A 115,343-nucleotide genomic window follows, 5' to 3' on the forward strand; every position below is an offset into this window, starting at 1 on the left:
CGGGTATGAGATACTAGTGAGGTGATTACAATGAATGTGTTAATTGTCGGTGCAAACAACCGCACAGGCCAGCGAGTACTTGAGCTTTTGAATAAGTCTTCTCATCAGGCATATTGTTTAGTTCATGATGAAAATCTTGCTTCACTAGTTAGAAGTCTTCGTGCTGAACCCATGTTCGGAGAAATAACCGATTCTCTCCAATTGGAGGGCATGGACGCAGTTATTTACGCAGTCGATGTAACAAATCCTAGTATTCATGATACGATCTCCCATGTGACACAGCACGGAGCTATCCACTTTATACGAGAGTGTGAAAAAGCGGGCGTAGAGCGTTTTGTCATGTTAAGCTCCATTTATGCTGACAAACCGGATGAAGCACCATGCATTCTTTATTCTTTATTGGAGGAAACAAGAATGACGGAAAATTATTTAACTGAATCCAGTAGGTTGAAGTATACAATTGTCCGTCCAGGCAAATTGATTGATTCTGATGGCACATTTAAAATACTGGCGGCAAAATCACTCGATGATGATGGAATGATTTCACGTAATGAAGTTGCACAGGTTTTAGTTGATACATTAGAAACAGATACGACCTTTAATAAGAAATTTTATTGTATTGAAGGCCCTTATCCTATTAAGGACGCCTTGGCTGAAGTGTAATATAAAACAACTAGTCTCCCTCTCCCCGATCTTATTGGGAGAGGTTATTTTTGTTCAGCAGGAACCTTAAAATGCCTTAGTCTCATATAAAAAAATTCCTTCTCAATAGATACCTTTTTGATCGCATCTGTTTAAGAAGGAATTCCAACTAAATCAGTATTGATTTGTTAGTTTAACATTGCTCTGGATTACCCGTAACTTTAGCTGTACGGAATGAAGACCCACAACCACATGTGGCAATGGCATTCGGATTATCAATCGTAAAACCTCCGCCGAGCATCGATTGTTTATAGTCTATACGCGTTCCAGTCAGGATGGGCGCGTCCTCTTTATTCACAAGAAAATGAATTTCATGCTGTATGGTTTCAATATCACTATCTTGCTTTTTTTGCTCAAAGTTCATGCCATACGATAAACCGCTGCACCCTCCACCATGGACGGAAACACGCAAATATGGTTGATCTTCACCGCTTTCTTTTATCATCGTATTTATTTGAAAAGCTGCTGCTTCTGTTACAATAATGACATCATTATTCATTACCATTCTTCCCCCTTATAAAAAAGTTAGAAGGAAATTAAATCCTCTATTTATTAGTATATACATTAACCGGTGTCCTCTCAACCTTAAAACTGCCCATAATATGCTGCTGTTCGCACGTTTTGAATAAGATATACACTTTTAAATAACTCTTTCCCTAAATGACTATATTATTTTATCCAAAAGATTAATTAATATTTTTTACATAAACAGCAGCGGAATGAAAGAAAATAGAAAGACGAAATTGAAAGGAGTTTCCTTTGATGCTTTCTTCCGAACAACAATCTAATCTTCAATCAAAATTAGCAAATGAAAAAAAGGAACTTGAACATCACATTTCCCTGAATAATCATTTTGGTATAGGGGAAGATGAAAATTTTTATAATTATGTAGGAGAACTCTCTACATATGATAACCATCCGGCGGATACCGCTACTGAGCTATACGAACGTGGTAAAGACCTGGCCTTAAATGAACATTTTGAGAATGAACTTAATCAGGTGAACAGAGCTTTAGAGGCAATAGAAAAAGGAACCTATGGTAAGTGTGAAATATGCGGTAAAGACATCCCTTTTGAGCGGCTTCAAGCATTACCATCTACCACTTATTGCATCGAGCACAGTACTGAACAAACTGTTTCTCACGAACGTCCAATAGAAGAGCAGGTCCTGCATCCATTATATGAAAAAAAGCATGAGACAGAAGTGAATGGCTTTGATGAAGAAGATTCATGGCAGGCTGTAGCCGAGTGGGGGAGTTCAGATACCCCATCTGATTATTATGATCCAAAAGAGCACTATGATCAGGTCTATTTAAATTCCGATGAACATATCGGATATGTGGAGGATATTGAAAATTTCGCTGGAAACGATATTGAGGGGAAAAATGTTCAAATCTATCCCACAGCTGAACTCGAGCAATTAAAGGATTTATTGGATGAAGAAGGAATCATGACATCTTTTGGAGATTTAAAACCATATGAAGAAGATCCTTATACTGAAGATACCAATGATGATGAGTAATTCTTTATACAAAAAATAGGGAAGAAATAAGCAGAGTATGCCTATCTCTTCCCTTTTTATTATATTAAAACATTGGATTTTCTTCCAGATATTCATAAATATGATCAACCAGTTCTTCCGGACTGTCCCCTGTTACGACTTCGCCATTTACAAGGGCATACATACTGGCAGAGCAAATTCCACAATAACTAAGACACCCATATTCAATAACATCCAAATTAGGATCTTTATCTAAAATCTCCATAGCGGCCTGTGAACCGCTGACAAGATTACTGACGCAAAATTCAATAATTGGTTTCATACTATTGTCACCCCTTAGCACAACCAAAATCCTACTCTAAAATGATATAATAGTCAATTAATTTAAGTGAATCAGTTACCTTTTATACTCCATTTGCAGGGAGAAGTACTAGCAAATTGTTCATGATTTAGGAAATTAGATTTGGATGAATAATGCGACTTTTCACAAATAATACACAATTCAGTTGTTATTTTTTCCTATTTTCGATATACTTTGTATGGAATTTTACAATATTGACATCTATTATGATAATTTAATATTTTTATAGCACTTTATTAAAATTAGTATTCTAGCATAGTTAAAATTAGAAAATTGTATCCCAACAAAGGAGTCGTCATTTCTATGAAAAACTTAATCATCCTCGGTGGTGGGTATGGTGGTATGAGAATACTTAACAAACTCACTGATCATCAATTCCCTGCAGATATTCAGGTTACTCTGGTCGATCGAGTTCCTTATCATTGTTTAAAAACCGAATTTTATGCGCTTGCCGCTGGTTCCATTTCTGACCACAATATTCGTGTATCATTCCCTCAGCACGAAAGAATTCAATATAAATACGGTGAAGTATCCTCTATCGATTTATCAAATAAGAAAGTTCTATTAAAAGATCAGGAACCGCTTACATATGATGAACTGATTATCGGCCTGGGCTGTGAGGACAATTATCATAATGTGCCTGGAGCCGCAGAATATACCTATAGCATACAGTCTATTGATAAATCTCGCAGTACCTATCAAGCACTGAATAACCTCGGACCGGGTAAAGTAGTTGCCATCATTGGCGGAGGATTAAGCGGAATTGAACTGGCTAGTGAATTGATTGAAGGACGCCCGGATTTGAATATTAAGCTTTTTGACCGCAATGAACATATTTTATCCGCATTTCCTAAAAAACTTAGTAACTATGTGGAAAGTTGGTTTCATGAACATCGCGTAGACTTAGTCCCAAACAGTAATATTACTAAGATAGAACCTAACCTGCTTTATAATGGTGACGTTTCCATTCCGTGTGATGCCATTGTTTGGACTGCTGGCATTCAGCCGGTACAGCCAGTCAGAGAACTGCCTGTTGAAAAAGACAGCGGTAACAAAATAAAACTGACAGTCCAGCACACCATCCCAGACTATCCGGATGTATTTGTCATTGGAGATTGTGCAAGCCTTGGACACGCCCCAAGTGCGCAATTGGCAGAGGGACAGGGTGAACAAATTTATCAGGTTCTGGTCAAAAAATGGGCCGGAGAACCGCTCCCTGAATCCTTCCCACCAATTAAACTGAAGGGAATACTAGGATCCCTTGGTAAAAAACATGGCTTCGGACTAATGTCTGAACGTACTATTATTACTGGCAGGATGGCGCGTTTGTTAAAGTCAGGGGTTTTGTGGATGTATAAGTATCATAATGGGTAATTAGAACCTATATTAATGCAAAAGCTTGCAGATCCTAAAAAGGCTGCAAGCTTTATCCAAACTTATTCACTTTTATATCCGTAATCATGTAAAGCTTCAGTTATGACTTTTAATCGGGGGCTTCCTTCTCCGACTACTTTCCCGTCCAAGATGACTAAAGGATAAAAATATTCTCCTTCAGCAACTTTTGCAGCTATTTCTTTAATTTCCGGATCTTCTGGTGGGTTAAAAATATCAATGTATGTGATCGTTAATGGGTGACTTGGGAACTTTCTCGATAAGGCAGCTTGCAGCCATTCATAGGTTTCTTTTGATGATGGCATTCCAACACAGCTTGCACATATTTGTGTGGCTCCGTATACATATAAATTTGCAACCGTCACCTGTTTTCCCCCTATTTTATCGCTTTTCTTTTCATCATACATAAATTTAATATAGGAAACAAATTTTAACTATAAGCTAAGGAATGTAGATAGCTTTTTTAAGGTAAAATCATTATAATATGATTAGGAAAGGAGTCGATAGCCATGGCAGAACAAGAATTATTTGGGCAAGTTCAGGAAGTACTAGATAAATTACGTCCATTTCTTCTTCGCGACGGCGGCGACTGTGAGCTGGTTGATGTGGATGATGGAATTGTAAAATTACGTCTATTAGGGGCTTGCGGAAGCTGTCCCAGCTCCACGATCACATTGAAAGCTGGCATCGAACGTGCACTTCTTGAAGAAGTTCCAGGCGTTGTTGAAGTTGAACAAGTTTTCTAATGATTAAAACACAAATAGCAGCGATTCCCCCTTTCAAGGGGAATCGCTGTTTTTAGTTTGAATCCGTCAGTTGTATAGTAGAACCCGTATTGACCATCGGAACATGCAGGACATTCATCTCAGGAAACTCTCCTTTAAGACGTTCACAAATAATTGGAACGGAATGTGAAGGAGCTAGAGAAAAAATAGTTGGCCCGGCACCGCTGATCGAACTGCCATAAGCTCCTTCCTCCTTTGCTAAACGTTTAATTCTAGAATAGTGAGGAATTAACTCACTTCGATATTTTTCATGGAAATGATCTCTTTCCATCATCTCTCCAACCAGTTTCCAATCATTCGTTGCAGCAGCGGCTACCAAAATGTTTGCTGCTGCACTTGAAGACACAGCTAGAGAATGGGACAGATGAGTCGGCAATACTTCACGTGCTCTTTCAGTGTTCAATTCAAACGGAGGAATCGTTACAATTGCCCCGACATCCCCAATCGGTAATGATACAAGGGTTGATTCACGATCATTATGAATTCCGACAATCATACCACCGTAAATGGATGCACCCACATTATCTGGATGTCCTTCCTCTAAACTCGCAAATCTTAGTTTTTCTTCCTTGCTCAAATTCAGATTACAAAAGACATTGGCAAGCTCAAGCCCCGCTACAATTGCTGAAGCACTGCTGCCCAGACCTCTTGCCAACGGTATTTCACTTTTCACCATCAATCTGCAGGACGGCATCTCTGTCCCAAAATAGGCTGCTGCTTTCTTAGCCATACGAACAATATAATTACTTTCATCCGAAGGAGTATGCTTTAATTCATCTGATTGGATCATGACCATCCATTCATCCGATGGAACAGCCTCTATCGTCAAATACAAACCCAGTGCTATTCCAATTGAGTCAAATCCCGGTCCCAGATTGGCTGTACTTGCTGGTATTTTAATGCGTAACATGTCAGGCAGGTTCATGATGAGACTACACCGCCAAAGCATCTTACCAATTCTTCTTCATCGTTTTCAATAACAGTTGGCTGTATTTGACTGTACTCCACAGCCGTATTTGGGTCCTTAAGCCCGTTACCGGTTAATACTGCGACAACTGTTTGTCCCTTCTTTATTTCTCCTGTTTGCACTTGTTTATAGATACCTGCAATAGAAGCACAGGAAGCTGGTTCAGCAAATATCCCTTCTTTTTTAGCTAGTAACTGATAAGCCTTGATAATATCGTCATCATTGATTTCATCTACTTTTCCGTTTGATTCCTTTACTGCCTCAACTGCATATTCCCAACTCGCCGGATTTCCTATACGAATTGCTGTAGCAATGGTTTCCGGTTGTTCAAACACCCGATTATGTACAATCGCAGCCGCACCTTCCGCTTCGAAGCCTCTCATTTCCGGCAGACCGCTCTGGCAATGTTCATGATATTCCTTAAACCCTTTCCAATATGCTGTAATATTACCGGCATTTCCAACCGGAATTGCGAGCACATCAGGGGCTTTACCCAATTTATTACAGATCTCAAAAGCAGCTGTTTTTTGCCCTTCAATTCGGTAAGGATTCACCGAATTAACAAGTGTGATGGGAAATTTAGCACTGATGGAGCGGACCATGGTCAATGCCTGATCGAAGTTCCCTTTAATGGCATAGATTTCGGCTCCATACATAACTGCCTGAGCAAGCTTCCCCATGGCAATTTTGCCATCAGGAATAACAACAATGCAGCGCAACCCTGATCTGGCTGCATAGGCTGCAGCTGCAGCAGATGTATTGCCTGTTGAAGCACATATAATCGTATCACTGCCCTCTTCAATGGCTTTTGCTACTGCCATCACCATTCCCCGATCTTTAAAGGAGCCTGTTGGATTGGCACCTTCATATTTAACATATAAATCAATCCCCAACTCCTTTGAAAGATTATGACAGCGAATTAACGGCGTATTCCCCTCCAACAGACTTAAATTCGGGGTCTGGTTATTCACCGGTAAAAATTCTTTAAATTCCTGCAGTAATCCATTCCAGCTCATTCTATGCTCCTCCTTCAACTCGATACGTACTTTTTATGGAGTAAACTTTTTCATTCGTTTCCAGCTCACGCAATACGTTTTCAAATTTAGCCAACGGAGCATGATGTGATACAAGTACAATTTCCGATAATTCGTTGACCTTAATTGGCAGCTGCATGATTTTCTCAAAGCTTATTCCATGGTTAGCAAAAATAGCCGTTAGCTGTGCAAAAACACCGACTTCATCCTTCACATGAATCCGCAGGAAAAACTTGCTATTAATTTCTTCATTCGTTTTTAAATTTTTATCAAATTGAGGTATAACAGCACTTCGCCCGTTTACATCCAGCCTCATATTTTTCATGATGGCAACAAGATCCGATACTACAGCTGTTGCTGTTGGCAGACTGCCGGCTCCAGGTCCGTAAAACATGGTCTCACCTACTGCCTCCCCATATACATACACCGCATTATATTCGTCATTTACGATAGCAAGAGGATGTTCCTCCGGTAAAAGGGTTGGTTGGACGCTCACTTCTACTTTATTTTCGCTTCGATTGGCAAACCCAAGCAGCTTCATAGTGTATCCAAGCCTTTTGCAGAGCTCTAGGTCCGCATCAGAAACAGTTGTAATCCCCTGTACCTTCACATCTTCCAATCCAATATTCATTGAAAATCCCAAGGTTGCCAGAATCGCCATTTTTCTTGCTGCATCTAAGCCCTCTACATCGGCAGTTGGATCTGCTTCAGCAAAGCCAAGATCCTGTGCTTCCTTTAAAGCTTCCTGATAAGAGACCTTTTCCTTGCTCATTTTCGTCATAATATAATTCGTAGTACCATTTACAATGCCCATTATTTTTGTAATATGGTCTGACGCAAGTCCATCTACTAAGCTTCGTAAAATAGGGATTCCTCCAGCCACACTTGCCTCATAAAATAAATCACAGCCATTCTCTGAAGCAGTTCGCAATAAATCTGGTCCATAGACTGCCATCAAATCTTTATTAGCTGTTACTATATGTTTTTTATTATGTAAAGCCTGCATCAGCAACAAGTAGGTATCTTCCACACCGCCTATTACCTCAATTACGATATCTATTTCAGGATCAGAAATGATGTCCTTTGCGGAAGTCGTTAAAAGTTCGGATGATACATCCATTGCTCTATCTTTATATTTATCTTTAACGAGGATTCTTTTAATCTCTACCGGGCAACCAACCTGATGCATCAGTTTTTCCTGGTGATTTTGAATGATTTGTACCACACCTGTTCCGACAGTTCCCAGTCCCAGTAATCCAATTGTAATTGGTTTCACCCTATCTCCCCCTCTTTGTCTACCATAAAAATACATTTGTTTTCTTATAAAAGACATTATAAATTTAAATATACCTGTTTACAACTTAAATTAACTAAAAATTATAATAATTTTAACTTATCATCCCATTATACACAATATTCTAAAAATATTTTTGAATTCTAACCAAATCACCTTTACTGCTATTAAATGAGTAAATCTTCTTGTGGATGCGAATTTTTATTCAGCAAATAATCACCTCTTATTAGCATGCTAACTAAGATATAGAAAGAAGATTTTTTCATTATCAAAGCGTTGGATTTCACATAGATTGCAAGGGATTAGGATTAGTCGGTATGGGAGAAAGCCTTTTAATATGCTCATCAACCACTATTTGTACGTATTATAAATGGAAGTCGGTGTACACTTAATGAATGACAAATCAATGGATAAAACGGAACTGACTGCAAGACAATGGCTAAAGGATCGTGGCGTATCAGTAAAAGATATCGGTGAATTAGTTATGTATCTCCAGCATAAATACCATGATGATTTGCAATTGGAAGATTGTATTTACAACGTGGAACGCGTTCTTTCAAAACGCGAGGTTCAAAATGCCATTTTAACCGGCATTCAGTTAGATATGTTAGCTGAAAAGGGCCTATTGGAGGAACCAATACAATCTATTATTGGTATCGATGAAGGTTTGTATGGCGTGGATGAGATTCTTGCATTAAGCATTGTTAATGTATATGGCTCGATTGGCTTTACCAACTATGGATATGTAGATAAGCTTAAACCCGGTATCCTGAAGCGATTAAATGATAAATCAACCGGAGAATGCCATACCTTTCTAGATGATATTGTCGGAGCCATCGCAGCTGCTGCCTCAAGCCGGCTGGCACACCGTATTGAAAACGTGGAGTAAAGAAATTAAAGAAGGCTCACACTCGAGAATTAATCATGAGTTATGAGCCCTTTTTTCAGATTAAATAGTCCATTGATCCAATGAATCAATTGTGTAAGTTGGCTTGCGGTCATACCCTTTTAAATGTTCTCTGGTCGTAACACCAGTATGAACAAGCAATGTATCAACCCCAGCATTCATACCAGCCATAATATCCGTATCATAGTTGTCTCCAACCATCAACGTATCTTCTTTAGATACACCAAGCACCTTCATCGCCTGCTCCATAATGATTGATTCAGGCTTTCCGATAAATATAGGCTCCGTTTGAGTGGACACAGTAACAACGGATGTTAAGGACCCATTACCTGGTAAGAGACCTCGCTCAGTTGGAATGGCTATATCAGCATTTGTAGAAATGAATGTTGCTCCATTACGGACTGCAAGGCAGGCAACCGATAGTTTTTCATATGTAATTCCACGATCAATTCCAGTAATCACAAAATCAGCATCTTCATTCTTAAAGGTAAATCCTTTTTCTTTACAGGCTTCAATGATACCGTCTTCCCCAATAATGAAAACAGATGCATCCTGTTTTTTCTCATATATATAATTTGCTGTAGCCATACTTGTTGTAAAAACTTGCTCACCTGTAGCAGGAATGTCAAATTGGCGCAGCTTTTCAGCTACCTGCTCAGGAGTACGTGATGAATTATTCGTTACAAATAAATAAGGAATTTCTTGTCTTTTCAGTTCCTGCACAAAATGGACAGCCTCCAAAATTCGTTCTGTCCCCTTATACATTGTTCCGTCTAAATCAATTAAATAACCTTTATACTTTTTCATACGCATTGTTCTCTCCTGGACGTGTTAGATTTACTTCATTTACTTTACCACAGTAGCATTCAATCGAAAAGCAGAAGCCCGTCTAATTCTCTCCTGATGCTAATCAGAACATACCCAAAAAAGTTTAATCCTCTTTTTCTACTTTTAAGCCTTGGATTTGGCCAATTAACTTCCTATAAAATTCTGAACGAATGGAAAATCCGCCGAATTCCTCATGTGTAGTACAGGTAAACCATGCAAAATTGTTCTTTATAAAGGTCAGATCTTCCGGCAATTTTGGAGCTACCCAATCATATAAAGTGTGCGATAATGTTTGCATTAGTTTACACGAATCTCTATTAGCTTCCATGACATACACCGTTGCAGGGGGACCTAATGTAATGGTATTTGCCCATTCTTTTGTTTGATAGGTTTCAAGCAAATGAGGCTTAAATTGTTCAAGTATCTCTTGTTTATAAGTTAATTCCTTCCGTGTTATAAAATAGAATGTGTCCGAGTAATCGCATAAGACTTCCAATAATTGTCGATAAGTATGACCCAAAGGATTTTCAGTCAAGTTCCAGAATTCCATCATAGCACCTTCTTTTATCAGGGAATTTAAAATTCAAAAGTACCCATAATGTCTAACTCAAACGGTTATCACAATCAGTAAAAAAACGATAAGCATCCTGCTCATCGTTTATGTACGTATCATTTTTCATATGGTTTAAAAGCTGTTACGACACCCAATTCAGTTTCAATATAGTTTCTTACACATGCAGGGAATTGTTGAATAGTATTCAGGTTTTCATATACTGCTTTTTGCAGTTGCTCGTGATGAATAGCTGTGTAGTCTTGTACGAGTTCTTTTCTGTATGGGAGCAATGCTTTTAGATCAATCTCCATCGCTGTATCAATCACTTTTTCATCCAGCAGAATATCGATTATGTCTTCATAGCTGCCTGGATCTCTCATAATAAAACCATCTATCATTGAATTTCCGACATCCAAAACAGCATCAATGATAGTTTGAAAAATACGCTCTAATGCCAGCTTCTCAATAACCGATTCAGTCCATTCTCCTTTACTTTTCAGAAGATTTGTCTGAGTTTCTAAATATAGCAGTTTATCCTCAATTGCTTCTCGATCTACGAAGTACATCCTGTATTCCTCCTCATCAATCTCACCACATAAACGATCCATATTTAAGCTTAAATGGTTGCTAATGAAAGTTCAAGAAATTGGGGTCTCCCATAAAAATAGCCCTGAGCAAGGTCTACCTTATTCCGTACCATCACCATAGCTTCATCTTCATTTTCTATTCCTTCTGCAACGACAAGAGAACCAGTTTCCTTAGCAATGAGCAGCAGACCCTTAAGCATAGATTCTTTCACACGGTTCGAATGAATATTTTGTATAACAGTACGATCGATTTTTATGATATCCGGCAATACTTCTCCGATAATATGCAAACTTGCATATCCAGCTCCCGTATCATCAATTGCTATTCTAATTCCAAGTGAACGTAAATAGCTGACATTAGATCTTAGTAGGTGAACTCCTTCAATCGAATCTCTCTCTGTTATTTCAAACACAACCATGGAAGGGTCAATCTCATATTTTCTTAATAGCATCTCTACATGTCCAGGAAAATTACGCTCTCCCATTGTAATTGGTGTAAAATTAATATAGATATCACCCTCTATATCCGTCATTTGGATGTGTTGAAATACCTTTTCCAACACAATCATTTCAAGAGTAAACAATCTGCCAGTTTGTTTAGCGACTGCAAATAACGTTAACGGGTTTTCAAGCTTTGTTCCAGCCGGTCCTCTCGATAGCATTTCCCATGCTTTAACCTTACCCGTTCCTACATCTAAGATAGCCTGTGACATCAAGCGAATCGATTTATCATGGATAATACCTGTAAGCTGATGAATCATATCATTATAATCTGGCTCTACCTCATTACGAGCCATTGAATGAGCTAAAACGAAGGCCCGATTAATCGTTGTTTCAATATTTTTATAGGTACGGTCACAGTACATATATCCATGTCCGATCGTAAGCTCAATTGGCGAATATCTATATATGTGAGATTCCTGTACAGACTGGTGTATATTCCCTATGATATTATCCAATGGGTCCGTTCCTGGTGTGCACAAGGGACTCCTTACATACAAAACAATGCTATCCTGATTAAAATCTTGTACCCCTATAATATTTGTTTTACAAATATATTTTTTAATCGCTATTTCAAATTCTTTTTTTATATCATGAAAGAAGGAGTAATAGGCTTGCTCACCAGCCATTTCCTTTAATTCATCCATTTTGCTTATATGAAATACAACGATCGCAATTTCAATTTGATTCCCAAATGCTTTCTTTATCCTTGATACAATTGGGTTTCTTATTGTAAATTTCGGAGGATAGAACAGAAGTCTCGAATCAGGAAGAAAAATGGACATCCACTTACTCCATTTTGTTCCTCCATTATTGGAATGAACCATATTACACAATCCTCTCACAAAAGCATAGTTGGGATTTAACACTCGGAAATTTAGACTTTCAATATATTCCTATTATATCCTTTTTTTAAAATTTTTGTTGAAAAATGTTAGAATAGAACTTGAAATATTCGGTCTAAAAGCCACAGGATTTAGTAAATTAAATGATAATAAAAAAATGGAGGAACCCATATGTCCGAACGATTTTTTCTTTATGATGATACGTATGATACAAAAACTAGATTTGTCAGTTTCATGGGTGAAAACAGCAGGATTGACCTTGCTTTAACCAGAACCGATCGTTTCTATGGAAAAACACTCGTGTTGGATATGCAAGGGAACCGTTTTGCCATTATTGGCCCAGATGATTTAGAGGAACCCGGCTATTTGGAATATGCTTTTTCTATAACGAGTGATGAGGCGTCGGAGTGGAAGAAATTCTTAGACGAGGTCATCTAATTTTGCACAGCGGTTAAAAAGTAAAGCCCTCAATTACGAAGAATCGGGGGCTTACCACTTACTTTTTAGTTTTCTTTAAGATAAAGTACGAACAGCCAAAATTACAGTATTCATACAGATATTCTTTGATGGTACTTATTTTATTATCGTAGGATGCTTTCTGATTCTGGTCATCAAAAAAACCTTTAAGGCGAAGTTGCCCATATCCCCAATCTCCAAGAATATAGTCATAACGGTTCAATATCTCACTAAAACGGCTTTTAAAGGTCTCTTCATTAAATCCGTCTCCATGTTCTTCAACAATCTCATATTGAGTGTTATTAATGGTAATCATTTGTTCACCTCTTACTCATTTATTCCGTAATTTGTTTCCTTATTATATCATTCCCCACATATAACCATGAAGTTTTTTATTTATGATTCAGATTTCTATAGTCCTAATATTTTCTTTATTATGTTTACCCACTGTTAGTATAATGAGCTACCTTACAATTTTATAATCACTTTCCAATTTCCTACTTAAATAATCATCCTTATTTATCGGTATACTAACGAACAGTAAAGGAGTGTTCCAAATGTTCTATCGTATATTGATTCTATTCATTCTGGCTGCTTATATTACCCCCTGCATACCTGTGCAAGCATCGGCCAGTCAAGATGAGCAGCAACTATTAAACAAACGGATGGAAATGTACAAACGAGTAGAAGACTCCACCCAACTCCCTTGGTACTATATAGCTGCTTTTGATCAATATGAGCGAAGTATCAGATTGGCTCGAAAAGACCTCTCGGATCCAAATACACTTGGTATTTTAATTCCGGCTGATAAGTGGACCGGAATTTCAAATCCAAATAGTAGTGACACTAATCCTTTAACCATTTCATTTTTTGGTGGCATGGGGATTGATGGCGATCAAGATGGTAAAGCAGATCGCTTTAATGAATATGATCAATTAGCTGCGATAAATCAATATTTGCTATCCTATGGAGTAGATAAAGATAACTTCCGTATCGGTATATGGGAATACTATAAAAGAGATCGAGCAGTAAGTATTATTATGAGCAATGCTCAATTATTTAAAAAACATCAAACCATCGATTTGCAGAAAAAAGCTTTTCCTGTTCCGCTTGGCAGCCATTATACATATACAAGCACATGGGGAGTTGCCCGTGGCTGGGGTGGCCGTCGTTCTCATGAAGGTACAGATATTTTTGCAGGCTACGGTGTACCCGTAAGATCCACCTGTTATGGAATTATAGAGCTAAAGGGCTGGAATAAATTTGGTGGGTGGAGAATCGGTATTCGTGATATCAATAACACCTATCATTATTTTGCACACCTAAATGGATTTGCAAAAGGGATTGAGGTTGGTCAATTAGTTGAACCTGGTACCCTCCTTGGAGGCGTTGGCAGCTCTGGTTATGGTCCCCCCGGTACATCCGGAAAATTCCCTCCCCATCTTCATTATGGAATGTATAAAGAAAACGGCCTAACTGAATGGTCCTTTAATCCATATCCATATTTAAAGCTTTGGGAAAGAGCTGAAAAAGCTGCGAAGGCAAAGTAAACAGAGGGAACGGCTTGAGTTCTTGTATTAAACAAGAACCAAGCCTTTTACCTTTCTATTCCATATGCTGGATCATGAAAAGACAAGTCAGACTCCTATTTTGCGGGTAGTTGAATAGCAGGGGATCCCCCTGTCCCGCTGCCGTTGAAATAAGTAGGTACATGACCGGACACGACTCTCATTCCCATTGGAATAGTGGTTTTAATCTTCGTCGGCTTTGAAGCAAATGGGATAATAACCTGGGCATGAACTTCAACCTCTAAATAGACCTTAATGAGGGCATTATTGATTCCGTATGGCTCTAGGGTCGTTTTGACATCACTTTGAATATCACTGATTGTTTCCATTTCTACCGGGATTTTTGGCCCAAGATTACCAAGCAAGGCGTTATTCGTTGCTTTCCCGAGCGGTACCTCATGTATAATTCCCTTTGAACCATTTTCCTTCACCATTACTCGATCCTTCAAATAGTCAAAGGATGATATATGACCATTTTCTATTTCACTTAATTGATTTTGGATAAGCAAAGAGGTTTCCGAGCGAATTCTATTAATAATTTCTGTGTTAAACTGGATTCCATCCACAGCTATATCGTCTCCCTGCTTGGGTATATCTGTGATAATTTTGTCCATATCATTATGTTTGGAAAGAGTTTCTTTAATCGCTTGATTAATAACCAAGCTGGTAAGTTTTTTCGTTTCAGATTCTGCATAACGCATCAATGTAGGTTCAATAGCCGCATTCACGATCCAAAGACTGATTAAACTCGTTCCCATAAAGAACAAAAATGTTATAAGAATGACATGCTTAACCGGCAAGGGACCCCGCATAATAGATCGTTTCCTTTTAATCCGTTTACGCCTATACATAAAAAATCCCCTCCTTACAAGTATACCTATGCTTGTAAGAAGAGGTTTATTAGCTTAATTTCATTGTATGATTGCTGAAGGTTGTATCACATTTTTTAATGGTTATATCCAGCTGTATTTTCAAATCAACTTCATATCTAAATGGGAGCTGCTCACCATTTCTTTCATACACTTCTATGACGGGGCGATCACTGTAGCCTGCATTCTGCCTAGATACGATTCCTTTGCGTCCATCATTTAATTCAACAGTGATGCCGACTGGATAAATGGCAATCGACCTCTTGAATGCATCTACAATTTCCTGATCAAATTTAGTACCTGTACCTGCATACAACAGTTCCAGAGCTTCACTTGGCAGCATCGCTTCCCGATACACACGATTGGATGTAACAGCATCAAAAACATCTGCTACAGCGATAATTTTAGCCATGTATAAAATTTCATTGTTTTTTAGTCCTCGAGGATACCCACTGCCATCAAGCCGTTCATGATGCTGATATGCACAATGAGCCACGAGCAATGAAAGATTGTGGACCTGTCTAAGTATATTGAATCCTTCTTCCGAATGTCGTTTAATAATTTGAAACTCACTTTCCAAAAGTTTTCCTGGTTTAAAGAGGATTTCTTCCGGAACGGCCATTTTCCCCACATCATGGAGGATTGAACCAAGTCCTAATGTTTTTAATACATCTGGCTTTAATTTTAATTCCAGACCAATGGCCAGTGAATATAGTGCCACGTTTAAGGAGTGGTTAAAAACATAATTGTCAAATGCATAGATATCAGTAATAATATGAAATAAATCCTGATGTCCTTTTAATTCTGCTGTCAGTTGATCAACCAGCTTTGACATGGTCAATGCAGCCTTTTCTATGACTATACTTTTAGATTGCTTGACTTCATTCTTCATATTATCAAAGGTATCTTTAATTGTTACAATAGCTCCTCTTCGGATTTTATCAGAAATAATATCCTCAGGAATTATATGACTGGTTTCTATATCATCAATATATACATATGGAATATTATATTTCTGCAGCCGTTTAATCTGCCAGTCTGTAATTTGCACACCCTTATTAAGCAGGGTACGCCCCTTGATATCAACGATTGGCTTTCCTAGAACGGCACCCGAAGTTAAATAAGCTGTCTGAACGATTCTCATTTTTATACCTCTGTTTAGGAAAAGATTTAATGTCTATAATTTGACATCTTATCCTATATTATAACAGATTAAGTTGAAATTATTTTCAAATTTTGGAATTTATTATAAAAACTTGTTTGTTAATCACACTATTCCATTAGTTGGTTAACATAAGAAAAGAGCATCCCCCTTAGGAGTTGCTCTACATAAATTGGATCGCATCTTTTCCAAGCATTCCTGGAAAAATCCCTCTTCTTTTGGCTTCTTCCGTTACTGATTCGAGCGGAGCATTCAATAATTCCTCCAGGGTACGTACACCTACCGCTCTTCCGGCAATAATCCTACGTTCGTTGAGCCTTTCATTCAATAACCCAATATCCAGTGCTCCGCACATAATATATCCCTTCTGTCCGGCAATTGCCAGTAGAGATGTCTTTGGAAGCTGTACACTCACACCCTTATATAATTTGCCGTCTATTTCAAAGGGCACCAATTCAATCATGAGCACCACCCCTTATTCCAGTACCATTCATAAAGTATATGGCTGTTCACCCTAAAAAATGCCGTCAAGATGCAAGCTGCGCTAATTTCCAGGCAAGAATATCTCGAAGAAATTCTGGCATCAAATAGGTTTTGTTCTCAACCTCTCTGACTTCCGGAAAAAGATGGCCAAACGTAAACATATCAGGAATGGCCACCCTGTACAGCTCCTGTGTATGAATTTGTTTACCATTATGTAACCAACAGCTCTGATTATCCCTATCTATCAATTGAACACCATCATAAACAAATGACCCCATTATTTTCCCCCTAAAGCCTAGACCCTTTACTTGCAGATGAGGCCATTCGGGATTACGGGTCAAGTTTAAAATTTGTATTAATTTTTCTCCTGTAATGGTTAATATACATGGATTAATTGGGTGAGGACAAATTTTGTGGATATCATATTTAGTCACATCTTTAGCATCCAAACCATCCAATAGTAGACCTGAATTTAATAAGGCGATGTCCACTTCACACCATTCCTTCAACCCTTGACAAAGTAATTTAGGAAGATCCGAATCATGAAACCAATCTGTTTTTAACGGCTTTTCTAGAGTTAGTATCGTTTCATTGAGAGTTGTCTTTCCGATTTCGTGCAGTTTATCTGCCATTTTCTGATCCGCTACTGTTAATCCATCCGCTCTCATATCTATAAGACTGGCCCGAGTAGAAATGAATCCTTTATCTATTGTTAATTCAACATGGCCTACATACATTCCATATTTACCTGCGCAACATAAAAGAGTTTGATTAATCCTTTTACCACTATGCAGAATATGATGGGTATGCCCTCCAATAATCAGAGAAATTTCCGGATGTTTGGCTGCGATTATTTCATCACTTGGTAAGCCTAAGTGAGATAATAAAATTATAATATCTGCTTTTCCCTTTAGTTCATTTACAATACGTTCGACTTCACTGAATGGATCTGTGATGGACCACCCAAGGAGATGATACAATTCAGCAAATGGGGCTGTTACACCAAAAAAAGCAATACGCCTTCCTTTCGGTGTTACCCTAATATAATATGGCAAAGCCCAGCTAGGTCTGCTTCCATCAGGTTTATAAAGATTGGCCACGGTAACTGGAAATTCGGCTTCCTCATATAACTGATCCAATTCATCATGGGGTAATGTAATTCCCTCGTTATTGCCAATCGTTGCACCGTTTATGCTTGCTTCATTTAGTAATTGAATATTTCCTTTTCCCATTGTACCTTCCGTAAAAGGATGAAATCGGTCAACATGATCGCCTATATCGAGCTTAAACACAATATCTCCGGCTTCCTCATAAGCCGCCTGCTGATCATTCATATATGTCACAATTTTATTCCAATGCTCAAAATGACTATGTATATCATTTATATGAAATAAATGAATGGTTTCCTTCATATTCCCACCTCTAAATTAACGCTTGTACCCCTTCCCAGATCAATTTTATGCCAACTACCACAAGCATGATTCTGAGTGCGATGACCAAGGTTGTACTTTTCATTTTCGTATTTACATAGGCACCCAGTTTTGCTCCAATATATCCACCTGGTATTAGCGCCAACGCATAAAGCCAAATGACATGGCCTTGAAAAATATGGCTGATGGATCCAATAATGGAAGAGAAGAATATTAACAACATCGATGTCCCGACAGCGACATGGGGAGGAAAATGGAACGCAATCAACATAACCGGTACCATCAAAGAGCCTCCGCCTATCCCAAATAAAGAAGAAAGAAAGCCGACCGCAAAAGAGAGCAAAATAGCGCTACTTTTTTTGTAGCCATATTGATGCTCAAATCCTTCCTTATCTATGTATGTACGTGTAACCATCCCGTTAAAATTCTTCTTTTTTGGCTTCAGTTTATTTCTGACCATAAGGAGAAAGGACATGAAAACCATCAGGATACCAAACAGGATATTAAAGGCATCCACATTTAAATAGGAATTGGCCCATCCTCCAATCAAACTGCCTGGCGCAATTCCAATCAAAAATAAATATGCACTTTTATAATCCACAGTCTTCTGCTTTAAATAAGCAAGAGTAGAAGACAGCCCCGTAAAAATCAGGGTGAACAGAGAAGTACCCACTGCCATTTGGGGGCTGAGGGTACCAAGGATTCCACCTGATAAAAATAATAGAATCGGAACGATGATAATACCTCCACCCAATCCAACAAGGGCACCAAAAAAGCCGGCTGCTAACCCCACAATTATTAATAGAATATAACTCATATAATCCGCCTTCCAATGATTCAATAAATAAAGAGTCAAAGCTGCTTGATTATAGCTCATCGCTTGTTTATGTCATCCATACCGCTTTGTGTTATGGTGGCGAAAAAATTGCCCAGGCATCTGCCTAATAAATTCCTCGCGATGTTCCTACCAGAGGTGGGAGACTTCTGCTGAATCAAGTTAAAACAAATCCATTTGTCTCGGATTTAAATCTTGATAGCTTATCCCAAGCATTTGTTGAAATTGCTTTGCATTACCAGCGGCGTCTCCACCGGAATTATTGTTAAATAAGACAATAATATCCCTTGTATCCTTTGCTAACTCCTGGATTCTCATTCTCCATTCAAGCAGCTCTTCTTCATTGTATTTATATAAATACCGAACTTCGCGCCAATTTGCATCATTCGGTTTATTCCAGCCATACACATTTCTTCCATGCATCCGCACAAGCGTAAGTTCAGAATCTGTTGCAACTGGTACAGTTGGGATTGACCCCTCGCCTGCTTGCGGTTCATCCACAATCGAATGAATCCACCCTTCTTCTTTCATAAAGGACAAGGTTGCTTCACGATATTTCTCACTAAACCATGATTGATTTCTGAATTCCAATGCCACCCTACAATCGCCCATCATTTCCTTGCAATACCTTAAATAACTAACATTTTCTTTTTTACAATCAAACCATGGGGGAAATTGAAACAAAACCAAGGCCAGCTTATTCGCATCAATGTACGGTTTTAATGAATCCGTAAAAGCATGGAACATGTCTTTTTTTGATTCAAAGGGGATATCGCCACGCTGATGGCCTGTCATTCCTTGATAGGCTTTGACTATAAATTTAAAAGAATCCGGTGTCTCTTTAACCCATTTCTCAGCGTTCCTAATCGGCTGTACTGCGTAAAAGGAGGCATCAACTTCCACTACCGGAAAATGGCTGCTGTACTCAGCCAGCTTATCTTTAGGCTTAATAGTTGAAGGATAAAGGGTATCATGATCACCCCAACCGGTTACACCAATATAAATCATAAAGGATCTCCTCCTACGTCATATAATAGCATACGAATACAGATCCTTGGTGATTGGTGCTCCTATGTTTTGGAGGAAGACATTTTAATCCTATATACAAAAAAGACGGCACATTCCATGCCGTCTTTTGTACCAAAGAATTAAACTCCTTTGTACGCTTCTCTTAAGATTTCTTCCAGTTCACTGATTAGAGGTAATTTTGGATTGGCAGTTGTACATTGATCTTCAAATGCACGCTCTGCTAATATTTTTACATTTTCCTCAAATCTTTCTTCAGTGATTCCTTGTCCTTTAATGCTCATATCTATTTCCAACGATTTACCCAGCTCAGTGACAGCCTCTATTAATGACTGAACCCCTTCTTCAGTTGTGCTTGCAGGTAATCCCAGCATTCTGGCTATTTGAGCATATCGCTCATCCGCACAGTAGTATTCATATTTAGGGAAGAGCGCATGTTTTCTTGGACGAATGGCATTGTAACGAATAACATGCGGCATAAGAATCGCATTAGAGCGGCCATGCGGGATATGGAATTCAGCTCCAATTTTATGTGCCAGGCTGTGATTAATACCAAGGAAGGCATTGGAGAAGGCCATCCCTGCCATACAGGATGCATTGTGCATTTTCTCACGAGCTTCCTCATTCGCTCCGTTATGGTAAGCTGTTTTTAAATTATTAAAGACTAGTTCAATAGCTTTTAAGGCTAAACCATCTGTATAATCATTTGCCATTACAGATACATAAGCCTCAATGGCATGTGTTAAAACGTCCATCCCTGTATCAGCTGTGATATTTTTAGGAACAGTCATGACAAACTGGGAATCCAGGATTGCTACATCCGGTGTTAAGGCATAGTCAGCCAACGGATACTTTACATTTGTTTCTTTATCCGTAATAACCGCAAATGGCGTTACTTCAGAACCAGTACCGGAAGTGGTCGGGATGGCAACAAATTGAGCTTTTTCACCTAAGTCAGGATATTTATACGTACGTTTCCTGATATCAATGAATTTTTGTTTAATGTTAAAGAATGATGTTTCCGGTTGTTCATAGAATAACCACATGCCCTTAGCTGCATCCAGTGCAGAGCCACCGCCCAAGGCGACAATTACATCCGGCTCAAAGCTATGCATTAATTTAGCACCCTTGAACACTGTCTCATCAGATGGATCCGGCTCAACATCTGCAAACATTTCGATTGCTTCAATCCCTTTATTTTTCCATAAATATTCTTTAACAATATCCACATAACCAAGGCTTACCATACCTGGATCCGTTACAATAAAGGCACGTTTGATTCTTCTCATTTTTGCTAGATACTGTGTGGAATATTTCTCAAAATAAATTTTTGGCGGCAATTTAAACCATTGCATATTATTACGACGCTGTGTCATCTTCTTCACGTTAATCAAGTGAGTAGCTGATACATTCTCAGAAACTGAGTTATTTCCATAAGAGCCACAGCCAAGTGTTAAGGATGGAATGAAGGCATTATAGATATCACCAATTCCGCCTTGAGCAGATGGCGAATTTACAATAATACGACAAGCTTTCATTTTTATTCCGTATTCTCGTTGGATTTGTTCATCTGTGCTATGAATAACAGCCGAGTGTCCAAGACCACCTAAGTTCAGCATATCCATACATGCACCAAAGCCCTCTTCCGTAGATTTAACACGGATACACGCCAATACCGGACTTAATTTTTCACGAGATAAAGGATATTGTGGACCTGCACCTTCAATTTCGGCAATTATTATTTTTGTATGCTCAGGTACCTTAATTCCAGCCATTTCGGCTATTTCATTAGCAGATTTCCCAACAATATGAGCATTAACAGCACATGATTTTTCATCAATCACAAGACGTTCAAGTTTCTTTAATTCTTTATCATTTACAAAATAGCAGTTATTTTTTATAAACTCTTGTTTAACCTCTTCATAGATTTGATCATCTACAATAATAGCTTGCTCAGAGGCGCAGATCATGCCGTTATCAAAAGACTTCGATAAAATAACATCATTGACTGCACGTTTTACTTTAGCTGACTTTTCAATATAACAAGGTACGTTACCAGGACCAACACCGAGTGCTGGCTTACCTGTAGAGTAAGCTGATTTAACCATTCCTGCTCCGCCTGTCGCAAGCACTAATGCGATATCTTTATGATTCATTAATTGCTTTGTAGCTTCAATCGATGGGTGCTCAATCCATTGAATACATCCTTTAGGAGCACCTGCAGCTACGGCTGCATCATGCAGGATTTGCGCCGCCTTCTTGGAGCATTGCTGTGCTGATGGATGGAAAGCAAATATAATTGGATTACGTGTCTTAATAGAAATTAAAGCTTTAAACATAGTAGTAGAAGTTGGATTCGTAACTGGTGTGACACCTGCAACAATTCCGACAGGCTCTGCAATTTCCATAACACCTGTTTGTTGATCTTCACGAATGACACCAACCGTTTTATCGTATTTAATGTTGTGCCAAATATATTCCGTTGCAAACATGTTTTTAGTACATTTATCCTCATAAATCCCTCTGCCAGTCTCTTCAACCGCCATTTTAGCTAAAAGCATATGTTGATCAAGACCAGCAATTGCCATTTGATGAACAATCTCATCGATTTTTTCTTGATCAAATGTTTCAAATGTATGCAAGGCCGATTTTCCATTTTCGATTAACTCTTCAATCATCTCAGATACTTTTAGGACTTCTTCTATTTTTTCTTCTTTAACAGCCATTTCAATTTCCTCCTTATAGAAAACCTAGTGTTGGTCGTAAATAGTCCCACAGGGATAAAACACGTCCCTATTAGCCAAAAAAATTATTGAACATCCTATCTGACAATTTAATTTTATCAGATTATTTAAAATTAGTCTGTAAACAAATTGTGAACACCTTCACCTTATTATTTGTGAAATACTTCACATACTTATTATATGCCTGCTTTATGTAATTGTCTAATTGTTATCATTATTTTTTTGATTTTGATTCCTTTGTCATAGATCCACTTTTATGGGATTGACAGATAAGTCTTTATATTGACAAAATAATAAACTCAAGTAAAGTAATTCTTAAATAGAACTGAAGGGAGAATGATTCCTATGTACAAAAAAGCCCTCTTACTGGCAGGCTTAGTTTTTTCTTTAACTGCATGCTCTTCTAGTAATGAAGAAGAATCTCAAAAACCACAAACAGAAGAAGAAAAAATATATGCCAATAACTGTGCTTCCTGCCATGGCAATGCTTTAGAAGGCTATGCCGGACCAAAGCTTGAGGATATCGGAAATCGTATGAGTAAGGATGAAATCCTGGATATAATCAATAACGGTGCGAAAGGAATGCCTGCAGGCATAATTAAAGGCGAGGATGCAGAGAAAGTTGCGGCATGGCTTGCTGAGAAAAAGTAGAATAGAAATTTAAAGAGAGATTTGGAATCAATGGTTTAATGAAAATTAAACAGCACTAAGAAATGCCGTTACCACTGCGTAACGGCATTTCTTAGTGTTCTATATAATCCTTTTGTCTATCTTGTACGGCAAATTGTTGCGATGCTAAACCAATACGATTTTCATACATTTTCTGCGCCATAACTTTCTTAGCCATTTGAGCTGCTTCCATATAGTACTCATCGCTTACTGTAGCTTTGATTGAAAATCGTAAGCCATACGGACTGCTATCTAATGAAGATAAGCCATGAACTTGATAGGGTTCGAGATATTCTCCGTTTAAATCAGTTTTGAGATAATGGATTTGCTTTTGGTTGAGTTCATCACATACCTCAACAAGTAACTCTTCTATTTTTGCAGGATTCTCTTGGAAACTAACAATTACGCTCTCAAAAATTCTTCTCCTTTCAACATTTCCGTTTTCTACTTTGCGAATTTCACCATTCGGAACTGTCATTAGTTTTCCGTTAAGTAATCGGATTTTCACCACTCTAAATCCCATATCCTCTACTGTCCCACCATCTATTTCCCCATTTACGTGGACAAAATCCCCTCGCTGAAATTGTTTTTCGAATATCATAAAAAACCCTGCCAGAAGATCAGTCATAATTTTTTGGGCACCCAGTCCAACTACAATTCCTACCACTCCGCCGGCAACCAGTATATTTTTGATATCCACGAAGGGTTTAATCATGGCAAGAATAATAATAAAGAAGCCCAAATAATTAGATGTGTTGCGTACAACAGATTCGATTGTTTGTTCCTTTTTCTCACTCAAAAAATTTGTATGCTTAAAGAACTTGTGAAGAATAAACCTGACGAGATAAATCAAAGCATAGGTGATGATAACAGTGTATAGGATCGTTAGTCCATAACTTTTGAGCTGAGGCCAATCAATGCTGAAATTATTTTGTAACCTATTTAAAAGATCCATTCCCATCCCCCATAAAAACTAGAATAGTATGAAGATTACTAAATACTACTAAATACCCCGTTGATATCCAAGTGATATTAATTGCTTTCTTTAAAAAAATCATACTTCAAGAGTACCTACCTTTCTGATATCTTTACTACCTCTTTCCTGCAGGCATAGCTGTTGCATAGGTGGACTATAGATGACTTCCTACACCTTTCTCTCACCTTTCCTGCACCTTTACCCTGGTATAGGTGGGGCATAGCTGCGCTATAGGTGGACTATAGATGGCTTCCTACACCTTTGTCACACCTTTCCTGCACCCTTCCCCCGGTAAATGTGGGGCATAGGTGGACTATAGTGATTCCCTTCATCTTTGGAGACAAAAAAAAGAATCCGAAAATAAATTCGGATTCTTAATATAGTGGAAATTGTTGTATCAGTATTAACCGATAGAACCTTCCATCTCAAATTTAATTAATCTGTTCATTTCAACTGCATATTCCATTGGAAGTTCTTTTGTGAATGGCTCAATGAATCCCATAACGATCATTTCTGTTGCTTCCTGTTCTGAGATACCGCGGCTCATTAGATAGAAGAGCTGCTCTTCAGATACTTTGGAAACTTTCGCTTCATGCTCAAGTGAGATATTATCATTGTGGATTTCATTGTATGGAATCGTATCAGAAGTTGATTGATTATCCATAATAAGCGTATCACACTCGATATTGGAGCGTGCTCCATCTGCCCTTTTACCAAAGTGTACAACCCCACGATAAGATACCTTACCACCATGCTGAGAAATGGATTTAGATACAATCGTAGAAGATGTATTTGGAGCTAAGTGAATCATTTTAGCACCTGCATCCTGGTGTTGACCTTTACCTGCAATAGCAATGGAAAGCGTCATACCACGGGCACCCTCACCGCGTAAAATACAAGCTGGATATTTCATGGTAAGCTTGGAGCCGATGTTTCCATCTACCCATTCCATTGTACCGTGAGCATCTACTACTGTACGTTTAGTAACAAGGTTATACACATTGTTTGCCCAGTTTTGGATTGTTGTGTAACGGCAATAAGCATTTTCTTTAACAATGATTTCAACAACAGCACTGTGAAGTGAATTTGTTGTATAAACAGGAGCCGTACAGCCTTCTACATAATGTACGGACGCATCTTTATCAACGATGATCAAAGTACGCTCAAACTGACCCATGTTTTCAGAGTTAATACGGAAATATGCTTGCAATGGTGTATCTACTTTAATACCTGGTGGCACATAGATAAATGATCCACCAGACCAAACTGCAGAGTTCAATGCAGCAAATTTATTATCAGATGGCGGAATTACTTTAGCAAAGTGTTCACGGAAAAGATCTTCATTTTCACGTAAAGCGGAATCTGTATCTTTGAATACGATTCCCATATCTTCTAAGTCTTCCTTCATGTTATGGTACACAACTTCAGATTCGTATTGAGCTGATACACCGGCTAGGTATTTTTGTTCAGCTTCAGGAATACCAAGTTTGTCAAATGTACGTTTAATTTCCTCAGGAACTTCATCCCATGATTTCTCAGACTTCTCAGATGGTTTTACATAATACGTAATCTCATCAAAGTTTAATTCTGAAAGATTGCCTCCCCATTGTGGCATTGGCATGTTATAAAAATGTTCAAGAGACTTCAAGCGGAAGTCAAGCATCCATTGTGGTTCGTTCTTCATACGAGAGATTTCTTCAACAATCTCTTTAGTTAAACCGCGTTTAGAACGAAAGATGGAAACGTCCTTATCATGAAAGCCATATTTATAATCACCGATATCAGGCATTTTTTTAGCCATCGATCGCTTCCTCCTTCTTACTTAGTTTTATCTGTCTTTACACTGTCAGCTAAAACATGTCATTTTAGTTTTCGTTAAGCCCTTTTTCCATAGCTTTCCAAGCAAGTGTCGCACACTTAATACGTGCTGGAAATTTACTCACACCTTGAAGGGCCTCTATATCACCAAGATCAAGATCGCCTTCGTCATATTCCTTGCCCTGTATCATGTTCGAAAATATACCAGCAAGCTTTAATGCTTCCTCACTGCTTTTGCCTTTGACGATTTGAGTCATCATGGAAGCTGATGACATAGAGATGGAACAACCTTCTCCATCAAACTTTGCATCTTGCACAATACCATCCTCTACTTTAAGTGTAAGATGAATACGATCTCCACAAGTAGGGTTATTCATATCTATCACAAGACTGCCGTCTTCCAGGCTTCCTTTATTTCGTGGATTTTTATAGTGATCCATGATCACTTGCCTGTAAAGGGTATCTAAATTATTAGAAGCCATTACTGAAATACTCCTTTGTTTTAACGAGTCCTTCGACTAAACGGTCGATATCTTGTTCTGTATTATATACATAAAAACTTGCTCTCGCCGTAGACGAAGCTTTTAACCATTTCATAAGCGGCTGTGCACAGTGATGCCCGGCACGAATAGCTATTCCATCTGCATCCAGAACGGTAGCGACATCATGCGGATGAACATCCTCAAGGTTAAAAGTTACTACACCCGCTCTTGATTCCGGATTTTTAGGTCCATAGATTTGGAGCCCATCTATACTTGATAATTTATCAAGTGCATAAGCAGCAAGCTTATGCTCATGCGCCTCTACATTATCAAGACCAATCTCATTCAAGAAATCAATTGCAGCTCCAAGTCCAATGGCACCTGCAATGATTGGAGTACCGCCTTCAAATTTCCAAGGCAGCTCTTTCCATGTAGAATCCTGCAATCCTACAAAATCAATCATCTCTCCGCCAAATTCGATCGGTTCCATATTCTCGAGGTATTCCTTTTTCCCATACATGACACCAATGCCAGTTGGTCCACACATTTTATGTGCAGAAAAGGCAAAGAAATCACAGTCAAGATCCTGAACATCCACTTTCAAATGCGGAGTGCTTTGCGCACCATCTACAACCATTACTGCTCCATTTTCATGGGCAATTTTCGCAATCTCTTTAACCGGATTGATGACACCAAGCACATTCGATACGTGCATAACTGAAACAATTTTCGTGTTTGAAGTAATCACTTCTTTGACTGTTTCAAGTGAAATAGTACCGTCTTCTTCAAGCGGAATATATTTCAATGTCGCACCGGTCGTTTTAGCTACTTGCTGCCATGGAATGATATTACTATGATGTTCCATCATACTGATAACAATTTCATCACCAGCTTTAAGGTTAGCTTTCCCATAGCTGGCAGCAATTGTATTAATCGAAGTCGTTGTCCCTCTTGTAAAGACAACTTCTTCGATGGATTTCGCATTAATGAACTTTCTTACCTTTTCACGTGCTCCCTCATAAGCATCCGTGGCCATCGTTCCAAGTGTGTGAACACCACGGTGTACATTAGAGTTATACCGTTTGTAATACTCATCAATAGTCTGAATAACGGATATTGGCTTTTGCGAAGTTGCAGCACTGTCCAAATATACTAATGAATGACCATTGACTTTCTCATTTAAAATTGGGAAAAGTTCTTTAATATTCGTCGGAATCATTATTTAACTTTCCTTTCAATTACCTCAGTCAACTGCTTTTTAACAGCTTCAACAGGTAATTGATTTACTACTGGGGCAAGGAACCCATGGATAATTAAACGTTCTGCTTCTGTTTTACTAATCCCTCTGCTCATTAAATAATAAAGCTGAATTGGATCAACACGGCCTACAGAAGCTGCGTGTCCAGCTGTTACATCATCTTCATCAATTAACAGAATAGGGTTTGCATCCCCACGCGCTTTCGGGCTAAGCATTAATACTCTGGATTCCTGTACAGCATCAGCTTTAGTGGCACCATGTTCAATCTTACCGATCCCATTAAAAATGGAGGATGCTTCATCCTTCATAACACCGTGCTTCAGAATATATCCATTTGAGTTTTTACCAAAATGAACAACTTTAGTTGTAAAGTTTTGAGTTTGTTTACCAGTACCAACCACTACTGTTTTAGTATCTCCATATGAACCATTACCATGTAGGTTTGTAATATTCTCTGAAATAGTATTGCCATCGTTCATTAAGCCCAATGCCCATTCCACTCGTCCATCATTTCCTACATATGCATTACGGTTTACATAGGTTTTCATATCTTTTGATAATGTATCAACTGCACCATATTTAACAACTGCATTGTTGCCGACGATAACCTCGGAAATGATATTTCCAATAGTCTCTTTCCCGTCAACCAATGAAATATAGTTTTCAACGTACGTTACGGAGCTGCTCTCTTCAGCAACAACAAGTACGTGATTATATAATTCAGTCTCAGCATTATCAATCATGAAGATAGCTTGGATTGGTTCTTCAATAACCACATTGCGTGGGATATAAAGAAAAGCTCCACCATTAAAGAGTGCTGCATGCAAAGCTGTAAGCTTATTCGTTTTTACAGGGACACTTGTAGTCATGAAGTATTTTTGCAAAAGTTCAGGATGTTCTATAGCAGCAGTCCTGATATCTGTAAAAATAACACCTTTATCTTTAAGTTCCTGAGATACTGTCAAATAAGCAGCTGTATTGTTTCGTTGTACATATAAACTTCTATTCTCATCTGGATTGATCAGCTTTTTCACGTCTTCAGCAAGTTCATCGATAGATGCAAATGTCTCGCTTGTAACGGAGTTCACTTTCATATCCTCTAATTGCCATTTATCAATCTTCGTTTTATCAGGTCTCGGCATAGGTAGCTCAGCTGAGGCAGAAAGGGCGTCTATACGGAAGCTTTCAAGCCAGGCAGGCTCACTATGTGCTTTTGAAAAAGAAGATACAACGTCTTTTTCGAGTAATGTAGTTTCGATTGTCATAACGATCCTCCTATTGCTTATGCTTCAATTCCTACTGTTTCGTCTTCAATACCTAATTCTTTTTTAATCCAGTCATATCCTTCTGCTTCCAAGCGTTGCGCTAGTTCTGCTCCACCGGATTTCACAATTTTACCTTGCATCATTACGTGAACATGATCTGGAGTAATGTAGTTCAATAAGCGTTGATAGTGAGTAATCATTAGGCAGCCAAAATCTTCGCTTCTCATTTGGTTAATTCCTTTGGAAACAACTTTCAGAGCATCGATATCTAAACCGGAGTCGATTTCATCAAGAATCGCAATGGCTGGTTGCAGCATTAATAATTGAAGGATTTCATTACGTTTCTTTTCACCGCCGGAAAAGCCTTCATTTAAATAACGTTGAGCCATATCTTGATCCATTTCTAATAGATCCATTTTTTTATCCATTTCTTTAATGAATTTCATTAAGGAAATTTCGTCTCCTTCTTCACGTTTACTGTTAATAGCAGAACGCATGAAGTCGGCATTAGTAACCCCAGTAATTTCACTTGGGTATTGCATTGCTAAAAATAGACCGGCACGAGCACGTTCGTCAACTTCCATTTCTAGAACATCTTCACCGTCCATTGTGATGGAACCACTTGTTACTTCATATTTTGGGTGACCCATGATAGCAGAAGACAATGTAGATTTTCCTGTACCATTTGGCCCCATAATTGCATGGATTTCTCCACCTTTAACTTCAAGGTTTACCCCTTTAAGAATCTCTTTACCTTCTATTGCAACATGTAAATCTTTAATTGTAAGAACTGAACCAGCCATTCTTATACCTCCAATATATAGTCATCTAAAGTTTTAGATTATTTCTATTCTCAATTTATTCTCATTACAATCTTATAACAAATCAAATCTAGATTCAACTTTTTGAAACGAGAGAATTACATAAAATGGACATAATATTTTAACATAATACTTAGCATTACTGACATTATAATGTTAATTTTCACGAAAGAAAAGAACCAGCATGATCTTTACCAACCAACCTAATTTTAAAGACGCCAGTATTATTTTCGCAGCTAGTTGAAAACATAAAAACAGGTAGAGGAGAAAACTAATTTTTCTTCCGCTACCTGTTTTTATGATTATCACTTTTAGAAATATTCACTTTATCACTGATTCATTTACCCATGGACTCTTCTATTCACATCATTTAAGATTTGATTACTCTTCATATAACTACGTTCACGCTTCTCTTCTACTTTCATACGCACTTCAAGATTCTGACTGTAAACTTCATAGCCAACTCCATGTGCCTGCCTCATCGCTTTTTCCATTTCATCTGTTACTCTAAGCTGTAACTGATTGTCAAAGATAATGAATCATTCCTTTCCATTTATTATAATAAGGGTATCACTTTACAGAAGAACCCTCAAAGTCTATATACCACACTGAGCACATCTTAAAAGTGATATTGCGTATTTCTTCTAGGAAATCCTTGATTATCCTGAAAAATAATACCAGAGAAGAAAATAATTCATTCAAAAGCATCTTACAAATGCTTTTTAAGACACCTATTATATAGATGAAAAAGGTGCAGCTAAATGAATAGCTGCACCTTCCTTGTTTATTATTCATTTGATGGGATAACAGATCCTTTGTAGGTTTCATTAATGAAATCCTGGATTTCTTTAGAATGAAGAACTTCAACCAATGTTTTAATTTCATCCTTATCCTTGTCCTCGGATCTAACGGCAATAATGTTTACGTATGGGTTGTTATCAGCACTTTCCAATGCAATCGCATCTTCTGATGGTACAAGATCCGCTTCAATTGCATAGTTGGAATTAATCAGTACTGCGTCGCCTTCGTCATTATTGTAAACCTGCGTAAGCATAGGTGCTTCAATATCCGTTTTAAACTTTAGTTTCTTCGGATTTTCCGCAATATCATCGACCGTTGCTGCTGTTTTATCAATGCCTTCTTTTAGCTTTATTAATCCTTCTGTTTCCAGCATAGATAGCATACGTCCATGGTCAGCTACTGAGCTGCTCATGATGATGCTTGCGCCTTTTGGAAGATCATCGAGGCTGTCATATTTTTTGGAGTAGACACCAATTGGTTCGATATGAATCCCGCCTGCATTGGCGAAATCATAACCATTATCCTTCACTTGACTCTCAAAATAAGGGATGTGCTGGAAATAGTTAGCGTCAATTGAGCCATCTGCCAAAGCTTTATTCGGCATTACATAGTCTGTAAATACTTCAACTTCAAGTTTAATACCTTTTTCTTTCAGAAGAGATTCTGCTTTCTCCAGAATTTCCGCATGTGGAACATTTGAAGCACCAATTTTAATCGTTTTTAGCTCTTTGTCCCCTGAATTGGATTCATCACCTGAACCACCACAGGCTGCCAATAAAAGGGTTAATCCTAAAACAAGTATGAACGATAACTTTTTCACTTTGGTTCCTCCCTAGCGCTTATCTATTTTTCTTGTTATAAAATCTCCAATAAATTGGAGAATAAACACAATAATCAACACTAAAATAGTAGCAACAATCGTGACATCTGTCTGTCCTCGGCTAAACCCTTCCAAATAGGCAAGGTTTCCAAGTCCACCCGCACCAATCATACCGGCCATCGCTGTATAACCTACCAGCGCAATTGCCGTAACTGTGATACCAGAAACAAGCGCAGGCAGAGATTCTGGGATTAGCACCTTCCATATGATTGTAAAGGAAGTAGCCCCCATCGATCTTGCTGCTTCGATTACACCTTTATCAATTTCACGCAATCCAATCTCAACCATTCGCGCATAGAATGGAGCAGCACCGATAATTAATGCTGGCAAAGCCGCATTGACACCGATAATACTTCCTACTAAAGCCTTTGTGAAAGGAATTAACAAGACGATTAAAATAATAAATGGAATGGAACGGAATATGTTAACGAAAGCACCTACGATTCCGTAAATCACTTTGTTTTCCCACATATTCCCCTTTGAGGTCAAGAATAATAGTAGACCCAATATAATTCCAAGGAAAAAAGTTGCGATTAATGAGACACCTGTCATATACAAGGTTTCCCATGTCTTTTCATAAATTCGTTCCCAAACTACATTTGGTAATAATGTTTCCATCATTCTGAAATCACCTCCACACCAATTTCCTGATTGTGGAGATAGTCAATTGCTTTTGCCACTTCAGCAGCATCACCGTCTACATGAATAAATAATGTTCCATAGGACCCGTGCTGAGTCTGCGATATTTTACCCTGCAATATGTTTACATTGATTTTGTAAGAGCGGATAACCTCTGATAAAACAGGGGTTTCAGCTGATTCACCAATAAAGGATAATTGTACAACTTTACCCGTCGGATATTCAGCAAGCAAATGCTCAATCGTCTCTTTCGTTTCTTCTGGCTCAGTCACTTGCTGGACAAATCGTTTAGTAATCGGAGCATTCGGTTTTTTAAATACATCAAGTACTTTTCCGCTCTCCACTACTTTCCCCATCTCCATCACAGCAACGCGATGACAGATTTTACGAATAACATGCATTTCATGAGTAATTAATACGATTGTCAAGCCAAGCCTTTTATTTATATCAACGAGTAAATCCAAAATATCGTCTGTAGTCTGAGGATCAAGTGCTGATGTCGCCTCGTCACAAAGAAGAACCTGCGGATTGTTCGCTAATGCACGCGCTATACCGACTCGCTGTTTCTGACCGCCGCTTAACTGAGACGGATAAGCATTTTCACGGCCATCCAATCCTACCAGACTTACAAGCTCCTTTACTCTCTCTTTACGTACCTTGCTTGGTACCCCTGCAATTTCTAAAGGAAACTCTATATTTTCACTGACTGTCCTTGACCAGAGGAGATTAAAGTGTTGGAAAATCATACTTATTTCCATTCTGGCTTTTCTTAATTCAGCGCCCTTTATAGCAGCCATATCTTTGCCTGCCACCAAGACACTTCCTTCTGTTGGCTTCTCTAAACCGTTCAGCATTCTAATGAGAGTACTTTTTCCCGCACCGCTGTACCCGATAATTCCAAAGATCTCGCCCTTTTCAATAGACAATGAGACTTGATCCACTGCTTTGACAGCTGATGAACGTTTAAATGTTCCTGAGAAGGTCTTCGATACATCACGTAATGTAATCATGAAAAGTTCACCTGCTCTTTCTATCAACCTATAATTAAAGAATAACTTCAGTTAAACAAAAATGCCTTTCTGCGGAGGCAGAAAGGCATGATTAATTTATAACATGTTCCTTTCTCTCATCTCCCAGGATCTATTATCCTGTGTGAATTGGCACCTTTTCAATCATAAATGATTGCCGGTTGCCGGGCTTCAAAGGGCACAATCCCTCCACCGCTCTTGATAAGAGTACATAAACTATTCAATTAATTCTAACTGTCTGCTATCCTATCATGTTAAAGAAAGAACTGTCAACACCAAAGTCTGCATAGCATATTCAATATGTTATTTCACAGCCGCCTCAGCGGAAGCTATACCTGTTGCTTTTTCAATAGCAAGCTCCAATTCTTCAATTAGATCTTCTGCATTTTCAATTCCAACAGACAGTCTGATTAAATCCTCCTGCACACCAGATGCTTTTAATCCCTCTTCACTTAATTGCTGATGAGTCGTGCTTGCCGGATGGATAATTAAGCTCTTTGCATCCCCCACATTGGCCACATGGGACCACAGTTCAACGGAATCAATCAGTTTTTTACCTGCCTCGCGTCCACCCTTTATTCCAAAAACAACGACTGCTCCAGCACCTTTGGGTAAATATTTCTTCGTTTTTTCGTAATCAGGGTGATCTGAATCTCCTGGATACAAGACCCATGATACAGCCGGATGCTGTTTTAAATAATCAACTATTAATCTCGTATTGGCTATATGCTCCTTCATCCTCACATGCAGAGTTTCCAATCCGAGAATAAATTGAAAGGCATTGTACGGGCTTAAGGAAGGACCTAAATCTCTCAACAGCTGAACTCTAGCCTTCACAATAAATGCTGCTGCACCAATTGCTTCACTGTAAATCAGATCATGATAACTTGGATCCGGTTCTGTAAAGCCCGGAAATTTAGATGAATTCCAGTCAAACTTCCCTCCATCGACTATGACCCCACCTAATGTGGTTCCATTTCCAAGCAGCCATTTCGTAGCTGAGTGTACGACGATATCCGCTCCAAACTCAATCGGACGTGATAAATAAGGAGTAGCAAATGTATTATCAATGATTAATGGAATTCCAGCTTCATGAGCAATTTCCGCCACCCGTTCAATATCAAGAACCTGCAGGCTTGGATTTCCAATCGTTTCTCCAAAAATAGCTTTGGTCTTTGAAGTAATCGCTTCTCTAAAATTTTCTGGATCACTTGGATCCACGAACCTTACGTTAATACCATACTTAGGAAGAGTATTGGCAAATAAATTGTAGGTTCCGCCATATAGAGTGGATGCAGAGATAATTTCATCACCTGCTCCCGCAATATTTAGAATGGAGAGTGTTATAGCTGCAGCACCACTTGAAACAGCTAAAGCTCCAATGCCACCTTCTAATTCGGCTATGCGTTCTTCGAATACACTTGAAGTGGGATTATGAATTCTAGTATAAATATAGCCAGATTCAGCTAATCCAAATAAATCCGCAGCATGATCTGTGTCTTTAAATAAATAAGCATTCGTCTGGTAAATCGGCACGCTTCTCGCTCCAGTTACCGAATCCTGCTGCAATCCTCCGTGTATACCTACTGTTTCAAACCGATACTTCTTTTCTTCATTTGCCATTCTACATCTCTCCATTTCATTTTAAGTAGAGAAGTGAGTAAATGAAAAAACCTCTTCATATAAGAAGAGGCAGGCATTTTCCATCTCTCCTTATCTCCCGGATTTATTTGTATCCGCAGGAATTGGCACCGTGTATTATAAAAATACCGGTTGCCGGGCTTCAACGGGCCAGTCCCTCCACCTCTCTTGATAAGAACCAAGTATTAAGTTGTTAAAACTATAGCATATGGGGAAATTTGAGTCAACTGATTATTCTGAATTTTTAATTATATATCAAGAGGCTTACCTTTGCTATATTTTATAAAAATCCGCCTGCAGTTAGCCACTCAGTAAACGTCTGATTAGTTATATTACAGGCTATTGGGGAGAATTCTACAATCTATTAAAACTTCTGACATAGACAGCGTAAGATAAAAACAGCACCTTTAAGAGATTCTAGTTAAATATTGTATCGACATATTTCCTGAGAAATAAACTGCTCTTATTCTGTAATTCTCTTTAATTGATCTACAAGATAGGGAACTGAGTGGAAGGCATAGATTTTATCGATTGGCTGGTTATCCTTGATTAAAATGAGGCATGGTACACTTTGAATTTGATATTCTTCTGCAAGTTCCTTAGCATAGTTAAGATTGACTTTTTCCAAAGAGGCATTGGGGAGGACTTCCTTTGCAATATCAAGCATCTTGCCTGCTAATTGACACGTTCCGCAAAGAGGGGTAAATGTGTAGATTGCTTTATTTATCGTGGTTTGATTGTTCATTTTTTATTACATCCTTCATTTGTTTTAAAAATTCGGCTTTCACATCTATATTGGCTGCCAAAAGAACCATTGCTAGATGGTATCTTGGCGCGTTTGCTACTTCACGGTATGTACGATCAATATATATGTGAGATGCATTTGGCATCTCTCGTCTTAACTGTTTTCTCAGCTTTTCTCCAGATTCATCGGCATCAGCCAAAATATACACATCTCTCTGTTCAAGTTCGTCGACTAATTCATCCAGTTTCGATAAACTGATGGTTCCATTTGTACATCTTATATCGACAGGTTCATTAAGTACAGATTGTATTTTTTGGCGGTCGGTAGAACCTTCCACAATTATCACTTTCTCACTTTGAGCATCCCGCATGATTGATCACCTTTTATTAGGAGAGTACGTTCTATGTGATTGGACAAATGCCTTCGCCTTCGTCTTTTTCATTATATGTATCTTACCCTAACATAATGGAAAGTAACAATTGATTTAAAGCATATAAAAAGGAAAGAAGCTTACGAATGACCCAAAACTTCTTCCCTTTATTGACTACTCTTCTTTAGTCGCTGTTTCGTATTGGTCAGCATCCATTAATTCATCATATTCGCTGATTTCGGATGGTTCAACTACTACCATCCATGCTTTTTCATATGGAGATTCATTAACGTATTCTGGACTATCCGCTAATTCTTCATTTACTTCAACAACTGTCCCACTGATTGGCGCATATAATTCAGATACTGTCTTTACTGACTCTACACTGCCAAACGGTTCATTACGGGTCAATTGATCACCTATTTCCGGTAGCTCCACAAATACGATGTCTCCCAGTTCTTTTTGAGCAAAATCAGTTATTCCAATTCGAATCTTACCATCCTCTTGTTTAACCCATTCATGCTCAGCTGTATAACGTAATCCCGCTGGAATGCTCATGATTTAATCCCCCCAAAATGTATGTATGGTTCCTATTTATCATGACATCAAACTGGTTATTTGACAATTGTTTCATGCCCATATTTTCTGATAATTTTCCTCTTTGAATCCTACTGTAACCTTTTCTCCATCAAATGCAATTGGACGTTTGATCAGCATCCCATCTGATGCAAGCAGGGCTAGGCTCTCATCTTCAGACATTTCCTTAACTTTATCTTTCAACCCAAGTTCTCTGTATTTCATCCCACTTGTGTTAAAAAACTTCTGAAGAGGCAGTTCACTTTTCTGACAAATTGTTTCTAGCTCTTCTTTCGAAGGGGGATTTTGTGCTATATCAACTTCTTGATAGGATATTCCCTTCTCATCAAACCATTTCTTTGCCTTTCTGCATGTCCCACATTTAGGATACCAGTAAAATGTAATCATGTTTATCACCTCAATTGAAGCATACCACATTTTTTCATCTATCTTAAATGGTTATACTTCTGCTCTAGAGAAGGTAGTCAGTCTAGCATAGGAAAAGAAAAAGCCTGGTTTTCACCAGGCCTCCATCGCACAAAGGATTAAACAGTGTAACGCTCAGCATCAACTAATTTTTCTGCAGCTTCACGTTTAACTGCGATTACATTGATTGGTGTGAAACGTGTGAATTTACGTAAAGCTGATGTCATCATACGTAATGTATCACCAGTTTCTGTTGCCACTAATGTTTCTTTAGCATGCTTTTCGATTTCTCCAAATGCTTCCTGGCAGAAGATTTGAGTATAAAGCAGTTTTTGTTTGTTCTTTTCTAAGCCATCTTTTTTGATTGCTTTTTCTGTACGAAGAACAACTGATTCCATCGCATAGACGAAAGAAGCAATATCCGCAATATTAACAAGAATTTCTTGCTCTTTTTCCAGCTCAGCACCATATTTTTGCGCAGCCAATCCTGCTATCATAATACCAATCTTCTTAGCATTTTTCACAAGATGTTTTTCTTGATCAAGTGGCTCTGTACCTGGCTCTTCAGGCATTAGCATCATGAGCCCTTCAGAAAGTTCCTGTGCTTTTTGTAATAACGGCAATTCACCTTTTAAAGCTTTTTTCAGGAATGTACCTGGTACGAGCAGACGATTAATTTCGTTTGTCCCTTCAAATATACGGTTAATACGGGAATCACGGTACATTCTTTCAATTTCATACTCAGCCATAAATCCATAGCCTCCATGAAGTTGAACTGCTTCATCCACAACATAATCCAAAACCTCGGAAGCAAAGAACTTATTTAAGGAGCATTCGATTGCATATTCAGCAATTGATTTCGCTACTTCTTTCCCATCCTTTACTTCTTCATCACTTAGGCGGCTCATTCTTTCTTCAAATAAACCAACTGTCCTATAGACAGAGCTTTCAGCTGCGTATATTTTGGAAGCCATTGTAGCGAGCTTTTCTTTTGTTAAATTAAATGAAGAGATTGGTGTTTTAAATTGTTGGCGTTGATTAGCATACGTAGCAGCTAATTCAAATCCTCGTTTGGAAGCACCAACAGCTCCCACTCCCAATTTATAACGGCCGATATTCAAAATATTAAAGGCAATCACATGACCTCTTCCTGCTTCTCCCAATAGGTTCTCAACAGGTACTTCTGCATCCTCAAGAATTAATGTTCTGGTTGAGGAACTCTTAATTCCCATTTTCTTTTCTTCCGGTCCAGTAGAAACACCAGGATATTCTCTTTCTACGATAAATGCAGAGAATTTGTCGCCGTCGATTTTTGCATATACGACAAACACATCCGCAAATCCTGCATTTGTAATCCATTGTTTCTCACCATTTAAAACATAGTGAGTTCCTGCTTCATTCAATTTTGCTGTTGTCTTTGCACCAAGTGCATCAGAGCCTGAGCTTGGTTCTGTTAAAGCATAGGCTGCCAGCTTTTCACCTGTAGCCAATAATGGCAGGTACTTTTGTTTTTGTTCTTCGTTACCAAATAAAACGATTGGCAAGGAACCGATTCCAACATGTGCACCATGAGAAATTGAGAAGCCGCCTGCACGGGATAATCTTTCTGAAATAAGAGCGGAACTGACCTTATCCAAGCCTAATCCACCGTATTCCTCCGGTACATCAGCGCCCAATAGACCTAGTTCTCCAGCTTGTTTCAATAGTTTTACAGAACGGTCAAACTCATGATCCTCTAAATATTCCACCTGAGGCAATACTTCATTTACTAAATAATCCTCAGTCGTCTTCGCAATCATTTTATGCTCATCTGTATAATCCTCAGGTGTAAACATGTTTTCTGCTTCAATATCTTCAATTAAAAACGCTCCGCCTTTTAACACTTCTTCTGTTTGATTAGCCACTTTTCTTCCTCCTTATTTAGACATGACTGGGCTATTGTCGCCAATCATCTCACCGCTCATAATTTTTTATGCTAATAATTCAAATACTCCAGCCGCGCCCATTCCTCCGCCAATACACATCGTTACGATTCCAAACTGCTCATTTCGGCGTTTCATCTCGTGAAGGAGGCTCAATGTTAATTTAGCTCCAGTACACCCAAGCGGATGTCCTAATGCAATGGCACCGCCATTTACATTCACCCTCTCCTCATCCAATCCAAGCTGACGAATTACCTGAATGGATTGAGAAGCAAACGCTTCATTCAATTCGAATAATCCAATATCGGATAAACTTAAGCCTGCCAGCTTAAGAGCTTTAGGAATTGCTTCTACTGGTCCGATTCCCATAAGTTCCGGCGGCACTCCTGCGACTGCAAAAGAACGGAATTTTAAAAGTGGCTTGAAACCATCTGCCTCGGCTTTTTCCCGGTCCATCAGTAATACCGCCGCCGCTCCATCACTGGTTTGTGAAGCATTGCCGGCTGTAACTGTTCCCGTGAGTGAAAATGCAGGCCTCAGTTTAGCAAGCACTTCCGTTGTTGTCCCTTCTCGAACTCCTTCATCTGTTGTGAATTGTACGGATCGCTCTTTTAATTTATTGTCTGATCCTACTTGACGAAAAGTGACATCAACAGGAACGATTTCATCTTCAAATTTCCCATCTCGAATGGCCTGCGCAGCTTTTTGGTGACTGCGTACCGCAAAGGCATCCTGTTCCGCGCGGGTAATCCCAAATTTCTTAGCAACTTCTTCAGCCGTATGGCCCATACCCATATAGTATTCAGGAGCTGCTTCTGCCAGTTTGGAATTAGGACGGACTACATGTCCCATCATCGGAACCATACTCATCGATTCAACCCCACCGGAAATGACCGTTTCAGAATGTCCGAGCATAATTCGCTCTGCTCCATAAGCAATGGATTGCAGGCCTGATGAACAGTAACGGTTGATCGTAATAGCCGGTACATTGTATGGCAAACCTGCCAAGGCACCGATATTACGAGTCACATTGAGCCCTTGCTCTGCTTCAGGCATTGCGCATCCAAAGATCATATCATCAATTGGGCCATCGTAATTTTCTGCTCGTTTTAGCGTTTCCTTTACTACTAATGCACCTAAATCATCTGGTCGAACATTTGCTAGAGTTCCTTTTTTGGCTCTGCCAACCGGGGTTCTAGCTCCGGCTACAATCACTGCTTCTCTCATGCCCATCCTCCTCTTAATCAATCAAAATACGGATCTATTAATTGCGTAATGGTTTTCCTTTAACAAGCATATGCTGCATGCGCTGCTGTGTTTTTCCTTCCTGGACAAGGCTGATGAATGCTTCTCTTTCTAAATCAAGCAAATACTGTTCATCCACTTCTGTTCCATAAGGCACTTTACCGCCGGCTAAAACATAGGCAATTTTTTGGGCAATCTTCAAATCGTGCTCTGAAATATAGCCTGAATACAGCATGGATTGCGCTCCCAGTAACAGCGCCGCATAACCCGGTTCTCCTGATACCGGAATTTTTTTGCGCACCGGTGGCTTATAGCCAGTATCATGTAAAGCAATAACAGCTTGTTTCGCATCATATAACTGATGATCTGGATTAAAGCTGATTCCATCGTTACTATTGAGGAAGTTATTCTCTCTTGCTTCATCAGCGGAAGTAGATACTTGGGCAGTAGCGATCGTTTCAAACACTTTAATAGCCACTTTAGTAATATCAAAATCAATACCATTCGGTAAGCTATCCAGATGTTTAATATACAGCTCTTTATTTCCGCCTCCGCCAGGCAACAAGCCGACACCCGTCTCAACCAATCCTATATATGACTCAGATGATGCCTGAATTTTCGCGGCTGGCAGGCAAATTTCAGCTCCTCCACCAAGCGTCATATTAAACGGCGCGGCAACAACCGGTTTACTGCTGTATTTGATATTCATCATCGCTTGCTGGAATTGACGTGTAATCATTTCTACATCAAATATATTGTCGTCCTGTACTTCCATTAAAATCATGGCCAGGTTAGCACCAACGCAGAAGTTTTTGCCTTGGTTTCCAATCACTAATCCTTTGTAGTTTTTATCTACTTCTTCAATTGCATAATTGATCATTTGAATAATATCAAAGCCAATCGCATTATTAGGAGAATGGAATTCAAGCAAAGCCACACCATCACCAATATCAATCAAGCTCGCACCGCTATTTTTCTTAATGACCCCTTTTTGCTTCTTAATCAACTTCAGATCTATGATTTTTTCGTTTACTTCAACCTCGTGATATTCCCCATTTGCATAATATAGGGTTCCATTATCACCTTCTTTATAGAAGGTTGTGTTACCGTTTTCAATCATTTGTGTGATCCATTCAGGAATATTGCGTCCTTCCTCCTGCATCCTGGCAACGGATTTCTCTAGGCCAATTGCATCCCAGGTTTCAAATGGTCCAAGCTGCCAACCGAATCCCCATTTCATGGCCTGATCGATTGCTACAATATCATCGGCAATGTCGCCAAGTAGTTCTGCTGAATAGAGTAAAGTAGGGCTGATTACATTCCATAGCAATTCACCGACACGATCTTTCGCATAAATAAGCGCTTTCAATTTTCTCGCGGCGCCTTTCTCCTGCTTTACCATATCAAGCGAAGGTGCTTTTAGCTTTTTACGCTCTACATATTCCAAAGTGGATGGGTCAAGCTCCAGTATTTCTTTCCCTTTTTTCAGGAAGAATCCCTGCCCTGACTTACTTCCCAACCAGCCGTTATCAAGCATCTTTTTCATAAATTCAGGTACTTCAAATACAGATTTTTCTTCCTCATTATCTACATTGTCATAAACATTTCTAGCTACATGTGCGAATGTATCCAGTCCCACTACATCCAGCGTACGGAACGTTGCGCTCTTTGGACGGCCAATTAAAGGACCAGTTACAGAATCCACTTCACCAACACTGTAGCCTCGCTCCATCATTTCACGAACAGTTACCAATAAACCGTAAGTTCCAATTCGATTGCCGATAAAATTCGGGGTATCTTTAGCGATTACAACCCCTTTTCCTAAAACATCTTCTCCAAATTGTTTCATCGCTTTAACAACTTCAGGCGATGTTGCTTCTGTCGGGATGATTTCCAATAGTTTTAAATATCTAGGTGGATTAAAGAAATGAGTGCCAAGGAAATGTTTGCGGAAATCCTCTGAACGTCCTTCCGCCATTGCCTCAATGGATATTCCGGATGTATTTGAACTGATAATACTGCCCGGCTTTCTATATTCGTCAATTTGTGAAAACACACTTTGCTTAATATCAAGTCTTTCAACAACGACCTCAATAATCCAGTCGCAATCATTTATTTTCGACAAATCGTCTTCAAAGTTTCCCGGCTCAATTAAAGATAAATTTTTCTTGGAGGTTAACGGTGCAGGTTTTTGTTTAAGTAGTTTTTGAATGGACATTTGCGCCAATCGATTACGGACTTGCTTGTCTTCAAGAGTTAGCCCCTTTTTTTCCTCATCCGCGGTAAGTTCTCTTGGAACAATATCCAATAGCTTAACCGGAATTCCAATGTTGGCTAAATGTGCTGCAATCCCTGAACCCATGACCCCTGATCCAAGTACAGCTACTTTTTTAATTTGAAGGTTCAACATTAAATCCCCCTTTAATTTGAATGAATACTCATTCATTTTTATGACAAAAAAATATGGAATAAAAATCCTACATCTATAACTATAAAAGATTTGCGAAAATTCCGCAATTAAAAAGCCGAAAAAATGGTAATTTGTTAGAAAGTTTTTATTTGGTCAAACTATTACTGGAGGTGAATTTAATGGCAAAGCTTAAAAAGAATCCAAGCAAAGAGGGAGTCAGCGCGGCAAGCGTAAAGGGCAATGCTGGTCCGCACCATGAAAAACATTTTAATAAAGTAAACAGCCAAAATAATCAGTTTAAAAAATAGTCTGCTCCCTGTTTTATAGTATGTTCAAGGCGTACCTTTGCGCTTCCATTAAACGCACATAAAATACCCCAAATCAATGATTTGGGGTATGCGTTTCATCATTATGCCATTACTGTCTCTTCCTGCATAGATATAATCGTTCCCGCATTTCCCTTCAATGCATCTAATGCTTTTTCGAGAGATGTAATAATAGTAGTACGGCCAGGTCTTGATTCTGCAAATTGAATAGCAGCTTCTACTTTAGGAAGCATACTGCCCGGTGCAAAATGACCTTCTTCAGCCAATGCCTTAATTTCATTGGTTGAAATAGATTCCAGCTTTTGCTGATTAGGCTGATTGTAGTTAATGTAGATATTGTCTACAGCAGTCAAAATAATTAATGAGTCCGCATCCACTAATTCTGCTAGCTTCTCAGAAGCAAAATCCTTATCGATTACTGCCTCAACACCAATCAACTCGTCGTCAGATTGCATAACTGGGATACCGCCGCCGCCTGTAGAAATAACAATTTTCCCGCTTTCCACAAGACTATTAATGCTCTTATGCTCAAGGATGCTGACCGGTTTTGGTGAAGGAACGACTCTTCTCCAACCTCTGCCTGCATCTTCCTTAAAGGAAGCACCAGTCTCCTGGATCAATTTCATCGCTTCCTCTTCTGTATAAAAAGGACCAATCGGTTTTGTAGGATTCTTGAAGGCGCCATCGTTTTCATCAACTACGACCCTTGTTACAATGCCCACTACATCTTTATGAATTCCTCTTTTGCTTAGGGCTTTGTCCATGGCATTTTCCAACCAGTATCCAATCATACCTTGTGACATTGCACCGCAAGTATCAAGTGGCATTGCTGGATTTTTCTCTGAATCAGCCGCTTTTTGCTGAAGAAGGATATTTCCTACCTGTGGACCATTACCATGCGAAATGATGATATCCATTCCATTTTCAACAAGTGTTGCAAGCTGTTCTGCTGTCTTTTCAAGTGCCAGTTGTTGAGCCTTTGCACTGGCATCTCCGGATTGAATGGCATTACCGCCTAAAGCTATCACTACTTTTTTTCTTTCCATAGTTGATTCAATACCTCCAAAAATCAGTCTGTATTTAGAACTCATTAAATGGAAATAGTTCCATTGATCAATCCAACAATCGCCATACCGGCAAATACAACAAACGCTGCTGCAATAGCCAATTCTGTTTTCGTAAATACTTGTTTAATATTCGCTTCTTTCTGTACAGCTCTGTAAATCAGGATACCTGGTGCATATAAAAGCATAGTTAATAGTAAGTATCCAATACCGGCTGCATAAACCATCCAAACACCATATACACTTGCCACAATACCAACAATAATGTTTTTCACGCGATCTGCGGCAGTATCTTGTAAGGAATATTTCAATTGATAGAATGCTGTAAATGCATACGGAATTAAAATAGCTGAAGATGCCAATGAAAATGCAAAGTTATAAGCTTGCTCAGATACAAGGAATGTCAATAGGAACACTTGAATCAGACCATTTGTAATCCATAAAGAATTAGACGGAGCCCCATTTTTATTAACTTTTGCAAACCATTTAGGGAATAATTTATCCTTACCTGCTAAGTAAGGAATCTCGGATGCCAGCAATGTCCAGCCCAACCAAGCACCTAGGACAGAGACTATTAATCCAAGATTGATGAATGTTGCTCCCCATGGACCTACCATTTCTTCAAACACATATGCCATAGACGGATTAGCCAAACCGGCTACTTCTGCACGATTCATTGCACCGATAGACATAATATTAATTAATACGTAAATGATTAACGTACTAATCAAACCAATGACAGTCGCTTTACCAACATCCTTTTTGTCTTTCGCACGGCTGGATAAAACAACCGCTCCTTCAACCCCAATGAACACCCAAAGTGTTACAAGCATAGTGCTCTTTGTTTGGGACATAACATCACTAAATTTGAAGCCAGCACCAGTTCCCCAGAAATCGTCTAAGAAAATATCAGCATTAAAAGCAAAAATACCAATAATGATAAATAGGAAAATAGGAACTAGTTTTGCAATTGTTGTTATCGTATTTACAAGTGTTGCTGAATGAACTCCTCGTAAAACTAAAGCATGCACAGCCCATAGCAATACGCTGGCGCCAATGATTGCAGCTATGTTTTGTCCACCTTCAAACATCGGAATAAAGTAACCAATGGAAGAGAACAGCAGTGTAGCGTATGCTACGTTACCTAACCATGCTGACAGCCAGTAACCCCACGCACTGTTGAATCCCATAAATTTACCGAATCCAGCTGAAGCATAGCTGTAAACCCCACCATCAAGATCCGGTCTTTTATCATTCAAGTTTTGGAAAGATAACGCTAACGCAACCATCCCTATTCCAGTAATTGTCCAACCAATAATAATCGCACCAGGAGAAGCTGCACCCGCCATATCTGAAGCAAGGTTAAATGCACCTCCACCAATCATGGAACCTACTACAATGGCAATTAAGGCAAACAAGCCAATCTTTTTATCTTCTGCCATTTTTCTTCACCTCTTAATTTGATAATGGTAGCAGGGAATTGTGTAGAACCAATTCCCTGCTCATCTACTTATTCAATATTTCCTAATGTCAATGCCATTACAGATTTAATCGTATGCATTCTGTTTTCTGCTTGATCAAATACTTTGGAATGCTTACTGCGGAAGACTTCATCTGTAACTTCCATTTCAGCTAATCCGTGCTCTTCATGAATCGTACGACCATAAGAAGTTTCTAAGTCATGGAATGCCGGTAAGCAGTGTAAGAAGATTACATTGTCATTTCCAGTCATTTTGATCATATCCATATTTACTTGATATGGAGCTAATAGAGCGATACGTTCTGCGAACTTGTCTTCTTCTCCCATGGATACCCAAACATCTGTGTAGATAACATCAGCGCCGGATACTGCCTCTTCAACGTTAGAAGTAATAGTAATGCGACCATTAGATTCCTTAGCCAATTCTTCAGCTAGCTCTACAATAGAAGCTTCAGGGAATAAGGATTCAGGTGAGCAAATACGTACATCCATACCAACTTTTGCTCCACCAACTAATAAGCTATTTGCAACATTGTTACGTCCGTCCCCAACATATACGAATTTAACGCCTTTTAAATGGCCAATATTTTCTTGTACTGTTAAGAAGTCCGCCAATGTTTGAGTTGGATGCCATAGATCTGTAAGTCCATTCCATACCGGTACACCGGAATGCTCAGCTAATGCTTCTACTTTGGAATGCTCGAATCCACGGAATTCGATACCATCAAACATACGTCCCAATACTTTTGCAGTATCTTCAATGGACTCTTTCTTTCCAAGTTGGATGTCGTCTTTTCCAAGATATTCAGGATGTGCACCTAAATCAGTACAAGCTACCGTAAAAGCACAACGTGTACGAGTGGATGGTTTTTCAAATAATAGGGCAATATTTTTGCCTTCCATATAACGGTGTGGAATACCTTGTTTTTTCTTTGCTTTCAACTCAGCTGCAAAGTCAATCATATGTAAGAATTCTTCTTCAGTGAAATCTCTTTCTGCTAAGAAGCTTCTTCCTTTAAGGTCTGGTCTTGTTTTAATCATTACTACTTACTCCTCCCACAAGATAACTTACTTTATTTATGTTGATTAAATATCTTCACGTACAAGCGGCATGCTCATGCAGCGTGGGCCCCCACGGCCACGAGACAATTCTGAGCTTTTGATTTCAATTACTTTTACACCATGTTTGCGTAAGCACTCATTTGAGATATAGTTACGGTCATATGTAACAACTACACCAGGTGCAATCGCCAATGTATTGGAACCATCATTCCACTGTTCACGTGGAGCTGCGATTTCATCTCCGTCACCGCAAAGGATGATTTCAAGTTCAGGCAAGTTAAGCACTTCTTTTAAAGCCTCTTTAATGTCAGTACGGTGTGTGATATTTACACTAAATTCATCTGCGCCTTTTTCTAGGATGTAAATATTCATTTTACCGCCAGGTCCCTGAATCATCGGATGCATTGTAAACTTGTTGTAATCTACCATTGTAAATACTGTATCCAGATGCATAAATGCGCGGCTTTTTGGTATTTCAATAGCTACTACTTTCTTAACTTTATCTTGTTTATTCAAGATGCTAAGCGCGAATTTTTCGATTGCTTTAGCAGATGTTCTAGCAGAAACACCGATTGCTACTACTTCTGGGCTTAATACAAGCTCATCTCCACCCTCAATTGGGTTATGGTAAGTACGATCAAGCCATACAGGAACATCTTTACCAGCAAAACGTGGATGATGCTTGATAATATATTCCATAAACATGGATTCTCTGCGTCTTGCAGGTTCGCGCATGTTATTAATCGTTAATCCATTTCCAATTGCGGCTGCCGGGTCACGAGTAAAATAAAGGTTTGGCATTGGATCTGTATAGAATGGATAATGGTCTTCCATCAATTCATACAAATGTGTTTTTTTGCTGATCTCCAGTTCATTTTTGCGGATACCGGACATAATTTTGTCAACCATGTCCTCATTTGAAAATGATAATAAATACTCTTTAAGATTTTCAAATGTACCCTGTACCTTTGCATTGCTTTCTTCAAGCATGCGGCTAACAAATTCCTCTTTCACTTCAGGATTTGTAAGAGATTCTGCAGCAAGCTTCTCAAGGTATAAAACTTCTATTCCTTGATCTCTTAGTGTATTAGCAAAATAATCGTGCTCTTCCTGAATAATCGGCAAATAAGGAATATCATCAAACAATAGTCTCTCCAGATATTCCGGAGTAAGATTTTCTACTTCTTTTCCGGGACGCTTTAACATTACAGTTTTTAAAGTGCCGATTTCAGAAGTAACATGAATTGGATTTGTCATATTGCCTTTCCTCCTGCACACCTTATTTTTCTTACATTTTTAGTGTAAAGGAACGAAAAAAAGAGATTTGTGATTTTTTACACACAAAAAATGTGTAAATCTTCACACAAATCTCTTTAAATAGAAAAGTTTATGTATGAATATTCAATTAATTATCTGTAATTTCCTATTATTTCGCATAACTATGTATATTTTTTTGCATATGATACTTGAAATATAAAAAATATTTCTTATAAATTTGCTATTGTTCTTAACCTTTCTTCCAGGGCCTCTGCTTGATGGATTGTACGGCAAATAATCATACAGGTATCATTCCCACATATAGTTGCCGCTTTCTCTTCCCACTCAAGTTCATCTAAAATTGCCCCAAATGAGTGAGCATGACCAGGTAATGCTTTTAGGATAATAAAATATTCTATTCTTTCAATATTTAATAATGCGTCTTGCATTTTTTTTCGTAGTTTCATTGTGTCATTGTACTTATGATCTCCGATAAATCCATACTTCGTCCCTCCGGTCTTAGATGGATATTTTACTAGGCTTAATTCCCGAATATCTCTTGAAATGGTAGCTTGGGTAATATGCAACCCTTGCTTAGATAATTCTTCGACCAGCTGTTCCTGAGTTTTGATTTCATTATTCTGAATTACCTGCTTAATAATAGCGAGTCTTTTTTCCTTATTCATAACAAAATACTCCTTTTACTAAGATCTATAATTCTATTTTATACTCATTTGTGTATAGATGAGCAATATATTCATGCAAAAGAATAATATGTATTGACTTTCTATTCGGAATTTCTATACTATTTGTATATAAATTAATAAAGATAATATTTATGATGAAGAATAGTACTTAAAATACAAATTATAGCGAGCCGGGAATAGTGAGAGCCTGGTATTATTGGTTTTAAGGAACGCGCTTCTGAAATGCTCATGCGAACATCTTTAGTAGTTTGGGCCGGACTTTTCCGTTATAAAGTTAAAGTGGTTCATTAGAACAAGCAGAGTGGTACCGCGGGTTTACAGCCCGTCTCTTAAAGATTTTTAAGAGACGGGCTTTTTTTATTATATTTTACTGGAGGCTGAGGATATGGATATAAAATTAGATGTAGCTTCTCATATGAATGAAGTACTAAACGGTGACTTAAATCTTGAAACATGCTTGTCTTTGGTCGAAACCCCAAAGAACAAAGCACATGGAGATTTGGCATTTCCCTGTTTCACTCTCGCAAAACTGTGGAAGCAATCTCCACAGAAAATTGCCGTAACATTAGCTGACCAACTAAAGGATGAACGTTATGAGGATGTAAAAGCTATAGGACCGTATGTTAACTTTTTCCTCGATAAGAAGTCCATCAGTGAAAAAGTAATGAATACGATATTAGCTGATCAACATCAGTACGGCACACTTTCTCTTGGACATGGTGAAAATATTGCAATTGATATGTCTTCACCCAATATCGCCAAGCCCTTTTCGATGGGGCACCTTCGCTCCACTGTAATCGGAGCCTCTATAGCCAATATTGTTAAAAAATGCGGTTATACTCCCGTTAAAATTAATCATATTGGTGATTGGGGCACTCAATTTGGAAAATTAATTGTAGCCTATAAAGCATGGGGAAATGAAGAAAAAGTTAAAAAGAGTCCCATCAGCGAACTTTTAAAGTTATATATTACTTTTCATGAAAAAGCCGAGACAGAACCTGAGCTAGAGCAGCAGGGACGTGACTGGTTCAAAAAGCTGGAGGATGGGGACGAAGAAGCCACGAAATTATGGGAATGGTTCAGAGCAGAATCCCTGAAGGAATTCGAGAAAATATATGAGCTGCTTGGCATTCAATTCGACTCTTTTAATGGGGAAGCTTTTTATAACGATAAGATGGCAGAGGTTGTAGAAATAATTGAGAATAGCGGCCTGCTTGTAGAAGATCAGGGTGCCATGGTAGTCAAATTAGAGGAAGAGGGATTAACACCTTGTTTAATCAAAAAATCCGATGGCGCGACTCTTTATGTAACACGGGATTTATCAGCTGCTTTATACCGTCATCGTACCTATGATTTTGCCATGGCTGTATATGTAGTCGGAAATGAACAATCCTTACATTTTAAACAGCTTAAAGCTGTTTTAAAGAAACTTGGATTTGACTGGGCTGACGACATTTCACATGTACCGTTCGGAATGATTATGAAAGACGGCAAAAAAATGTCGACCCGTAAAGGAAGAGTGGTTCTCCTCGAGGAAGTGCTGGCCGAATCAATCGAGCTTGCTCGTAAAAATATTGAGAATAAAAATCCTGATTTAAATGACAAAGATGAGGTTGCAAGACAAGTCGGTGTAGGAGCTGTTATATTCAACGATTTGAAAAATGACCGCATGAATAATATTGAATTCTCACTTGAAGACATCCTAAAGTTTGAAGGGGAAACCGGTCCCTATTTACAATATACAAATGCTCGTGCCCATTCGATTCTTAGAAAGGCATCCACTCCTACGAGTGCTTCAGCAGGCTTAAGTGATGAATATAGCTTTGATATTGTAAAGCATTTGCTGGCCTTTCCATCCGTGATTGAGCGGGCTTTCGAAAAAATGGAGCCATCCGTTATTGCTAAATACTTGATTGACTTGGCTCAATCCTTTAATCGCTATTATGGACATATACGCATATTGGAGAATGACAGTGAATTGCAAAATCGCTTGGCTTTAATAAAATCAATTACCATCGTTCTTGAAGAAGGTATGCATTTATTAGGAATGGAAGCACCGCAGGAAATGTAATCTTAACTAACCTAAAAACAAATCGGAGAACCGTTTACCATAGAAACAGTTCTCCGATATATTTTCCTTATTTTTGTTCAGTCCATTATGATTGTATTGTAAATTCAGGTACCCCTTCGAAAACGGCTAATTCGTCGGCTGTAAATTGGACTCTAATCTCCTTTTTTTCATGAACCTGTAAATAAGCTGTTACCTGTTTTTCTTTCTTTACAGAATCGGAAACAGGAAAATGCAACGTTACCTGCTGTGATTGATGCTCATAATTTTGCAGTATAATTTTGCATTCATACAGATTACCTTCATCCTGCTCTTCCATTGTACATTCGCTTTCCAAATATTCTATAGCATTAGCTCCATTCTCATCAGCATAAATATACGTTTTGGCAGAAGTACTTAATAGACTATTAATTACAAAAGGAATAGCAAACAATAAGACAACCAAGAATACCGGTTCAAATTGCGTATATTTCTTTAAAATCCGGGGATGCTCCATAGATAGCCATTTCAAAAATAACAAGATTCCGCTGACCTGAATGATAATGGATACAATCCAAACATAAGAGATTCCAATCTCGGCTGTAACAGGAATAGAGTACGCTTGAAACAGTTGATGGCCTATAGTTTCATCCTGACCGGGCCATTTCAGTTGTAATACTAACCCCCAAATAAATATAACTGCTCCCAGTGTATGATAGGAAGTTTTGACCACATTACCCCTCCATCCCTTCAGTTTAATATTCCTATTATAGTAGGGAGATGGAGAGATTTTCAATTAATCAGTTCATAAATTCCCTCATATAACCTCTTCTTCAAAATATTCAGGTTTATGAATATGGAGCATTCGATCCTTTATAGACAAAATCTGGTCCTTCTTTAATTTATTTACGACCATACTTACGGTTTCTCTGGAGGTTCCGGACATAACAGAAATTTTGGTTGTTGTAATTGGGCAATTAATACGAATGACCCCCGATTCTTCTTCACCCAAATCATTCATTAAATAATCAATGGTATTCAACACTCTTACATGTGCACTCGGGGTCATAACATTTTTAACTCGATTTTCTTGTACCGCAAGTAATTCATTGACTTGCAGGATTACTTTTTTAAGAAGTGTAGAGTTTTTTGATACAATACTTTCGAATGCATCTGCCACCATATAGAAAACCCGAATATCAGTTTCTGCGACGGCACTATGATTGTAGTCCTCATTTTTAAATAAGCCCATATAAGGAAAGACTGTATTCTTTTTAACGTAACTTGTATATAATAAGCTACCCTGCTGATTCGATTTTTCAAGCATTACAAAGCCATCAATTAATATATATATCCTGAGTCTCGGATCTCCTTCAAAAAATAGATATTGACCCTTCTTATATGTTCTTTCATATATAAAAGGCTCCAGTTCCTTTATCTCTTTTTCTGATAAGCACGAAAATAGGTCAACTTGTCTTAATAATTGAATTGCTTTTGCTTTCATTCGAACACCCACTTATATGTATTGTTCAGTTTCTATCAATTCTTCTATTAAATTCAGCTTGCAAACAAGATATGTTTTGAGCTGATAACAATCTAAAAATCCCTTTAAGGCAAGATTCTACTTAACCTTATTTCACTCCATTGACATTTAGATTATTTTACAAACATACCTGATGCTGATCGATTGGGCCTCATCCTTGCAGGAATATAGTATAAGGCCGAGTAACCGGACGGATCATTTACTTGCATGCAGTTACTATTCTATTAATATCAAAAGCAAAATATCTCTTTTTTTATTTTATCAAAAAATTATATTAAAATAATTAAAAGTAGATAAAAAAACAAAAAAGTATGTATTTTTAATAAATTTATTATTAAAATTCATACTTTTATCACTCTATCCATTTTTATTTAATTGGAACTTCATCTACACTCTCGCAACACTACTTATTTTTTCCTGATTCAATTCAATATTTGCTTCTTCTATAAGAATAGAGTGATCTAAATTGTCTGTCGCTACCCGTGTAGACACTCCCATAAATACAGTAAAATCATTTATATTGGATGCTAATTTATTATCAACTGTCAGCTGAATAAGCCCATTTCTTAATTCAGCTTGCCTCTCTCTAATTTGTTTACCAAATAGTCCTGAAAAGATGACAGCAAATCGGCTGCCCTCTATATGAGTTACAACTCCCTCTCCGTCCACTGCCTCGCATAATTTTTTAGATACTTCCATTAATACATGGTCACTATAGGAAAATTCCTGATCTCTCCTATACTCCTTCATATAATCAATTTCAATTAAATATAATGTAACTGGTGTTCCAGACTTTTTAGATTCAAGCCAAACCTCAGTTAAGTAAGAATTAAAATAGCGTCGATTTGGGATATTTAAAATATAATCCGTGAATGACATTTGCCGTAATTGTTCATTTTTTTCATTCAATAGTTTTATTGAATTATATTGGTCAGTTATCTCATTGAATACGAGTACAACTGCTTCTATATGTTTATCTGCATTTAAAACAGGATTGGCACTAACTTCGAGCCAAATAGGCTTTTGAAATTTGAAATTTTTTATGCCGATAACTTCCCTTTCAACCGGTTTACACGTATTTAATGATACCGATATTGGGATATCATTTTTATGTATTAGATTTCCATGTCTGTCTACGAGTCCCCATAGACCATCAATCAATGATACAGAAGAAGCACTTTCAGTTGCTATTCCAAGGATCTCACTTCCAACTCGATTTATGTCAATTATTTTCCCCTTGGAATCACTGATAATGATTCCATATAAAATCGAATTAATAGATTGTCCCCTCTCCTTATCACCCACGTTTATTGGCTGTCTGGATATGTAATAGGATTGAAGACTAATAACAAAAATCAATATACCAGAGAGAAGGATTGTTCCAAATTCCAAATGTTCATAATCAAGTAGGATTACTATAAAATTCAGGCCTAATAACAAGAGAAACAGAGTGAGAAATACCGGATAATATCCTATAAATAAACCCGGCAATTTCCCATATAACTTTTGTCTCATTCATTCACCTTTTCTTTACATATTATTTATATAATTCGCACTTATGTAGTTTTATATGACTATCTCTTTATTATAAAACAAAAAATAACAATAACTGCCATGTAACATATTCTTAAACTAAATATAAAATAGTAATTTATCATTCATTAAAAATATATATTTTGAGAGCCATAATTAGTTGTTATTAAACAAAAAATACCCCCTGCTGATTCAAACTCAGCAAGAGGTATTCAATGTTAATTTCCTTATGAAGATGTAGAAAACATGTATTTCTTATGATGGTATCTTATGCTGAATATTAATCCGAGCGCCATCATATTGCCGAGCAATGAGCTTCCCCCATAGCTTAAAAATGGTAAAGGAATACCGGTAATCGGCAGCAAGCCGATCGTCATCCCAATATTTTCAAACACATGGAAAGTCAGCATACAGATTACACCAACACAAATATAGGTATTAAAATCATTTTTAGTTTCAAGTCCAATTTTTGTCATGTTATAGATCAATAAGAAGAATAAGCTGATGACAATGCTTGAACCAAGAAATCCGTATTCCTCTCCAATGACAGCAAATATGAAATCTGTGTGACCTTCTGGCAAGTAAACCTCCCTATTCGCAAATCCCTTACCGGATGTGGTCCCGGAACCAATTGCTAATAGCGATTTGATTAACTGGTACCCTTCAGAAGAAGTATAGTTATACGGATCAAGCCATGCATAGATACGCCCAAATTGATACTGTTTAACATGGAAATATTTCTCCATAATATTTGGATGCCATACAACGAGGTAAAAAATAACTCCAACTAACAGTGTACCACCGCCAAATATCGGTAAAAGTAATTTCCAAGTGATACCCGATACAAAAATCATCCCAACCATAATCGCAATCATGACAAGAGAAGTACCCAAATCGGGCTGTTTCATGACAAGCAAAATCGGAATAGCTGTAGTAATTACGATTTTACATAAAAGGATAAAGTCGGTTTGAAGTGTTTTAATCCGATGCTTCAGATGATGATTTTGGATAAGAGCCGCCAACGCCAAAATTAGAAATACCTTCATAAATTCCGATGGCTGAATTGAACCAATACCAGGAAATCTAAACCAGCTTTTTGCTCCATTGACAACTGGAGCGATACTTGTTGGTGCAATTATAATGGTCATCAATAGAAATAAGCCAAAGAAATATAAATACCAGCTCATTTTTTTCATTTGGTCAGCATCAAATCTCATGATCACAAATGCAAGGCTGATTCCTACGATATACCAGACAATTTGCTTTACAAGAAAGTTTTCGGCATATTGACCTGTCGTTTGTGCACTATATATAGCCATACAGCTTGTTATAAAAAGCAAAAATACAATAAATAGAAGACCATAATCTATTCTCGACGTGAAATTTTTATTGTTAGACATGATAAACCACCATATTCATTACTAGTTAGGCCAGTAGCCATTTTCTTTATTATACTTGAACAAGATAAAATCACAACTGACACGGCATTAAGAATATAATTCCTGAAAAAGATAATTATACATATAAATCGTTATCAATTCCACTTTCTACAATACAGTCCTTCTTTAAACTATTTTTAATGGATTCTTATTGTACCAGTTTTATAGATTTGAACTAAAAAAGCAAACATTCGCATCTGCTAGAAAGCTTAAACCCGCTAATTTTTTCTATTTTCATGATTAGTGTTAATGAGAAAAGTAATAAGGGTACATACTACTAAAGAGCTGACTAAAGGAGTGATCTTTTATGGAACATAAATCTAAACAAACATTCCGTCATACATATATTCCTTTAACTTCCTCTACAAGCGGAATGGGTATTGAGGTAAAAGAAGATATTTATGTCCTGAATACGCAAATTGTCAATGTGACACTGGCCGGTCTTCCTAATCAAGAAAATTTTGTTCTGATTGATGCCGGTATGCCTAAAGCAGATGACGAAATTATTGAAGCAGTAAACAAACGGTTTGGTGAAGATAGTATGCCAAAAGCGATTATTTTAACACATGGCCACTTTGACCATGTTGGTGCACTTGAGGAATTACTGGATAAGTGGGATGTGCCTGTATATGCACATGAGCTGGAAATCCCTTATTTAACCGGACAAAAGAATTATCCTGAACCTGACTATAAAGCAGAGGGCGGACTTGTTCCTGATATTGCCCGATTCTTCCCTAATCATGGCATTGATCTCGGCAATAAAGTGCAACCTCTTCCTGCTGATGGGAGTGTTCCTGAAATGCCTGGCTGGAGATGGATCCATACGCCCGGGCATACACCAGGACATATTTCATTATACCGAGAAGAAGATGGCTTCTTGATTGCCGGAGATGCATTTGTTGGAGTAAAACAGGAATCCCTTTATAAAGTTCTTACTCAAAAACAAGAAATCAGCGGTCCACCGCGTTATTTCACAACAGATTGGACAGCCGCAAAGGATTCAGTCATACAGTTAAATCAGCTAAATCCAAACTTTGCTGTAACAGGTCATGGTCTCCCTCTCCTTGAGGAATACTTAAAAAAAGAGCTTAACATCCTAGCATCCAATTTTGATGAGATGGCCATTCCGAAACACAGTATTTACAAGCAGGAAGAATAAGCACTTATTTTAATACCGGATATCCATCTTGATCCCTCTTTAGACAATCGAGAATGTCCTGTTAAAATCACCTTTCTATAAAAATAAAAAAGAGATCAGATGGTTTCTCTACCTCTAATCTCTTTTTTATTTCCCTATTTCCGTAATCGAAGGATCCTTCAGTTAACATACAAAGAGACTCAATCATAAACAGCTGAAAAATTCGAAATACCTTTGTCATCGTTTACTAATAAAATACGAATCAGTTGATTGTGCAGGTTCCGTATTCTAACATTACAAGAAACTCAACTGTATATTTCATTTCTCTATCCCTGTATCCTCTATCATATCCCTTTACATAATCTGTAAGATTAAAATGATTCGCATTCTTTATCCTGCGATTACATTTAATTTTAAGGATATAATAACTACTTTTACTTTGTTCGCCTTCTCGAGTGACTTACCTCTACGAAACAAACACATTGATTGAGCCTCTTTATAGGTTAAAACTTTGTATATGATCCTTCTGCTCTCATAATAACTCATATCCCAATCAAATAAATGCATATATTTTGAACTTTTCGTTAATATTACCTTTTTATTTTACAAATTCATCCATATTTCCTATATGATTATCTTAGAAATATGCAAAGGAGCTGCCAAAGATGAAAAGGAAGCTATACATAAGTTTTACAGCTATTATAATCATCATACTTATTTACATATCCATCCTTCAATTTAATATGTTTCGCTACGCTAATCAAGAACAGGAGGAAACAATTGATTATATTATTGTACTCGGTGCAAGAGTAAAAGGTGAAACACCATCACTGTCACTAAAGTACCGTATTGATGCTGCAGCTGATTTTTTAATAAATCATCCTAAATGTATTGCAATCCTATCCGGTGGTCAGGGAGATGGTGAGGATATTTCTGAAGCTGAGGCAATGAAAAGAGGATTAGAGGAATACGGTATACCAAGCAACAGATTAATCCTGGAAGATGCTTCGACAAACACGAAAGAAAATATATCATTTTCGAAAGAACTGATACCAAACCACCTAAATTCTGGTGCCGTTGTAACAAATGATTACCACCTCTATCGAACAATCAAAATAGCTGAGAAACTAGATTTAAAATTAACTGGGATCCCAGCTAAAACACCTAAAATTTCAAGGCTGAAATCACATGTGAGGGAGTACGCGGCTATAACGTCTTATAGACTAAAAAAAGATATTAACTGGTGATTGGTATAAAAAAAAGAAATGTAGATCATGGCTGTCCCATTTTCTGCATTTCTTTTTAATAACATCTTGTTATTCCCACGGTCTCTTTGTTGTGATGTATTCAGCAAGCTCCTTACTTTGGATACGATGCAGTTTTCGTTTAGCAGCACGAATGCTCCCTGTCTCATTCAGTTTCTTCTCTTCCTCGGTTTCAGGGACGATGGTTGGAACACGACATGGCCTTCCTCCTTCATCCAGTGCAACAAATGTAAGAAATGCTGTTGCTGCAATTTTACGTTCTCCGCTCATTAAATTTTCAGCAATTACCTTTACAAATACCTCCATAGAGCTCTTGCCAGTATAGGTCACATACGACTCCAAACATACAGAGTCCCGGGTTGTAATGGGATTTAGAAAATCTACAGAATCAGTTGAGGCCGTAACCACCGTTTTACGGCTATGTCTCGTCGCTGAAAGTGAAGCTGTCATATCAATATCACTCATTAACTTTCCGCCAAATAATGTATTATGATCGTTTACATCGCTCGGAAATATACGGTTTGTTTTTACAATTCTTGTTTCACTGCATGTCTTTGTTTCCAAGTTGTTACCTTCTTTCCTTCTATACGCTCATTTATTCTTTTTATATCTTACTATATGGAATGTTTCAACCAATACGATTCAGTGTGCAGACAATATTGATACATTTTAAGGAATCATCAAATTTGATAAATTGTTGTATAAATTATTTAATTAAATTATGGTATGCGTATAATTCCCATAACCTTTCCTGAAGGAGGAATTTAATTGAAGAGATTATTAGCCGCACTAACAGATAGGGTTACTACTAAACGCGGCATGTGGATAACATTAATTGCATGGTTAGTGGTGACCTTAGGATTATTCTTATTTGCACCAAGTGCCAAAGATTATGATGTGTCGAGTATACAAACATTACCTGATGATGCAAAATCCGTTATTGCCAACGAAGAACTGAACAAATACTTTAAAGATGATCAGGGGGTCCCAGCTCTTTTAGTATTCTCGACTGAGTCAGGCAAAGCAGACACGCAGACAATAAGTCAGGCGATGGATGTGATTATTAAGGAAGATATAAAAGGAGTTAAGGAAGCTGTTCCTTTTTCTTCACTGCCTCCACAGGCACAGGCACAATTTTTATCAAAGGATGAAACAACAGCTGTTATACCGCTTAATTTTGAAAGCTCACTTGAGTCAAAAGAAATTCAAGCTGGCATTGAGGATATCTATTCTGCAGTAGAAGACACCACTGCTGACATGACATTCAAGATTACTGGACCGGCGGGAATTGCCGCTGATACATTGGGCTTATTTTCAAAAGCCGACCTTGTCTTATTATTTTCAACAGTTGGATTGATTTTAGTCCTGCTAATTGTTATTTATCGTTCCCCATTATTAGCACTGATTCCACTTTTGGCTGCTGGTTTTGTATATATAGTGGTAGATCAGGTGCTGGGAATTATGGGGAAAGCAGGTTTGGAAATGAGCACGCAATCTCTCTCCATTATGACCATTCTCTTATTTGCAGCCGTGATAGATTATTCTCTATTCGTTTTTGCACGATATCGAGAAGAACTGAAACGTTATACCAGCAAGCATGAAGCAATGAGTTTGGCGATGAGAGAAACAGGCGAACCTGTTTTCTTCTCAGGCGGGACAGTTTTGGCCGCCATGCTTGTCCTATTCATGGCTAAAAATGGGGATTATCAAAGCTTTGCACCTACTTTTGCCACCACGATGTTTATCATCATGATTGCATCCGTGACACTCGTTCCGGCTTTATTTACCCTATTTGGCCGAAAATCCTTTTGGCCTAAGATCCCTCAGGTTGGGGAAAGTAATCAAATAAAAGCTACGTTCTGGTCCAGAACTGCAAACTTTGTTACCACCAAGCCTTTAATGGCTGGAGGAATTGTCTTTGCTATTCTGCTTATCTCTGCCTTAAACATTTTTAATATAAAATATGAATTTGATACAGTAAAAGGATTCCCAGAGGATATGCAATCTCGTGAAGGCTATGAGATTGTGGAAGAAAAGTTCGATAAAGGTGACTTGGCACCCACAACCGTTTTACTTAAATCTGAACAATCTATTTCAAAGGACCAAAGCGAAAAACTTGCAAAAACACTTGAAGAACAAAATCTGGTAGCAAGTATTCGCCAATCAGGTGCTACTGAAGATGGAAAAGCACTACAGTACAGTCTTTCATTTTCAGAAAGTCCATATGCATTAGAATCCTTAGATGCTTTAGAGTCCATACGAGACAAATCAGATACGCTCTTAAAAGAAGCAGACATTGAAGGGGAGCTATACTTCGCTGGAGAAACTGCTACAAAAGTGGACGATCGAACCATTAATGATCGGGATATTATCGTGATTGTCATTGCAGAAACATTACTCATTTTAGTTCTACTGTTTGTTTTGACCAAATCGTTCAAGATGCCTATTTATATGATGGGAACGATTTTACTATCCTTCCTGGCAGCTCTAGGTCTTGGAACATTTTTAACAGATATCCTATTTGGCATTGATGCTATTAACACCCGTGTACCGCTATATGCTTTCGTATTCCTTGTAGCACTGGGTATCGATTATAATATTATTTTAATATCCAGATACAAAGAAGAACGCGAAAAGCACCCTGTTAAAAAAGCTGTGGAAATCGCGGTGGCCAATACAGGCGGTGTCATTTCCTCCGCAGGAATCATTCTTGCGGCCACATTCGCTGTATTAATGACACAGCCCATTGCCGTTTTATTTGTTTTTGGTTTTATTGTAGCAATAGGCATTATATTGGATACATTCCTTGTAAGAGGCCTATTACTCCCTTCTCTAATCCTGTTCTTTGAAAAGGATGCAGACCAGCAGAAAGAAGTTCATTCAACTAAACTATAATTTAACCCACCAATACCCGGTATTGATGACAGGATTTAAATGTCACCGATATCGGGTATTGATATTTTATAGTTTGGAAAAGAATAATTTGATTCGTCTTTCATTAAATTCACGAGAATCATCCATTATAGAAAGGATGACTGCGTATTGATATCCGAATCAATGGGAGGACAGGATATGACCGAACAAAATTATGCTAAACACGAGGAAGAACAACGACTATCAACCATTACCAGGATTATTGAGGACAAAGCCAATAAGCTGAACCAATCATCAGGTGGACTTAAAGATGAAGTCATTCATATTCGCAAAACCTTTTGGGAAGATGTCACCGTCAATATGGACAATGTGGAGGATGCTGTCGAAACACTGGCGAGCATAAAACAGCAATCTGAATTACTGTCAGAAAGAGAAAGAACCCAACATCAGATTACAAAGCAGCTAAAAACACTGGATCTACTTAAAGACTCCCCATATTTCGGCAGGATAGATTTTCATGAAGACGGTGAAGAACAAATAGATCAAGTCTATATTGGAATTGCTTCTCTAATGGATCAAAACAATGAAAATTTCCTAATCTATGATTGGCGTGCCCCAATCTCGAGTCTATACTATGACCACTTGCCCGGACCTGCTGAATATCAAACACTCGAAGGGTCCATCACGGGTACGATGGAGCTAAAGAGACAATATATCATCAAAAATGGAAAGCTTAAAAGTATGTTTGATACCGGCTTAACAATAGGAGATGAACTCTTAAAAGAAGTTCTTGGCACCCGTGCGGATAATCAAATGAAGAATATTGTCGCCACGATTCAAAAAGAGCAAAATAAAATTATTCGTAATGTACAAAGTAAGTATTTGGTCGTCCAGGGTGTGGCCGGAAGCGGTAAAACTTCGGCTGCCCTTCAGCGCGTGGCTTTTTTACTATATCGTTATTTTGGGAAAATCAAATCAGATCATATCTTATTATTTTCTCCAAATCCTCTATTCAACAGCTATATAGCCACTGTTCTGCCTAATTTAGGTGAAGAAAACATGCAACAAATTACTTTTCAGGATTATATCGAAAAGTATGTAGGTAACGAATATGATATCGAGGATCCTTTTCAACAAATGGAATACGTATTGAAAAATGAACAGGATGAATATTATCAGGCTCGACTTGAAGGAATTCGTTTTAAGTCCCACTTGCAGTATAAACAAATAATTGATGCCTATATTGACCATCTCAGTCGACAGGATTTAAAATTTAAAACCATTACTTTTCGCGGTGAAATACTTATTTCATCAAGTGAGATTGCGGAATACTTTTACTCTCTCGATGGTGGGGGCCCTATCCAGCTTCGTATGCAGACCGTGAAGGATTGGCTCTTACAAAAACTGAATCAAATAGAAAAACTCGAATATAAAAAAGAATGGGTAGAGGATGAATTAGAGTTACTTGAAACAGATGAATATACTGAGACTTATATGGAGATTCAGGCAAGAAATCGCTTGTCAGAGGACACATTTAATGATTTTGAACACGAGAGAGATGAATTGGCCAAAAAAATAGTTCGTAAATATTTTAATCCAATAAAAAAAGCCATTAAAAATCTAAAATTTATCCATGTAAAAGCTATCTATATGAACTTTTTCCTTAATGGCTATAAATATATTAATGATGCTGATTATCCTAAAATATGGCCAAGGATTTGTGACTACACCATAGACAAATGCAAACAAAACCAATTAGCCAATGAAGATGCAACAGCTTATATTTATTTAAAGGCACAATTGGAGGGACGAAAAACTAATAATGTTATCCGGCATTTATTTATTGACGAGGCACAGGATTATTCGCCATTTCAATTTGCTGTTCTCAAACAACTTTTTCCAAATAGCAAAATGACCATTTTAGGCGACTTTAATCAGGCTATTTATGCTCATTCGATGAATGCACCAACCCTTCTGTCTAATGAGCTGTATGAGTCAGAGAGCTTTGAGAAGATGGTTCTGACAAAGAGCTACCGATCAACCCGTCAAATTGTTGACTTTACGAAGGAAATTCTCAGCAATGTCCAAATTGAACCATTTAATAGAACTGGGCCAAAACCTACGATAAAAATCGTTAATAACAATTCAGAACGGATCCAGGAAATAATGAATCTAATCGCTTCTTTGGAGAACGCTGGCCATCAAACCATTGCGATTATATGTAAAACAGAAGAAGAAACTCAGAATGCCTACGTAGAATTATCAAGAGATCTTGATATCCAGCTCATGCAAAAAAACACCTATTCGTATAATAAGGGAATATTAATCCTGCCTTCCTATTTATCGAAAGGAATTGAATTCGATGCTGTCATTATTTTTGATGCATCAAAAGAAACCTATAACCGTGAATTGGAGCGAAAGTTATTCTATACGGCTTGTACAAGAGCTATGCACGAACTCTATCTGTTTAGCAGTGATGAAATGAGTCCATTTCTTGATGCGATACCGCCTGATTTGTACCATGTTGATTGAAGGCATAAAAAGACCTGAATGGTATAATCCATTCAGGTCTCTTTATGCAGTTATTTTTATTCATGTCCCGGTAAATAGATGGTAAAGGCTGTCCCTTCACCAGGCTTGCTTTTTACACGGATTGACCCTTTCATCGAATCTATTATCCGATATACCGCCATCATTCCAAGGCCTGTTCCTTCTACCCCTTTTGTTGAATAATAAGGCTCACCCAAACGCTTTAATTGTTCATTGGTCATACCAATACCCGTATCTATAATATGTATATCTACACCTTTTCTCTTATTATCCGTGGTGATTGTAAGAGAGCCCCCATGACCCATTGATTCGATTCCATTTTTTAAGATATTAACGAAACATTGCTGGAATAATTGCTTTTCTCCTCTCACTATAAAGGAAGCCACTTCAATCTGAATACGTACATTTCGCATAGTGGCTAACGGCTGAACAATATCAGCTACTTTATTCAACTCTGTTTGAATATTGATATCTTCTTTACTGTTAATATGCGGCTTGGCAAATGCTAGAAAATCTTTAATAATACTATCAGCGCGGTCCAATTCGGATAGTGCAATATCAATATACTGCTCTTTCTTTTCCTTCGTAAGATTCTCATCACTTCTTAATAGTTGTAAAAATCCTTTCGTTGCTGTTAATGGATTACGAACTTCATGTGAAATTGAGGCAGCTAAATGACTGACAGACTGCATCTTTTCCGTATCAATCAATTTACTTTTAAAATTCCTATTTTTCTCCAGCCTTTCTATTGAAAAAACAAGCCAGACCATTCCAGTTATATACAAGAAAACATACAAAACTTGATTTATTAGTTTAACGTCATTAATTGTTATAATTGTGAAAGTCGCCATAATAGCCAAAGAGGAAATAAGCGCCGTTACAAAGGAGGCGACTAAACGCTGTCTGGTCATTAATTTGACGTATTGCTTTCTCATAACCATGGCAGAGAATAGGACAAACAAGCCTGAAAAAAAGTGAAACCATTCAAATGAAGAGGTGTAAAGGATTGAAGCAGTAAGTGTCAGCGTATATAAACTGATACCAATCGCGTAACCACCATAAAAGATACCGATGACAACGGATATAGAACTATAATTCATGATCTGAATGCCTGGAGGTGATTCAGCAGTGAAGAATAAAATATTAATAAGAATCGCAATCGCTTGACCAATTCCAACGATTAAAGGATTAATTACTCCAAGTACCCCATATTTAACATGCCAAAAGTAAATGAATTGAATAATAATCAGAATGATAAATAGATTAATAAATAAATTTGCAATGAATTCACTTGTCATCTAATTCTCCTTCTAAATACATCTATACCTTGAAGTTTAGAGGAAAATATATCCAAAGTAAATTATTATTTTCTTGAATTCTCATCATATTAATCTAAACTCATAAAAGCTAGGCCTCTATATTATTTATCTTTTCGTAACCTTCAAAGGCAAACCTCCAAAACATACTGCAATAATCCCCCTTCATTTCCGGGATAGAAAGCCCTGCATACATTAATTCATCTCCACCATATATTAAGGATGTATGGGTATCGAGGTATTCTTTTTCGGTATCTAACCCCCTGAGCCTCAGAATATGAAACGGTTCTGCAGGCTGTGCCATCATTCTGAAATACATCACAACCGTTTCAGATAAATCTTGACTGACAAATTGCCAAGCTGCCTGATTTCCTGCAAATGGGCTAAGTAATCGATAATACGTGCCAAATTGTATAATCGGACGGATTTCCTTATACAAGGAAATCTGGTCTTTAATCATTTTCTTTTCTAATTGACTCAGTTTGGAAAAATCCAGCTCATATCCTAGATTTCCTGACATAGCAACATGTCCACGCATGATTAAAGAAGTGTGACGATGCACCTGATGGTTTGGACTTGCTGACACATGAGCTCCCATTGTCACCGGCGGATACACAAGGCTTGTTCCGTGCTGGATTTTCAACCTTGAGACAGCATCTGTATTGTCACTCGTCCACACTTGAGGCATATAAAACAGCATTCCTGGATCATATCTTCCCCCTCCCCCCGAACAACTCTCAAATAAGACCGTTGGATGGCGGGTAGTCAACACCTCTAATATATAATAGAGTCCCAGAATGTAGCGATGCCCTGTTTCTCTTTGGCGTTCTATAGGAAAAGCAAGTGACCCCACTTCCGTCATATGTCGATTCATATCCCACTTCACATAACTAATAGGAGCAGATAATAAGACATTCGAAACCGACTCAATAATGTACTCGCATACCTCGGCTCTTGTTAGATCAAGGACCAATTGATGACGTCCTAATGATTTCGGGCGATTGTAGACTTGAATGCACCAATCGGGATGATTTCGATATAAGTCACTTTCCATAGATACCATTTCCGGTTCAAACCAAAGTCCAAATTTCATCCCAAGCTGATTAATTTGCTCTGCCAGCGTTTTTAACCCTCCAGATAATTTTTGCTTATTTACATACCAATCTCCAAGAGAAGTTTTGGCGTTGTTACGTTTTCCAAACCATCCATCATCCAGGACAAATAATTCAATCCCAAGCTCCTTGCCTTCCAGTGCAAGTAGTAAAAGCTTATCAGTGTTAAATTTAAAATAAGTAGCTTCCCAGTTATTCAACAAAACTGGCCGCAGACAATCTCTGTACTGCCCTCTCGCCAATCGAAAACGATATAATTCATGATAAGTTCTCGACATGTCACTGAAACCCTTATAAGAATAAACCATAACGACTTCCGGTGTTTGAAAGATTTCTCCACTCCCCAAATGCCAACTAAAGTTAAAGGGATTAATACCAATGGAAAGGCGCGTGGTTTCATACTGATCAACCTCAGCCTGTGCTATAAAATTCCCACTATAAACCAGGCTGAACCCGTATACTTCTCCATACTCTTCATTTGTATCTGGCTTTGCCAGGCACATAAAGGGATTATGCTGATGACTGCTGGCCCCACGTCTGCTCTCGATTAGATGACTTCCGGCTGTTAAACGTTTTCTGGATAGATTACATTCATTCGCATGTGCGCCATATAAAGTGAGCAAATCAAATTCGCTTTCCCTAAAATCAACAGAAGCACTCATGGCTTTAAGTATACTCACGGGGTTATCTCCATGATTTATAAACCGGATTGACCGAGTGATCACATTGGATTGCTCGTATGTACTATACGTCAATATCGCCTGAAGCCCCGTTTGATTATCCATAAGGGTAAAATCTATAGAGGTTGCTTCCTCTTCTTCTTCAATGTACGTAGCAGGTAATCCGGTTAATTTTCGTTTCCCCTTATATATGTGAAAATGTTTATATTTTAAATCAGTAACGGCTGAACCATCCGAAAATTGAACTTGATAGGCCGGCGTACGAAAATCAGTGTTGTTTGCTGGATATTCCTGAGGCAACGTATCAAGGGAAAACGTTCTGTCAAACCCTTCTGGTTGTGGAGAGAACAATCGGTACTTAAACTGTAATTGATTGCTTTCATTCACATCCTTGATCCTTTTCCCCCAATATAAATGAGACAGATATGCTTGATGATAAATTTTTATCACATAGCTCATTTCACCAGCTTGCAAATGGAATATTTTCCGTTTAGGACAGTACGACACTCCCATTTTGGTCTCCCTCATGTCTTTTTCTTCTATATATATGTACACGAAAATACCAACTTGCTCATAAATGCGAAAAAAAGAAGCCTTAAAATAAGGCTTCAAAGCGAAATCTTCATCTATTTAAATAATGTCTTCTACCCAAGGGGGCAAGGCAGTCGACAGTTATTCTCAGTTATTATTTCTCCGTTACTGTAACAGATACGGTTTTCTCCACTCCATTTCGATAAAGCTTGATTTTGACCTTATCTCCATTTGCAGCATTAGAATACAAGTATTTTCTGAACTCCCCAAGTGTAGTGACTTCCGCATCATTGATTGCCACTACCACGTCCTTAGCCTCTATACCTGCTTCAGCAGCGGGAGAACCGGTTTCCACCTGAGTTACTAACACTCCACTTGTTATCTCGGAAGGAAGATTCAATTGTTGCTGCAATACATATTGAGGTATTTCGGATATAGATTGCAAGCCTACACCAATATATGGACGCTGTACTTTTCCATCGGCAAGAAGGTCATTGACAATATCTGAAACATCCTTACTTGGAATAGCAAACCCTATTCCCTCAACCTCTTCAGATGATATTTTCATACTGTTGATACCGATAACTTGTCCGTCGGAATTGACAAGCGCTCCGCCACTGTTCCCAGGGTTTATAGCTGCATCCGTTTGGATTGCGTCCATATCCCATTCACCAGCTGATGTGGCAACCGTTACTGTCCGCTGTAATCCGCTGATAATTCCCTGGGTTACGGACCCTGAGAAGTCAAGGCCCAAAGGGTTACCTATTGCCAATACCGGTTCACCAACACTTAGCTTTTCAGAGTCTCCGAATTCAGCTACTTTTGTCACTTTGCTTCCATCAATTTTTAATACAGCCAAGTCTGTTAATGGATCTGTTCCAATCAGTTCAGCCGTTATCCTTGTGCCTTCTGACAAGGACACCTCAATAGTATCTGCATTCTCAATAACATGATTATTGGTCACAATAAATGCATCTTTTCCCGTTTTTTTGAAAATAACCCCAGAACCAGTCCCGCTCTCCTGGCTGTTATTGGACTCCTCATTGATTGTTGGTTGGCGGTAGTCATAATAATTAGTTGAGTTTTGTATATTCACAATACCTACAACCGCAGGAGAAACCTCCTCAATCATTTGAATTAGTTCAGAGGTTGTTTTCGTAGAGTCTACAATCTTCAGGCCATCCTCATCATTTACCTTATCATTTGTAGCAATGGCTGTTTTAACAGGTCCATCATCACCTGGCAGTACGCCTGATAAATCAACAAAACCTAAGTAAGAACCTGCTCCAAGTGCCACCATTCCACCAAGAATCGCGGTAATGACTGGTGTCAGCCATCTGGACCTTTTTTTCTTCTCCCTTGTAGATTTACCCTCTGCTTGATCATCAGATGCTTGAAGCGGTTGTACTTCTAAGTGTTCATTATTTTCATCTGTCATATCTTCTTCCTTGGCAGAGCTTAATTCATGATATCCACGATATGAAATAAATTCTGTTTCAATATCTTTCTCATTCGGTAATACAGGAATTTGATTTTTATCCTGATTAGCAGTATCTATTGGTTTATCAAAATCATCATAATCACGACGGTTATTGTTTTCCATCCAAATTCCTCTCCTCATTCATTAAACTGTCTATTTAATATATTACGATAATTGTAGAATAATTGCATTTCTGCTCTTTTCACTATCTAATTTACTAACTGTATGTGTCAACAAAATGTCAAAATCTTTTCTCCTCTTAAAAAATTTAAAAGCTGCCTGTTCTTTGGCAGCTTTTAAACATATTCATTATGTTCTGGGGGGGCCTACAGGATGTAGGTCATGAAGACGTTGCCACACGACGTGGCGGTCTTAGTCTTCGTTCCTTAAAATAAGGTCCTTCAGCATTATGGTAATCCGGCTTCAGAGCCTAGGAGTTCGGGACATAAGCATAGCCTCTACGGGAGGCCAACACGACGTTGGTCACAAAGACGTTGCCACACGATGTGGCGGTCTTAGTCTTTGTTCCTTAATCCCTTCGAGCCTCTGTCTTATGCTCCTCACTCCTGGGCAAGGCTCTTCAGCACTATAGTAAACGTTGTACCTTTTTCATTGCTTTTCGTTAATACTAAATCTCCATCCATTGCGTTGGCGAGCATTCTGCTGAATGGGAGGCCTAGTCCTAGACCGCGGATTTTGTATTTTTTATCTTCTCCTCGATAAAAACGTTCAAATATTAAATCCTGCTCGGCAAGCCGTATCCCCGAACCGCTGTCCTGTACATCGATTGCGACATGATCCTCATCATATTTATAAATACGGACCTCTATCGTTCCCTCTCCCTGAATAGCATGCTTGGAATTATTCAAGAGATTAATCATAATTTGCTGCAATCGCAGAGGATCCGCCGATACGATCATATCTTCTTTTGGCTGTTGTACAGTAACCTTTACGAGTTGGTCATCCTGCACAATATCCCATTGGTAAATCATTTCATTAATGACCTCTCCAATTTTTATAGACATTCTATTAACAGGAATGGCATTGGCCGTAAAGGAGTTGAACTCCAATAAGTCTCCCACCATTTTTTGCATACGAGTCGTTTCCTGTAAGGATATGGCCAGAAACTCTTTTGCTTCTTCCCCTGTGACAACTCCATCATTAACGGCTTGAAGCAAACCGCTAATGGACGTTACAGGCGTTTTCAATTCATGCGTAACACCTGCCAGCAATTCGGCTCGCATAGCTTCCAGCTGCTCTAATTTAATCGCCATTTCCTTAAAGGAATGGACTAAATCATAAACTTCCTGTTCATTTACCTCTTCAATAAGTTCAATATTATAATTTCCTTTTTGAACCTGCTTAGCTGCTTCAGCTACATTCTCAATCGGCTTAACCAGTCTTTTGGATAAAAAGTAAATCGCAACCCATCCGAGCAAGGCCAAACTTAAAATCATAATCAAAAGTAATTTGTATTCCTGATCTACTGCAGTTAACTCATCCTCAGATTGCATAACAACAATCCAACTAATTACCGTATCATTCACAATCATAGGCCGCTTAACCAGATAATAATCTCTGCCACCAATATTGTTTAATTGTTTTACTTCATCCTTACTATTAAGCAGTGCAGTTGAAAATGAAGATACATTAAGGTGATTACTTGAACGATTCTCAATCACTATTTTTCCATTTACATCCACCACATAAATGGACGGATTGCCGCTGACCTCTAATAATTTTTTTCGATTGGCAAAAACCTCTGGATTCTGCTCTGTTTGAATATCAGTTCCAACCGTCTGATCCAGTATTCGCGCTGCTACTTCCTCAGCCAAATATTTATTAATATCCAGGTTCTTATTAAGAGTGGATTGCCTGATAATGATTCCTGTAAGAAATCCTATGACGATAAGTCCAATAAACAGGGTAACCAGATATCGTGTCGTCCAGTATTTCAACAAACTGACACGTTTAGTCGGATGGTTCTTCTTTTTTTGACCCAAGTGCTTCAGAAAATCCATTTGCAGTTTATTATTTTTTTTCATAGACACTTAATTGATACCCCAATCCTCGCAGAGTTTTAATTTCTCCTTCAGATGCAGGCCAGTTTTGCAGAGACTTTCTCAGCCTTTTGATGGACAAATCTACCGCTCGGTCACTGCCGTCGTAATCCATCCCCCATACATGATCAATTAATTGATCTCTCGTAAATAATTGATTAGGATTTTGCGCCAAGAAGATGAGCAGTGAGAGATCGCGCGGTGTTAAGTCAAGCTCTACTCCATTTAATGTGACGTTATGAGCTTTCATATTAATGCACAGCGCGCCAAACTGTTTCTTTTCCTTATCATCAATGACCTGTCCAGATCTTCTTAATACTGCCTGGACACGGGCAACCACTTCGTCTCCAATGAAGGGTTTAGTGATATAGTCGTCAGCTCCATCATTCAAGCCTGCGAGCTTATAATTAATATCACCAAGTGCCGTGAGCATAATAACAGGGCATGCGCTTTTCGTACGAATTTCTTTTAATATATCCCATCCACTCATACCTGGAAGCATAACATCGAGCAAAACAAGATTCGGTTGAAACTCCTCAAATTTAGCGATGGCTTCACCACCTGTAAATACTTGTTCAACTTCGTAGTTTACTTTCTTCAAGTATGCCTTTAAAACCTGGCTGATGGCTTTTTCATCTTCTACAATCATGATTTTTTGCATCTTCCTTACTCACTCCTCGATGATTAAAAGATAGGACAAAAATCCCCGATATAACTCGGAGATTTTCATTAAACAAAATTCACTTATTGGTTCGAATGTTCGCTTATATTATTAACAATCGTTATTTGGCCTTTAGAAAGGCGAATTGTTTGATCTGCAATGTCAGCAATATGCTGATCATGCGTAACGATGAAGACACATTTATTTTCCTCATGTGCCAGCTGCATAAATAGCTTAATGATGTCTTGAGCGGTATCCTCATCGAGGTTTCCAGTCGGTTCGTCTGCTACAATTAAATCTGATTTACAGCAAAGGGCTCGTGCAATGGAGACACGTTGCTGCTGACCGCCACTCAGTGTGAGCACCTTTTGTCCAGCCTGCTTTTCATCGATGCCCACTTTTCTAAGCATCTCGAGTGCATACTGTTTTTTGTCCTTAACCTTATTTCCGGTAATCTCCATCGCTGTAGTGACATTTTGTAACGCAGTCATATAGGGCAGTAAATTATAGGATTGGAAGACAATCGAAACATATTTATTTCGAAACGTGGTATATCCAATTTTTCTTATATCTTTTCCTTCGTATAATACCTGTCCATCCTTAGGAGCATCCAGCGCACTCGCCAAAGCGAGAAGCGTAGTTTTTCCTGAACCGGAAGGACCCACAATTGCATAAAATAATCCTTTATTAAAAGAAACATTAATTTTCTTTACTATATCATGCTGTTTATTATTATGTCTGTACCAATAACTTAAATCCTTAAACTCCAATAATGCGCTCATTTACGGTTCCTACTCAGATAAAACAAGCACACAGATAACCGTGAATACAACTAACTGTAGAATGCTCTTTCCTTTTCTGGCCTCACACTTAAAAATGCCCTTTTTATAAAGTTCATCTTTTTCATCCTTTCTGACAATCTATACCGGGTAAATCCTTTAGAAAATCTTTTCTATAAAAAATCTTACGACCATAATGTGTCGATGAAATGTCAAACAAAACTAAAAATATTTGTGTAGGCGAAACTATTATATTTGTATGAAAAGCTTTACAATTGACGTTAGAAATGTTGATTATGTACAGTTGAAAAGAATATAACTATTAATATAACCGCTTGATACATAGATTTTTTATACTTCATAGACACATAATGATCTAAGCATTTTGAGCGGTTTTAGAGGAGACACTCATGGAAAATAAAAAAATATTGCCCGTCCTATTCCTGGTCATGTTTTTAGTGATGGTTGGCTTCGGGATTATCATTCCGGTCCTTCCATTTTTAGCAGAAGAAGTTGGCGGCACACCTACTCAACTTGGCTTACTAATGGCAGTTTATTCGTTAATGCAGTTAATTTTCGCTCCGATTTGGGGAAAAATATCGGATCGAATCGGCAGAAAACCAGTCATGTTAATTGGTATATTTGGTCTGGCCTTATCATTCTTCATCATGGCCATAGCCGACTCATTATGGTTAATGTTTGCGGCACGGATCATTGGTGGTATCCTTTCCTCAGCCAATATGCCAACTACCATGGCATATGTAGCGGATATTACTACTGAAGAAGATCGTGGAAAAGGAATGGGGATTATAGGAGCAGCGACCGGGTTAGGCTTTATCTTCGGACCGGCCATTGGCGGGATTCTTTCAAAATCCAGCTTAAATACGCCTTTCTTAATTGCCGGAATCCTCTCTACTTTGACGTTCTTATTAGTACTTATTGTTCTTAAGGAATCCTTAACATCTGAACAATTAGGAAAACAAAGCTCAGGCAACAAATCGATGTGGATGAATTTTCGCGGTGCTGCTTCTATTCTGTTTGTGCTTCAATGCGTAGTATCTTTGTCTATGGCTGGTCTTGAAGCCACTTTTGCATATTTTGCCGCTAATAAAGCTGGAATTGATACGGTCCAATTAGGGTATATCTTTATGATCATGGGATTTGGCAGCGCGATTGTGCAGGGAGGACTCATTGGAATTATGACGAAGAAATGGGGAGAAGGCCGAGTCATTCAAATCGGGCTAATCGTATCAATCATCGGGTTTATACTAATTCTATTTACCAATAGCTTCTGGACCGCAACAATCTTCATCACCATCTTTGGTTTAGGCAATGGCCTTATTCGTCCAGCTGTCACTGCATTGCTGACAAAGACCACATCAGGAGGACACGGCAGCTCAACCGGACTACTTTCATCCTTTGATTCCCTTGGCAGGATCATAGGCCCTCCACTTGGAGGTCTACTGTATTCATTCGCCGTTGGGCTCCCTTATATTTCAGGAGCTATTCTGACTGTAGGCGCATTATTGCTTTATCAGGTTTACCATGCTCAGGCAAGAAAAGTTCAAGCTTTATAAAATAATAGTATTGAAGCCTCCGATTTTCTCCATCGGAGGCTTTTTTGTTTTATAAGGACAATCTTACGCGCTATGGGGAGGCGTTGGCTGGTTTTCCCCTCGATTCGGCTGGATTCTCCCTGCTATCCGCCGGATTATTCATCTAATCGGCTGAATTCTGCCTCTTTCCCGCTGGAATGTTGCTGAATCAGCTGGTTCCATTCTATTACTCTCCTAAAATATCCTAATCATCAGTTTCCTTTCCGCTATTTCACTTGCAATCTAGATTCGGTCTATATTTAGGAGGAATTTTGAGTGAATTATAGAATATAGGTATATCATAACTAACATTTTACAAATGTACGATTCAGGATTGAGAACCTTATAAACCCTGCATATAACCATATACAGATTGAATAATAATACCAGCTTGGCCAGCCATAATTTTTACCCAATTAAAATTAAATCTTGATAAATCTATTCCCCCAAGATTTATCTATATATGAATGTGAGGAATACTTTTCATGAATAATCCAATTTAATTCCCCCATTGAATCGAATTAATGGATCGAGAAAAATGGGGGATATTTTAAATGAATAAAAATTTCAATTTACTGCTGACAGGTCAATCGCTGGCCAATATAGGTGACATCCTATATACAGTGAGCATAATCAGTCTAATATTTACTTTGACAGGCTCAGCAACTGCGGCTTCCTTTGTACCATTTACGATTACATCCTGTATGTTTATATCCAGTCTATTGACGCCTTTATTATTTGGAAAAGTTAGCTTAAAGTGGTTGATGACCTTTTCACAGATAGGCAAAACCATTTTACTTATGATTTTAGGTATTTTGTTAATAGGAATATCGGAAGCTGATTTTCATTGGTTATTTCTACCTATCGGATTGATTGCATTTCTTGATGGGTGTGCAAATCCAATCAGGCAAACGCTGATTCCCCACTATGTGAACTCCGAACAACTGTTAAAGGCAAATGGAATCAGTGAATCAGTCACCCAGCTTGTCCAAACCATTATGTGGTTTGCAGGAAGTTTATTTTTGGTCATTCTGAGTTATCAACAGTTGATATGGATTGTGGGATGCCTATTTGGTCTAGCGAGTATTTTGCTCTCTTTTTTAGAAAATGTCTCTAGCGAACAACCAATCAATCAGGGTGGACGATTAGTACAGGTTCAAAAAGGCTGGAAAACTGTTTCTACAACGCCAATATTGAGACAGATTATTAAGATAGATATCCTTGAGACAATTGCAGGTACTGTTTGGATTGCAGCGATTGTTTTAGTATTTGTGGACGATGCTTTAAAAAGTGGTGCAGAATGGTGGGGATTTATTAATGGTGCTTACTTCTTCGGTTTAATAGCTGGTAGCATCTATTGTGTAAAATATTCCTCCTTCATTGGAAACAGATTAGGAAATGTTATTCTTTTAAATACGTTCATGACATGCCTGCTCACAGTACTATTTAGCATAACCAGCATTCCTATTATCGCCTTATGTCTATCTCTGTGGATAGGGGTTTTTGGGCAAATAAAAAACATACCCCAGCAAACAATTATTCAATCGAGTGTTTCAAAGGATGAATTATCAACCGTCTATACATCCCTAGGGGCAGCCTCTACTGGTGTTTTTGGCATCTCTTCATTACTCATGGGAGTACTGGCAGATTTAATGGGTGTTAGATTTGTTTTTCTGATCTCAGGCCTGTTACTTGCCTTGAGCAGTATCATAATCTTTAAACACAAACATTTATTTATACAAAATATTACGCAATAACTAATTGACGTGCGGAGTTTCTGGAGGACATCCAGTGCCCGCACTTTTTTTGAAAAAGGATGAAATGGCATGAAATCCATCAAGTACAGATGATTCCTACCGAGATCTATTAAGGGATTAAATTGTTAGCGGGAAGCCATTACTTAATTTATCCAATCTTAATGGCTATTAAGTTAACCAGAAGGATTCATGCTGAAAGAAGGAATATGATTCTTTTTGGAGAATTGAATATACATGAAACTAATTATGGACTTGGGAGACTTCTAATGGAATTTACAATAAGTAAAGATTATTTCAACGAGGCATTATCCGATGTTAGCAGGGCAGTGACAACAAAATCGCTTTTACCAATTCTAACAGGCATAAAGTTGGTCGCTAAGGAGGATTGTTTAATTCTGATTGGCAGTAATTCCAATATTGCAATAGAAAGAATAATTCCTTTAGAAATGAACGGTATCCGGATATTAAACGTAGATGAAACTGGCAGCGCAGTTCTTCCAGCTAAATATTTATGTGAAGTTGTAAAAAAATTATCTGATGATATTCATATAAAGATATCCGGAAATAACGTAGCTGAAATTCAATCTGATGAAGTCATGGTATACCTTAATGGATTTAATCCTGGCAAGTATCCCAATTACCCTTCAATAGAGACAAACCATTTTATACAGATACACAGCTCTGCCTTAATGGAAATCATCAAACAAACTACATTTGCAGTCTCCAAAAGTGAAACAAGACCTGTTCTAACTGGTGTGAATATGTCGTTTAAAGAGAATAAGCTAACCTGTGTTGCGACCAATTCCCATCGACTGGCTTTAAGGAAAATACCAATAAACTCACAAATTGAAGCTTCTTTCATTGTCCCTGGTGCCAGCCTTACTGAGCTCACAAAACTAATGAATAATGAAAAGGATCTTATACATATTTACATATTAGACAATTATATCGTATTCAAATCGTCGACTACCTCACTATATTCCAGACTTATTGAAGGTAATTTCCCTGGCATCTCTAAACTTATACCAACCGATTCAAAAACCGTTATGATACTAGATACAATAAAGTTATTAAAGGGGATTGACCGATCTCGTCTGTTTGCAAGTGAATGGAAAAATAACAATATATTGATTGAAATGATAGATGGTAAACAAATAAGGATTGCATCAAACTCAACAGAAATGGGGAAAATCGAAGAAACAATGGATATCAGTATGGTTCAAGGTGAAATTAATTTAAGTATATCTCTTGATGGAGAATTTCTACTCGATGCTTTAAAAGCCATAAAAGAAAAAGAAGTAAAATTAAGTTTTGGCGGATCCTTAAGGCCCGTCTTGATTGAACCAGTTAACAATCCGTCTCATCTTCACCTTATATCCCCTGTACGATCCTATTGATGAAAATCTTTTTGTGAAAAAATAACGGCTGCTTGTACACGGCAGCCGTTATTTTTTATTGAATTCTGTTTTCAACTGCCTGACATACTTCCTCAGCAGTAAGACCATCAGCGTTGATGACTGAAGCCTTCATTGCCGTATCCTGCATACCCATTACGTTAATATCCAGGCCAGATACAACACAGCAGTCACACCCTTGTGTGTCATTTTCCTGTTTTAATTCGATTACATTATGCCCTTTATCACGTAAAGCTTGTTGAACGTCTGATAAAGATTGCTCCACTCCAATTTTAGCCATAACATCCACCTCCTTCTTCTGTAAATTGTCCATTGATGCAACAATTTATACCAAAAATGCAGAAGGTCAAACAAAATATTGTCATATATGTATTAATATTCCTGGTATAGCATTTAGTATTACAATCTTGTTAATATTTGAGCAAAACTATTTACTTATAACCAATTTAAGACTATTATTCTATAAAAAGGAAGAAAAGTGGTGTAATAATGAAGTCAACTGGGATTGTTAGAAAAGTCGATGAACTCGGTAGAATTGTACTGCCGATTGAACTTAGAAGAACTCTTGACATTAACATAAAAGATTCTATAGAGATTTTTACGGATGAAGACAAAATTATCCTGCAAAAATATACACCTGGTAAGGCATGTGCCATTACAGGTGAAGTCAGCAATCAGAATATTTCATTAGCCAATGGAAAGATTGTGTTAAGTCAGGAAGGATTACGAATACTACATTCAGAACTAAATCGGATGAGTGAAAGGTAAAAGGCGATTTTTCATCACCTTTTACCTCGAATTCAAGAGACTTTTATACTTACGTTAATATGTTTAAATTCTTGAATAATAAATAGGCCTTGATTAGTTTAAGTTGAGGAATAACTGGCCGTGCCAAAAAGGAATAACGTTAATGAAAGATTAAAATCCTTTGAGGCACCGAGTTATTCTAATCCTTTCTGCAGCCTTCCCACTTCTAATGCAGGCAAAACAAAAAGCATGAGTCCAGTAAAGTACCGAACTCATGCCCTAAATCATCTGCAAAACAATATGTCATTCAATCATTTATTCTTTCACTAAATCCTCAATTGAATCTATATCCATATAAGCAGGAACAACCAGTCCACTCTTGGCACCTTTTAGATTTGGACCCAGGTCAATTAAATCTTCTTTATACTTATCATAGTAGGCTTTATGAGTCATTGGCAGCCAAGCCGCAACCATGGCATCTGCTTTTTGGTTGGCAATTGATGCATACATCGGTCCGACTTCTACCTGCTTTAGTTCAGGACTATACCCATGCATTTTTAATACTTCACCAATAACATTTGTTGATGCAATCTCTGACTCCCAGGCAACATAGATCAGACTAATACTTTGTCCTTCTCCCTTTTCTGCACCTGTCAGCCATTGATCCACCTTATTTGGATTTTTGTCAATCCATTTAGCAGCTGCCTCTTTTGGTGTCATTCCTTTTTCCATGTCCACCATTACTTCTTCCATATCAGCTGGAGTCCAGTAAAATTGATCTAAGATTTGTTCTGCTCCAGGCAACTCTTCTTTCAAGCCTTTTCGGACCAATGTATTAATATTTTCACTATCACCATATACATTCTTAGGATCATCCAAATATTTCAAATCGTATTTTTGAAACTTCCAATGTGGTGTCCAACCTGTCAGAATAATTGGATCCTGATTATCGTAAGATTTTTGAAGCTCAGCAACCATAGCAGCAGATGATCCTTCTTGTAAAGTCCAGTCTGCTTCCAGTTCATATTTCTTCAACACTTCTTCAGTTGCTGACATAATTCCCGCTCCAGGCTCGATGCCAACGATTTTATAATCTACCTGATTACCTACATAGGAACTATCTTGAGTACCTTTTTCTGCAGACGAAGATATCGCAATATAGGCATATCCTCCAAGAAAGACTAAGATAATGAAACCATAAACCCATTTCTTAGAAATAACTCTTTCATATACTGGGGTTCTGAGGTTTTGCGATACTCTATCCAAAATAATTGCAATGATAACAAGTGCTAATCCAGCTTCGAATCCTTCACCTACTGCTATTTGTGAAACGGCACGGTATACCTCGGCTCCCAATCCAGGCGCACCAACAAGAGATGCCATAACCACCATGGATAAAGAAAGCATAATACTTTGGTTAATTCCGGCCATTATCGTCGAAACAGCTAATGGTAATTGGACCTTTGTGATTTTCTGCCACGTGGTGGAACCAAAGGCTTGTGAAGCTTCTATTAAGTCTCCCGGAACCTCCCTGATCCCTAAATTCGTCATTCGAATCGTCGGTGCAACAGCAAAGATGAAGGAAGCCACGATTCCAGGAACAACTCCAATTCCAAAGAAAAGGATGGCAGGAATCAGATAAACGAAGCCTGGCATTGTTTGCATAAAATCCAGGATTGGCATAATTATTCTCTTTACAACATTGCTTTGTGAAGCCCAAATACCAATCGGAACTCCCACAATTATTGTAATCAGTACAGATGCCAAAACTAATGCCAATGTTTGAATCATAGCATCCCATAATCCTAAATTATCAATCAATAATAATCCTATAAACGTTAATAATGCCATGCCCCAATTATTTGTATATAAAACTAGCAGAGTAACTAGGATAATTAGCAGAATGGAAGGTCCTAAACCCAAAACCTCTACACTTGTATCAATAATAGTTTGAATAAATATCGAAATCCAATTAAACAGTGGTCCACATACTTCTGTTACCCATTCTACAAAACGGTCAACTCCAGAAGCTATTGGTAATTTTTCTAGGTTCATTGACTTTCCTCCTTATCTTGGAGTACATCTTTGTTGCCAGCCAATGCTCCAATGACAACACCACGTACAAGAACACCCTTCAATCTGTTAGCTTCATCAACGATTGCTAACGGAATTTGTGCATTTGCCATATCGTCGAGCAAATCAGATAGAATAGTATTTTCCAATGCTGTTGGCACTTCTTTTGTCATGACCTCTTCTATAGGGATTTTCTTAAGTATAGCTTCTCTTGCCTGGTCGGCAGAGAGCGCCCCAAGCAGTATCTGTTTGCGGTCGACGATAAATATACTGGAGTATCCCCTGTCCTTCATAATTTGTAGGGCAACACGAGGACCTCTGTCAATTGTAATACGTTCCGCCCGAGTCATAATCGAAGACGCAGTAAGAACATGTGACAAATCGATTCCTTCAATAAATCGTTCAACATAATCATTGGCAGGATTCATCATGATTTCCTCAGGAGTTCCCACTTGAATTACCTTACCATCACGCATCAAGGCGATCCGGTCACCTATTCTTAAAGCTTCATCCAAATCATGTGTAATAAACACAATTGTTTTTTTGTAATTATCCTGGATTTCCAGCAGCTCATCCTGCATGCTTTTGCGGATAAGAGGATCAAGGGCACTAAACGCCTCATCCATAAGAACAATATCTGTATCACTGGCCAAAGCCCTCGCCAGTCCAACACGCTGTTGCATCCCGCCGCTCAATTGGGATGGATATTGATCTTCATATCCTTTTAGGCCAACTACTTCCAGTGATTCCATTGCCTTCTGTTTTCGTTCCTGTTCAGGTATTTTTTGAATTTCCAATCCATACTCTGTATTCTCCAGGATAGTTTTATGAGGGAATAGGGCGAAGTTTTGAAACACCATACTAATTTTCTTTCTTCTAGTTTCACGCAATTCAGCCGGTGACATGTTGACTATATTCTCATTATCAATCAAAATCTCACCGGATGTCGGGGCAATTAGACGGTTTAACATTCGAATCAACGTGGATTTCCCACTCCCCGATAAACCCATAACAACAAAAATTTCTCCTTCATAGATATCAAGATTGGCATCATTAACCCCAATCGTACATCCTGTCTTCTTTAAGATATCTTTTTTTGAAGAGCCTTGCTTTAATAATTCAAGTGCAGATTGTGGAGACTTTCCAAATACTTTTACAACATTTTTTATACTTATTTTTGGTTGCAAACAACCACTCCTTCTATGTATTTTTTTGAATAAAACCATTTTTCCCTACTTATTACTATATCCTATTTAGTGAAAATTTAAACTTTTTTGCTCTTTTATACTCTTTTACATAAGAATTAACACTAAAAAAGCCCCTCTTTTATGAGGGGCCCGACATTCTATTTATTCAATTTTATTCTTCTTCACCAATTATTTTTACTTCTGTTTCCAGGCTGACGCCAAAATTAGCTTTAACCGTGTCCTGAACATGCTTAATCAGCGCCAGATAGTCAGTAGCAGTAGCATCGCCAGTATTAATGATGAACCCAGCATGCTTTGTAGATACCTGTGCTCCACCAATTTGAGCTCCTTGCAAACCGCTATCCTGAATCAATTTACCCGCAAAATAGCCCGGTGGACGTTTAAAAACACTTCCACAGGAAGGATACTCAAGCGGTTGCTTGGACTCCCTTAAAAAGGTTAACTCATCCATTTTTTCTTTAATTACTTTTACATCTCCAGGTACCGGGGCAAAACGAGCTTCTAAAACGATATAGTTTTGCTTGGCAATCAAACTGCTGCGGTAAGTAAGCTCCATCTCATCTTTCGTCAATGTAAGAAGCTCACCCTTCTCATTTAACACGATAGCTGACTCAATCACCTGTGAAATTTCCCCACCGTAGGCACCAGCATTCATATACACAGCTCCACCGACTGAACCAGGGATTCCGCATGCAAACTCAAGTCCCGTCAGCTTCTGTTCTAGAGCAAAGCGGGATACATCAATAATGGTTGCACCGCTCTGGGCAATAATCTTCCCATCTTCCATATAAATCTTATCTAAATGATTTAGAATCAGGACAATTCCTCTAATTCCACCATCTCTAATGATTAAATTCGATCCATTTCCTAAAATCGTCAACGGAATATCATTCTTATGTGCATAAAGGATCGTATTTTGAACCTCTTCATAGGTTGTAGGCAACACCAGAAAGTCTGCATTCCCACCCGTTTTAGTAAATGTATATTCACGTAAAGGTTCATCCTGTTTAATATGTTCTGCCTGAATAATCTGCTGCAATTCTTCAATTGTTTTTTGTTTATTCATACTCTCAACCTTCTGAATTTATATTTGTCATATCTTATTATATACATGATTCACTCTGGGAAATCACTGCAAATGGTTGGAAATCGCTAAAATCACATTCATGAGTAAAACGATATTCCCGTTAGTGAGATTTCTTATAGAAAACCTCATTGACTATCATACTATAAATATGCCCTATAAAAAAATAGTATATCTATACAAAGATACATCGAGTTAATTAAATGAACCATTTTTCTTTATGTATATGACATCTACCTAAACTAATGTGCAAAAAAGCACCATCCCTCCTTAGGGATGATGCTGAATACACGATCTACGCCCTTTTAATCTCTAATCTTCTGGCAACTAAGGATAAACCATAATTAACCACAAAATACATTAGTGCTACGAGAATCAGGATTGGGTAAATATAATTCCCATTTTGCGCGTAAACGGTTTGTCCATGATGCGTCAATTCAGGCAATGCAATAACTACAGCTAATGATGTATCTTTTAATAATGAAATAAACTGACTGACAATAGGCGGAACCATGTTACGCAAGGCCTGGGGCAAAATAATATGAGTGAGAGTCTGAATATAATTCAAACCCGATGAACGGGCTGCCTCTATGTGACCTTTAGGAACCGAGTTTAGACCGCTTCGAATAATTTCTGAGATCATGGCAGATTCAAAAATCGTTAATGCCATGATGGCCGCAGTCGTTACACTCATATTTAAGGACCAGCCTCTGCTTGGATCCTGTAATCCAAAATAAACAAAGAAAATTATAAGGATTAGTGGCAGATTTCGAATCGTTTCTACTAAAACCGCCACAGCCTTTGATAACAATGGTATCTTCGCGTAACGGATGATCCCTAATATCCCCCCGATAATAAAACTAAGGATAATAGAAATTACAGCAACCTTTAGCGTAACAAGAAATCCATCTACTAAAAATTTAAGATTATCGGGCGTATATGCTCCTGCAAAATCCATGATTACGCCTCCTTACGAGCTTTTTGCCAGGTGTTTTTCTAAATACCCAACACCTAAACTGAGTGGAATGGTTATAACCAGATAGAATAAAGCAACAAAAATATAAACATCAAACACAACAAACGTATTAGAAGAAATCAAATCTGCCTGATACATTAACTCACCACCCGCAATGACAGCCAGAATGGATGAGTTTTTAACTAAATTGATAAATTGATTGCCTAATGGAGGAATTACAACTTTTATAGCCTGAGGCAAGACAATCCTTCTCATAGCCTGCCCATAGGTCAAACCTGATGAACGGGCTGCTTCCATTTGCCCTTTGTGAATGGATAGAATCCCTGCTCGAATGGCCTCAGCTATAAAGGCAGCCGTATAAATCGTTAATGCTAAGGAACCTGCTGCAAAGCCCGGCAGTTTTGCCCCATAATAAAAGATAAATGCAATGATCAATAAGGGGATATTTCGTACAAATTCAACATAAGCGGTCCCAATCCAATTTAATGGCTTGAACGGCGCAATTCTCATGACTGCAATAAATGCCCCTAAAAAAAAGCTTCCTACGAGGGCTAATAAACTTATTTGTATCGTCTTTAGAAAACCCTCTATATACATATCCATATTTTCTGCGAGTAAAGAAAAATCCAGCAATTGATTCACTCCTCTTAATCAATCAGGATGAGCATGTTTGCCCATCCTGATTGGAGAAATTATTTATTTTCGATCCATTTATTAAATATCTCATCGTAAGTTCCGTTATCTTTAATTGTTTTTAGAGCTTTATTTAATTCATCCACTAATTCTGTATTACCTTTTTTAACAGCGATTCCATATGGTTCTTCCGTAAATTGTCCGCCAACTAATTCATATGAAGGATCTTCATCAACCATTCCATACAGGATGGCATCATCCGTTGTTAAGGCATCTCCTTGTCCGGATTTAAGTGCTGTAAAAGCTTCTGCATAGTTTTCATATTGCAGTACTTCCGTATCCGGTGCTTTTTCAGCTATATTAATAGCAGAAGTAGAACCTTTAACAGCAAGAACTTTAGTACCTGCTTTTAAATCATCAATGCTTTTAATTTTGCTTCCCTTTTTGACAAGTAATGATTGACCTGCTTCAAAATAAACATCTGTAAAATCTACTTCTTTTTTACGTTCCTCTGTAATGGTCATAGTGGCAACAACAGCGTCAATCTTTCCATTCTGTAGCAGCGGCACACGCGTTTTAGAAGTCACTTCTACGAACTCTACTTTATTTTCATCCCCGATTACCTCTTTAGCCAGTGCTTTTGCAATGTCTATATCAAAGCCTTCTACTTTACCAGTGCTTGTATTTTTCAATCCAAACAAACGAGTATCATTTTTCACGCCAAATACGATTTTATCTTTATCCTTTATTTTTTCCAGACCGCTTTCAGACGATCCTCCGGTTGTTTCTTCTTTACTGCCGCAGGCTGCCAACATGAATACAGCAATGATTGAGAGTATTGATACCTTCCAAAACTTTTTTAATAACATTCTTTTTCCCCCTTATTAATGATTTAAAATACGGCTTAAGAACGAACGAGCCCTTTCTTCCTGTGGATTCGTAAAGAATTCAGCCGGTGTGGATTCTTCTAAGATTTTTCCTTCATCCATAAAGACAATACGATTAGCAACCTCTTTCGCAAAGCCCATTTCATGCGTGACGACAACCATCGTCATACCTTCCTTCGCCAACGCTTTCATAACATCCAATACTTCACCAATCATCTCAGGATCGAGTGCGGAGGTTGGTTCATCAAAAAGCATAACTTCCGGATTCATCGCTAAACCTCTTGCAATAGCTACACGTTGCTGCTGCCCGCCGGAAAGCTGGGCAGGATATGCATTTGCCTTATCAGGAATCCCTACTTTTTCAAGATATAGTTTTGCGGTCTTTACAGCTTCCTCTTCAGATTTACCCAACACTTTCATAGGAGCCAATGTTATATTTTGAAGAACTGTTTTATGAGGATATAAATAAAAATGCTGAAATACCATACCGATATCACGACGAAGTTCGTTGATATTTGTCTTTTTATCCGTCACCGAAATACCATTTACTTTTAAAGTACCGCTATTAATCGCTTCGAGACGATTAATACATCTGAGCATCGTACTTTTACCTGATCCCGAAGGACCAATTACGACTACTACTTCTCCCTTTTCAATTTCTAGATTTATATCTTTTAGAACATGAAAATCACCAAAATACTTATTTACATGATCAAAGACAATCAAAATACTTCCCCCCTGCTAATATTTGCGGCAATATTTTATATTTTCTGATATTATATGGACTACTTAGAATTATATGTATATAAAGTTTGTCCGTCAATAAAATTAAAACAGCGATTTCCGTTTTTGGGATAATTTTACTGAGAAAAGGTCTATAAAATAACCTCCTATTATCATTGAAATATACTATTTTATTATCTGAAAATATATTTAAGTGCGTAGTTGTTTAATCATTCTAATAGAATTTATTGAAGTAGCAAATTCATCTCGTCTGGATGTAAAACTTGCTGTACTAAGAAGTATCATACTCTGAGGTAATAGAAATGTAGATCTAAAGATGTTTAAAAGGAATATTTCCTCCGATAAATGAAAAAGCAAAATAGGAACATGTTACTACATTTGTTCAATCCTATTTTACCTATATTTCATCATATAATTTAGATTTTACTGGTATTTTATAACATTATCAATCATATTTTTTAAAAATTAAAACATATTCTACTTAAACCAGCCTTTTTCTTTAAATCGAGAGATAGCTTCTATTCGATTATTGACGTCCAGTTTATCAAGTATGACAGAGATATAGTTTCGAACCGTCCCTGTTGTTATAAATAGTTGATTGGCAATTTCCTTCGTATTTTTCCCATCTGCAATTAAGCCCAAAACCTGTTGTTCACGTTCCGTGAGAGGGTTTTCCTCTTCATATATCATGTCAACCAGTTCTGGTGCATAAATACGTCGTCCATCTATAATAACCCTGATAGAGTTGGCCAGTTCTTCACTCGGACTGTCCTTTAACAGATACCCGCGTACATCCGCTTTTCGTGCCCTTTCAAAATAGCCTGACCTCGCAAAGGTTGTAAGTATAATTACTTTGCATGCGCTTCCTTTTAATTCTTCTGCGACATCGAGTCCACTTTTACCAGGCATTTCTATATCCATCACACAAACATCCGGCTTATGCTGTTTGATCATAGATATAGCTTCCTCTCCATTTTTCGCTTTACCAACCACCGTCATATCTGGTTCTAAATCTAACAATGCGCCTAGTGCACCAAGCAGCATTCTTTGATCTTCAGCTATTACGATTTTAATCATGCCATTACCTCCTGTTGAACGTTCCGCTCTATCAGTGGAATTTTAAAAATTAACTCTGTTCCTGAATTAACGCGAATATCAAGGCTTCCATTCACAAATTCAAGCCGCTCCCTCATTCCCTTTAAGCCATTCCCTTTACCCATTTCTTTTTCAACAATTCCTGTTCCATTATCCTGAATAATCATTGTTATTTCTGTATGCGTTTTTTTTATATCTAGTCTGCATTCATTGGCCCTGCTATGCTTCACGATATTAGTGATAGCTTCCTTTAAACACATGCTCAATACATTTTCCACAAGCAGCGGAATCTTCTGGATACTCTCTTCTCCTTCAACATAAAATTCCATTTGAGCAGCTCTCAGTATTTGCTTGATACGGATCAATTCATCCTCCATTTTGGTGCCTCTCATATCAGCTACAATTTCACGCACTTCTTTTAATGCTGTTCTTGCAGTCACTTGAATATCTTTCAATTCATTCTTTGCCTGCTCCGGATTTATTTGTACCAGCTTACCGGCCAAATCACTTTTCAGTCCGATCAACGAGAGTTTCTGACCAAGAATATCATGTAAGTCCCTTGCAATTCGCTGGCGTTCCTGAAGCTTAACTAAATCTGATATTTGTTTGTGAGCATCTTTCAGCTCAGCCTCCAGCCTTTCTCTTTTGTGAATATTATAGGAGCTCAGCGGCAGTAAAATGACACCAATTACACATATTAAAATAAAAGGAAATTGTGAAAAGAAGAGTGGATTCTGAGTAATGAATCCCCAATTAACCGTAATCACTGTGCCTCCAACATGAATACCATATAAAATAAAGAAACCTACCTTATTCTCAACAGTTCCAATATAATAAGCCAGAAAGAGTGAAAAATAAACAAATCCAAAAATTAATGACATAGCTATACAAATTGCCATTTGGATTCCTACCCAGAAATAAATAAATCCACCTTTTGAATTAGCTGAAATACGATTACTTATAAAAAATGACAGAATAAGAATGATTCCTAACACAATCATAAAAATGGATTTTGTATGAAAAATAAAATAGAAAGGGAGGATACTAAATACGAGCCAAATATATAGATTCAGTCCTTTATTAGTTGGGAATAACTGATTCAAAGCATTCAATTGTTGTCTCCCCCTTCATTAATTTTACTCCAGCATATACCAGTAAATAAAAAAAATACAGTAAATATACTGTATTTTTTTGTAACATCTAAATTATGACTTTGCCTTACCAGCACGACCATTTATGTCTTTAAAACTCACAAAGCCTTTACCTTTTTCATCCCATAGACGAAAACGGATTGCCTTTAAACTAGAAGATATCGTAATGGTTGTAGCTTGCTGCAAAGGAGCAGTCTCATTATGGACTTTTTCAAGATGATAATTTGGTACTCTTGGACTTAAATGATGAACATGATGAAAACCTATATTCCCTGTTACCCATTGAAGAACTCTTGGAAGCTTATAATAAGAGCTTCCGTCGATTGCCGCTTTTACATAGTCCCAATCTTTTTCTTCCTCAAAATATGAATCTTCAAATTGATGCTGTACATAAAATAACCAGATTCCCAGAGCACCTGCAATAAACAAGATCGGCAATTGAATTAATAAAAATTCCTTCCATCCGATTAGCAAGCACATAGACGCATAAATGACGACGATAGATAGATTGGTAATGTACGTGTTTATGCGTTCTTTTCTTCTGGCACCTTTACGATTGAAACGATTTGTAACTAAAAATAAATAGATTGGACCTAACCCAAACATGACAATTGGATTCCGATATAGTCGATATATTAACTTTTCCTTAAACGAGGCCATCTTGTATTCCTCGACAGTCATGATCCAAATATCTCCGGTTCCACGCTTATTCAAATTACTGCTTGTCGCATGGTGAATGGAATGACTTCTTTTCCATTGTTCATATGGAAACATAGTAATAACTCCAGTTATCGTCCCTAAAATGTCGTTCCATTTCCTGTTTTTAAAGAAGGATTGATGGCAGCAATCATGGAAGATAATAAACAATCTAATAACAAAACCGGATGTAAGTACCGCAAAAAACAATGTCAGCCAATACGAAATCTCCAGGCTTTGATAGGCAGCAAACCAAAGAAGTAAAAATGGAATAAATGTATTTAGAATTTGTTTTACGCTTGATTTTGTATTCGCCTTTTCATAGGGAGCAATTTGTTTTCTTAAGGATATATTCTTCTCCTTGGACATTTAATTCACCTCTATAACAATATTTATTCTTAATGTTATAGAATAGTTCAACTCCAAACTAGTCATAAACGTCAATAGGTGAACATGACATATGTCATATACAAACATTTTAGAATAAACTGAATAATTCGTTTGCAAATCATACAAAATTAAACTATAGTTAATGTAATCACTTACACAAAGGAGGAATGTATTATGGAAACTCAAATCATAAACATCGTTTCTGTCAATTTCATATCACAGCCCTCTGGTAAGGATGCATAAAATTCCTTTTATTTTAACATGATTGAATTTGCATATTTCCATGGGCTGTGTGCGGTCCATGGTTTTTTATTTGTCTGATCTGTCTATAACACAGAACCGACATGAAGGAGACCAACGTATTTTTTGGTCTCCTTTTTATTTTGCAATCAAAACAATCATTTGGAGGAATTTAAATTGAATTTAAAACAATTAGGCTGGAATCAACACTTTGAAGAAGCTTTCAAACAATATAGCAATAAAGAATACACAGTAGGCCGTGTAGCTTTAGAGCATAAAGGCATGTATCGTGTTTTCTCAGCAGATGGTAATCTTTTAGCTGAAGTTACAGGCAAAATGCGTCATGAAGCAAAGGAAAGCTCAGATTTTCCTGCAGTCGGTGATTGGGTTGCCATCACTTCCCGAAAAGAGGAGCAAAAAGCAACCATCCACGCCGTATTACCAAGAAAAAGTAAATTCTCAAGAAAGAAGGCTGGAGTGACTACTGAAGAGCAACTTGTCGCAGCCAATATCGATACCATTTTCTTAGTCAATGCACTTAATACCGATTTTAATATGCGCAGGCTGGAACGTTACTTATTAATGGCTTGGGAAAGCGGAGCAAATCCTGTCATTATTTTAAGCAAATCTGATTTATGTGATGATGTTGATCAAAAAATCAGGGAAGTAGAGGCAGTCGCATTAGGTGTACCCATTCATCCTATCAGTGCGGAAAATAGGATGGGTTTAGAGCAATTAGACCCTTATATCCAAGAAGGTAAGACGGTTGCTTTACTTGGTTCATCTGGTACCGGTAAATCAACATTAACAAATGTCCTTTATGGCGAAAGCATCCTGGAGGTTAAATCCATTCGGGAAGATGACGATAAAGGAAGACACACAACTACACACCGAGAACTAGTTATCCTTAATGGAGGAGGTATCATAATTGATACTCCTGGAATGAGGGAATTACAATTATGGGAAGCCGACGAGGGAATCAGTCATAGTTTCACTGATATAGAAGAATTAGCCGCACAATGTAAATTTACAGATTGTAAACACAAAACCGAACCAAGTTGCGCAGTACAGGAGGCACTATCCAATAAAACGCTGAGTAAAGAACGATTTGCCAGCTACCTAAAACTCCAACGCGAACTCGCCTACCTAAACCGAAAAGAAAACCAACGCTCCGCACTAGCTGAAAAAGCTAAATGGAAGAAGATAAAAAGATGAAGGGCCTTGCTCAGCTCCGACAAGCATAAGAGGAGTCACGTAGGGAGGCGCTCTTCCCTCCCGTAGTGGCTACACTTATGTCTCGAGGAGCTAGGCCCTGAATCTGGATTAAGCAAAAGGCTGAAGGGCCTTGGTCAGGCCCGACAAGCATAAGGAGAGGCACGTAGGGAGGCGCTCTTCCCTCCCGTAGTGGCTATCCTTATGACTCGAGGGACTAGGAGTCGAAGCTAGATTAAACAAAAGGCTGAAACGACTGGGTTAAGGATCGAAGACTAAATTCGCCACGTCCTGTGGCAACGTCTTCGTGACCTACATCCTGTAGGCCCGCGACAAGCATAAGACAAATACTCGAAGGGAGGGTTCTTCTCCCGCAGAGTATTTGCTTATGACTCGAGCTCCTAGGAGTTGAAGCTGGATTAAGCAAAAAGCCGAAACAACTGGATTATGGTACGAAGACTAAGTTTGCCGCATCCATGGCCCAAAGTACGCAAAATACTGCGTGCTTTTTCTTTTGTGTCCATCTATCTTTCCTGGCAAACTGAGTGAACTGCCCACTCAAATCAAACCTCTCTTATACAAACCCTCTTACATAAAAAAATTACAAAAATCTCCTCTCAGTGCAGAATATTCAATCATTTAACCAAAATATGTTAAAATCATCTTGATAAAATGATTATCCGTAAAAAGCTGAGACGACTGTTCAGGAGCGACAAGCATAAGACAAATACTCGAAGGGAAGGTTCTTCTCCCGTAGAGTATTTGCTTATGACTCGAGCTCCTAGGAGCCGAAGCTGGATTAAGGAAAAAGCTGAGACGGCTTGCCCAGAAGCGAGGAGCATAAGACAGGAGCTCGGAGGGAGGTGTTTTTCCCTCCTGTAGAGTTCATGCTTATGTCCTGAGCTTCTAGCCGTCGAAGCTAGATTAAAACGTATTTATAAGATAAAAGGCGGGCCTTTATACAGAAAGAGGAGATTTAAATGAATAGTCCTATAGGAAGAAAAAAGCGGACAGAAAAATTATTAAAAGAGATGGGAATCCCAATAAATACACACTTACATACATTAGAAAGTGCAAATAGACTGCGCTTTAAAGAGATTGAACAGGTGATTGACCGAATTATTGCCATCACTATAGTATCGGCTAAAGGCAGTGGTGCACCCGATGAAACGATTGACGAATTTTTAGAGAGTTACAATGCGAAAGAATTATTTTCTCCTGAGGAAAAAGAGTTCATTGAGAATGAGGAACCTGACCAGGACGAATATAACACTTACTCCTGGAAAATCGAATGTAACTCTGCCCTTTTATGGGCCATCAATCTGATTCCTGATCTTCCATTCCCACATACTTTATCAGATGTAGAAACACTTTATAATCTTGTATTGAATTCAACCAAGGAAGAGCTGTTGGAACGAGCATCCTATCGAGATAAAAATGAAATTCTGGACGCACTCGATATTTTGTACAGACTTCATTGGGCTATTGCCGAAACTCGTATGAATAATGAAGAATTCCCAATTGAAATTAGTCCCGGTGTTGTTTATGAGAGAAGATATGCTCTAAATTGGATGATCAATATCTTGGATGAGGAATGGGACGATATATCAATGGATACAATCTAATCCATTACTATATTTGATCAATTCAGATGGGGAGGCCTTGGCTTGCAGTCTCGTCACTACTTGTTACGAACTTACCATATCCCCTCCATTTGGATGGAGGATTTGCCCGGACATATAGCTCGAATCATCTGAAGCTAAAAATACATAGCTGGTGGCAATTTCAAATGGTTGGCCTGCTCGCTTCATCGGTACCTCAGGAGTTAATGTTCCAAAAGTCTTTACCTCCTCGGCTGAAAATGAAGAAGGAATCAGCGGTGTCCAAATTGGTCCTGGAGCTACACCATTTACTCGTATCCCCTTTTTTATTAAAGAAAGAGAAAGCGAACGTGTAAATGTTACAACTGCACCCTTCGTTGCTGAATAATCCAATAGTTTAGGATGACCATTATATGCTGTGACAGAAGCCGTATTGATAATAGAAGACCCACGCTGGAGATGTGGCAGGACAGCCTTCACCATGAAAAAATAGGAATAAATATTCGTACGAAATGTTAAATCAAGTTGTTCCTCCGTAATATCCTCAATCCGTTTTTGAACAAACTGTACAGCATGATTATTTACCAAAATATCGATCTTTCCAAATTCGTCCAAACATTGACGAACGGCAGCCACTGACATATCCTCATGTATAAGATTTCCACATATAAGCAGGCATTTAACCCCCAGCTTCTCAATCCTTTCTTTTGTTTCCTCGGCATCTTCATGCTCATACAAATATACAATAGCAATATTCGCGCCCTCTTTCGCAAAGGCATAGGCGACCGCTCTGCCAATACCTGAATCTCCGCCTGTAATAAGAGCAGTCTTCCTCACCAGCTTTCCGCTCCCTTTGTAATATGGATTTTCAGATATAGGTCTGGGGGTCATTACATATTCCAAGCCCGGATGCTGGTTTTGATGTTGAGGAGGAAAAGCAATTGGCACATCCTTACAATACCTTTCCTTCCTTAAATGCTTATAGTATGGATACATATAATTCAGACCTCCCGAATTTTAGCCTCCCTACTATGCGTATAGCAGAAAAGCGTCCCATATGCGCCCTTAGGTTATATATTTATTAAAATAGATCATCAGGAGACGGGAGAATTCCTATAATTCCTTTAGCACATAAAAAGACACCCATTCTGGGCGCCCTTCATTTAAGTACTTTTTACGTTTTGGATGATAAATCCACTTTTTGGATAGGTTGGAATTCTGGTCTTACTGATTGTTAAGTCCTGTTCGGGTACTTCATAATCAATATCTTTTACTAGAAAATCAACAGTTGTTTGCAAAATCTTGACGGTCGCCCATTCCCCTGCACAACGGTGTCCCTTATCATAATCTCCTCCGCCTTGCGGAATAAAGGCAAATGGACTGTCCTTCCATTCTCTAAATCGCTCAACCTTAAATGTATCTGGATTATCCCAAAGATCAGGATGATGATTGGTTCCGTATAGATCCAAAAGAACCAATGTTCCTTTTTTGAACGGATATTCATTCCAATAAAAGTCTTTGCGGACTCTGGCTCCTAAAAATGGTGCAAAAGGATAATAACGACGTACTTCTTGTACAAACATTTTATTGTACACTTCATTATTGGTTTTCAATAATTTACGTACCTCAGGATAATCATGCATCGCTATAGCACAGAATACAACAAAATAACAATTAGCCACCACAGGTCGAATGATATTAATTAATTCGACCGCAGCCAATTCCGGTTCCAGCAATTCACCATTCAAATCACGATGATTAGCTATAATCGATAAAGCAGTACCTGGCTCAGCGCTTAGCTTCCCATCCCGTACTTGTCCAATAATATCAGCAACCCACTTATCTGAATCTCTTCTTGCCCATCTGCCTTTTTGGTATCTTGGACCCACTCCACCAATAGAATCGACTAAATTAAACATTTCTTCTGCTCTCTTTTTTACTTCCTTTTCTTTTATCGGAACCCCAGCCCACTCACAGGCGATCCTGTAAAGAACTTGTTTAGCCTCTTCCATTAAAATCACTTTTTTACTCTTTTCCCATATTGGGATAACCGACATCCATTGCTTTTTTGTGATTTCCTGGAGTTTGTCCAAACTTTGGTGTGTCATAATCGACATGAACATTCCTTTACGATGTCGGTGTTCTTCTTCATCCAGCGTTTGTACACCATTTTTACCAAAAAGAGATTTCTGAATTCTCATCGGAATTGCCGGTTTACGAATAAATCGATCTTCATCATAGAAGGCTCTTCCAGCTTCCTCTCCTGTCATACAAATAACCTTCTGTCCCAGAAGGCGAGTCTGAAATATGTCCGAATTGAATTGCTTTCGCCTGTTAGAAATAAATTCGTACCCTTCTGATAATAGGGTGAGGGTGTTATCAACTGTTTTTTCACGAGGAATTTCTTTTATACCTTTCATATCAACAGCTCCTCATATATAGTCCATAATAAAACAGGATACCCCTCAGAATTGTATATAAACATACTATTCATGCATGCCATTTCCGTTCTGTACCAACTAGCTGCCCTAATAGAAATAAGACTTACGTAATCTGTAAGTCTCTAATCATTCAATATATACATGCTGGGATAGTTCATGTTTTAAATGTTGCGGTATAGGTTCTGTTTTCTGAGTCTCCAAATTAAAATTAACGTATATTGCTGTCCCTTTGGCACAAACCTGACCATTCTGGTGAATCTCCTCATACAGCTCCAAGCTTGTATTTCCAATGCGTTTAACCCATGTGTAAACTTCGACATTTGTACCGAAATATATTTGTCTACTATAATCTATATTCATATTTAGAATGATCATTTTCCATTTCTGAAATGAGAGATCTGGAGTAAACAGTTTAAAAATCGGGTTCCTTGCTGCTTCAAACCAAATGGGAATCGTCGTATTATTAACATGGCCAATGCCATCTGTTTCAGAAACTCTCGGCTCGATTGTTTTCTTAAACATACTTGCCTCCTGTCTCTCTACTCAGAGCCACACCTTTATAGGCATGCTGATAAATATTCAATATATCATCCTTATTTAAAGGCAGCGGACTTCTGGCCAGCAGCCTTGTCTGTTTGTTCGCATCATCGGTCAATCCTACCAACGAAGCTTCCTTCACACCATATTCCTTCAATGTGACAGGCAATCCAACGTCCTCTATCAATTGATGAAACACCTCGAATGGCGACTGCTTTTCATCTCCCAGTATCGTTACTAGCTGATTCATTTTGTCCTGGCAATTTTCCTTTATATAGTCCATTACATAAGGCAGCAATACAGCGTTCGATTCCCCATGGGGCAGTTTGTATTGGCTTCCCAGTGGATACGCAAGTGCATGAACACCGGCTACACCTGCATTGTAAAAGGCCAAGCCAGCCAGATAACTCCCATGGCTCATTGCTGATCTTGCTTCCAGATTATCACCATTTTGTACAGCCCTACGGATTGCCCCTCCAATAAGCTTAATGGCATGAAGAGCAATTCCATCCGTCACATCATTCGCTTGGACTGAAAGATATGATTCTACTGCATGTGTCAAAGCATCCACACCGGTAGCAGCCGTAATTCGTCTTGGCACAGAAACCGTCAGCTTTGGATCGACAATTGCCAGATCAGACAACAAATACTTATGGGTAATGACATCTTTTGTTCCTTCAAGCGATAGCACGGCAATGTCCGTCACTTCACTTCCAGTCCCCGAGGTGGTCGGGATTAATATTTTTGGTTTCCCTTTATGGAGGATGGAATTTTCCCCATTTAAATTTAAGTAGTCGGCAACATCCCCTTCATTGTCAGATATGACCGCTGCCAGCTTAGCTAAATCCAATACCGATCCTCCGCCAATACCAACAATACAATCAAAATCTTCTCCTCTTGCAAACTCAACCAATCGTTGAGCACAAGCAAGCGTCGGCTCTGGCTCCACATCCGTGTAAATTTCAACTCTGTATTTTGATTGTAATGGAGTCACATAAGGTGTAAGCAATCCAATATCAAGTAATAATTGGTCAGTGATCAGCAGGATTTTATTACTTTTCATAGATTGCAAACCTTCATCCAGTCTCTCCATTGAACCCCAGCCAATAAAAGTTTCCCCCGGAAACTTAATAGTAGACAACGCCATGACAACCTCCTTTTATCTATTAATAACTCATTTCTGAGAATCTAATGACTTCTTTTACATACTTCGTTATAAACGATCTATTTCCTGTTATTTTTTCCAACAATGACACCACTTTCTTCTAATTTAATATAAATTTTACATCTATTAGCTATTTTAATATGATAGAAGTAACTACATTCCCATCGATAAAAAAATAATGAGCCAAGGGTTTCAGGAGGTGAAGATACATGAAAATCAAGAAAGTCCTTAATAATAATGCCGCGATTGTCATGGATGAAAATCAGGAAAAAATCGCGCTTGGTCCTGGAATTGCATTTAATAAAGGGAAGAACGATATCATCAACAGGAATAAAATCGATAAATTGTTTGTTATCAAAAACAGTGACCATTTTGATCAGCTTTTACCCCAAATCCCCAATGAGCATATGATTCTAACACAGGAAATTATTCAGTATGCTGAGGATTGCCTTCACGTAAAATTAAATCCCCATATCTTTATTGCTCTCGCAGATCATCTTACGTTTGCGATTGAACGCCATGAAGATGGTATATTTATAAAAAATAAACTTATCCCCGAGATAAGAGTTTTATATAAAAAGGAGTTTGACATAGGCATTTGGGCAATCAATCATGTTAAGGAGAAAATAGGTATACAAATGCCCATAGATGAAGCTGCCTTTATCGCACTCCATCTGCATACGGCATCTATTCCATCTGGAAATTTGCAAGTTTCCTTACGTCAAACTTCTATTATTAATGAAATTGTTCAGATGATCCGGGACTATTTTTCTATCAGCTTAGATGAAACTGGACTTTCCTACGAGCGCTTAATAACTCATTTCCGCTATACCCTGTATAGAATCGATGAAAATCCTGAGCGAACAACAATGGATGAAGAGATGCTGCTCATGATAAGCAATAAGTTTCCTTCCTCCTATCATTGTGCTAAAACAATCGCAGAACATCTTTCTACACAGCATGGCATACATCTTCCTTCTGAGGAAATTGGGTATATTACCATTCATATTGAGAGATTGCAAGGCAGAAAGGGATGAATTTGTTATTCATGCTGATAGCTTAGACCCCTTCTCTCCCATGAATGAGCTTGTAATAATAAAAAAGCTCTTTCCATATTGACTGGAAGGAGCTTTCGCTTGAGTTACTTTAAATTATAGGCTGTTTTTAGATGCCTTCAAAAGATGAAGCAAAGGTGCCAATTTAATAGTAACCATTTGAAATTCTATAATTGTATCTTTCATTAAAGACGATAATGAACTAGTTCTTCACTATTTTTTTTAATTCATCAGCAACAAATTGAACATTTGTACCGACGATAACCTGCAGACTTTCCCTTCCGGTTATCTTAATACCAGGTACACCAGTCGATTTAATTTTATTTTGATCAACCGCATCCATGTTTTTGACTTCCAATCTAAGGCGAGTTGCACAATTATCAACAGAAACGATATTTTCTTTACCGCCCAATCCTGTATAAATCTCAGCAGCTAAACTGGCATATTTATTTTCAATAGAGGCCGCTGCAGCTTTCATCCCATTTGCCTCATTCTCCAATTCTTCTCCTCTTCCAGGGGTATTAAGATTAAATTTCACAATAATGAATCGGAACAAGAAATAATAAATGACTGCAAAAATTAATCCCTGGACAATCAGCATATAAGGCTGATTAGCGAGCGGTAATTGGAAACTTAGGAGAAAGTCTATCAATCCAGCACTGAATCCAAACCCCGCTGTCCAATGAAAAGTGGCGGCAACCGCCAGCGAAATTCCTGTCAATACAGCATGGACTAAGTATAATAATGGAGCTGCAAACATAAAAGCAAACTCAAGAGGTTCCGTCACACCTGTAAAAAATGCAGCAAAGCCTGCAGCAAGCATTAAGGAAGCAATCTGTTTCTTATGTTTTGTTTTCGCCGTATGGTACATAGCCAGTCCAGCAGCAGGTAACCCAAACATCATTACCGGGAAGAATCCGGCCTGATACATTCCAGTTACACCTTTCACACCTTCACCTTTCCAGAAGTTACTGATATCATTGATGCCAGCAACATCAAACCAGAATACTTGGTTTAACGCATGGTGTAAGCCGGTTGGTATTAGTAATCGATTAAAGAATCCGTAAAGACCGGCACCTACGGCTCCCAATTTAGAGATACCTTCACCAAATGAAATCAGGGCTGTATAAACAGGAGGCCATACAAATAGTAGAACGAGAGAGACAACCAGCATAGTTAAGGCTGTCATAATCGGTACCAAACGTTTACCACTAAAGAAAGCCAATGCATCCGGAAGCTTGACATGACTGAATCTGTTATACATGGAAGATGCTATAATACCTGATATGATTCCGACAAATGCATTTTTGATTTTATCAAAGCCTGGAGCTACATTTTCTACCTCAATCCCCTTTAACATCGCAACCGTCTCGGGTGCCAGCAAGGTTGTTACAACCAAAAAGGCGACTAAGCCACTTAAAGCAGCTGAACCATCCCGATCCTTTGACATTCCAAGCGCAACACCGACTGCAAACAGGATTGCAATATTGTCAATAATTGATGATCCGGCTTTGATTAAGAAGGCTGCCACAGGACTTTCAGCACCCCAGCCACCCGGGTCAATCCAATAACCAAGTCCCATCAAAATAGCAGCAGCAGGCAAAACTGCGACAGGCAACATTAACGAGCCGCCCAGCCTTTGTATATACTTCTTCACTTTACTCCCTCCGCTTCTTTTAATTAGTGAGCTAGACTACGCTTTCAAGCCATACATTTGACCAGATTTTGAAAACGTTTTCAAAATAATACACTTTCCTAAAGTTCTCATCACCTCCTTTCATGTATAATAAAAAATAGTTTTAGATTGTCATAATAACCGTTTCACCTTGTTTACACGTTCCCTTACTGCCGTAGGTAATTTCCTTATCGCTATTCATCACTATAATTGGAGTAACCGTACTTTCAACTCGCTCCTCTAAATACGCCCAATCCACCTCTATCAACAATTGTCCAGCTCTCACCTGTTCTCCTTCTATAACGGAAGGCTGAAATCCTTCTCCATTTAAGGCAACGGTTTCAAGACCAATATGAATTAAGACCTCAATACCAGATTTACTGCGGATCGCAATGGCATGTTTGGTTGGAGCAATCATGATAACCTCTCCATTAAAAGGCGCATATACATCGCCGCCTGAAGGCTGAATTGCAATACCTTCTCCCATCATTTTTTGGCTGAATACTGGATCAGGAACCTCTTCAATTGAAATAACCGTACCATTTAATGGTGCCATCAAATTATTCTCTTTCTTCTTAAAAAAATTAAATGCCATTCTTAATTGCTCCTCTCTGTCTATAGATATGATTTGTATTTAGAAATTAATCTTCAAACTGTCCTATTGAACAAAAAAGGCATGGCGGAATTAGAAATAGGTTATTTCTAACCTATCACTTTACCACCATGCCTGAAGAGTATCAGTTACATGTGAGACAGATAATATTTCTATTTCCATAGTATCATTTTCCCCATGTAAATTACAGGGAAATTTGTATACCCTTACAATCTTTTTATATTTACACTAGTCTTATACCATTCATGAAATTCCACAACGACTTCCTTCGGTACATCAGGTAAAGAGGTAATCACAACCGGCTTGGAGCGATTGGTGAATTCCAGTGTAGCCACGTTAAATTTACGCTGCAGCCATGAATATTTACTCACGGTTTGCTGGATATTCTTACGTTTGGTTAAAAAGGTTTCTGTAATTAAACCGCCATTTCGTACCTGGATGAATGCATCCGTTTGCAAATAGCTTGTAAATTTATAATTAAGGAAGCGGAGAATCAGCTCAATTACGAATACACCTATTGCCAACCAAATCCAGTCTTTCTTGAAAAAAAAGAGACCGATTAAAGCAGCAATCGTCCAGTAATATGGGCGAATGAGCCTTAGCCATAATACATGCTTCGGTAAATGTTTCATCTCCTCTTCAATATGATAATCTGGCAATAATTCATTCGTTAATGAATAGGCTTCATGCTTTGGCAGAAATGGGTAAAGTGAACTAATCTCCTCTTCACTACTCTCTGTTTGGCCGGCACTTACTACCTTGACCTCGGCCATTCCCAGAAGACGCTTGATTAAAGACTGTTTAATCGTGATTGCCTGAACCCTGCTTTTTTGAATGGAAAAAGTGTTTCTGTTTAACACTCCTTTAGAAATATAAATCCTTTGATTATCACCGGCTATTTCATAATTTCCATACTTGAGGACAGTTTGGATATATCCTATTCCAAAAGAAAGAAGAAGCGCAATTACAATCAACGGAACCAATAAACCTAAGTGATTCATAAAGTAGGTAAACACTGCTTTAGTGGATTCCTCTACATTAAAAAAATCATCAATATTTGAGTAAACAGCTGCCAGAAGCGGGAAAATAGCTAGAAAACTGAATGATGTCAGTGCAGCTTTTAAGTTATCTTTTTGAGTCGAGCGGAAGTAGATCTGCTTTTCAATGACTTCTTCTTCTTTTGCTTCATCTAACCGATTGGAATTCTTCCTGTATACTAAATCAAGGATGCGATCCGCTTCCTCTGAACTAACAGCCTCAAAGATTAGAGTCGATTCGTCATCCGTAGTCCCGGTTTCAAGTTTAATCGTTGTTAGCCCAAGCAGCTTATGGATAAAGTTTGTTTGAATATGATGGTCCTGAATTCGCTCATAGGTTGTTGTACGCAGCTTTTTAACAAACACCCCTTCATGAAGAACGATCGCTTCTTCGTTCAATTCATAGGTATTTGAATACCATTTTAATGGAATGTATATAAGGGCCCAAGCAACAACAGCCCAAAATGCATATCGCGCCCATACAACCCAACCGGTCTCTGTACCAGCATTTAAAATAAATAAAAAGATGATAATAAATAAAAGACTTTTAATAAATGAAACAATTTCTATAAGAATCCAGGCAGGATGTTGTCTTTTCTTAGATTGATTCATAGCTTCTGCTCCATCCCTATTTCATCAAGGTCTTTCACCTTCGCAAAAATTGCAATTTGCTCCCGTAAAGCGATCGCTTGTTCAGAAGGTATGGCTGGAATCGTATGATTTGTAGTTGTCGTTCCTATTTCAACATCATAAAGCTGATACTTTCGTAAGAAGGGGCCTTGATGTGTCGATACATATTCTACTTTTGCCATCGGAATCACAATGTGCTCCACGATAAAATGGCCACGTTTCAATTGAACGTATTCCTCGTCAATCTCGTATCTCCAGGTTTTATGTTTATAATAAGGCTCGAAAAGAATAGAATAGATTGCCGAGAGTACAGTTAAACCAATAAGTACAATTAATCCATATGTAATCCATATCTTCCAATCATACATTTCTGAAAGATACCATAATACTCCTAATATAAGAATGGTAATCCCGTGTCCCAGGCTATTGGACAGCCTCCAAACCAATATACTATCCTTCGATATTCTCTGCGTCGGTTCTTGAATCTCTAAATACATTGCTCCACATCCCTGCCTATCTTTTCCTATCTATACGTGAAGATAGATATTTACTCTGTAATGCTCCTATCCCTTATTTCGACAAAAAACCTTCTATTCCTTTTAATCAAACAAAAAACCCGGTAACTAGTCTTACCGAGTTGTATCCTTTCAGGGTTATCCCAGCTTGATTGAGATACTGCATTTAGCCTGTAACTCTTCGTTTGCAGGTAAACGAACAACACCTTCTTTTTGATCAAATCCATTAGGAAGTGCCATCCATGGTTCAAGACATACATATTGATCCGGCCGTTCTGACCACACAACAATAGTAGTAAAATCGTTGCTATACTCTACTTCTATAGTGTCTTGATTATTACTTAGTCTGGATATCCCTTCAGATACCGGACTGAAATTCTTAGCATCCTGAATAAGTAAATCTTTTAGGTTTTCTTCGTACTTTTTTGTTATGCCATCTTCATTATCAACATATTGAGTTGCTGGAATTTCATAACGACTGTTTGAATGATTCGCATTAAAATAAGGGTGAAAACCAGCATAGAATGGCATGGTTTCTGATGATAAATTTTTGTAGGTTTGGTAGATACTTAGTTTTCCGTCTTCCAATTTATACGTAAATTCTAGAGAAAAATGAAAAGGGTATTGTTTAAAGCTTTCTTCATCATCCTGCAGTTGTAAAGTAGCCCAATTTGAAGCTTGATCGATTACTTTCCAAGCTTTATTCCGGGCAAATCCATGCTGTCGCATTGTATATGTATGTCCGTTTAATTGATATTCATTATTTGGTAATGGACCACAGATTGGAAACAGAACCGGGTTTCCTCCGCGGATATTCTTTGATGGATCAGCAAACGTTTCCTCTTGTAAATATAAAATGTCTTTTCCATGAAGAGTTAGCTGAATTAAGATGCCCCCTCTTTCCGGACATAACACTGCTCTTGAATTTGTGGCTTTTTCTGTAAGAACAATTACGTTATAACCAGCCATTACTTCCATCGGCATTCCGTTCACTCCTTAAACTTAAATTGAGTTATATTTGTGAATTATACCACAATTCCTAATCGTATTGATTAATGGCTAGACAAAAAAACACAGTTTCGTTAGCAATCTAGGTTGCTAAGAAACTGTGTTTTTAGTTGTTTAATCTTCTACTATATCCTTACGATTCTTCTTAAGCATTTTAGAAAGTACCTCATAAACAATCGGTACTACTACCAAAGTTAATAGCGTGGAACTAATCAAACCGCCAATAACGGTAATAGCCAGGTCTTTTGAAACAAGACCTCCACCGCCGCCATCACCGAGTGCCATTGGTATCATTGCACCAATTGTAGCAATAGCAGTCATGAGAATTGGACGCAATCTTGTTGCTCCAGCCTCAAGAATGGCTTCACGCATCTTCATTCCTTCACGTTCCATGTGAATGATACGGTCAACTAACACGATGGCATTTGTAACAACAATACCAATTAACATTAACAGACCCATCATAACAGATACAGAAATGGTTTGATCGGTTAGATATAATCCAACAAATGAACCTATTACTGCAAATGGCAAGGAGAACAGAATGGCAAATGGAGCCAATCCTTCACGGAATGTGACAACTAGGATAAAGTAGACGATCGCAACTGCTGCAATCATGGCCACTCCTAGCTGCGTAAATGTCTCAGTCATATCTGCTGCAACGCCGGCAACTCCCGTCGTTACACCCTTAGGTAAATCGAGTTTATCTACTTCTTCATCTGCTGCAGTTGAAGCCTTGGATACATCTTCACCGATAATGGTTGCAGACACAGTCGCATAATACTCACCTTCAGAACGAGCTAATGTGTTGAGTGTTGTGCCTTCTTCAACTTTTACTAGCTCAGATAAAGGCATTGCCGTACCCTGTGCAGTTGGTATTGGCGTTTTCAGTAAGTCATCCATTGATTTCGGATCAGCTTTCGCTTCACGTTGAACGACTACCTCTATATCATTGCCATCATTTTCAACTGTCGTTAATACTTCTTTTTGATCAGATGCATTTAGTGCCATAACAATTTGGCCAGTAGTTAAACCATATTGCAGGACATCCGCCTGATCTACATTTAATACATGCTCTACATATGGATCCTCAGCATCCGAAGTCACATCTTCTACTTCATCCACATTACCGAGAGCACCTTCCACTTGTTTTACAGCATCCTGCAGATCATCCAAGTCCTTACTGTAAATCGTGTAGCTTACTTCATTGGATGACATGCCGCCCATAGCCGCAAAGTCTTGCAGCTTCCATTCACCTGATTGGCCGATATTAAGTAGATATTCTTCAACTTCTTCTTTTGCCTCACTGAAGTTTTCCATATCAGGATCAAAGATGAGGAACATTAATGCTCCGCCAGCACCGCCTCCCATAGCCATAGACGCTGCCATATCAGCAGAATCAGAATCGTTTACGGATAACTGGATTATATCTATATCTTTCCGGTCCATTAATTTCTCTTCGACTTGCTCAATGTTTTTCAATGTATCTTCCTGTAACTCACCAGTAGCTGGTGTGTACGTAATATACATTGTTTTCTCTTCCTGTGATCCCATAAAGCTGAATCCAATTAACGGTGTTAAGGCTATTGAACCAACTAGCAGAACAACAGCGATAATGGAGGTGATGATTTTATGGTTCAGCACCTTCGCCAATACACCTTTATACCATAATGCTAGTTTACCTACTTCTTTATGCTGACCTTCTTTTCTGTCACCATATATTCCTTTTCTGAATAAGAAGTGAGATAGTGCCGGAACAATTGTAATGGCCACGATTAACGATGCAATCAAGGCAAATGACATTGTTAGGGCAAATGGCATGAACAATTCTCCTACCATACCACCAATAAAGACCATTGGGGCAAATACTGCGATTGTTACTAATGTTGAAGACAATATAGGCTTGAACATTTCAAGCGTTGCTTCACGAATTAGCGCACGTCCTCTAAGCTTCTCTTCTTTCAAATGCATTCTTCGATAAATATTTTCCACCACGACAATGGAGTCATCAATTACCCGCCCAATCGCAACCGTAATCGCACCAAGTGTCATGATATTTAATGTAATATCCATCCAATTCAAGAGCAGTAATGCCATGAAAATGGATACTGGTATGGAGATAATGGATATAATCGTAGATTTAATATCTCGTAAAAATAACAAGATAACTAGAATTGCAATTAATCCGCCAAATAAAGCTTTTTCTATCATTGTAAATACAGAGTCTTCAATTGGTTTACCCTGATCAAGCGTAACATCAATCTTCAATCCATCGATTGCTTTTTCTTGATCATCAATTAAATCTTTTACAGCATTCACGACTGTCACGGTATTTGCTTCTTGTCCTTTAACGATTTGAATCGCAATGGCATCCTTACCGTTTGTACGTGAAACAGATTCCACTTTACCAACTTTTTTAATTTCTGCAATGTCACTTAATTTTACAAATGGCGTTGGGTTTTCCGCAGACGGTGTAACTGGAATGACCATGTTTTTCAGGTCATCAACCGTTTTAAGTTTACCATCTACATAAACCGCTTCTTCGCCTTCCTCAAACTCATAGAGACCAAGTGAAAGCTCCATATCGCTTGCCTGGATCATTTCCTTCACTTTGTCTTCAGTCAGTCCCAATTGCTTCATCTTTTCCTGATCGTAACTGAAGTTCACTTCTTCTATATGCTGCCCTGTGATAGTTGCAGAAGCTACACCATCAATATCTTCAATTTTAGGCAGAATTGTATCTTCAACAGTTGAGGTTAAATCTACAATGTCCTCTTCCCCGCTGCTGATGGATAAAGAAAGAATTGGCATCATATTCATACTGATTGCCATGATGGATGGTTCTTCAGCATCCTCCGGCATTTTTACTGCATCAATCGCAGATTTCAGCTGACGTTTTTTCTCATCCATATCTACCCCATACTCATACTCTACCTGAACCTGAGATACACTGGATGATGAATTGGAATATACGGCATTGACATCTTCAAGTCCTTCTATCGCCTTCTCCATTGGAATGGAGACTTCATTCATTACTTGCTCTGGAGCAGCACCTGGATATACACCCATAACAATTAAGTATGGAATAGATATATCTGGAATAGACTCCATTTTCATTCTTGTGCCTGAATAGATTCCTGAGGCTGTAATAATAATCGTTAATAGCCACACAGCCAGTTTATTTCCTAAAACAAAGTTGACTAACCCCTTCACCCTTACACCTTCCTTTTACTAAAAAGATTCTAACAATTGACTCAATTCCTACATTTATTTATAATAATGACTGGTTGGTCAGATGTCAACTAAATGAACAGGAGTGTCGGCATGGTTAAAAAACAATTAATAATGGAAAAGGCTTTTGAGCTTTTCGCAAAAAACGGGATTGAAGCAACATCTGTTCAACAAATAACGGAGGTCTGCGGAATCTCAAAAGGCGCATTCTATCTATCATATAAGTCGAAGGATGAATTAGTGTTTGCACTGATTGATTACTTTCTGAGTGATATGGCAGCCAATATTGAACAATCGGTCAGTGAATCTAATCCAGACCATTCACTGCTTTATCATTTTTATTTTAATATTTTTAGTTCGTATCAAAGCCATTCTAACTTTGCAAAGGTTTTAATAACAGAACAATTTACCTCCTGTAGTATGGAACTATTTGAACAGTTAACAAAATATGACCAATTTATGAATTCTATCATATTCACAATAGTTGACCGACAATTTCCAAATGTGGATGATTCGATGCGGCCAGATTTGGTTTATACGATTAAAAGTTTCTGTAAACTATATGCAGAGCTATTTTTCATATCAAATTATCCTTTTGAGCTTAATATTCTTTGCAATTCTTTAGTTGAAAAAGTAACCATTCTAGCCAATCAAGCAACCATTCCGCTAATTTCAGCAGAATATTTAACCTATACAAGCTCAAAATCAATCATTCCTACCAAGGGAGAACTGGCTGATCTGCTTACGGCAAAAAAGGATGAAATATCAGATCTAACCGTACAGCAATCATTAGAGCTATTAAAAGATGATTTATTGAACCCCCAATATCCAGGAGTCATCATTCAAGGCCTACTAAAAAACTTAAAGGCAAATTCCCACACTAAATGGACTGCTTATTTATATGAAACATATTTGGAGACATTACAATAAATTTTAGTAACCGCAATTATTCATTAATCCCAAACACAGAGATGCTTGGGATTTTTATTTTAGGTATTGATTTATGAAATGTTCTAATTATTCCATTTATGTTTATTACACCCTGCCGATATTGCAGTATAATATATAGAATAAGAGGGTTTCACCAAGGAGGGGTTTTCATAATTGAAGGATTTAGGAAACAGCCTTTATACCATATTGGAATGGGTTATGAGGTTTGCTTATGTAAATATCTTATGGTTTTTATTTACGATGGTCGGTGTAATTGTTTTAGGGATATACCCCGCTACTACAGCCATGTTTTCTGTAATGAGAGAATGGTTAAGAGGGAATTCAGATGTACCTGTGTTCCATACTTTTTGGTCCTATTACAAAAAAGACTTTTGGAAAAGTAATCATTTAGGAATTTATACATCCATTATCTTTTTATTGATAGGTATTGATCTTTTTTACATACAGAGTGAGGCAAGCAAGCTTATTACCTGGACTCATATCCCGATATTTGCTTGTATTCTATTTTTTATCTTCTTACTGTTTTACCTATTTCCAGTGTTCGCTCATTATGATTTACCGGTACGATCCATTTATAAACAAGCGTTTTTCATTATGTTAATTAGCCCGATTCAAATCATCATGATGGTCATTTGCCTTGTTGCATTTTCAATCATCTCGTTCATCTTCCCTGCACTTGCATTTATTTTTGGTTTAAGCTTTTATTCCTTTATTACATCATGGCTAGCCTCCTCCTCTTTCAAACGTTTAGAGGCAAACAACAAAATAAAACAAACTGATTTATAACTCTATCAGTTAATTAAAAACAAAGCACAAATGTTCCCTTATCGCACTTGTGCTTTTATTGATTTCATTGAATAAATTCCTTAACCATAAAAACGACATACTCCCCATGCCAGGTGTATGTCGCTTTGGATTATCCTATTATCCTTTTACTGCGCTAGCTGATAATCCTTCAATTACTTTATTACTGAAGAAAATAAAGGCAAGCAATAATGGTAGGAAACTGATAATTAATGTGGCACCGATGGCACCCCAGTCAGTCATATACTGTCCAATAAAATTCTGAATGCCGACTGTTAAGGTTTTATATTTATCAGAGCTGATAAATGTATTAACAAAAACGAATTCATTCCAATTGTAAATCATATTGATGATAACTGTAGTTGACATAATAGGCATGGACATGGGCAGAACAATTCGGAAAAACATCCGGTTGATTGAGCTTCCATCTATGATCGCAGCCTCTTCAATTTCTCTTGGCAATGTAGTATAGAAGCCAAGCAGAATCATCATGGTAATTGGCAAATTATAAGCCGTATAGGTAAGAACAATCGACCATGGATTATCAATTAAGTTCACGTTCAAAAACATATTAAACAAAGGAATTAACGCTGAATGAATCGGAATCATCAACCCGATCATAAATAATCCTAATACAAGTTTACTGTATTTCCAGTGCATTCTTGTAATTGCATAAGTTGCCATACTTGCAAAAAGAACCGTTAAAACGATGGCAACACCTGTAATCCAAATACTATTAAAAAAGTATAATCCTATGCCACCATCCCAAACCTTCAAATAGTTTTCCCATCTAAATTCGGAGGGAAGAGCAAATGGCGAACCCGCAAATATCTCCTGATTGCTCTTTAATGAAAACAGGAAAAGCCAAATAATTGGGAACACCTGAAAGACCGCAACCACTGTCAAACAAATATATAACACTATTTTTCCAAAACGAGCCATTCTTTTCCTCTCCTATCTAATATTGGATTTCTTCCTTGGATGCAGTCAGTTTATTGATAATAAACGTCACAATTAACGTAATGACGAGTAACAGGAAGCCAATTGCACTGCCGTAACCAAAATTAGAGGATGAGAAAGCCAGCTTATACATATAGGATGCCATTACTTCACTGGATCCGTTCGGACCTCCACCTGTCATAACATAAATAAGATCGAAATATTTAAGTGAACCAACAATAGCCAGTACAATTGTAACTTTTACAACTCCCATGATCAGCGGCAATTTAATCTTCATGGCAATCTGCCATGGAGTAGCACCGTCTATTTTTGCTGCTTCAATTAAAGATTCAGGTATATTTTTTAGGGCTGCATAATAAATCAAGATATAAAATCCAGCATACTGCCATAGGATGGGGATAAAAATAGCATATAAAACGATAGATGTATCAGATAACCATAAAGGTGGATTTTCAACCCCAAACCAAACCAATATCGTATTTAATATTCCGTTCGATGGATTGAACACTTTAATCCAAAGCTGCGCAATAGCCACTGAAGATAGCAGCATAGGAATCAAATAAATTTTCCTTAATAAATTTGCCCCTTTTATTTTGGAAGCAAGAATGAGAGATATAGCTAAATAGATAACTAAACTCAATGTTGAAAAGATAGCCAGTAAAATGGAATGCCAGGCACTATCCCAAAATTTCGCGTCCTGGATTGCATTTATATAGTTCTCCAAACCAATAAACTTCATGGCTCCAATGCCATCCCAATCCATAAGCCCATAATAACCTGTCAAAATAAGCGGGATAAAAATCAGTACACTGACCAATAACAAAGCCGGCAGAATATACATAGCTATAATCCACTTATTGGACATCACCTTATTCATAAAAACCACCTCATCTGTATGTAGGAAAAGGATTCATCGTATCAGGATGAATCCTTTTTCCTTTGTCGTTTTACTTTGAAGAAAGCGCCTTTTCATGCTCTTTTGCAAATTTCTCTGGAGTTGTTTCCTTGCCGAATAAAGCTTGAATTTGATCTAAGTGAACCTGTGCTGCATCGGAGCTTAATTGTACATCCGCATATAAGGTAATATTAGTTGCTTTATTTAATTTCCCTAAAACATCTACATACATTTGCGGCAAATCAAGCTTCTCAGCATCAATTTTAGTAGCTGGTATTACGCCGGCATCCGTGACAGATTTTTCTCCCCACTGCTGAACAAAGTAAGATACGAAATCCTTCGCCTCTTCTTTTACTTTAGAGTCCTCAGAAACAAACAATCCAACTCCAGGTCCACCAACATAACTGTTCATATCCCCTTTTCCATCAACAGATGGGAAGTCAAAGAAACCAACCTGATCTTTAAATTCCTGAGGTACATCCGGATTTGTTGTGTAGTTTGGCAAATCCCATGTAGCAATTAGATACATAGCGGCTTGGCTGTTCATGAACATACTTTTTGCTTCTTCATCAGATAAACCGTTGAATCCGTTTACAAATCCATTTGCATCAACTAATTCCTGTACTTTTTCAGCGGCAGATACAAGCGCTGGATCTTCGAAAGAACCTGAACGATCAATGGCACCTTTCAATGCTTCAGTCCCGCCAATTCGATCCGCTAAATACATATACCATAATGAACCAGTCCATTTATCCTTATTACCTAGTGCAATTGGCTCAACTCCATTTTTATCAAGAGTTTTTGCGGCCTTTACTAACTCATCAAATGTTTTTGGAGCTTCTAAGCCATTATCCTTAAACATTTTCTTATTATAGAAGACAGAGGCTATATTAAGTTCCAGTGGCAGACCGTACGTTTTACCATCGATTTGGTAAGCTTCCGAAGTACCAGCTACAAAAGAATCCTTTAAATCTCCTTCTAGAATGTCATCCAGTGGCGCAAACTTTTTGCCTTCCACATATGGTTGAAGGTATCCTGCTGACCATGTCATTCCCACATCAGGAAGTTCATTGGAAGCAGATAAAACTTTAATCTTATCCTTGTATTGTTCATTGCTAAGTACTTCAAGCTCAACCTTAACATCCTTATGTTCCTTCTCATAATCCGCAACGATTTTCTGAACAATTTCATGATGTTGTTTAGAGCTTCCTTCCGGCCATAGGTGCATAAACTTAACAACTTTCTTTCCATCACTGTTTGACTTTTCGGTTTCTGACGAACATCCCGCTAGAACTAAAAATAAGGCCAAGAACCCAGCAAGAAAAGAAAACGCTTTCTTTTTACGCATAATTAAACCCCCAATAGTTAATTTGACTTACTAGTAAACTTAAATTTAGAATATCATGGAAAACTTTGTTTGTCTACTAGATAAACAAAGTATTAGATGTTACTATTATAGTAAATGTGATAGAAATGAGGCGGACCATTGAAAACGTATAATCAACAGGTTGTTAAAAAAGAAAATAAGTCTTTGGTCATGCATGTCATTAAAGAATCTCCTCCTTTATCACGAACAGATGTGGCCAATAAAACCGGCCTTAATAAAGGAACAGTCTCTTCATTGGTTTCCGAGCTTATAGAGGAACAGCTCGTATCTGAATCCGGACCCGGCAAATCTAACGGGGGCAGACGGCCAGTTATGTTATTATTCAATGAAAATGCAGGCTATTCCATAGGAATTGATCTTGGAGTTAACTATATTTTAGGAATCGTGACCAACCTGCAGGGGAAAATCCACAAAGAAAAACTGATAAAATTCCAGGAACTAACCTATGAAGATATTAAAAAAAGACTGTATGAAATGATTGATTGTATGGTTGCTTCCATACCTGATTCGCCATATGGTTTAGTCGGGATTGGTATTGGTGTACCAGGCACGGTCGATACAACCGGAAGAATTTTAATGGCTCCTAATCTAAATTGGAAAAACATCGATTTAAAAAATATGGTCGCAAAAAAATACTGTGTACCTGTTACAGTTGAGAATGAAGCGAACTGTGGGGCATATGGCGAAAAAAATTTTGGTGTCGGAATAAATTTCACCAACATGATATACATCAGTATTGGATTTGGAATCGGAGGCGGCTTAATCCTGGATAACCAACTTTATCAGGGTAATAATGGACTTTCAGGGGAGCTCGGTCACATGACGATTGAAAGAAACGGAGAGAAATGCCGGTGCGGAGACCATGGATGCTGGGAATTATATGCATCAGAGAGATCCCTGGTCAGTCAGGCGAAGCTCATGATGAATGATCCCACCATTACACTCGAACACTTAATTGATCTTGCCGAAAATGAAGACCCTACAGCAATTGAATTATTCAGTGATATAGGGAAATCGATTGGGATTGGCATTAATAATATCATTAATATTTTTAACCCTAATCAAGTTATTCTTGGCAATCGCCTGGCCGCCTGTAAAAAATGGATTCACTCTTCCTTAGTAGATACCATAAAAAATCATTCACTGTCTAATCATCAAAAGAACTTACATATTCAATATTCAAGTCTAGCGAGTCATTCATGCGCTTTGGGCGTAGCTGCTTTTTCAACTGAACATTTCTTAAATAACGATTTGTATCATCAAAGTATTCAAACCTATCCATTGGTGGATCAATATTAGCTGCTTTCTTTGCTGACATAATCAAATTTCATATTTATGAAAGCGCTTCTATTTTTATATATTAAGGAGGATACAAAATGAAAATTCAAAACCCTATTTTAACTGGCTTTAACCCTGATCCAAGTATTTGCAGACGTGACGAAGATTATTATATTGCCGTTTCTACGTTTGAGTGGTTCCCAGGAGTAGGTATTTATCACTCTAAGGATTTAAAGAATTGGTCATTAGTTTCTCGTCCATTAAATCGATTAAGCCAATTAAATATGATGGGAAATCCTGATTCAGGCGGTATCTGGGCTCCTGCTCTCTCCTACCATGATGGGAAGTTCTGGCTCATTTATACGGATGTTAAGGTGACAGGCGGACAGTGGAAAGACAGCCATAATTATCTCAGTACCTGCGAAACGATTGATGGCGAATGGTCTGATCCAATCCATCTTAATAGCTCTGGCTTTGATCCATCTTTATTTCATGATGCTGACGGCAAGAAATATCTTGTGAATATGGTCTGGGATCATCGTCTTGGAAACCATAGTTTCTATGGAATTGTACTTCAGGAATATAGTGTAGAAGAGAAAAAGTTAGTTGGAGATAAAAAAGTAATCTTTAAAGGGACCGACATCAAACTGACAGAAGCTCCGCACTTATATAAATGGAATGGATACTATTATCTATTAACGGCCGAGGGTGGAACAAAATATGATCACCAGGCAACGATTGCCCGTTCCAAAACGATTGATGGACCATATGAAGTTCATCCGGAAAATCCATTAATTACTTCGTTTCCTTATCCAAGAAACCCATTACAAAAAGCGGGCCATGCTTCCATCGTTCACACACATACAGATGAATGGTTTTTAGTCCATTTAACCGGACGCCCTCTTCCTAAAGAGAATCAGGCATTACTGAATCCAAGAGGATTTTGTCCGCTCGGACGTGAAACAGCCATTCAACGATTAACATGGGAGAACGATTGGCCATATGTAGTGGGCGGTAATCAGCCTTCTCTTGAAATAGAAGGTCCTAAGATGGAGGAAGTAAAATGGGAAAAAGACTACCCTGAAAAAGATGATTTTAACGAGAAATCATTAAACCTTAACTTCCAAACGTTACGGATTCCGTTAGGAGATCATCTCTCATTGGAAGACAAACCGGGTCATTTACGCTTGTACGGTAAAGAATCACTCACTTCAAAATTCACACAGGCTTTTGTAGCAAGACGCTGGCAGCATTTTAACTTTACAGCAGAAACTAAATTGGCTTTTAACCCGGACACTTTCCAGCAGGCTGCCGGCTTAGTAAACTATTACAACACAGAAAATTGGAGCGCCCTTCAGCTTACATGGCACGAAGAGAAAGGTAGAGTTCTAGATTTAAGCGTTTGTGATAATTTCACCTTTGATCGACCATTGAGAGGTAATGAAATTCCGGTACCGGATGAAGTCGAATATGTTTATATACGTTCCGAAGTCCAAACAAACACGTATCACTACTCCTATTCATTCGACGGAGAAGCTTGGACACAAATCCCGGTAACCTTATACTCATATAAACTATCGGATGATTATATCCGCGGAGGAGGATTCTTTACTGGAGCATTTGTAGGCATGCAGTGCCAGGATACATCTGGAGAAAGCAAGCCTGCGGATTTTGATTACTTTACTTATAAGGTCAATGAATAATTTTCGTAGGGGTAAAATAGACTGCTTTAGCTTAAGAGGGGATATCCAGACCGGATATCCTCTTTTCTCATGTATAAATGCATCGTAAGCAAATTTCCTATGTTTAAGTCCTTACTATTTTAGGAAAGGTATAGGATAACGAGGAGGTTTCTGATGGATACATTTTTGTATTTATTGTTTGCTTGTTTTTATGCCGGCTTGCTCATTATGATGCTTCAATCTATAAAAAAGAGCCGTGTTAGCAAAGTATCGAATGTACTGGTTCTGGTTATTGTACCGCTCATTTATGATAATGCCATTCTTGGCATCGGAAGGTGGATTGGGGAGGGAGAAGTTTTAGAGAATTTGAATGCAGCTCGGTTCTGGATGCATGCGATTTTTACACCGTTGTTAATTACGTTTTCCTGGGATGTACTTAAACGTGCTGGGGTCAAGTGGGCGAATACAACCTCAGCCTTACTTATTACAGTTACCTTTACACTAATTGCTTTTTTGATAGAACTATTTACGGTTGTTTTGGATCTCTCACTAAAGGTGGAAAGAAGCTATGGAATTCTAAGCTATACTTCAACCAGTTCCCCTCAAGGACCGCCAATCATGATTTTAATGGTCACCATGGCTATCCTTGTCTCATCCATTATTCTTTGGAAAAGAACAGGTTGGTATTGGATGTTTGTTGGGACCGCACTTATGATTATCGGAAGTATGGTCAAGATGCCAATTGAAAGCGGCGCAATCACCAATGCGTTTGAGTTAATCTTACTCATCTCTCTTGTATTTACAAAAAGATATCAGGATCGTTATCAGGGCGAAAAAAGACTGGCTCCCGGTTAAATATCCAAGGAGACCAAGCCAATGAAAGTCAGCTTGGTCTCTTTAAAGCTCTATTTCTTATTAGGTTAAACTCCATTTATGATAAATAACAGATGCGCATTTAAAGGAAATATAAGACAATAAAATAAATCAAAGTTATTGGAGGAGTTCATTTGGAATGGCTAGAACCTTTTTATGGAGACCTTTTTGTTGATGAAGAAGTGGACAGCCTACCACTTTTTAGATCCAAATTCATTGATGGTAATGGAATACAAAAACACTATTCCATTCTGACGCAATTTTTCCTACTATTAAGCGCACAGTTGAGAGATAGCGTTACTTATTTTCCGATAAAAAACGACCTTATCAAGGATAAGGAGCTGCGAGAAATCATCCTGCACTTCGATGAGCGAAAAGTATTTCTGATGAATGATAAACCGATTGAGGTCATGTTGGCTAAGCCCAATGATGATTCTTTAAAACATTTCATGTCTAATCCTATAAATCCTGTTATTAGGAGCCTTTTTCCGCAAAGTAAACAACTTCAACAAGTTCAGTACTCACCTTCAAATCCGTACAGAGTAATTCCAGAATATATCGACTCCTACGAAGACAAGGAGTTCGATGAAGTACTAGCCTATTTAAAAGCCAACACAGAAACCCCTTCATTTGGTTTTCAACTCTCAAATTGGATTCTGAATGATTCCCTTAAAGATTCACCTGCTCTGCGTTATTTATCTCATCACACACAAACACTTTGCCTATGGATAGACGAATCAAAAAGAATTATCTCCATCGAAATGCAATTTTAGCATTAGCTGAAAGCAGAAAAACAAAACTGATTAACACTAGCAGTAAAATATCTAACCTAAGTTAAACCAATGCCTATACAACACACTCATCAAGCTTTAAAATGCATAAGAAATTTCACTAAATGTAATTGGAATACCAAAAGGAAGGTAAAAAAACCTTCATTAATTATGGCGCTTTACGAATAGTAATGCGCCAATTACTGCCCGTGCTAATATGATAAGTATCAGCAAATGATTTCTGATTGAGAGCCAGCCCCAGATTATCAAGCGAATTAACATAAAGAATGGCTTCCTCTAATGCACTGTCTGCAAAAGATCTGCCATATACAACCTCTTCCTCATACCTCACTGTTCCATCCTTTTCAATTTGAACCCAGACCCTATCTCCTAGTGAAATTTCCAGTTTCCTAAACAGCTCCCGCGAAATATTCGTCCACAGATTCCCAAACCGAATATCAAGAATTTCAATAATGCCCGTAATCTTATGATCATGTATGTATGCCTCATAAAGAGGTAGCTCAATAAGGGAATCAACAGAAATTTCCGGCCCCACTTCCTCAAAACCGATCACCCCAGCTGCAATCCTTGCCCCTGTATACGCATAAACATCACGCCCGTGGAAAG

Annotated in this window: 104 protein-coding genes, 1 pseudogene, 2 riboswitches and 1 other annotated feature (1 of these 108 running past the window's edge); of the genes and pseudogenes, 27 read left to right on the plus strand and 78 right to left on the minus strand. The window is 38.1% G+C overall.

All coding sequences use genetic code 11. From position 1 onward, the window contains the following. The first annotated feature begins 30 nt into the window (after positions 1-30). Positions 31-663: an NAD(P)H-binding protein gene (locus AC4D4A_RS04370; RefSeq protein ID WP_490994770.1), complete on the plus strand. Its 633-nt coding sequence runs from the start codon at positions 31-33 to the stop codon at positions 661-663. A gap of 172 nt (positions 664-835) precedes the next feature. Here the strand turns inward: AC4D4A_RS04370 and AC4D4A_RS04375 are convergent, their stop codons facing one another. Then, complete coding sequence (locus tag AC4D4A_RS04375; protein ID WP_066106916.1) at positions 836-1,201, minus strand: HesB/IscA family protein; 366 nt, start codon at positions 1,199-1,201, stop codon at positions 836-838. A gap of 263 nt (positions 1,202-1,464) precedes the next feature. On the opposite strand from AC4D4A_RS04375, the gene AC4D4A_RS04380 reads away from it, so the two are divergent. Beyond that, entirely contained in the window at positions 1,465-2,223 is a 759-nt protein-coding gene (locus AC4D4A_RS04380) for a TraR/DksA C4-type zinc finger protein (RefSeq protein ID WP_490994771.1), read from the plus strand. A gap of 64 nt (positions 2,224-2,287) precedes the next feature. Here the strand turns inward: AC4D4A_RS04380 and AC4D4A_RS04385 are convergent, their stop codons facing one another. Then, on the minus strand, positions 2,288-2,524 hold the full coding sequence (locus AC4D4A_RS04385) for a YuzB family protein (protein WP_066106566.1): 237 nt from the start codon (positions 2,522-2,524) through the stop codon (positions 2,288-2,290). Positions 2,525-2,866: 342 nt separating this feature from the next. Between AC4D4A_RS04385 and AC4D4A_RS04390 the strand changes: the two genes are divergently transcribed. After that, the gene (locus tag AC4D4A_RS04390; protein WP_490994772.1) at positions 2,867-3,937 is read left to right on the plus strand and encodes an NAD(P)/FAD-dependent oxidoreductase; all 1,071 of its coding nucleotides are present in this window, start codon (positions 2,867-2,869) and stop codon (positions 3,935-3,937) included. Positions 3,938-3,999: 62 nt separating this feature from the next. On the opposite strand, the gene AC4D4A_RS04395 is transcribed toward AC4D4A_RS04390, so the two are convergent. After that, positions 4,000-4,362: a YuzD family protein gene (locus AC4D4A_RS04395; protein ID WP_490994773.1), complete on the minus strand. Its 363-nt coding sequence runs from the start codon at positions 4,360-4,362 to the stop codon at positions 4,000-4,002. Positions 4,363-4,464: 102 nt separating this feature from the next. Here AC4D4A_RS04395 and AC4D4A_RS04400 point away from each other — a divergent pair, with 102 nt between their 5' ends. Further along, a complete protein-coding gene (locus AC4D4A_RS04400; protein ID WP_066106557.1) occupies positions 4,465-4,701 on the plus strand; it encodes a NifU family protein in 237 nt (78 codons plus the stop codon). Between the two features lie 52 nt (positions 4,702-4,753). Here the strand turns inward: AC4D4A_RS04400 and thrB are convergent, their stop codons facing one another. From thrB to AC4D4A_RS04415, 3 genes are read right to left on the minus strand one after another with little or no spacing between them, the layout of a single operon-like run. Continuing rightward, complete coding sequence (gene thrB, locus AC4D4A_RS04405) at positions 4,754-5,665, minus strand: homoserine kinase (protein WP_490994774.1); 912 nt, start codon at positions 5,663-5,665, stop codon at positions 4,754-4,756. Then, positions 5,662-6,723, minus strand: coding sequence for a threonine synthase (gene thrC, locus AC4D4A_RS04410; protein ID WP_490994775.1), 1,062 nt, complete (start codon positions 6,721-6,723; stop codon positions 5,662-5,664). Before thrC ends, thrB begins: the two co-directional genes overlap by 4 nt. Position 6,724: 1 nt before the next feature. After that, entirely contained in the window at positions 6,725-8,017 is a 1,293-nt protein-coding gene (locus tag AC4D4A_RS04415; protein WP_490994776.1) for a homoserine dehydrogenase, read from the minus strand. Positions 8,018-8,426: 409 nt separating this feature from the next. Here AC4D4A_RS04415 and AC4D4A_RS04420 point away from each other — a divergent pair, with 409 nt between their 5' ends. Continuing rightward, a complete protein-coding gene (locus AC4D4A_RS04420) occupies positions 8,427-8,924 on the plus strand; it encodes a phosphatidylglycerophosphatase A family protein (protein WP_490994777.1) in 498 nt (165 codons plus the stop codon). Positions 8,925-8,984: 60 nt separating this feature from the next. On the opposite strand, the gene AC4D4A_RS04425 is transcribed toward AC4D4A_RS04420, so the two are convergent. From AC4D4A_RS04425 to AC4D4A_RS04440, 4 genes are all read right to left on the minus strand, one after another. Further along, positions 8,985-9,749, minus strand: coding sequence for a TIGR01457 family HAD-type hydrolase (locus AC4D4A_RS04425; protein WP_490994778.1), 765 nt, complete (start codon positions 9,747-9,749; stop codon positions 8,985-8,987). A 124-nt stretch (positions 9,750-9,873) separates the two neighbouring features. Then, the gene (locus tag AC4D4A_RS04430) at positions 9,874-10,320 is read right to left on the minus strand and encodes a hypothetical protein (RefSeq protein WP_490994779.1); all 447 of its coding nucleotides are present in this window, start codon (positions 10,318-10,320) and stop codon (positions 9,874-9,876) included. Positions 10,321-10,439: 119 nt separating this feature from the next. Beyond that, a complete protein-coding gene (locus AC4D4A_RS04435) occupies positions 10,440-10,889 on the minus strand; it encodes a DUF86 domain-containing protein (protein ID WP_490994780.1) in 450 nt (149 codons plus the stop codon). Between the two features lie 50 nt (positions 10,890-10,939). Then, positions 10,940-12,238 (minus strand): EAL domain-containing protein, encoded by a 1,299-nt coding sequence (locus AC4D4A_RS04440; protein ID WP_490994781.1) that lies wholly within the window; start codon positions 12,236-12,238, stop codon positions 10,940-10,942. A 189-nt stretch (positions 12,239-12,427) separates the two neighbouring features. Between AC4D4A_RS04440 and AC4D4A_RS04445 the strand changes: the two genes are divergently transcribed. Beyond that, on the plus strand, positions 12,428-12,694 hold the full coding sequence (locus tag AC4D4A_RS04445) for a DUF3055 domain-containing protein (protein ID WP_490994782.1): 267 nt from the start codon (positions 12,428-12,430) through the stop codon (positions 12,692-12,694). Positions 12,695-12,752: 58 nt separating this feature from the next. Here AC4D4A_RS04445 and AC4D4A_RS04450 read toward each other — a convergent pair whose 3' ends face one another. Beyond that, positions 12,753-13,028 carry a YutD family protein gene (locus tag AC4D4A_RS04450; RefSeq protein ID WP_066106535.1) on the minus strand — a complete coding sequence of 92 codons (276 nt, stop codon included), beginning with the start codon at positions 13,026-13,028 and terminating at the stop codon, positions 12,753-12,755. A gap of 241 nt (positions 13,029-13,269) precedes the next feature. On the opposite strand from AC4D4A_RS04450, the gene AC4D4A_RS04455 reads away from it, so the two are divergent. Next, positions 13,270-14,262: a M23 family metallopeptidase gene (locus tag AC4D4A_RS04455; protein ID WP_490994783.1), complete on the plus strand. Its 993-nt coding sequence runs from the start codon at positions 13,270-13,272 to the stop codon at positions 14,260-14,262. Positions 14,263-14,357: 95 nt separating this feature from the next. Here AC4D4A_RS04455 and yunB read toward each other — a convergent pair whose 3' ends face one another. The 7 genes from yunB to adhE all read right to left on the minus strand — a co-directional run bounded on the left by yunB (position 14,358) and on the right by adhE (position 22,811). Continuing rightward, a complete protein-coding gene (yunB, locus tag AC4D4A_RS04460; RefSeq protein WP_490994784.1) occupies positions 14,358-15,131 on the minus strand; it encodes a sporulation protein YunB in 774 nt (257 codons plus the stop codon). Positions 15,132-15,180: 49 nt separating this feature from the next. After that, positions 15,181-16,293, minus strand: a complete 1,113-nt coding sequence (locus AC4D4A_RS04465) for an HD-GYP domain-containing protein (RefSeq protein WP_490994785.1) — start codon at positions 16,291-16,293, stop codon at positions 15,181-15,183. Positions 16,294-16,474: 181 nt separating this feature from the next. After that, entirely contained in the window at positions 16,475-16,774 is a 300-nt protein-coding gene (locus AC4D4A_RS04470; protein ID WP_490994786.1) for a YunC family protein, read from the minus strand. Between the two features lie 64 nt (positions 16,775-16,838). Beyond that, positions 16,839-18,206 (minus strand): bifunctional metallophosphatase/5'-nucleotidase, encoded by a 1,368-nt coding sequence (locus AC4D4A_RS04475; protein ID WP_490994787.1) that lies wholly within the window; start codon positions 18,204-18,206, stop codon positions 16,839-16,841. A 10-nt stretch (positions 18,207-18,216) separates the two neighbouring features. Continuing rightward, complete coding sequence (locus AC4D4A_RS04480) at positions 18,217-19,041, minus strand: sulfite exporter TauE/SafE family protein (protein ID WP_490995193.1); 825 nt, start codon at positions 19,039-19,041, stop codon at positions 18,217-18,219. A gap of 180 nt (positions 19,042-19,221) precedes the next feature. Next, entirely contained in the window at positions 19,222-20,067 is an 846-nt protein-coding gene (locus tag AC4D4A_RS04485; protein ID WP_490994788.1) for a DUF72 domain-containing protein, read from the minus strand. A 140-nt stretch (positions 20,068-20,207) separates the two neighbouring features. Continuing rightward, a complete protein-coding gene (adhE, locus tag AC4D4A_RS04490; protein ID WP_490994789.1) occupies positions 20,208-22,811 on the minus strand; it encodes a bifunctional acetaldehyde-CoA/alcohol dehydrogenase in 2,604 nt (867 codons plus the stop codon). Positions 22,812-23,174: 363 nt separating this feature from the next. Between adhE and AC4D4A_RS04495 the strand changes: the two genes are divergently transcribed. Beyond that, positions 23,175-23,480, plus strand: coding sequence for a c-type cytochrome (locus tag AC4D4A_RS04495; RefSeq protein WP_490994790.1), 306 nt, complete (start codon positions 23,175-23,177; stop codon positions 23,478-23,480). 91 nt (positions 23,481-23,571) lie between these two features. On the opposite strand, the gene AC4D4A_RS04500 is transcribed toward AC4D4A_RS04495, so the two are convergent. From AC4D4A_RS04500 to AC4D4A_RS04585, 18 genes are all read right to left on the minus strand, one after another. Beyond that, positions 23,572-24,453, minus strand: a complete 882-nt coding sequence (locus AC4D4A_RS04500) for a mechanosensitive ion channel family protein (RefSeq protein ID WP_490994791.1) — start codon at positions 24,451-24,453, stop codon at positions 23,572-23,574. A gap of 424 nt (positions 24,454-24,877) precedes the next feature. Then, positions 24,878-26,275 (minus strand): Fe-S cluster assembly protein SufB, encoded by a 1,398-nt coding sequence (sufB, locus tag AC4D4A_RS04505; protein WP_490994792.1) that lies wholly within the window; start codon positions 26,273-26,275, stop codon positions 24,878-24,880. Positions 26,276-26,339: 64 nt separating this feature from the next. After that, on the minus strand, positions 26,340-26,774 hold the full coding sequence (gene sufU, locus AC4D4A_RS04510; protein WP_066106504.1) for a Fe-S cluster assembly sulfur transfer protein SufU: 435 nt from the start codon (positions 26,772-26,774) through the stop codon (positions 26,340-26,342). After that, positions 26,764-27,993: a cysteine desulfurase gene (locus AC4D4A_RS04515; protein WP_490994793.1), complete on the minus strand. Its 1,230-nt coding sequence runs from the start codon at positions 27,991-27,993 to the stop codon at positions 26,764-26,766. The genes sufU and AC4D4A_RS04515 overlap by 11 nt, the downstream gene beginning before the upstream one ends. Beyond that, on the minus strand, positions 27,993-29,297 hold the full coding sequence (gene sufD / locus AC4D4A_RS04520) for a Fe-S cluster assembly protein SufD (RefSeq protein ID WP_490994794.1): 1,305 nt from the start codon (positions 29,295-29,297) through the stop codon (positions 27,993-27,995). Before sufD ends, AC4D4A_RS04515 begins: the two co-directional genes overlap by 1 nt. A gap of 17 nt (positions 29,298-29,314) precedes the next feature. Next, positions 29,315-30,100, minus strand: a complete 786-nt coding sequence (gene sufC / locus AC4D4A_RS04525) for a Fe-S cluster assembly ATPase SufC (protein ID WP_490994795.1) — start codon at positions 30,098-30,100, stop codon at positions 29,315-29,317. A gap of 359 nt (positions 30,101-30,459) precedes the next feature. After that, positions 30,460-30,612: a YuzK family famiily protein gene (locus tag AC4D4A_RS04530; RefSeq protein WP_175354290.1), complete on the minus strand. Its 153-nt coding sequence runs from the start codon at positions 30,610-30,612 to the stop codon at positions 30,460-30,462. Positions 30,613-30,905: 293 nt separating this feature from the next. Beyond that, entirely contained in the window at positions 30,906-31,739 is an 834-nt protein-coding gene (locus AC4D4A_RS04535) for a MetQ/NlpA family ABC transporter substrate-binding protein (RefSeq protein WP_490994796.1), read from the minus strand. 12 nt (positions 31,740-31,751) lie between these two features. After that, entirely contained in the window at positions 31,752-32,420 is a 669-nt protein-coding gene (locus AC4D4A_RS04540) for a methionine ABC transporter permease (protein ID WP_490994797.1), read from the minus strand. Next, on the minus strand, positions 32,417-33,448 hold the full coding sequence (locus tag AC4D4A_RS04545; protein ID WP_066106481.1) for a methionine ABC transporter ATP-binding protein: 1,032 nt from the start codon (positions 33,446-33,448) through the stop codon (positions 32,417-32,419). Before AC4D4A_RS04545 ends, AC4D4A_RS04540 begins: the two co-directional genes overlap by 4 nt. A 113-nt stretch (positions 33,449-33,561) precedes the next feature. Next, a riboswitch (SAM riboswitch) is annotated at positions 33,562-33,674 on the minus strand. A gap of 95 nt (positions 33,675-33,769) precedes the next feature. Then, the gene (locus tag AC4D4A_RS04550; RefSeq protein ID WP_490994798.1) at positions 33,770-35,089 is read right to left on the minus strand and encodes an O-acetylhomoserine aminocarboxypropyltransferase/cysteine synthase family protein; all 1,320 of its coding nucleotides are present in this window, start codon (positions 35,087-35,089) and stop codon (positions 33,770-33,772) included. A gap of 87 nt (positions 35,090-35,176) precedes the next feature. Then, positions 35,177-35,285, minus strand: a riboswitch (SAM riboswitch). Positions 35,286-35,570: 285 nt separating this feature from the next. Further along, entirely contained in the window at positions 35,571-35,852 is a 282-nt protein-coding gene (locus AC4D4A_RS04555) for a thioredoxin family protein (RefSeq protein WP_490994799.1), read from the minus strand. Next, positions 35,827-36,222 (minus strand): toprim domain-containing protein, encoded by a 396-nt coding sequence (locus tag AC4D4A_RS04560; RefSeq protein ID WP_490994800.1) that lies wholly within the window; start codon positions 36,220-36,222, stop codon positions 35,827-35,829. The genes AC4D4A_RS04555 and AC4D4A_RS04560 overlap by 26 nt, the downstream gene beginning before the upstream one ends. A gap of 174 nt (positions 36,223-36,396) precedes the next feature. Beyond that, positions 36,397-36,780: a glycine cleavage system protein GcvH gene (gcvH, locus tag AC4D4A_RS04565; protein ID WP_490994801.1), complete on the minus strand. Its 384-nt coding sequence runs from the start codon at positions 36,778-36,780 to the stop codon at positions 36,397-36,399. Positions 36,781-36,852: 72 nt separating this feature from the next. Continuing rightward, entirely contained in the window at positions 36,853-37,206 is a 354-nt protein-coding gene (locus AC4D4A_RS04570) for an arsenate reductase family protein (protein ID WP_490994802.1), read from the minus strand. Positions 37,207-37,343: 137 nt separating this feature from the next. Continuing rightward, positions 37,344-39,128 carry an acyl-CoA dehydrogenase FadE gene (locus tag AC4D4A_RS04575; protein ID WP_490994803.1) on the minus strand — a complete coding sequence of 595 codons (1,785 nt, stop codon included), beginning with the start codon at positions 39,126-39,128 and terminating at the stop codon, positions 37,344-37,346. Positions 39,129-39,194: 66 nt separating this feature from the next. Continuing rightward, positions 39,195-40,373 carry an acetyl-CoA C-acetyltransferase gene (locus tag AC4D4A_RS04580; protein WP_490994804.1) on the minus strand — a complete coding sequence of 393 codons (1,179 nt, stop codon included), beginning with the start codon at positions 40,371-40,373 and terminating at the stop codon, positions 39,195-39,197. Between the two features lie 37 nt (positions 40,374-40,410). Beyond that, a complete protein-coding gene (locus tag AC4D4A_RS04585) occupies positions 40,411-42,801 on the minus strand; it encodes a 3-hydroxyacyl-CoA dehydrogenase/enoyl-CoA hydratase family protein (RefSeq protein ID WP_490994805.1) in 2,391 nt (796 codons plus the stop codon). Between the two features lie 179 nt (positions 42,802-42,980). Here AC4D4A_RS04585 and AC4D4A_RS04590 point away from each other — a divergent pair, with 179 nt between their 5' ends. Next, positions 42,981-43,109 (plus strand): YuzL family protein, encoded by a 129-nt coding sequence (locus AC4D4A_RS04590; RefSeq protein WP_490994806.1) that lies wholly within the window; start codon positions 42,981-42,983, stop codon positions 43,107-43,109. A gap of 101 nt (positions 43,110-43,210) precedes the next feature. Here AC4D4A_RS04590 and arcC read toward each other — a convergent pair whose 3' ends face one another. From arcC to argR, 5 genes are all read right to left on the minus strand, one after another. Further along, positions 43,211-44,173, minus strand: a complete 963-nt coding sequence (gene arcC / locus AC4D4A_RS04595; protein WP_066106453.1) for a carbamate kinase — start codon at positions 44,171-44,173, stop codon at positions 43,211-43,213. Positions 44,174-44,217: 44 nt separating this feature from the next. Further along, a complete protein-coding gene (arcD, locus tag AC4D4A_RS04600) occupies positions 44,218-45,633 on the minus strand; it encodes an arginine-ornithine antiporter (protein WP_490994807.1) in 1,416 nt (471 codons plus the stop codon). Between the two features lie 68 nt (positions 45,634-45,701). Beyond that, positions 45,702-46,712, minus strand: coding sequence for an ornithine carbamoyltransferase (gene argF, locus AC4D4A_RS04605; RefSeq protein WP_490994808.1), 1,011 nt, complete (start codon positions 46,710-46,712; stop codon positions 45,702-45,704). Positions 46,713-46,757: 45 nt separating this feature from the next. Then, a complete protein-coding gene (gene arcA, locus AC4D4A_RS04610) occupies positions 46,758-47,990 on the minus strand; it encodes an arginine deiminase (RefSeq protein WP_490994809.1) in 1,233 nt (410 codons plus the stop codon). A 230-nt stretch (positions 47,991-48,220) separates the two neighbouring features. Continuing rightward, positions 48,221-48,676, minus strand: coding sequence for an arginine repressor (gene argR / locus AC4D4A_RS04615; RefSeq protein ID WP_490994810.1), 456 nt, complete (start codon positions 48,674-48,676; stop codon positions 48,221-48,223). A 143-nt stretch (positions 48,677-48,819) separates the two neighbouring features. Beyond that, positions 48,820-49,030: a binding site (T-box leader), on the plus strand. A gap of 52 nt (positions 49,031-49,082) precedes the next feature. Between argR and argS the strand changes: the two genes are divergently transcribed. Beyond that, on the plus strand, positions 49,083-50,768 hold the full coding sequence (gene argS, locus AC4D4A_RS04620; protein ID WP_490994811.1) for an arginine--tRNA ligase: 1,686 nt from the start codon (positions 49,083-49,085) through the stop codon (positions 50,766-50,768). Positions 50,769-50,853: 85 nt separating this feature from the next. On the opposite strand, the gene AC4D4A_RS04625 is transcribed toward argS, so the two are convergent. From AC4D4A_RS04625 to rodA, 4 genes are all read right to left on the minus strand, one after another. After that, positions 50,854-51,477: a hypothetical protein gene (locus AC4D4A_RS04625; protein ID WP_490994812.1), complete on the minus strand. Its 624-nt coding sequence runs from the start codon at positions 51,475-51,477 to the stop codon at positions 50,854-50,856. Between the two features lie 84 nt (positions 51,478-51,561). After that, positions 51,562-52,248 (minus strand): Crp/Fnr family transcriptional regulator, encoded by a 687-nt coding sequence (locus tag AC4D4A_RS04630; protein WP_490994813.1) that lies wholly within the window; start codon positions 52,246-52,248, stop codon positions 51,562-51,564. Between the two features lie 426 nt (positions 52,249-52,674). Next, complete coding sequence (locus AC4D4A_RS04635; protein ID WP_490994814.1) at positions 52,675-53,802, minus strand: GGDEF domain-containing protein; 1,128 nt, start codon at positions 53,800-53,802, stop codon at positions 52,675-52,677. Positions 53,803-54,047: 245 nt separating this feature from the next. Next, positions 54,048-55,220 carry a rod shape-determining protein RodA gene (gene rodA, locus AC4D4A_RS04640; RefSeq protein WP_490994815.1) on the minus strand — a complete coding sequence of 391 codons (1,173 nt, stop codon included), beginning with the start codon at positions 55,218-55,220 and terminating at the stop codon, positions 54,048-54,050. Positions 55,221-55,566: 346 nt separating this feature from the next. Between rodA and AC4D4A_RS04645 the strand changes: the two genes are divergently transcribed. Both AC4D4A_RS04645 and AC4D4A_RS04650 read left to right on the plus strand, forming a co-directional pair. Beyond that, positions 55,567-56,418, plus strand: coding sequence for an MBL fold metallo-hydrolase (locus AC4D4A_RS04645; protein WP_490994816.1), 852 nt, complete (start codon positions 55,567-55,569; stop codon positions 56,416-56,418). A 644-nt stretch (positions 56,419-57,062) separates the two neighbouring features. Further along, a complete protein-coding gene (locus tag AC4D4A_RS04650) occupies positions 57,063-57,644 on the plus strand; it encodes a YdcF family protein (RefSeq protein WP_490994817.1) in 582 nt (193 codons plus the stop codon). A gap of 69 nt (positions 57,645-57,713) precedes the next feature. Here AC4D4A_RS04650 and AC4D4A_RS04655 read toward each other — a convergent pair whose 3' ends face one another. Continuing rightward, a complete protein-coding gene (locus AC4D4A_RS04655) occupies positions 57,714-58,226 on the minus strand; it encodes an acyl-CoA thioesterase (protein ID WP_066106417.1) in 513 nt (170 codons plus the stop codon). A 204-nt stretch (positions 58,227-58,430) separates the two neighbouring features. On the opposite strand from AC4D4A_RS04655, the gene AC4D4A_RS04660 reads away from it, so the two are divergent. Next, entirely contained in the window at positions 58,431-60,557 is a 2,127-nt protein-coding gene (locus AC4D4A_RS04660) for an MMPL family transporter (RefSeq protein ID WP_490994818.1), read from the plus strand. Between the two features lie 177 nt (positions 60,558-60,734). Next, entirely contained in the window at positions 60,735-63,068 is a 2,334-nt protein-coding gene (gene helD / locus AC4D4A_RS04665; protein WP_490994819.1) for an RNA polymerase recycling motor HelD, read from the plus strand. Positions 63,069-63,124: 56 nt separating this feature from the next. On the opposite strand, the gene AC4D4A_RS04670 is transcribed toward helD, so the two are convergent. From AC4D4A_RS04670 to AC4D4A_RS04700, 7 genes and pseudogenes are all read right to left on the minus strand, one after another. Next, positions 63,125-64,384: an ATP-binding protein gene (locus tag AC4D4A_RS04670; protein WP_490994820.1), complete on the minus strand. Its 1,260-nt coding sequence runs from the start codon at positions 64,382-64,384 to the stop codon at positions 63,125-63,127. A gap of 109 nt (positions 64,385-64,493) precedes the next feature. After that, the gene (locus tag AC4D4A_RS04675) at positions 64,494-66,707 is read right to left on the minus strand and encodes an alpha-galactosidase (protein WP_490994821.1); all 2,214 of its coding nucleotides are present in this window, start codon (positions 66,705-66,707) and stop codon (positions 64,494-64,496) included. A gap of 172 nt (positions 66,708-66,879) precedes the next feature. Continuing rightward, a complete protein-coding gene (locus AC4D4A_RS04680) occupies positions 66,880-68,328 on the minus strand; it encodes a S1C family serine protease (RefSeq protein WP_490994822.1) in 1,449 nt (482 codons plus the stop codon). 437 nt (positions 68,329-68,765) lie between these two features. Then, entirely contained in the window at positions 68,766-70,250 is a 1,485-nt protein-coding gene (locus AC4D4A_RS04685) for a HAMP domain-containing sensor histidine kinase (protein ID WP_490995194.1), read from the minus strand. After that, complete coding sequence (locus tag AC4D4A_RS04690) at positions 70,237-70,926, minus strand: response regulator transcription factor (RefSeq protein WP_490994823.1); 690 nt, start codon at positions 70,924-70,926, stop codon at positions 70,237-70,239. The genes AC4D4A_RS04685 and AC4D4A_RS04690 overlap by 14 nt, the downstream gene beginning before the upstream one ends. An 83-nt stretch (positions 70,927-71,009) precedes the next feature. Then, positions 71,010-71,708, minus strand: a complete 699-nt coding sequence (locus AC4D4A_RS04695) for an ABC transporter ATP-binding protein (protein ID WP_490994824.1) — start codon at positions 71,706-71,708, stop codon at positions 71,010-71,012. 15 nt (positions 71,709-71,723) lie between these two features. Continuing rightward, positions 71,724-71,824: pseudogene (locus AC4D4A_RS04700) on the minus strand (hypothetical protein); the annotation flags it as partial. 291 nt (positions 71,825-72,115) lie between these two features. On the opposite strand from AC4D4A_RS04700, the gene AC4D4A_RS04705 reads away from it, so the two are divergent. The 3 genes from AC4D4A_RS04705 to dnaN all read left to right on the plus strand — a co-directional run bounded on the left by AC4D4A_RS04705 (position 72,116) and on the right by dnaN (position 76,454). Then, positions 72,116-73,282: an MFS transporter gene (locus AC4D4A_RS04705; RefSeq protein ID WP_490994825.1), complete on the plus strand. Its 1,167-nt coding sequence runs from the start codon at positions 72,116-72,118 to the stop codon at positions 73,280-73,282. A 572-nt stretch (positions 73,283-73,854) separates the two neighbouring features. After that, complete coding sequence (locus AC4D4A_RS04710) at positions 73,855-75,057, plus strand: MFS transporter (RefSeq protein WP_490994826.1); 1,203 nt, start codon at positions 73,855-73,857, stop codon at positions 75,055-75,057. Between the two features lie 266 nt (positions 75,058-75,323). Beyond that, positions 75,324-76,454 carry a DNA polymerase III subunit beta gene (dnaN, locus tag AC4D4A_RS04715; protein ID WP_490994827.1) on the plus strand — a complete coding sequence of 377 codons (1,131 nt, stop codon included), beginning with the start codon at positions 75,324-75,326 and terminating at the stop codon, positions 76,452-76,454. Between the two features lie 55 nt (positions 76,455-76,509). Here the strand turns inward: dnaN and AC4D4A_RS04720 are convergent, their stop codons facing one another. Continuing rightward, positions 76,510-76,752: a YkuS family protein gene (locus tag AC4D4A_RS04720; protein WP_490994828.1), complete on the minus strand. Its 243-nt coding sequence runs from the start codon at positions 76,750-76,752 to the stop codon at positions 76,510-76,512. A gap of 209 nt (positions 76,753-76,961) precedes the next feature. Between AC4D4A_RS04720 and AC4D4A_RS04725 the strand changes: the two genes are divergently transcribed. Next, a complete protein-coding gene (locus AC4D4A_RS04725) occupies positions 76,962-77,240 on the plus strand; it encodes an AbrB/MazE/SpoVT family DNA-binding domain-containing protein (protein ID WP_490994829.1) in 279 nt (92 codons plus the stop codon). Between the two features lie 294 nt (positions 77,241-77,534). Here the strand turns inward: AC4D4A_RS04725 and AC4D4A_RS04730 are convergent, their stop codons facing one another. The 10 genes from AC4D4A_RS04730 to desA all read right to left on the minus strand — a co-directional run bounded on the left by AC4D4A_RS04730 (position 77,535) and on the right by desA (position 88,135). Next, complete coding sequence (locus tag AC4D4A_RS04730; RefSeq protein WP_490994830.1) at positions 77,535-79,274, minus strand: glycine betaine ABC transporter substrate-binding protein; 1,740 nt, start codon at positions 79,272-79,274, stop codon at positions 77,535-77,537. Further along, positions 79,271-80,479, minus strand: coding sequence for a quaternary amine ABC transporter ATP-binding protein (locus tag AC4D4A_RS04735; protein WP_490994831.1), 1,209 nt, complete (start codon positions 80,477-80,479; stop codon positions 79,271-79,273). Before AC4D4A_RS04735 ends, AC4D4A_RS04730 begins: the two co-directional genes overlap by 4 nt. 172 nt (positions 80,480-80,651) lie before the next feature. Then, positions 80,652-81,566, minus strand: a complete 915-nt coding sequence (gene murB, locus AC4D4A_RS04740; protein ID WP_490994832.1) for a UDP-N-acetylmuramate dehydrogenase — start codon at positions 81,564-81,566, stop codon at positions 80,652-80,654. Positions 81,567-81,879: 313 nt separating this feature from the next. Next, positions 81,880-82,542, minus strand: coding sequence for an amino acid ABC transporter permease (locus AC4D4A_RS04745; protein WP_490994833.1), 663 nt, complete (start codon positions 82,540-82,542; stop codon positions 81,880-81,882). A gap of 12 nt (positions 82,543-82,554) precedes the next feature. Further along, entirely contained in the window at positions 82,555-83,190 is a 636-nt protein-coding gene (locus tag AC4D4A_RS04750) for an amino acid ABC transporter permease (protein ID WP_490995195.1), read from the minus strand. 62 nt (positions 83,191-83,252) lie between these two features. Continuing rightward, a complete protein-coding gene (locus AC4D4A_RS04755) occupies positions 83,253-84,062 on the minus strand; it encodes a transporter substrate-binding domain-containing protein (RefSeq protein ID WP_490994834.1) in 810 nt (269 codons plus the stop codon). Positions 84,063-84,077: 15 nt separating this feature from the next. Next, the gene (locus AC4D4A_RS04760) at positions 84,078-84,806 is read right to left on the minus strand and encodes an amino acid ABC transporter ATP-binding protein (protein WP_490994835.1); all 729 of its coding nucleotides are present in this window, start codon (positions 84,804-84,806) and stop codon (positions 84,078-84,080) included. 495 nt (positions 84,807-85,301) lie between these two features. Then, on the minus strand, positions 85,302-85,901 hold the full coding sequence (locus AC4D4A_RS04765; RefSeq protein WP_490994836.1) for a response regulator: 600 nt from the start codon (positions 85,899-85,901) through the stop codon (positions 85,302-85,304). Further along, positions 85,898-87,031: a sensor histidine kinase gene (locus tag AC4D4A_RS04770; protein ID WP_490994837.1), complete on the minus strand. Its 1,134-nt coding sequence runs from the start codon at positions 87,029-87,031 to the stop codon at positions 85,898-85,900. Before AC4D4A_RS04770 ends, AC4D4A_RS04765 begins: the two co-directional genes overlap by 4 nt. A 93-nt stretch (positions 87,032-87,124) precedes the next feature. Then, entirely contained in the window at positions 87,125-88,135 is a 1,011-nt protein-coding gene (gene desA, locus AC4D4A_RS04775) for a Delta(5) desaturase DesA (RefSeq protein ID WP_490994838.1), read from the minus strand. A gap of 438 nt (positions 88,136-88,573) precedes the next feature. On the opposite strand from desA, the gene rsgA reads away from it, so the two are divergent. Both rsgA and AC4D4A_RS04785 read left to right on the plus strand, forming a co-directional pair. Then, the gene (gene rsgA / locus AC4D4A_RS04780; protein WP_490994839.1) at positions 88,574-89,611 is read left to right on the plus strand and encodes a ribosome small subunit-dependent GTPase A; all 1,038 of its coding nucleotides are present in this window, start codon (positions 88,574-88,576) and stop codon (positions 89,609-89,611) included. A 977-nt stretch (positions 89,612-90,588) separates the two neighbouring features. Then, positions 90,589-91,233 carry a DUF4272 domain-containing protein gene (locus tag AC4D4A_RS04785; protein ID WP_490994840.1) on the plus strand — a complete coding sequence of 215 codons (645 nt, stop codon included), beginning with the start codon at positions 90,589-90,591 and terminating at the stop codon, positions 91,231-91,233. A gap of 63 nt (positions 91,234-91,296) precedes the next feature. Here AC4D4A_RS04785 and AC4D4A_RS04790 read toward each other — a convergent pair whose 3' ends face one another. From AC4D4A_RS04790 to AC4D4A_RS04805, 4 genes are all read right to left on the minus strand, one after another. Then, positions 91,297-92,205, minus strand: a complete 909-nt coding sequence (locus tag AC4D4A_RS04790; protein ID WP_490994841.1) for an SDR family oxidoreductase — start codon at positions 92,203-92,205, stop codon at positions 91,297-91,299. Between the two features lie 167 nt (positions 92,206-92,372). Continuing rightward, positions 92,373-93,629 carry a CYP152 family fatty-acid peroxygenase CypC gene (gene cypC, locus AC4D4A_RS04795; protein ID WP_490994842.1) on the minus strand — a complete coding sequence of 419 codons (1,257 nt, stop codon included), beginning with the start codon at positions 93,627-93,629 and terminating at the stop codon, positions 92,373-92,375. 147 nt (positions 93,630-93,776) lie between these two features. After that, positions 93,777-94,172 carry an acyl-CoA thioesterase gene (locus AC4D4A_RS04800; RefSeq protein ID WP_490994843.1) on the minus strand — a complete coding sequence of 132 codons (396 nt, stop codon included), beginning with the start codon at positions 94,170-94,172 and terminating at the stop codon, positions 93,777-93,779. Beyond that, a complete protein-coding gene (locus tag AC4D4A_RS04805) occupies positions 94,165-95,334 on the minus strand; it encodes an iron-containing alcohol dehydrogenase (protein ID WP_490994844.1) in 1,170 nt (389 codons plus the stop codon). Before AC4D4A_RS04805 ends, AC4D4A_RS04800 begins: the two co-directional genes overlap by 8 nt. 227 nt (positions 95,335-95,561) lie before the next feature. Here AC4D4A_RS04805 and AC4D4A_RS04810 point away from each other — a divergent pair, with 227 nt between their 5' ends. Further along, positions 95,562-96,389 (plus strand): PRD domain-containing protein, encoded by an 828-nt coding sequence (locus tag AC4D4A_RS04810; protein ID WP_490994845.1) that lies wholly within the window; start codon positions 95,562-95,564, stop codon positions 96,387-96,389. 220 nt (positions 96,390-96,609) lie between these two features. Here AC4D4A_RS04810 and nagE read toward each other — a convergent pair whose 3' ends face one another. The 6 genes from nagE to AC4D4A_RS04840 all read right to left on the minus strand — a co-directional run bounded on the left by nagE (position 96,610) and on the right by AC4D4A_RS04840 (position 105,098). After that, positions 96,610-98,064 carry an N-acetylglucosamine-specific PTS transporter subunit IIBC gene (gene nagE, locus AC4D4A_RS04815; protein WP_490994846.1) on the minus strand — a complete coding sequence of 485 codons (1,455 nt, stop codon included), beginning with the start codon at positions 98,062-98,064 and terminating at the stop codon, positions 96,610-96,612. A 142-nt stretch (positions 98,065-98,206) separates the two neighbouring features. After that, the gene (locus AC4D4A_RS04820; protein WP_490994847.1) at positions 98,207-98,677 is read right to left on the minus strand and encodes a PTS sugar transporter subunit IIA; all 471 of its coding nucleotides are present in this window, start codon (positions 98,675-98,677) and stop codon (positions 98,207-98,209) included. Positions 98,678-98,901: 224 nt separating this feature from the next. After that, the gene (locus AC4D4A_RS04825) at positions 98,902-100,344 is read right to left on the minus strand and encodes a PH domain-containing protein (RefSeq protein WP_490994848.1); all 1,443 of its coding nucleotides are present in this window, start codon (positions 100,342-100,344) and stop codon (positions 98,902-98,904) included. Further along, positions 100,341-100,859 (minus strand): PH domain-containing protein, encoded by a 519-nt coding sequence (locus AC4D4A_RS04830; RefSeq protein WP_490994849.1) that lies wholly within the window; start codon positions 100,857-100,859, stop codon positions 100,341-100,343. Before AC4D4A_RS04830 ends, AC4D4A_RS04825 begins: the two co-directional genes overlap by 4 nt. Positions 100,860-101,015: 156 nt before the next feature. Continuing rightward, positions 101,016-101,861: an aldose epimerase family protein gene (locus AC4D4A_RS04835; protein ID WP_490994850.1), complete on the minus strand. Its 846-nt coding sequence runs from the start codon at positions 101,859-101,861 to the stop codon at positions 101,016-101,018. A 138-nt stretch (positions 101,862-101,999) separates the two neighbouring features. After that, on the minus strand, positions 102,000-105,098 hold the full coding sequence (locus AC4D4A_RS04840; protein ID WP_490994851.1) for an efflux RND transporter permease subunit: 3,099 nt from the start codon (positions 105,096-105,098) through the stop codon (positions 102,000-102,002). 111 nt (positions 105,099-105,209) lie between these two features. Between AC4D4A_RS04840 and AC4D4A_RS04845 the strand changes: the two genes are divergently transcribed. Next, the gene (locus AC4D4A_RS04845) at positions 105,210-106,046 is read left to right on the plus strand and encodes a TetR/AcrR family transcriptional regulator (protein ID WP_490994852.1); all 837 of its coding nucleotides are present in this window, start codon (positions 105,210-105,212) and stop codon (positions 106,044-106,046) included. Positions 106,047-106,220: 174 nt separating this feature from the next. Beyond that, on the plus strand, positions 106,221-106,853 hold the full coding sequence (locus AC4D4A_RS04850; RefSeq protein ID WP_490994853.1) for a YesL family protein: 633 nt from the start codon (positions 106,221-106,223) through the stop codon (positions 106,851-106,853). Between the two features lie 138 nt (positions 106,854-106,991). Here AC4D4A_RS04850 and AC4D4A_RS04855 read toward each other — a convergent pair whose 3' ends face one another. The 3 genes from AC4D4A_RS04855 to AC4D4A_RS04865 all read right to left on the minus strand — a co-directional run bounded on the left by AC4D4A_RS04855 (position 106,992) and on the right by AC4D4A_RS04865 (position 110,074). Continuing rightward, on the minus strand, positions 106,992-107,813 hold the full coding sequence (locus AC4D4A_RS04855) for a carbohydrate ABC transporter permease (RefSeq protein ID WP_490994854.1): 822 nt from the start codon (positions 107,811-107,813) through the stop codon (positions 106,992-106,994). 16 nt (positions 107,814-107,829) lie between these two features. After that, positions 107,830-108,708: a carbohydrate ABC transporter permease gene (locus tag AC4D4A_RS04860; RefSeq protein ID WP_066106306.1), complete on the minus strand. Its 879-nt coding sequence runs from the start codon at positions 108,706-108,708 to the stop codon at positions 107,830-107,832. Between the two features lie 70 nt (positions 108,709-108,778). Beyond that, entirely contained in the window at positions 108,779-110,074 is a 1,296-nt protein-coding gene (locus AC4D4A_RS04865; protein ID WP_490994855.1) for an extracellular solute-binding protein, read from the minus strand. A gap of 138 nt (positions 110,075-110,212) precedes the next feature. Between AC4D4A_RS04865 and AC4D4A_RS04870 the strand changes: the two genes are divergently transcribed. From AC4D4A_RS04870 to AC4D4A_RS04885, 4 genes are all read left to right on the plus strand, one after another. Further along, entirely contained in the window at positions 110,213-111,412 is a 1,200-nt protein-coding gene (locus AC4D4A_RS04870; RefSeq protein ID WP_490994856.1) for an ROK family transcriptional regulator, read from the plus strand. Between the two features lie 77 nt (positions 111,413-111,489). After that, positions 111,490-113,094, plus strand: coding sequence for a glycoside hydrolase family 43 protein (locus tag AC4D4A_RS04875; protein ID WP_490994857.1), 1,605 nt, complete (start codon positions 111,490-111,492; stop codon positions 113,092-113,094). Between the two features lie 153 nt (positions 113,095-113,247). Further along, positions 113,248-113,928: a hypothetical protein gene (locus AC4D4A_RS04880; RefSeq protein WP_490994858.1), complete on the plus strand. Its 681-nt coding sequence runs from the start codon at positions 113,248-113,250 to the stop codon at positions 113,926-113,928. A gap of 152 nt (positions 113,929-114,080) precedes the next feature. After that, the gene (locus AC4D4A_RS04885) at positions 114,081-114,719 is read left to right on the plus strand and encodes a hypothetical protein (RefSeq protein ID WP_490994859.1); all 639 of its coding nucleotides are present in this window, start codon (positions 114,081-114,083) and stop codon (positions 114,717-114,719) included. Between the two features lie 166 nt (positions 114,720-114,885). Here the strand turns inward: AC4D4A_RS04885 and AC4D4A_RS04890 are convergent, their stop codons facing one another. After that, a protein-coding gene (locus AC4D4A_RS04890; protein WP_490995196.1) for an SAM hydrolase/SAM-dependent halogenase family protein crosses the window boundary here: on the minus strand, positions 114,886-115,343 show its 3' portion. It continues 391 nt past the right edge of the window; 458 of the gene's 849 nt are visible here — the last part of the coding sequence; its start codon lies off the right edge, out of view; its stop codon occupies positions 114,886-114,888.

This window comes from Pradoshia sp. Z5_111, from assembly GCF_058267535.1.

Bases quoted from the DNA above. Each gene is read 5' to 3' on its own strand.
- AC4D4A_RS04710 (WP_490994826.1), top strand. From the start codon at position 73,855: ATGAATAAAAATTTCAATTTACTGCTGACAGGTCAATCGCTGGCCAAT.
- AC4D4A_RS04580 (WP_490994804.1), bottom strand. From the start codon at position 40,373: ATGAGAGAAGCAGTGATTGTAGCCGGAGCTAGAACCCCGGTTGGCAGA.
- AC4D4A_RS04635 (WP_490994814.1), bottom strand. From the start codon at position 53,802: ATGAGACAAAAGTTATATGGGAAATTGCCGGGTTTATTTATAGGATAT.
- AC4D4A_RS04425 (WP_490994778.1), bottom strand. From the start codon at position 9,749: ATGAAAAAGTATAAAGGTTATTTAATTGATTTAGACGGAACAATGTAT.
- desA (WP_490994838.1), bottom strand. From the start codon at position 88,135: ATGTCCAAGGAGAAGAATATATCCTTAAGAAAACAAATTGCTCCCTAT.
- murB (WP_490994832.1), bottom strand. From the start codon at position 81,566: ATGAATAAACAAAAAACAATTGAAGAATTGCAGCAGATTATTCAGGCA.
- AC4D4A_RS04805 (WP_490994844.1), bottom strand. From the start codon at position 95,334: ATGGCGTTGTCTACTATTAAGTTTCCGGGGGAAACTTTTATTGGCTGG.
- AC4D4A_RS04560 (WP_490994800.1), bottom strand. From the start codon at position 36,222: ATGCGGGATGCTCAAAGTGAGAAAGTGATAATTGTGGAAGGTTCTACC.
- AC4D4A_RS04420 (WP_490994777.1), top strand. From the start codon at position 8,427: ATGAATGACAAATCAATGGATAAAACGGAACTGACTGCAAGACAATGG.
- AC4D4A_RS04865 (WP_490994855.1), bottom strand. From the start codon at position 110,074: ATGCGTAAAAAGAAAGCGTTTTCTTTTCTTGCTGGGTTCTTGGCCTTA.
- AC4D4A_RS04495 (WP_490994790.1), top strand. From the start codon at position 23,175: ATGTACAAAAAAGCCCTCTTACTGGCAGGCTTAGTTTTTTCTTTAACT.
- arcD (WP_490994807.1), bottom strand. From the start codon at position 45,633: ATGGCAGAAGATAAAAAGATTGGCTTGTTTGCCTTAATTGCCATTGTA.
- AC4D4A_RS04450 (WP_066106535.1), bottom strand. From the start codon at position 13,028: ATGATTACCATTAATAACACTCAATATGAGATTGTTGAAGAACATGGA.
- sufU (WP_066106504.1), bottom strand. From the start codon at position 26,774: ATGGCTTCTAATAATTTAGATACCCTTTACAGGCAAGTGATCATGGAT.
- AC4D4A_RS04545 (WP_066106481.1), bottom strand. From the start codon at position 33,448: ATGATTACATTACGTGATGTATCGAAGACCTTCTCAGGAACATTTAAA.
- AC4D4A_RS04380 (WP_490994771.1), top strand. From the start codon at position 1,465: ATGCTTTCTTCCGAACAACAATCTAATCTTCAATCAAAATTAGCAAAT.
- AC4D4A_RS04690 (WP_490994823.1), bottom strand. From the start codon at position 70,926: ATGCAAAAAATCATGATTGTAGAAGATGAAAAAGCCATCAGCCAGGTT.
- AC4D4A_RS04475 (WP_490994787.1), bottom strand. From the start codon at position 18,206: ATGAAGGAAACCATTCATTTATTTCATATAAATGATATACATAGTCAT.
- argS (WP_490994811.1), top strand. From the start codon at position 49,083: ATGGATATAAAATTAGATGTAGCTTCTCATATGAATGAAGTACTAAAC.
- AC4D4A_RS04390 (WP_490994772.1), top strand. From the start codon at position 2,867: ATGAAAAACTTAATCATCCTCGGTGGTGGGTATGGTGGTATGAGAATA.
- AC4D4A_RS04455 (WP_490994783.1), top strand. From the start codon at position 13,270: ATGTTCTATCGTATATTGATTCTATTCATTCTGGCTGCTTATATTACC.
- AC4D4A_RS04465 (WP_490994785.1), bottom strand. From the start codon at position 16,293: ATGAGAATCGTTCAGACAGCTTATTTAACTTCGGGTGCCGTTCTAGGA.
- AC4D4A_RS04845 (WP_490994852.1), top strand. From the start codon at position 105,210: ATGGTTAAAAAACAATTAATAATGGAAAAGGCTTTTGAGCTTTTCGCA.
- AC4D4A_RS04470 (WP_490994786.1), bottom strand. From the start codon at position 16,774: ATGATTGAATTGGTGCCCTTTGAAATAGACGGCAAATTATATAAGGGT.
- AC4D4A_RS04400 (WP_066106557.1), top strand. From the start codon at position 4,465: ATGGCAGAACAAGAATTATTTGGGCAAGTTCAGGAAGTACTAGATAAA.
- AC4D4A_RS04855 (WP_490994854.1), bottom strand. From the start codon at position 107,813: ATGGCTCGTTTTGGAAAAATAGTGTTATATATTTGTTTGACAGTGGTT.
- arcA (WP_490994809.1), bottom strand. From the start codon at position 47,990: ATGACAAATCCAATTCATGTTACTTCTGAAATCGGCACTTTAAAAACT.
- AC4D4A_RS04500 (WP_490994791.1), bottom strand. From the start codon at position 24,453: ATGGATCTTTTAAATAGGTTACAAAATAATTTCAGCATTGATTGGCCT.
- AC4D4A_RS04695 (WP_490994824.1), bottom strand. From the start codon at position 71,708: ATGAGCGCATTATTGGAGTTTAAGGATTTAAGTTATTGGTACAGACAT.
- AC4D4A_RS04875 (WP_490994857.1), top strand. From the start codon at position 111,490: ATGAAAATTCAAAACCCTATTTTAACTGGCTTTAACCCTGATCCAAGT.
- AC4D4A_RS04515 (WP_490994793.1), bottom strand. From the start codon at position 27,993: ATGATTCCGACGAATATTAAAGAACTTTTCCCAATTTTAAATGAGAAA.
- AC4D4A_RS04540 (WP_490994797.1), bottom strand. From the start codon at position 32,420: ATGATGGAAACATTATTACCAAATGTAGTTTGGGAACGAATTTATGAA.
- sufB (WP_490994792.1), bottom strand. From the start codon at position 26,275: ATGGCTAAAAAAATGCCTGATATCGGTGATTATAAATATGGCTTTCAT.
- AC4D4A_RS04570 (WP_490994802.1), bottom strand. From the start codon at position 37,206: ATGATTACATTTTACTGGTATCCTAAATGTGGGACATGCAGAAAGGCA.
- AC4D4A_RS04705 (WP_490994825.1), top strand. From the start codon at position 72,116: ATGGAAAATAAAAAAATATTGCCCGTCCTATTCCTGGTCATGTTTTTA.
- AC4D4A_RS04680 (WP_490994822.1), bottom strand. From the start codon at position 68,328: ATGGAAAACAATAACCGTCGTGATTATGATGATTTTGATAAACCAATA.
- AC4D4A_RS04755 (WP_490994834.1), bottom strand. From the start codon at position 84,062: ATGTTATTAAAAAAGTTTTGGAAGGTATCAATACTCTCAATCATTGCT.
- arcC (WP_066106453.1), bottom strand. From the start codon at position 44,173: ATGGAAAGAAAAAAAGTAGTGATAGCTTTAGGCGGTAATGCCATTCAA.
- helD (WP_490994819.1), top strand. From the start codon at position 60,735: ATGACCGAACAAAATTATGCTAAACACGAGGAAGAACAACGACTATCA.
- yunB (WP_490994784.1), bottom strand. From the start codon at position 15,131: ATGTATAGGCGTAAACGGATTAAAAGGAAACGATCTATTATGCGGGGT.
- AC4D4A_RS04630 (WP_490994813.1), bottom strand. From the start codon at position 52,248: ATGAAAGCAAAAGCAATTCAATTATTAAGACAAGTTGACCTATTTTCG.
- AC4D4A_RS04480 (WP_490995193.1), bottom strand. From the start codon at position 19,041: ATGAGTTATATTCTATTAATAATTGTGGGGTTAGCAGCCGGCTTTTTT.
- AC4D4A_RS04790 (WP_490994841.1), bottom strand. From the start codon at position 92,205: ATGTATCCATACTATAAGCATTTAAGGAAGGAAAGGTATTGTAAGGAT.
- AC4D4A_RS04485 (WP_490994788.1), bottom strand. From the start codon at position 20,067: ATGATTTATATTGGTGTAACCGGTTGGGGTGATCATGATACCCTTTAT.
- AC4D4A_RS04810 (WP_490994845.1), top strand. From the start codon at position 95,562: ATGAAAATCAAGAAAGTCCTTAATAATAATGCCGCGATTGTCATGGAT.
- AC4D4A_RS04375 (WP_066106916.1), bottom strand. From the start codon at position 1,201: ATGAATAATGATGTCATTATTGTAACAGAAGCAGCAGCTTTTCAAATA.
- thrC (WP_490994775.1), bottom strand. From the start codon at position 6,723: ATGAGCTGGAATGGATTACTGCAGGAATTTAAAGAATTTTTACCGGTG.
- AC4D4A_RS04590 (WP_490994806.1), top strand. From the start codon at position 42,981: ATGGCAAAGCTTAAAAAGAATCCAAGCAAAGAGGGAGTCAGCGCGGCA.
- AC4D4A_RS04720 (WP_490994828.1), bottom strand. From the start codon at position 76,752: ATGGCTAAAATTGGAGTGGAGCAATCTTTATCAGACGTTCAACAAGCT.
- AC4D4A_RS04785 (WP_490994840.1), top strand. From the start codon at position 90,589: ATGAATAGTCCTATAGGAAGAAAAAAGCGGACAGAAAAATTATTAAAA.
- AC4D4A_RS04555 (WP_490994799.1), bottom strand. From the start codon at position 35,852: ATGAACAATCAAACCACGATAAATAAAGCAATCTACACATTTACCCCT.
- adhE (WP_490994789.1), bottom strand. From the start codon at position 22,811: ATGGCTGTTAAAGAAGAAAAAATAGAAGAAGTCCTAAAAGTATCTGAG.
- AC4D4A_RS04395 (WP_490994773.1), bottom strand. From the start codon at position 4,362: ATGTATGATGAAAAGAAAAGCGATAAAATAGGGGGAAAACAGGTGACG.
- AC4D4A_RS04765 (WP_490994836.1), bottom strand. From the start codon at position 85,901: ATGATTAAAATCGTAATAGCTGAAGATCAAAGAATGCTGCTTGGTGCA.
- AC4D4A_RS04440 (WP_490994781.1), bottom strand. From the start codon at position 12,238: ATGGTTCATTCCAATAATGGAGGAACAAAATGGAGTAAGTGGATGTCC.
- dnaN (WP_490994827.1), top strand. From the start codon at position 75,324: ATGGAATTTACAATAAGTAAAGATTATTTCAACGAGGCATTATCCGAT.
- AC4D4A_RS04880 (WP_490994858.1), top strand. From the start codon at position 113,248: ATGGATACATTTTTGTATTTATTGTTTGCTTGTTTTTATGCCGGCTTG.
- AC4D4A_RS04670 (WP_490994820.1), bottom strand. From the start codon at position 64,384: ATGACAAGTGAATTCATTGCAAATTTATTTATTAATCTATTTATCATT.
- thrB (WP_490994774.1), bottom strand. From the start codon at position 5,665: ATGAACCTGCCTGACATGTTACGCATTAAAATACCAGCAAGTACAGCC.
- AC4D4A_RS04645 (WP_490994816.1), top strand. From the start codon at position 55,567: ATGGAACATAAATCTAAACAAACATTCCGTCATACATATATTCCTTTA.
- rodA (WP_490994815.1), bottom strand. From the start codon at position 55,220: ATGTCTAACAATAAAAATTTCACGTCGAGAATAGATTATGGTCTTCTA.
- argF (WP_490994808.1), bottom strand. From the start codon at position 46,712: ATGATTAAAACAAGACCAGACCTTAAAGGAAGAAGCTTCTTAGCAGAA.
- AC4D4A_RS04385 (WP_066106566.1), bottom strand. From the start codon at position 2,524: ATGAAACCAATTATTGAATTTTGCGTCAGTAATCTTGTCAGCGGTTCA.
- cypC (WP_490994842.1), bottom strand. From the start codon at position 93,629: ATGAAAGGTATAAAAGAAATTCCTCGTGAAAAAACAGTTGATAACACC.
- AC4D4A_RS04445 (WP_490994782.1), top strand. From the start codon at position 12,428: ATGTCCGAACGATTTTTTCTTTATGATGATACGTATGATACAAAAACT.
- AC4D4A_RS04370 (WP_490994770.1), top strand. From the start codon at position 31: ATGAATGTGTTAATTGTCGGTGCAAACAACCGCACAGGCCAGCGAGTA.
- AC4D4A_RS04650 (WP_490994817.1), top strand. From the start codon at position 57,063: ATGAAAAGGAAGCTATACATAAGTTTTACAGCTATTATAATCATCATA.
- AC4D4A_RS04675 (WP_490994821.1), bottom strand. From the start codon at position 66,707: ATGGGAGTGTCGTACTGTCCTAAACGGAAAATATTCCATTTGCAAGCT.
- AC4D4A_RS04830 (WP_490994849.1), bottom strand. From the start codon at position 100,859: ATGTATTTAGAGATTCAAGAACCGACGCAGAGAATATCGAAGGATAGT.
- AC4D4A_RS04730 (WP_490994830.1), bottom strand. From the start codon at position 79,274: ATGAACCTAGAAAAATTACCAATAGCTTCTGGAGTTGACCGTTTTGTA.
- AC4D4A_RS04745 (WP_490994833.1), bottom strand. From the start codon at position 82,542: ATGGATTTTGCAGGAGCATATACGCCCGATAATCTTAAATTTTTAGTA.
- AC4D4A_RS04430 (WP_490994779.1), bottom strand. From the start codon at position 10,320: ATGGAATTCTGGAACTTGACTGAAAATCCTTTGGGTCATACTTATCGA.
- sufC (WP_490994795.1), bottom strand. From the start codon at position 30,100: ATGGCTGGTTCAGTTCTTACAATTAAAGATTTACATGTTGCAATAGAA.
- AC4D4A_RS04435 (WP_490994780.1), bottom strand. From the start codon at position 10,889: ATGTACTTCGTAGATCGAGAAGCAATTGAGGATAAACTGCTATATTTA.
- sufD (WP_490994794.1), bottom strand. From the start codon at position 29,297: ATGACAATCGAAACTACATTACTCGAAAAAGACGTTGTATCTTCTTTT.
- AC4D4A_RS04550 (WP_490994798.1), bottom strand. From the start codon at position 35,089: ATGGCAAATGAAGAAAAGAAGTATCGGTTTGAAACAGTAGGTATACAC.
- AC4D4A_RS04820 (WP_490994847.1), bottom strand. From the start codon at position 98,677: ATGGCATTTAATTTTTTTAAGAAGAAAGAGAATAATTTGATGGCACCA.
- AC4D4A_RS04835 (WP_490994850.1), bottom strand. From the start codon at position 101,861: ATGCCGATGGAAGTAATGGCTGGTTATAACGTAATTGTTCTTACAGAA.
- argR (WP_490994810.1), bottom strand. From the start codon at position 48,676: ATGAATAAGGAAAAAAGACTCGCTATTATTAAGCAGGTAATTCAGAAT.
- AC4D4A_RS04530 (WP_175354290.1), bottom strand. From the start codon at position 30,612: ATGGAAAAAGCGATGAGGCAGGCACATGGAGTTGGCTATGAAGTTTAC.
- AC4D4A_RS04685 (WP_490995194.1), bottom strand. From the start codon at position 70,250: ATGAAAAAAAATAATAAACTGCAAATGGATTTTCTGAAGCACTTGGGT.
- AC4D4A_RS04585 (WP_490994805.1), bottom strand. From the start codon at position 42,801: ATGTTGAACCTTCAAATTAAAAAAGTAGCTGTACTTGGATCAGGGGTC.
- AC4D4A_RS04825 (WP_490994848.1), bottom strand. From the start codon at position 100,344: ATGAATCAATCTAAGAAAAGACAACATCCTGCCTGGATTCTTATAGAA.
- gcvH (WP_490994801.1), bottom strand. From the start codon at position 36,780: ATGAGCATTCCAGCGGGATTACGTTATACAGCTGAGCATGAATGGGTT.
- AC4D4A_RS04725 (WP_490994829.1), top strand. From the start codon at position 76,962: ATGAAGTCAACTGGGATTGTTAGAAAAGTCGATGAACTCGGTAGAATT.
- AC4D4A_RS04800 (WP_490994843.1), bottom strand. From the start codon at position 94,172: ATGTTTAAGAAAACAATCGAGCCGAGAGTTTCTGAAACAGATGGCATT.
- AC4D4A_RS04860 (WP_066106306.1), bottom strand. From the start codon at position 108,708: ATGAATAAGGTGATGTCCAATAAGTGGATTATAGCTATGTATATTCTG.